The 115,343-nt window shown below is 40.5% G+C and carries 96 protein-coding genes and 1 pseudogene; 31 read left to right on the top strand and 66 right to left on the bottom strand.

Annotated elements, in window-relative coordinates; translation table 11 throughout:
• Positions 1 to 53 precede the first annotated feature (53 nt).
• From M998_RS13055 to M998_RS13045, 3 genes are read left to right on the top strand one after another with little or no spacing between them, the layout of a single operon-like run.
• Positions 54 to 1,175 (top strand): slipin family protein, encoded by a 1,122-nt coding sequence (locus M998_RS13055; RefSeq protein WP_175403168.1) that lies wholly within the window; start codon positions 54 to 56, stop codon positions 1,173 to 1,175.
• Positions 1,176 to 1,177: 2 nt separating this feature from the next.
• Positions 1,178 to 2,404 (top strand): RtcB family protein, encoded by a 1,227-nt coding sequence (locus tag M998_RS13050; protein WP_068437519.1) that lies wholly within the window; start codon positions 1,178 to 1,180, stop codon positions 2,402 to 2,404.
• 11 nt (positions 2,405 to 2,415) lie between these two features.
• Positions 2,416 to 3,210, top strand: a complete 795-nt coding sequence (locus tag M998_RS13045; RefSeq protein WP_068909251.1) for a nucleotidyltransferase domain-containing protein — start codon at positions 2,416 to 2,418, stop codon at positions 3,208 to 3,210.
• Positions 3,211 to 3,301: 91 nt separating this feature from the next.
• Here the strand turns inward: M998_RS13045 and M998_RS13040 are convergent, their stop codons facing one another.
• From M998_RS13040 to M998_RS13020, 5 genes are all read right to left on the bottom strand, one after another.
• Positions 3,302 to 3,724, bottom strand: a complete 423-nt coding sequence (locus M998_RS13040) for a DoxX family protein (protein WP_068437513.1) — start codon at positions 3,722 to 3,724, stop codon at positions 3,302 to 3,304.
• Positions 3,725 to 3,981: 257 nt separating this feature from the next.
• A complete protein-coding gene (locus M998_RS13035; protein WP_068909249.1) occupies positions 3,982 to 4,578 on the bottom strand; it encodes a molecular chaperone TorD family protein in 597 nt (198 codons plus the stop codon).
• Between the two features lie 81 nt (positions 4,579 to 4,659).
• The gene (locus M998_RS13030; protein ID WP_068909248.1) at positions 4,660 to 5,559 is read right to left on the bottom strand and encodes a dimethyl sulfoxide reductase anchor subunit family protein; all 900 of its coding nucleotides are present in this window, start codon (positions 5,557 to 5,559) and stop codon (positions 4,660 to 4,662) included.
• Complete coding sequence (locus M998_RS13025; RefSeq protein ID WP_068909246.1) at positions 5,556 to 6,197, bottom strand: DMSO/selenate family reductase complex B subunit; 642 nt, start codon at positions 6,195 to 6,197, stop codon at positions 5,556 to 5,558. The genes M998_RS13030 and M998_RS13025 overlap by 4 nt, the downstream gene beginning before the upstream one ends.
• Entirely contained in the window at positions 6,194 to 8,617 is a 2,424-nt protein-coding gene (locus tag M998_RS13020) for a DMSO/selenate family reductase complex A subunit (protein WP_068909244.1), read from the bottom strand. The genes M998_RS13025 and M998_RS13020 overlap by 4 nt, the downstream gene beginning before the upstream one ends.
• A gap of 192 nt (positions 8,618 to 8,809) precedes the next feature.
• Between M998_RS13020 and M998_RS13015 the strand changes: the two genes are divergently transcribed.
• Positions 8,810 to 9,583: an AraC family transcriptional regulator gene (locus M998_RS13015; RefSeq protein WP_068909243.1), complete on the top strand. Its 774-nt coding sequence runs from the start codon at positions 8,810 to 8,812 to the stop codon at positions 9,581 to 9,583.
• Between the two features lie 4 nt (positions 9,584 to 9,587).
• Here M998_RS13015 and M998_RS13010 read toward each other — a convergent pair whose 3' ends face one another.
• The 9 genes from M998_RS13010 to M998_RS12970 form a co-directional block, all read right to left on the bottom strand.
• Complete coding sequence (locus tag M998_RS13010; RefSeq protein WP_068909241.1) at positions 9,588 to 10,670, bottom strand: MrpH family fimbial adhesin; 1,083 nt, start codon at positions 10,668 to 10,670, stop codon at positions 9,588 to 9,590.
• Between the two features lie 14 nt (positions 10,671 to 10,684).
• On the bottom strand, positions 10,685 to 11,218 hold the full coding sequence (locus tag M998_RS13005; RefSeq protein ID WP_068909239.1) for a fimbrial protein: 534 nt from the start codon (positions 11,216 to 11,218) through the stop codon (positions 10,685 to 10,687).
• Entirely contained in the window at positions 11,218 to 11,715 is a 498-nt protein-coding gene (locus M998_RS13000; RefSeq protein ID WP_232007534.1) for a fimbrial protein, read from the bottom strand. The genes M998_RS13005 and M998_RS13000 overlap by 1 nt, the downstream gene beginning before the upstream one ends.
• 28 nt (positions 11,716 to 11,743) lie before the next feature.
• Positions 11,744 to 12,166 (bottom strand): hypothetical protein, encoded by a 423-nt coding sequence (locus tag M998_RS12995; RefSeq protein WP_082913030.1) that lies wholly within the window; start codon positions 12,164 to 12,166, stop codon positions 11,744 to 11,746.
• A 30-nt stretch (positions 12,167 to 12,196) separates the two neighbouring features.
• Complete coding sequence (locus M998_RS12990; protein ID WP_068909235.1) at positions 12,197 to 12,934, bottom strand: fimbrial biogenesis chaperone; 738 nt, start codon at positions 12,932 to 12,934, stop codon at positions 12,197 to 12,199.
• 26 nt (positions 12,935 to 12,960) lie between these two features.
• Positions 12,961 to 15,501 carry a fimbria/pilus outer membrane usher protein gene (locus M998_RS12985; protein ID WP_068909233.1) on the bottom strand — a complete coding sequence of 847 codons (2,541 nt, stop codon included), beginning with the start codon at positions 15,499 to 15,501 and terminating at the stop codon, positions 12,961 to 12,963.
• A 71-nt stretch (positions 15,502 to 15,572) separates the two neighbouring features.
• Positions 15,573 to 16,064, bottom strand: a complete 492-nt coding sequence (locus M998_RS12980; RefSeq protein WP_243851795.1) for a fimbrial protein — start codon at positions 16,062 to 16,064, stop codon at positions 15,573 to 15,575.
• A gap of 154 nt (positions 16,065 to 16,218) precedes the next feature.
• Positions 16,219 to 16,770 carry a fimbrial protein gene (locus M998_RS12975; protein WP_068437483.1) on the bottom strand — a complete coding sequence of 184 codons (552 nt, stop codon included), beginning with the start codon at positions 16,768 to 16,770 and terminating at the stop codon, positions 16,219 to 16,221.
• A gap of 200 nt (positions 16,771 to 16,970) precedes the next feature.
• Positions 16,971 to 17,252, bottom strand: a complete 282-nt coding sequence (locus M998_RS12970) for a helix-turn-helix domain-containing protein (protein WP_068437480.1) — start codon at positions 17,250 to 17,252, stop codon at positions 16,971 to 16,973.
• A 670-nt stretch (positions 17,253 to 17,922) separates the two neighbouring features.
• Between M998_RS12970 and M998_RS12965 the strand changes: the two genes are divergently transcribed.
• Complete coding sequence (locus M998_RS12965) at positions 17,923 to 18,543, top strand: flavin reductase family protein (protein WP_068909231.1); 621 nt, start codon at positions 17,923 to 17,925, stop codon at positions 18,541 to 18,543.
• Between the two features lie 52 nt (positions 18,544 to 18,595).
• Here the strand turns inward: M998_RS12965 and M998_RS12960 are convergent, their stop codons facing one another.
• The 11 genes and pseudogenes from M998_RS12960 to M998_RS12910 all read right to left on the bottom strand — a co-directional run bounded on the left by M998_RS12960 (position 18,596) and on the right by M998_RS12910 (position 32,453).
• Positions 18,596 to 19,108 carry a P-loop nucleotide/nucleoside kinase family protein gene (locus tag M998_RS12960; RefSeq protein WP_068909230.1) on the bottom strand — a complete coding sequence of 171 codons (513 nt, stop codon included), beginning with the start codon at positions 19,106 to 19,108 and terminating at the stop codon, positions 18,596 to 18,598.
• Positions 19,109 to 19,377: 269 nt separating this feature from the next.
• Positions 19,378 to 21,038: pseudogene (locus tag M998_RS12955) on the bottom strand (Na+/H+ antiporter).
• A 258-nt stretch (positions 21,039 to 21,296) separates the two neighbouring features.
• Positions 21,297 to 21,854, bottom strand: coding sequence for a MarR family winged helix-turn-helix transcriptional regulator (locus M998_RS12950; protein WP_232007531.1), 558 nt, complete (start codon positions 21,852 to 21,854; stop codon positions 21,297 to 21,299).
• A 131-nt stretch (positions 21,855 to 21,985) separates the two neighbouring features.
• On the bottom strand, positions 21,986 to 22,741 hold the full coding sequence (locus tag M998_RS12945) for a maleate cis-trans isomerase family protein (protein WP_068909228.1): 756 nt from the start codon (positions 22,739 to 22,741) through the stop codon (positions 21,986 to 21,988).
• Positions 22,738 to 23,769 (bottom strand): carbon-nitrogen hydrolase family protein, encoded by a 1,032-nt coding sequence (locus M998_RS12940; RefSeq protein WP_068909227.1) that lies wholly within the window; start codon positions 23,767 to 23,769, stop codon positions 22,738 to 22,740. The genes M998_RS12945 and M998_RS12940 overlap by 4 nt, the downstream gene beginning before the upstream one ends.
• A gap of 18 nt (positions 23,770 to 23,787) precedes the next feature.
• Positions 23,788 to 24,699: a fumarylacetoacetate hydrolase family protein gene (locus M998_RS12935; protein ID WP_068909225.1), complete on the bottom strand. Its 912-nt coding sequence runs from the start codon at positions 24,697 to 24,699 to the stop codon at positions 23,788 to 23,790.
• Between the two features lie 85 nt (positions 24,700 to 24,784).
• Positions 24,785 to 25,912, bottom strand: a complete 1,128-nt coding sequence (locus M998_RS12930; protein ID WP_068437459.1) for a cupin domain-containing protein — start codon at positions 25,910 to 25,912, stop codon at positions 24,785 to 24,787.
• Positions 25,913 to 25,941: 29 nt separating this feature from the next.
• A complete protein-coding gene (locus M998_RS12925) occupies positions 25,942 to 28,251 on the bottom strand; it encodes a bifunctional salicylyl-CoA 5-hydroxylase/oxidoreductase (protein WP_068909223.1) in 2,310 nt (769 codons plus the stop codon).
• A 28-nt stretch (positions 28,252 to 28,279) separates the two neighbouring features.
• Positions 28,280 to 28,702 carry an acyl-CoA thioesterase gene (locus M998_RS12920; protein WP_068437452.1) on the bottom strand — a complete coding sequence of 141 codons (423 nt, stop codon included), beginning with the start codon at positions 28,700 to 28,702 and terminating at the stop codon, positions 28,280 to 28,282.
• 10 nt (positions 28,703 to 28,712) lie between these two features.
• Positions 28,713 to 30,245 carry an indolepyruvate oxidoreductase subunit beta family protein gene (locus tag M998_RS12915; protein WP_068437449.1) on the bottom strand — a complete coding sequence of 511 codons (1,533 nt, stop codon included), beginning with the start codon at positions 30,243 to 30,245 and terminating at the stop codon, positions 28,713 to 28,715.
• 9 nt (positions 30,246 to 30,254) lie between these two features.
• Positions 30,255 to 32,453: a thiamine pyrophosphate-dependent enzyme gene (locus M998_RS12910; protein ID WP_068437446.1), complete on the bottom strand. Its 2,199-nt coding sequence runs from the start codon at positions 32,451 to 32,453 to the stop codon at positions 30,255 to 30,257.
• An 860-nt stretch (positions 32,454 to 33,313) separates the two neighbouring features.
• Between M998_RS12910 and M998_RS12905 the strand changes: the two genes are divergently transcribed.
• Positions 33,314 to 34,303, top strand: a complete 990-nt coding sequence (locus M998_RS12905) for an AraC family transcriptional regulator (RefSeq protein WP_068437443.1) — start codon at positions 33,314 to 33,316, stop codon at positions 34,301 to 34,303.
• Between the two features lie 74 nt (positions 34,304 to 34,377).
• On the opposite strand, the gene M998_RS12900 is transcribed toward M998_RS12905, so the two are convergent.
• The 7 genes from M998_RS12900 to soxR all read right to left on the bottom strand — a co-directional run bounded on the left by M998_RS12900 (position 34,378) and on the right by soxR (position 41,078).
• Positions 34,378 to 35,274: a SphA family protein gene (locus tag M998_RS12900; protein ID WP_068909310.1), complete on the bottom strand. Its 897-nt coding sequence runs from the start codon at positions 35,272 to 35,274 to the stop codon at positions 34,378 to 34,380.
• A gap of 68 nt (positions 35,275 to 35,342) precedes the next feature.
• Entirely contained in the window at positions 35,343 to 36,956 is a 1,614-nt protein-coding gene (locus M998_RS12895) for a phytoene desaturase family protein (RefSeq protein WP_068909221.1), read from the bottom strand.
• A 3-nt stretch (positions 36,957 to 36,959) separates the two neighbouring features.
• Positions 36,960 to 37,742, bottom strand: coding sequence for a cyclase family protein (locus M998_RS20095; RefSeq protein ID WP_068437437.1), 783 nt, complete (start codon positions 37,740 to 37,742; stop codon positions 36,960 to 36,962).
• 14 nt (positions 37,743 to 37,756) lie between these two features.
• Positions 37,757 to 38,299 (bottom strand): flavin reductase family protein, encoded by a 543-nt coding sequence (locus M998_RS12885; RefSeq protein ID WP_232007529.1) that lies wholly within the window; start codon positions 38,297 to 38,299, stop codon positions 37,757 to 37,759.
• Between the two features lie 9 nt (positions 38,300 to 38,308).
• A complete protein-coding gene (locus M998_RS12880) occupies positions 38,309 to 39,553 on the bottom strand; it encodes a styrene monooxygenase/indole monooxygenase family protein (RefSeq protein WP_068909219.1) in 1,245 nt (414 codons plus the stop codon).
• 35 nt (positions 39,554 to 39,588) lie between these two features.
• Positions 39,589 to 40,374, bottom strand: coding sequence for an SDR family oxidoreductase (locus tag M998_RS12875; RefSeq protein ID WP_068437432.1), 786 nt, complete (start codon positions 40,372 to 40,374; stop codon positions 39,589 to 39,591).
• Positions 40,375 to 40,580: 206 nt separating this feature from the next.
• Positions 40,581 to 41,078 (bottom strand): redox-sensitive transcriptional activator SoxR, encoded by a 498-nt coding sequence (soxR, locus tag M998_RS12870; protein ID WP_068437429.1) that lies wholly within the window; start codon positions 41,076 to 41,078, stop codon positions 40,581 to 40,583.
• 167 nt (positions 41,079 to 41,245) lie between these two features.
• Between soxR and M998_RS12865 the strand changes: the two genes are divergently transcribed.
• Genes M998_RS12865 through M998_RS19575 form a run of 3 tightly spaced genes read left to right on the top strand, consistent with a single transcriptional unit; the run spans position 41,246 to position 45,643 of the window.
• A complete protein-coding gene (locus M998_RS12865; RefSeq protein ID WP_068909217.1) occupies positions 41,246 to 42,355 on the top strand; it encodes an efflux RND transporter periplasmic adaptor subunit in 1,110 nt (369 codons plus the stop codon).
• Positions 42,356 to 42,365: 10 nt separating this feature from the next.
• Positions 42,366 to 45,470 carry a MexW/MexI family multidrug efflux RND transporter permease subunit gene (locus M998_RS12860; protein WP_068909215.1) on the top strand — a complete coding sequence of 1,035 codons (3,105 nt, stop codon included), beginning with the start codon at positions 42,366 to 42,368 and terminating at the stop codon, positions 45,468 to 45,470.
• Positions 45,467 to 45,643 (top strand): hypothetical protein, encoded by a 177-nt coding sequence (locus M998_RS19575; RefSeq protein ID WP_156474077.1) that lies wholly within the window; start codon positions 45,467 to 45,469, stop codon positions 45,641 to 45,643. Before M998_RS12860 ends, M998_RS19575 begins: the two co-directional genes overlap by 4 nt.
• 78 nt (positions 45,644 to 45,721) lie before the next feature.
• Here the strand turns inward: M998_RS19575 and arnT are convergent, their stop codons facing one another.
• The 7 genes from arnT to M998_RS12825 all read right to left on the bottom strand — a co-directional run bounded on the left by arnT (position 45,722) and on the right by M998_RS12825 (position 56,237).
• Positions 45,722 to 47,365, bottom strand: a complete 1,644-nt coding sequence (gene arnT / locus M998_RS12855; protein WP_068437419.1) for a lipid IV(A) 4-amino-4-deoxy-L-arabinosyltransferase — start codon at positions 47,363 to 47,365, stop codon at positions 45,722 to 45,724.
• 416 nt (positions 47,366 to 47,781) lie between these two features.
• Entirely contained in the window at positions 47,782 to 49,056 is a 1,275-nt protein-coding gene (locus M998_RS12850) for a bifunctional O-acetylhomoserine aminocarboxypropyltransferase/cysteine synthase (protein ID WP_068437416.1), read from the bottom strand.
• Between the two features lie 418 nt (positions 49,057 to 49,474).
• Positions 49,475 to 50,734: an aromatic amino acid transport family protein gene (locus M998_RS12845; RefSeq protein ID WP_068909213.1), complete on the bottom strand. Its 1,260-nt coding sequence runs from the start codon at positions 50,732 to 50,734 to the stop codon at positions 49,475 to 49,477.
• 301 nt (positions 50,735 to 51,035) lie between these two features.
• Positions 51,036 to 52,394 carry an anaerobic C4-dicarboxylate transporter DcuC gene (dcuC, locus tag M998_RS12840; RefSeq protein WP_068909211.1) on the bottom strand — a complete coding sequence of 453 codons (1,359 nt, stop codon included), beginning with the start codon at positions 52,392 to 52,394 and terminating at the stop codon, positions 51,036 to 51,038.
• A gap of 217 nt (positions 52,395 to 52,611) precedes the next feature.
• Positions 52,612 to 54,015 (bottom strand): carbohydrate porin, encoded by a 1,404-nt coding sequence (locus M998_RS12835; RefSeq protein WP_068909210.1) that lies wholly within the window; start codon positions 54,013 to 54,015, stop codon positions 52,612 to 52,614.
• A gap of 245 nt (positions 54,016 to 54,260) precedes the next feature.
• The gene (locus M998_RS12830) at positions 54,261 to 54,722 is read right to left on the bottom strand and encodes a regulatory protein RecX (RefSeq protein ID WP_068437403.1); all 462 of its coding nucleotides are present in this window, start codon (positions 54,720 to 54,722) and stop codon (positions 54,261 to 54,263) included.
• A gap of 57 nt (positions 54,723 to 54,779) precedes the next feature.
• On the bottom strand, positions 54,780 to 56,237 hold the full coding sequence (locus tag M998_RS12825; RefSeq protein WP_068909208.1) for a DUF4026 domain-containing protein: 1,458 nt from the start codon (positions 56,235 to 56,237) through the stop codon (positions 54,780 to 54,782).
• Between the two features lie 258 nt (positions 56,238 to 56,495).
• Between M998_RS12825 and M998_RS12820 the strand changes: the two genes are divergently transcribed.
• From M998_RS12820 to M998_RS12800, 5 genes are all read left to right on the top strand, one after another.
• Positions 56,496 to 56,678 carry a hypothetical protein gene (locus M998_RS12820; RefSeq protein ID WP_068437397.1) on the top strand — a complete coding sequence of 61 codons (183 nt, stop codon included), beginning with the start codon at positions 56,496 to 56,498 and terminating at the stop codon, positions 56,676 to 56,678.
• Between the two features lie 242 nt (positions 56,679 to 56,920).
• Entirely contained in the window at positions 56,921 to 57,940 is a 1,020-nt protein-coding gene (locus M998_RS12815) for a hypothetical protein (protein WP_068909206.1), read from the top strand.
• The gene (locus M998_RS12810; protein WP_068909204.1) at positions 57,940 to 59,085 is read left to right on the top strand and encodes a BamA/TamA family outer membrane protein; all 1,146 of its coding nucleotides are present in this window, start codon (positions 57,940 to 57,942) and stop codon (positions 59,083 to 59,085) included. The genes M998_RS12815 and M998_RS12810 overlap by 1 nt, the downstream gene beginning before the upstream one ends.
• A complete protein-coding gene (locus M998_RS12805; protein WP_068909203.1) occupies positions 59,085 to 60,254 on the top strand; it encodes a DUF4056 domain-containing protein in 1,170 nt (389 codons plus the stop codon). The genes M998_RS12810 and M998_RS12805 overlap by 1 nt, the downstream gene beginning before the upstream one ends.
• Positions 60,255 to 60,708: 454 nt before the next feature.
• On the top strand, positions 60,709 to 61,515 hold the full coding sequence (locus M998_RS12800) for a protein bax (protein ID WP_068909201.1): 807 nt from the start codon (positions 60,709 to 60,711) through the stop codon (positions 61,513 to 61,515).
• A 305-nt stretch (positions 61,516 to 61,820) separates the two neighbouring features.
• On the opposite strand, the gene M998_RS19570 is transcribed toward M998_RS12800, so the two are convergent.
• Positions 61,821 to 62,216: a hypothetical protein gene (locus M998_RS19570; RefSeq protein WP_145980638.1), complete on the bottom strand. Its 396-nt coding sequence runs from the start codon at positions 62,214 to 62,216 to the stop codon at positions 61,821 to 61,823.
• A gap of 38 nt (positions 62,217 to 62,254) precedes the next feature.
• Between M998_RS19570 and M998_RS12795 the strand changes: the two genes are divergently transcribed.
• Genes M998_RS12795 through M998_RS12785 form a run of 3 tightly spaced genes read left to right on the top strand, consistent with a single transcriptional unit; the run spans position 62,255 to position 66,024 of the window.
• Positions 62,255 to 63,673, top strand: coding sequence for an MBOAT family O-acyltransferase (locus M998_RS12795; RefSeq protein WP_068437385.1), 1,419 nt, complete (start codon positions 62,255 to 62,257; stop codon positions 63,671 to 63,673).
• A complete protein-coding gene (locus M998_RS12790) occupies positions 63,660 to 64,832 on the top strand; it encodes an SGNH/GDSL hydrolase family protein (protein ID WP_068909199.1) in 1,173 nt (390 codons plus the stop codon). The genes M998_RS12795 and M998_RS12790 overlap by 14 nt, the downstream gene beginning before the upstream one ends.
• Entirely contained in the window at positions 64,798 to 66,024 is a 1,227-nt protein-coding gene (locus tag M998_RS12785) for an SGNH/GDSL hydrolase family protein (RefSeq protein WP_068437379.1), read from the top strand. The genes M998_RS12790 and M998_RS12785 overlap by 35 nt, the downstream gene beginning before the upstream one ends.
• Before the next feature lie 150 nt (positions 66,025 to 66,174).
• Here M998_RS12785 and gntU read toward each other — a convergent pair whose 3' ends face one another.
• The 3 genes from gntU to gntR all read right to left on the bottom strand — a co-directional run bounded on the left by gntU (position 66,175) and on the right by gntR (position 69,430).
• Positions 66,175 to 67,533: a gluconate transporter gene (gntU, locus tag M998_RS12780; RefSeq protein ID WP_068437377.1), complete on the bottom strand. Its 1,359-nt coding sequence runs from the start codon at positions 67,531 to 67,533 to the stop codon at positions 66,175 to 66,177.
• The gene (gene gntK, locus M998_RS12775; RefSeq protein ID WP_068437374.1) at positions 67,530 to 68,072 is read right to left on the bottom strand and encodes a gluconokinase; all 543 of its coding nucleotides are present in this window, start codon (positions 68,070 to 68,072) and stop codon (positions 67,530 to 67,532) included. Before gntK ends, gntU begins: the two co-directional genes overlap by 4 nt.
• A gap of 362 nt (positions 68,073 to 68,434) precedes the next feature.
• A complete protein-coding gene (gene gntR, locus M998_RS12770) occupies positions 68,435 to 69,430 on the bottom strand; it encodes a gluconate operon transcriptional repressor GntR (RefSeq protein ID WP_068437371.1) in 996 nt (331 codons plus the stop codon).
• A 201-nt stretch (positions 69,431 to 69,631) separates the two neighbouring features.
• Here gntR and M998_RS12765 point away from each other — a divergent pair, with 201 nt between their 5' ends.
• The 8 genes from M998_RS12765 (at position 69,632) to M998_RS12730 (ending at position 78,183) form a co-directional block, all read left to right on the top strand.
• Positions 69,632 to 70,684 carry an ABC transporter substrate-binding protein gene (locus M998_RS12765; RefSeq protein ID WP_068909197.1) on the top strand — a complete coding sequence of 351 codons (1,053 nt, stop codon included), beginning with the start codon at positions 69,632 to 69,634 and terminating at the stop codon, positions 70,682 to 70,684.
• A complete protein-coding gene (locus M998_RS12760; RefSeq protein WP_068909306.1) occupies positions 70,684 to 71,688 on the top strand; it encodes a FecCD family ABC transporter permease in 1,005 nt (334 codons plus the stop codon). Before M998_RS12765 ends, M998_RS12760 begins: the two co-directional genes overlap by 1 nt.
• Positions 71,685 to 72,470 carry an ABC transporter ATP-binding protein gene (locus M998_RS12755; protein ID WP_068909195.1) on the top strand — a complete coding sequence of 262 codons (786 nt, stop codon included), beginning with the start codon at positions 71,685 to 71,687 and terminating at the stop codon, positions 72,468 to 72,470. Before M998_RS12760 ends, M998_RS12755 begins: the two co-directional genes overlap by 4 nt.
• Positions 72,464 to 73,282 (top strand): class I SAM-dependent methyltransferase, encoded by an 819-nt coding sequence (locus M998_RS12750; RefSeq protein ID WP_068909193.1) that lies wholly within the window; start codon positions 72,464 to 72,466, stop codon positions 73,280 to 73,282. Before M998_RS12755 ends, M998_RS12750 begins: the two co-directional genes overlap by 7 nt.
• On the top strand, positions 73,279 to 74,127 hold the full coding sequence (modD, locus tag M998_RS12745; protein WP_068909191.1) for a ModD protein: 849 nt from the start codon (positions 73,279 to 73,281) through the stop codon (positions 74,125 to 74,127). Before M998_RS12750 ends, modD begins: the two co-directional genes overlap by 4 nt.
• 134 nt (positions 74,128 to 74,261) lie before the next feature.
• Complete coding sequence (locus M998_RS12740; RefSeq protein ID WP_068909190.1) at positions 74,262 to 76,271, top strand: TonB-dependent receptor plug domain-containing protein; 2,010 nt, start codon at positions 74,262 to 74,264, stop codon at positions 76,269 to 76,271.
• A gap of 466 nt (positions 76,272 to 76,737) precedes the next feature.
• Positions 76,738 to 77,703, top strand: coding sequence for a winged helix-turn-helix domain-containing protein (locus M998_RS12735; RefSeq protein ID WP_068909188.1), 966 nt, complete (start codon positions 76,738 to 76,740; stop codon positions 77,701 to 77,703).
• On the top strand, positions 77,704 to 78,183 hold the full coding sequence (locus M998_RS12730) for a FidL-like protein (protein WP_068437356.1): 480 nt from the start codon (positions 77,704 to 77,706) through the stop codon (positions 78,181 to 78,183).
• Positions 78,184 to 78,313: 130 nt separating this feature from the next.
• On the opposite strand, the gene M998_RS12725 is transcribed toward M998_RS12730, so the two are convergent.
• From M998_RS12725 to M998_RS12695, 7 genes are all read right to left on the bottom strand, one after another.
• Complete coding sequence (locus M998_RS12725) at positions 78,314 to 79,171, bottom strand: MrpH family fimbial adhesin (RefSeq protein ID WP_068909187.1); 858 nt, start codon at positions 79,169 to 79,171, stop codon at positions 78,314 to 78,316.
• Positions 79,172 to 79,236: 65 nt separating this feature from the next.
• Positions 79,237 to 79,770 (bottom strand): fimbrial protein, encoded by a 534-nt coding sequence (locus M998_RS12720; RefSeq protein WP_232007528.1) that lies wholly within the window; start codon positions 79,768 to 79,770, stop codon positions 79,237 to 79,239.
• Positions 79,767 to 80,261, bottom strand: coding sequence for a fimbrial protein (locus M998_RS12715; RefSeq protein WP_068437352.1), 495 nt, complete (start codon positions 80,259 to 80,261; stop codon positions 79,767 to 79,769). The genes M998_RS12720 and M998_RS12715 overlap by 4 nt, the downstream gene beginning before the upstream one ends.
• Positions 80,262 to 80,272: 11 nt before the next feature.
• Complete coding sequence (locus M998_RS12710; protein ID WP_068437350.1) at positions 80,273 to 80,764, bottom strand: fimbrial protein; 492 nt, start codon at positions 80,762 to 80,764, stop codon at positions 80,273 to 80,275.
• 11 nt (positions 80,765 to 80,775) lie between these two features.
• Positions 80,776 to 81,513 (bottom strand): fimbria/pilus periplasmic chaperone, encoded by a 738-nt coding sequence (locus tag M998_RS12705; protein WP_068437348.1) that lies wholly within the window; start codon positions 81,511 to 81,513, stop codon positions 80,776 to 80,778.
• 156 nt (positions 81,514 to 81,669) lie between these two features.
• Positions 81,670 to 84,159, bottom strand: a complete 2,490-nt coding sequence (locus tag M998_RS12700; protein ID WP_068909185.1) for a fimbria/pilus outer membrane usher protein — start codon at positions 84,157 to 84,159, stop codon at positions 81,670 to 81,672.
• 92 nt (positions 84,160 to 84,251) lie between these two features.
• Positions 84,252 to 84,857 (bottom strand): fimbrial protein, encoded by a 606-nt coding sequence (locus M998_RS12695; RefSeq protein ID WP_068437343.1) that lies wholly within the window; start codon positions 84,855 to 84,857, stop codon positions 84,252 to 84,254.
• Between the two features lie 967 nt (positions 84,858 to 85,824).
• Between M998_RS12695 and zur the strand changes: the two genes are divergently transcribed.
• On the top strand, positions 85,825 to 86,340 hold the full coding sequence (zur, locus tag M998_RS12690) for a zinc uptake transcriptional repressor Zur (protein WP_068909184.1): 516 nt from the start codon (positions 85,825 to 85,827) through the stop codon (positions 86,338 to 86,340).
• 237 nt (positions 86,341 to 86,577) lie between these two features.
• Here zur and lexA read toward each other — a convergent pair whose 3' ends face one another.
• Together lexA and M998_RS12680 are read right to left on the bottom strand one after the other, a co-directional pair.
• The gene (lexA, locus tag M998_RS12685) at positions 86,578 to 87,192 is read right to left on the bottom strand and encodes a transcriptional repressor LexA (protein ID WP_068437338.1); all 615 of its coding nucleotides are present in this window, start codon (positions 87,190 to 87,192) and stop codon (positions 86,578 to 86,580) included.
• Positions 87,193 to 87,328: 136 nt separating this feature from the next.
• Positions 87,329 to 87,703, bottom strand: coding sequence for a diacylglycerol kinase (locus M998_RS12680; protein ID WP_068437335.1), 375 nt, complete (start codon positions 87,701 to 87,703; stop codon positions 87,329 to 87,331).
• Positions 87,704 to 87,829: 126 nt separating this feature from the next.
• Here M998_RS12680 and plsB point away from each other — a divergent pair, with 126 nt between their 5' ends.
• Positions 87,830 to 90,346 (top strand): glycerol-3-phosphate 1-O-acyltransferase PlsB, encoded by a 2,517-nt coding sequence (gene plsB, locus M998_RS12675; RefSeq protein ID WP_068909182.1) that lies wholly within the window; start codon positions 87,830 to 87,832, stop codon positions 90,344 to 90,346.
• Between the two features lie 103 nt (positions 90,347 to 90,449).
• On the opposite strand, the gene ubiA is transcribed toward plsB, so the two are convergent.
• From ubiA to pgi, 3 genes are all read right to left on the bottom strand, one after another.
• Positions 90,450 to 91,304, bottom strand: a complete 855-nt coding sequence (ubiA, locus tag M998_RS12670; protein ID WP_068909180.1) for a 4-hydroxybenzoate octaprenyltransferase — start codon at positions 91,302 to 91,304, stop codon at positions 90,450 to 90,452.
• A 97-nt stretch (positions 91,305 to 91,401) separates the two neighbouring features.
• Entirely contained in the window at positions 91,402 to 91,911 is a 510-nt protein-coding gene (ubiC, locus tag M998_RS12665) for a chorismate lyase (RefSeq protein ID WP_068437327.1), read from the bottom strand.
• Positions 91,912 to 92,226: 315 nt separating this feature from the next.
• The gene (pgi, locus tag M998_RS12660; RefSeq protein ID WP_068909178.1) at positions 92,227 to 93,873 is read right to left on the bottom strand and encodes a glucose-6-phosphate isomerase; all 1,647 of its coding nucleotides are present in this window, start codon (positions 93,871 to 93,873) and stop codon (positions 92,227 to 92,229) included.
• Positions 93,874 to 94,260: 387 nt separating this feature from the next.
• On the opposite strand from pgi, the gene lysC reads away from it, so the two are divergent.
• Complete coding sequence (lysC, locus tag M998_RS12655) at positions 94,261 to 95,637, top strand: lysine-sensitive aspartokinase 3 (protein WP_068909176.1); 1,377 nt, start codon at positions 94,261 to 94,263, stop codon at positions 95,635 to 95,637.
• Between the two features lie 46 nt (positions 95,638 to 95,683).
• On the opposite strand, the gene M998_RS12650 is transcribed toward lysC, so the two are convergent.
• The 3 genes from M998_RS12650 to metH form a co-directional block, all read right to left on the bottom strand.
• Positions 95,684 to 97,156, bottom strand: a complete 1,473-nt coding sequence (locus M998_RS12650) for a tetratricopeptide repeat protein (RefSeq protein WP_068909174.1) — start codon at positions 97,154 to 97,156, stop codon at positions 95,684 to 95,686.
• Between the two features lie 175 nt (positions 97,157 to 97,331).
• The gene (locus M998_RS12645) at positions 97,332 to 97,922 is read right to left on the bottom strand and encodes a hypothetical protein (protein WP_175403090.1); all 591 of its coding nucleotides are present in this window, start codon (positions 97,920 to 97,922) and stop codon (positions 97,332 to 97,334) included.
• 66 nt (positions 97,923 to 97,988) lie between these two features.
• Positions 97,989 to 101,675: a methionine synthase gene (metH, locus tag M998_RS12640; protein ID WP_068909171.1), complete on the bottom strand. Its 3,687-nt coding sequence runs from the start codon at positions 101,673 to 101,675 to the stop codon at positions 97,989 to 97,991.
• Between the two features lie 208 nt (positions 101,676 to 101,883).
• Between metH and iclR the strand changes: the two genes are divergently transcribed.
• Complete coding sequence (gene iclR / locus M998_RS12635; protein ID WP_068437309.1) at positions 101,884 to 102,714, top strand: glyoxylate bypass operon transcriptional repressor IclR; 831 nt, start codon at positions 101,884 to 101,886, stop codon at positions 102,712 to 102,714.
• Between the two features lie 68 nt (positions 102,715 to 102,782).
• On the opposite strand, the gene M998_RS12630 is transcribed toward iclR, so the two are convergent.
• From M998_RS12630 to M998_RS12620, 3 genes are all read right to left on the bottom strand, one after another.
• The gene (locus M998_RS12630; RefSeq protein ID WP_068437306.1) at positions 102,783 to 103,676 is read right to left on the bottom strand and encodes an N-acetylmuramoyl-L-alanine amidase; all 894 of its coding nucleotides are present in this window, start codon (positions 103,674 to 103,676) and stop codon (positions 102,783 to 102,785) included.
• A gap of 498 nt (positions 103,677 to 104,174) precedes the next feature.
• The gene (locus M998_RS12625) at positions 104,175 to 104,444 is read right to left on the bottom strand and encodes a helix-turn-helix domain-containing protein (RefSeq protein WP_231906671.1); all 270 of its coding nucleotides are present in this window, start codon (positions 104,442 to 104,444) and stop codon (positions 104,175 to 104,177) included.
• Positions 104,445 to 104,904: 460 nt separating this feature from the next.
• Entirely contained in the window at positions 104,905 to 105,681 is a 777-nt protein-coding gene (locus tag M998_RS12620) for an N-acetylmuramoyl-L-alanine amidase-like domain-containing protein (protein ID WP_068909169.1), read from the bottom strand.
• A gap of 364 nt (positions 105,682 to 106,045) precedes the next feature.
• Here M998_RS12620 and edd point away from each other — a divergent pair, with 364 nt between their 5' ends.
• Both edd and M998_RS12610 read left to right on the top strand, forming a co-directional pair.
• Complete coding sequence (edd, locus tag M998_RS12615; protein ID WP_375342653.1) at positions 106,046 to 107,842, top strand: phosphogluconate dehydratase; 1,797 nt, start codon at positions 106,046 to 106,048, stop codon at positions 107,840 to 107,842.
• A 26-nt stretch (positions 107,843 to 107,868) separates the two neighbouring features.
• Positions 107,869 to 108,510: a bifunctional 4-hydroxy-2-oxoglutarate aldolase/2-dehydro-3-deoxy-phosphogluconate aldolase gene (locus tag M998_RS12610; RefSeq protein ID WP_068437295.1), complete on the top strand. Its 642-nt coding sequence runs from the start codon at positions 107,869 to 107,871 to the stop codon at positions 108,508 to 108,510.
• A gap of 45 nt (positions 108,511 to 108,555) precedes the next feature.
• On the opposite strand, the gene aceK is transcribed toward M998_RS12610, so the two are convergent.
• From aceK to M998_RS19730, 5 genes are all read right to left on the bottom strand, one after another.
• On the bottom strand, positions 108,556 to 110,322 hold the full coding sequence (gene aceK, locus M998_RS12605) for a bifunctional isocitrate dehydrogenase kinase/phosphatase (RefSeq protein WP_068909166.1): 1,767 nt from the start codon (positions 110,320 to 110,322) through the stop codon (positions 108,556 to 108,558).
• Positions 110,323 to 110,429: 107 nt separating this feature from the next.
• On the bottom strand, positions 110,430 to 111,737 hold the full coding sequence (gene aceA, locus M998_RS12600) for an isocitrate lyase (protein WP_068909164.1): 1,308 nt from the start codon (positions 111,735 to 111,737) through the stop codon (positions 110,430 to 110,432).
• Between the two features lie 53 nt (positions 111,738 to 111,790).
• The gene (gene aceB / locus M998_RS12595) at positions 111,791 to 113,389 is read right to left on the bottom strand and encodes a malate synthase A (protein WP_068909162.1); all 1,599 of its coding nucleotides are present in this window, start codon (positions 113,387 to 113,389) and stop codon (positions 111,791 to 111,793) included.
• A 363-nt stretch (positions 113,390 to 113,752) separates the two neighbouring features.
• Positions 113,753 to 114,682, bottom strand: a complete 930-nt coding sequence (gene metA, locus M998_RS12590) for a homoserine O-acetyltransferase MetA (RefSeq protein ID WP_068437283.1) — start codon at positions 114,680 to 114,682, stop codon at positions 113,753 to 113,755.
• 463 nt (positions 114,683 to 115,145) lie between these two features.
• Positions 115,146 to 115,343: hypothetical protein (locus M998_RS19730; protein WP_211272258.1), on the bottom strand; the 198-nt coding region annotated here is incomplete at its 5' end.

Below are 115,343 nucleotides of genomic sequence, written 5' to 3'. Positions count from 1 at the left end.
CTCGAAACTTCGTCTTTCACTTCGATAACGCCCAATAATAAAAAAGGAAAATAATAATGAAAAAAATAAATATCGCACAAGGACATATTGCGCTGACTTCTAAGAATGGTGATTTTAAACAACTACTCACTGCTGGTGAGCACCGTCTTTATGATTGGTTTAATAAACTAACTGTTTCACTATTTACCTTAAATAATGATCCAATTGATGAAAAGCTGGCTGACCATCTACGCCAATTTCATCCAGATTGGGTCAATCAATACTGTATTGACATCACCTTGGCAGATGATGAAATTGGATTTATTTATTTGCACAATAGCTTAACGGAGATTTTGCCGCCCGCGACACGTCGATTGTACTGGAAGACAGGCGAAACATTGAAAATTGAAATTCAATCTGCCGAAGAAGTGCTAATTAACCCAATGCTAGTTTCACGATTAACCGGTAAAAAACGTATAAAAGGCAACGAATTAGCATTGATAGCGCAAGTACCAGCATGGCATGTGGGAATTTTTAAAGTTGATGGTGAGATCAAAACGCTTTTACAACCGGGTACTTATGGTTACTGGAAGATAGCCCATAAACCCGAAGTTGAAATGATTGATACGCGTTTACAAGCACTGGAAGTCAGCGGTCAGGAAATTCTAACTAAAGATAAAGTGACATTGCGTATCAACCTTTCTGCCAACTGGCGTTATGCAGATATTTTATTGACGTTATCGAAGTTAAGCCAACCAATAGAATATCTATACCGTGAGCTACAATTTGCTTTGAGAGAGATTGTGGGAACCCGCTCTTTAGATGAATTATTAGAAAATAAGCAATTGATCGACCAGCTAATGATGGATCAAATTGTCCCCAATGCCCTTGAATTTGGTTTAGAAATCGATAGCGTGGGTGTGAAAGATATTATTTTACCGGGAGATATGCGCGCCATATTGTCCCAAGTGGTCGAAGCTGAAAAATCAGCACAAGCTAATGTGATCCGTCGTCGCGAAGAAACCGCGGCAACCCGATCGCTGCTAAATACCGCGAAAGTAATGGAAAACAACCCAGTTGCATTGCGCTTAAAAGAACTTGAAACCTTAGAAAACATTGCGCATCGAATCGACCAAATTTCCGTTTACGGTGGATTAGATCAAGTATTAAACGGATTGGTAAAAATTAAGGCATAAAAATGAATAACAATAACTTTAACGAATTAATTCAAGAAAATAGCGCACCAGTAAAAATGTGGACCAACGGCGTACCGGTTGATCCCAAAGCCGTAGTTCAGCTGCAAAATACCGCCAAGATGCCCTTTATTTTTAAACACTTGGCCGTGATGCCCGATGTGCATGTGGGTAAAGGATCGACTATTGGAAGCGTGATCCCAACGAAAGGCGCGATCATTCCTGCTGCCGTGGGTGTGGATATCGGCTGCGGAATGATTGCGGTACGAACATCACTAACAGCGGCTGATTTGCCGGATAACTTGCAGAATATCCGTTTTGCTATTGAAGCTGCGGTGCCACATGGTCGAACAACGCATCGCCATGGTCGAGATAAAGGGGCTTGGCACCGTACCCCTGATATTGTGGACACCCATTGGGCACACTTAGATGAAGATTTTAAACGTATTTGTGATAAGTACCCTAAACTACGCACAACTAATCATTACAACCACTTAGGAACATTGGGAACAGGGAATCACTTTATTGAATTGTGCTTAGATGAACAAAATTGGGTTTGGGTAATGTTGCATAGCGGCTCACGCGGTGTCGGTAATGCTATCGGTAACTTATTCATTTCGCTAGCGCAAAAAGATATGCAGCAACATATCGCCAATCTACCCGATAGAGATTTGGCCTACTTTGAGGAAGGAAGCCTACATTTTAATGATTATATGGAAGCGGTTGGTTGGGCTCAAGATTTTGCTCGTCATAACCGGGAAGTGATGATGCATCGTGTGCTTGAGGCATTATCTCGCGAAATCACCAAGCCCTTTACCACGCAACAAGAAGCGGTAAATTGCCATCATAATTATGTGCAAAAAGAACAACATTTTGGTGAAGAAATATTAGTCACCCGTAAAGGGGCGGTATCGGCGAAAAAAGGGCAAATGGGGATCATTCCCGGTTCAATGGGCGCTAAAAGCTTTATTGTTCGTGGACTCGGGGATGAAGAAAGCTTTTGTTCATGTAGCCATGGTGCAGGACGTGTGATGAGCCGAACTGAAGCGAAAAAACGCTTCTCTGTGAGCGACCAAAAAATCGCCACCGCCCACGTTGAATGCCGTAAAGACAGTGATGTTATTGACGAAATTCCAATGGCTTATAAAGATATTGATGCGGTAATGGCAGCTCAATCATCACTGGTTGAAATAATACACACTCTACGTCAAGTGGTGTGTGTAAAGGGATAATAGGAAAGGATATGGAAACTGGCAGCGAAAGTGTATCCGTGCTGATGAAAGAACGGATACACCGCACATTAGAAGAAATAGAAAGCACTCACCACGTAAAAATATTTTTTGCATGTGAATCAGGCAGTCGCGGCTGGGGATTTGCCTCCCGTGATAGTGACTATGATGTACGTTTTATCTATGTACACAAATTAGATTGGTATTTAACCCTCGATAGAAAACGTGATGTTATTGAAAAACCGATAGATGATGAATTAGATGTATCCGGTTGGGAGTTATCAAAAGCGCTAAAGTTAATGCGTAACTCTAACCCTGCACTCATAGAGTGGCTACATTCACCGATAGTGTATTTTAAAGATAATGAATTTTTTGCTAACTTTGAACAACTGGCGGCACAATTTTATTCACCCTTAAAGTCACGTTATCATTATTTATCTATCGCCAAACGTAACTTACATACGGATTTTAAAGGTGAGCAAGTCCGTCTGAAAAAATATTTTTATATCCTACGTGCTGTACTGGCACTACATTGGATAGAAAATAATACGAATATGCCACCAATGGCATTTTCAGAATTAGTGGAAGCCACCGTCCGCAACAAGGATGTGCTTACTGAAATCAATGAATTGCTAGTAATGAAAAGAAAAGCCGACGAAAGCTTCTATGGTGCAAGGCGACCTGCAATAGACCAATTGATCATTGAAACTATTGCGAATGCAGAACGTTTGCAATTACCTGAGCCTCACTGTCGTGATAGCCTTTTATTAGATGATTTTCTGCGTAAAACAGTACTGGATAATGGTTAACCAATAATTTTCATTCAAAAAAATAGACATCATTACAAATTGTGATGATGTCTATTCCAAATTTATTTATTGAATGTTAATTAAATTTTATTTATCGCCAACATGCATTTCTCATCACTGAGTATTTACCTGAGCCCATAAAGGCTAACGCAATTGCGCTGATAAAGAAGTAAACTAAGCTTTCAATAGCCCATGCACCTGTTTTATCAAGTAAAAACGTTTTATCTAAACCAATCATTAACCATGCAACAAACATGGTAAATGCCACCAGTAAAGCTGATGGGCGGGTTAATATCCCTAAAACAATAAAGATAGGTGCAATAACTTCGCCTGCAATACTTCCATAAGCAATAAATTCAGGTAGGCCATAAGATGCTAACAATGCCTTGATACCACTCGCACCTGTCATTAATTTACTCATGCCATGAAACAGCATCAAACCACCCACAGCAAAGCGCAATAACAGTTTTCCTGCATCATCATGCGATAACAACCGATTGAATAGACCTATCACTTTATACCCCTTCTAGTATGAGTACTCATCATTAAGTAGTATGACTTAAAAATGTATTATCCCTTAGAAGTATAAAATAAGAATCATTTTAATTTGCATTTATTATAACTAAATCAATTTTATTTTAACTATAATTGGTTAACGGTTTAGCTATTCAAATATTACGTTTGATTAACTATTTTTTAGTCAATTATTTTGATGTAAATTTGGATTTGAATAAATAAAGGCGTACAAACAGTCACGCCCCGAATTATTCGCTACTCATTATGATTAATTTTGGAGTGATGAGGATGGCAAGCATTGACGGTAATAAGTGTCAATTCCGTCAGCGCTTCATAAAAAGGGCTTGGTGTTGTTCTATTTAGTTGATGGGAAAACTGCGGTAACCAACTCCCCAAATGCTCAACTAATAATTCATTTAATGCGGATTCTCGTACTTGGGACGCTAATACCGCCGCTTGAAATAACATTAAGCCAACATGATCAGAAGGCTCTGGGTAAGGCGTCTGCACCTTTAAGCGCTCACGCTTTAAAAACTGACTTAATGCAATTGTCGATGACCCCTGCAAAACACCTTCTGGATCTAAATATACCGACCCCCATGGCGGGGCAGGTAAAGCTTGAGGCCCAATAAATAAATCTGACCATTGTTTATCCAACGCTGAAAGATCAATATTCAATGCTTGAGTCATTTTTTGACTTAATTGCTTATCAATTTTACAAGGCCACTGGGTAGCAAAACCCTCAGTTTTAAAAAAATTCACGGCATAATGGCTGGTTTCATCTTTTGGCGAAAATAAATAGCAAGTGCCTAAGACATTAAATGCTGCTGCATAATGTGAAAAATGGATCATGTAAAAAATCAAGCCCTTGAATACCCGTCATACTTCAAGTTGCAGCTAACATAGCGACAACTTGAAAATAACGGAGAAAGTTTATATATGGATAGTGTAAAAACAGTAACGCAACATGAATTCAGCCACGATAGCACTCGTGCAGCCGAGGGTTAAATAAGTATTGCCCCGAGGAATTAACGTTATTTTCGCGGTCGATTTCATTCGACAAAATAGACCGTAACCCAAAGTAATTACCGCAAAAATGCCAATCAACCAACTACTCATTCGCAATGACCAAATTTCTTGATAGGCGCTAATTGATGCAACTGGGAAAGTAATCGATTCATTGGTATACGCAGTATCAACCAAATAACTTTCATAAAAAGGTTGATATACCAAACGAATAAACAGGCTAATGCCAATAATACTCCATAATATCCATAGGCCTCGAGATGGAATTTGCACCTCGTCTGAGCTGGCATTAAATTTTAACAACAAGTTAATCAGCAAATAATAACCTGCGGCTCCTAACGTCAACATCGCACCATAAAACATGAAATAGGTATTATCACTCATCCACGTCAACATTGAAGTGTAGCGATAAATAGATGCCATAGCATAAACATCACAGAGCCCTGCGATAATAGCCAAACCTAATAGCAAATAAGACAGTTCTTTTTTAAACCATAGCCACAAAAATGTTAACCCAAGAAAGGTAAAATACGTCGCAGTAAAAACCACTTCTCGACTTAACCATGATGAAAATAGGTTGAGTAACGAATGAGGCGCATTCAAAGGCACCCCCAAATGCGTGATCGATGATAATAACCCGATACCGGCAAATACACAGGCAACAAACAGATACCACAATAAAAATTGCGTATTCACTTTACCCGCAAAAACCGTCGATAATTTTTTTGCAGAAAGTCCGAGCATTAGGCTTAAACCAATCGATGCCTGCATTAAAAATGTGAATAACAATAGCGGCCATTCGTTCATTTTGCGCCTCCTGATTTAGCCTGCGTACTGCGACCAGAACCTTGGTGTGGATGAATAACCAAATTGGGATGAGTGATTGATGAATCCGGTAATCCACGCACATCAGCGAGATCACCATAACGCTTTCTTAGCTCATCAATTGGGCCAAACTGAATTGCGCCAAGGGGGCAAGTTGCGACACATACTGGCTGTTCACCGTTTAGTTGCAAATCAATACAAAAATCACATTTGGACATTTGCTTAGTTTCAGGGTTCATTTGCGGCGCGCCATACGGACAGGACCAAGCACAAGTACCGCAACCCACACATTTATCTGTGTTGACCAATACGATGCCATCACCTTCACGCTTATGCATTGCCGTTGTGGGGCAATTTTTCACACACATAGGGTCGGCGCAGTGATTGCATGAGATGGATAACGTATAGGCAAAGACATTATTCACCAGCCCCCCTGCGCCATTTTCGATAAACTCACCGCCGGTAACTTCATAGACACGACGGAATTTACGACCAACTTCAAGGTTATTTTTATCTTTACAAGCAACCTGACACGCCTTACAACCCGAGCAACGTGCCGAATCAATATAAAACCCGAGCTGTTTATCACTCACCGGGGGATGAACATGGAATTTACTCATGCTTTGCTTACCTCCACCAATAACGTTTGATGGGCATTACCGTGTGCCATTGCGGTACTGCGTGCCGATGTTAAAACGTTGGCGCACCCACCTTGGTCAATACCCTTTTCATCTGGCTGCCACCATGCCCCTGCTTGTAATGCAACCACTCCCGGCATGATGCGTTGAGTAATTTTGACAGGAACCATCGTAACACCACGGTCATTACTGACTTTTACGCGAGAATCATCCTCAATATTTCTGCGCTTAGCATCGATAGGATTGATCCATAATTCTTGGCGCTGTACCTCTTGCAACCATGGGTTGGCAAACTGTGTGGAGTTAGCGCGATTACGCCCCTTCCAAGTAATAAGCTGTAATGGATAACGAGTTACCAGTGCATCTTCAGGCCCTTCTATCGCTGGCACATAATGAGACAACGCGGGGATATCCGCATCATTGCGCTCATAGAGGCGCTTAGAGAAAATTTCAATTTTTCCTGATGGCGTTTCAAATGGGTTATTTGCCAGATCGTTGATATTCTTTTCAAAGGCAACATGCCCAGTATGCGGTTTGTGTTTTAACAAATGACGACGCTTAACCAGCAACTCATCAAAGGTTGGAATGCCATCTTCTGGACGCTTTTCATGGGCATCATTCACCAGATGCTCTATCCACTCTTTTTCTGTGCGACCTTCGCTGAATTGCTCGCCAACGCCGAGTTTATCTGCAACTTCCCGCAGCCATTCATAATCACTACGGCGCTCAAATTCAGGCTCAATCACTTTCTCCGAAAGAATAATATAGTTACCCGTTCCCCATGTTCCGCCCACATTCCAACGCTCCATGAAGCTGGTTTCAGGCAGTAAAATATCGGCATACTTCGCACTTGGCGTCATATAAAGATCGCTATATACAATAAATTCGACCTTATTTTCATCTTCTAGGACTTTTGCTGCATGCAGAATATCGGGGTTTTGGTTAGTCATATAATTGCCTGCCAACGAGAAAATCATTTTGATTTCCGTATCAAGCTTCTTGGCATTTTTTAAACCGTTATCTGGCGTGACAAGATTTTTATCTTCACAAGCTTGTACCCAGTTTGTGATATTAATTTTAGCTTTAACTTTGTTTTCAAATAAGCTGGGTCCTGCCAAAGTCTTACGTAAATCCGGTGTGACCGCCATACCGTAACCCGCAGCCCAACCGCCTTTCACACCGACATTACCCGTAATTGTGGCCAGTAAAGTTGCGCCACGCGCTGAACGCTCGCCACAGATATGGCGCTGTGGCCCCCAACCTTGCATCAGTGCAGCGGGTTTGGTATTGGCATATTCTCTCGCCAGTTGGCGAATAGTATCTGCCGGCACTTTCGTTATTGGCTCAGCCCATTCAGGTGTTTTGACTACGCCATCTTTTTTTCCCATCAAATAAGCCACTAGCGATTCATTTTCAGGTACGCCCTCTGGCATTAGATGTTCATCAAAACCGACGGTGTAGTTATCGATAAATGCTTGATCATGCAAACCCTCACTGATGATCACGTACATCATCGCGTCCATCATGGCATTATCAGTGGTGGGTAAAATCGGGATCCATTGGTCGGCTAATGAGGAGGCGGTATCGGAATAACGCGGGTCAACGACAATAAATTTAGTGCCGTTTTTCTTCATTTTCTGGAAATAATGATTGGAATGACCAAAAATAGTTTCGTTCGGGTTATGCCCCCACAAAATTACTAATGGCGTATTTTCTAACGTATCGAGGGTGCTACCACTGGCAGACGTTCCATAGGTATAAGGTGTAACCGCCATGGTGTTTCCGTTACTAACCGAGTGGTAATTTTCTAAAAAACCGCCCGTTAAGTTGAACAAGCGGCGCAGCATGTTAGCACCTGAGAAGATCCCCCCCGTCACACCGGTACTCAGACTAACAAAACGTGAAGCCGCACCATACTGGTCGTTGATACGTTTCATATTGTCGGCAATCAGGGTTGTTGCCTCTTCCCAGCTGATCCGCTCAAAGCGCCCTTCACCACGCTTACCTACACGTTTCATTGGGTATTTTAAGCGATTAGGATGATAGACAAATTTGCGATAGCTGCGGCCACGAACACAAGCACGCATGATTGGCATCTCTTCATCCAAATCAGCATCAGGTCGGGTACTAATTCGTGTGACAACGCCCTCTTTGACGTGGGCTCGAATGTCACATTTTCCCCCGCAGTCAAAACTGCTACAGGTGGATACCACGCGTTCATCACTATTATTATTTAGTGTTTTGATTGCAATGATTGATGGGTTTTCAGGGGCTGAAGCAATAGATTTAGAGGCAATAAAGGGGACAGCCATAAGTGCAGAGCTGCCTTGAATAAATCGACGACGGGTTAGTGGTTCAATCAGATGCACACTCTCGTCATTCTGACTGTTTTGACTTTTCATGTTAACTCTACCTTAAGGCTACATTAGGTTTGCCTCGATAGGGTAAACATTTATCACATTGCCAACTTTCGAAAAATAGACAAAGATATCTGAATTTCAGCCAACCTTATAAATTAAGTGGTTATTGCGTTCCTCATTGCCAAATTTCAAAAAATAGGCAATGATATTTGAATCTCAGCCAAGAAAATCACTATGCGAAATATTCCACTTAAAACTGTTGATTCGGTTCCTCGTGACGTTTTAGCCATCGGAACAGATTATCTTCCCAATGTTCTGTTGAATTCCCACGTTCATCGCCGAGCGCAATTTTTGTACGGTGCGACGGGGCTTATTGAAGTCAGTACTGAGGATGGGGAGTGGGTTATTCCACCCGACAGTGGCGTGTGGATCCCGGAAAATACCGCTCATGAAACGCGCATGCTCAATGTAAGTACCCGCAGTTTATATATCGAGCCATCAGCTGCCCCTCGCCAAAGTGATAAATGCGAGGTATTACGTGTATCTCCGCTATTACGTCAGCTACTACTTGAGTCGGTGGATATGCCGATTGAATATGATATTCATGGGCGTGATGGCATTATGATCCAACTGATTTTGCATGAAGTTGCCAATGCTGAACCCCTTCCTTTTTTTGCGCCTATTCCTCGGGATGAAAACCTCGCAAAGCTGTGTCGTGAATTTCTGAAAAACCCACAGATCACTTCATTGCCTCAAGAATGGGCAATGAAATTACATAAAAGCGAGCGTTCATTTAGTCGTTTTTTCGGTGCTCAAACTGGCTTATCATTTTCAGATTGGCGACAACAAGCCTGCCTACTGAGCGCAATAACCCATATTTCCGCAGGCAAATCGATTACAGAGGTGGCTTTTGATTTGGGCTATAGCAGTGTTGGCTCATTTTCAACTATGTTTAAAAAGTGGTTAGGGCAAACACCCTCAAGCTTTATTCAGCGCATTGGTGAGTAAAAGGCTAATCATAGGTGGCAATTAACCACGCAGAGCCTTGATAGTGACCGGCTACGGCATCAATTCCTTGAATTCGGCTGCTGATATTAATCGTTCTTGATTGGTGAATATCCAATTTAAAATCCGTTCCTGACTGGCCGGTTTGCTCATCGGTTATTATTAATTGGCTATGAATTTTATCGTTATTACCATTGGTCAGCGGTAAACGTTTCTGCGAGTCGTCATCCTTTGTGTAATCTAGCCGTAACCGTACCTTTGTCGATGATGCAAACTTACAGGTATAGGTGATTTTCTCTGTCACGGTACTATCAAAATTGGTACTGTTTAATTGCCCATGGCGTAAATTCAGTGTTCCTGCTTGTCCTGAACGAGTCATCGTGGTGCATAAAGAACCAATATTCAATTCAGAAAAGGCTAATCGCATAGGCACAGTGACTTCATTAATCGGCCAACTATCATAAGGTGGCGTTGCATTTGGGCTGGTAAAAGCACGAACATATCCCCCTAAATTCATCGCTGGAACCAGTAATTTTCCATCAATGATCCGCTCATTAATATAAAATGTGATTGTTATTGGAAACTGGCTGGTGAAACTAGATGCATCTCTGACTAAGCTAGGGTTTGCATATGAACACATCCCTGAATCAATATTTTTCCAATCCATGATGCGGGATTCAACCGTCATCATCAAGTTGCTGTTAATTTGATACGCTATTTTGCCTTCGATGTTAAACCCAGCATTCATGGTATACATAAATAGACGATGATAAGCATTGGATGAATGAATTTGTGTATTGCTGCCCCCCCATTTTCTGCCAATACATTGAACGGCTCCTGTCACACTCACTGTACTGCTGGAGCCATCCACTAAAATAGGGTTACCCACTCGATAATAATTCTTTCCGTCAGTTCCTTTTACAGGTGTCGGTTCGACTAAACTATTGGTATCAATTTTAATTAAATACCCTGCATTTGGATTTTGGATCCTCGGGGCATAATCTGCCTTAGCGCAGGCTCCCAATAACAAAAAAACGCCTAATCCATACCCGATTAAATGAATATTCATATTGGATTGTAAGTTAAACATAACGTCAATTCCCACTAGTAATAAGTGACTAAAATCATCATGGTAGAGGTAAATGGCCCTGCAACTAATTGATTTACCGGTAATGTATTAACTAATTGCGCTTGTAAATCAACTCGGTATTCTGCCGTATCAATTTTTTCTGGATAAATACGCTGAATTTGATTCACTTCTAAGGCTCGCACAGTGCCACCAGTCACATCATTGATATTAACGCCTAACCCCTCGGTACTGGTTGCTAAAATCAGCCGACCGTTATAAATAAAAGTGCTATAACCTTTAGGGTTCAATATCACCGCTAACTCCTGACTAAAATCGCAGCCCGTAATATAAAGTGGAAAATCCTTGTTAATGGCCAATGTATCGAGGTTATCAATATTGTGGGTACCAAAGCTGATTTTCAGAGGTGAACTATTATCCTCACTACGAATATTACAGGTCGGCGGAACCATGGTTGCAGTAACCTCAACAAAAACATCCGCTTGCCCAATTAAAGGGACAAGCAATAATATTTGGAAAAATAACTTTGTGAGTTTATTGATTGTTTTCACTATTCATACTCCACGGCAAAGGTTACTTGAGTTGAAAAATCCCCCTCTTTTACTTCACCCGATGCCGGTTTTCGTATAAAAGCCCCAAAAGCTAACCGCTGTTCGCTATCGATAATCGAGACACTGCCTACTTTTCGTGCCGCATTCCAAATTATGGGGTCACCATCACGATTAACTAACCCTAAAACCGCATTGCTACTTCCTTGCGTCAATAAATAGCTTTGCCCATCAATCATTACCAACTGATTACTTTGCCAAGTAAATTTAATCATTTTGTATAGGTCAACTGAACTACATTTTTCTATGCCAATATAAAATGGCGTTACTTCACTTTGTTGATTTTCATTAATAAATTTTCTTCGCAAATTATTAAGCTGAACTTTTTTATTAATAGACTCCGTTGTAACTTGGCAAGAGGCGCGAATAAGAACACCGCTAAATTCAACATCAAGGCTATTCGCAAGAGATAGGCAAGGTATCATGAGGAAAATCAGCATTAGCGATCCCCTAATTAAAGTAATCCACTTATTCATAGATAACCTCTAATCGCAGTGAATGCTGTTTTTCAACCAATAACGGTAGCTTAATTGGGTTATCGCCATTGCTTAAACTTAGGGTATCGTGGCTAATAATTTGCTCTTTTTGTGCATCATAAAATTGCACAATAACCGGTGTTTTCGCCGTCTCATAGAGTACATCTGTTTGGTGAAATACATTCCCAGCACCGCATTCTGTTAGGGTTAAATGGGCTTTTATTTGTAAATTACACGGCGCATTAAAAACGGTTGCATTCACCATTAGCCAACCTTGCTGCGATGCTTCATACCTTGATTCATCAATTGGGGTATTGAGATCAAGTGATGCCGCCATAGTGCTATAATGTAGGTTGGCGACGACGAGTAGCCCTAGCCATTTCAAAATCATTGTTACTCTGCGTTGATTCATCATTCATTCCCCCCTTATCTTCGATGCGTAAAATTACTGCTCTCCAGTCACAGTGCAGATCTCACTCTGGCAACTAAATGCTAATGTCGGTTTTCCGCCGTAATCATTAATGTAAGTAACATAAGGTGTGGTTAATGCCTGAGATGGGATGTCATGAGTCGATTTAGGCGGGATCATCACCACATCAAAGTCACTTTGCTCTGACTGCTTTCGACTATTCCCCAAGCCAATAACAGTGAGATTAAAGGGTGTCGTATTATTAAGACGGTAACCTTTATTTATTCGATGTAAGGTGATTTTTTGCGGCCATTTAGTTTGTGATTCAGCCAAAATAGTCGCTGGGCGATAAAATAATTTCACCCGTGATTGCAAAGCAATTTGTAATGTATTTTCCTCATCTGGCTTTGGTGGAATTTCACGCAGATTGAAATAAAATACCGATTCTCTATCTTGTGGTAATTGACCGAGTAAAGGGGTCGCACTTAAACGCACTAAACTGTAGCTATTTGGCTCAATACGTTGCAGAGGTGGAGTAGCAAGTAACGCGCCTTTTGCGAGTTTATTTCCCTGTAAATCTTCAATCCAACTTTGGGCTAAATATGCCTCTTCTGGATTGTCATTGGCTATCCTAATATTGATTGATTTTTCGCTTCCTTGAAAAATAATACGCGTTCTATCCAGTGTCACCGCACTGTATGCATTTATCGATACCAATAATATGATCAATAAAAATAGTGTGAAAAATTGACGATATAACGTTAAATTCAACATAACTTACCTTATAAAAATGAATTAAATCATGGTGTAACACAGGGTAATAAAATCAAACTAGATGTCGAATTAAGCTTTTCAGGTAATGCTAATTCGCACTGTCTTTGGTTATTCCAATAAACCGATAATTTTTCATGTGGTGAAACACCGACTAACCAAGTCCCCCCTTCTTCCCCAACAATTCCTAGCTCTTGGTTATCTGCATTGCGCACACTGGCACCAAACGGTGGATTTTTGCCATTCGTTAGCGCTAAAACTGCGAATAATTTTTCACCTTGCATCACCGTAAAGCTGCGATAGCCAATGGCACCTTTAGTCAACGTGATATCCGTTGTCGAATCTAAGGTTTCAATATTGTCGGGAAGCTTGCTGGTATTGATTGATGCGACTGATTTGCGGTAACTATTTACGTTTGGAATAACCGCTAGTCCAAACGTATTCGTTTTAATCACACCATTATCGATAGGAATACCGCTGACATTTGGCGTATCTATCATCAATCGAGTGTCCCCATTTGCGGAACGATGTAAGGCCGCACCTCGTGAAGTTACGGTAATACCACTATTGATTGATGCGCCTATGCTGCGATATTGATGAGGAACATAGCTGGCATTCGCAGAAATATTTGCTTGAGATAAATCTCGTGAGTAAAAACCACTTAGGCTGGATTGGTTATCCATCTCTTGACCATGGTTGTAACCAGCGCTGAAATTATAATTATGCCCCTCGCCATAACCGCTATATCCGATATTGTGGTTATATTGATTATTTCCTGATGAACGCGAATAGAGTTCAGAAAAAGTTAAACTATGACCATGATAAAGTGGGATGCTTAAATATAAATTAATCGCATCATCTTCATAACCGTTATCACGCTCCGTTCTCGTTGCTGCTAATGAGAGGTTGGCATCATATTGCGAAAGTAAGGGAAAACTTATTCCGGTATTTGCATATAAACCATACTGAGTTTGGGGATCGTCCTGCCAATAGGTACTGTATTGATAATTCATTGAAATATTAAAATTATCGAAGTATTTATTGAGATAAACCTGATAATTTTCTTTCGCTGCCCGCGTTGCCTGCCCAGTTCTATCCTCATCCATAAACTGGGTTAAAGTACGGTACTCTTTATCGGCAAAACGGTATCCTGCAAAGGTAATATCCGTTCGTAAATCATCAAAAGATTTCGCGTAATTCACACGATATGAGCGCCCTTGCAATCGCTGATCCGGCAAATCAGAAAAGGATTGCGTAATATCAATAGAAACCGCGCCAATGGAAAATAAATCACGCCCAATACCCAGTGCTGTGCTTTGATAATAACCGTTGAGCTGCGTACCACCATATAATGACCAAGCATTTGAAACACCATAAGAAAACTCACCATTAATAACTGGCTCCCCGGTTAAATGGCGATTGTCATAACGCGTTTTACCTACCGCAAGTTTGTACACCATTCTGCCCGGGCGAGTTAAATAAGGTAAAGAAGCTGTGCTCAAACTGAATTTTTTCTCTTCGCCATTTTCTTCGCGCACGGTGACATCTAACATGCCACGAATACCACTATCGAGGGTTTGAATGCGAAAAGGCCCTGGAGGAACCGCCGTTTCAGAGATGATCCTATCTTGGCTACGGACAATAACGATCGCATTGGTGTTAGCTACCCCAATAACTTCAGGCGCATAGCCCACCAATTTAGGCGGCAACATGCGATCATCACTTTCGAGAGAAATTCCCGTGTATTGCCAAGATTCAAAAATGTCAGAGTAAAAATAATTCTCCCCAACGGTTAATATAGCCGCAGAATTTTTGAGTGAAGTGAAAGCATATAATCGAGAAAAATCAAATTGATGTGTTTCTTGCGGGTCGTATCCCCCACGCTGCTTTTGGTAGGTTGCATTGTAGTCACCCCGAAACCGCCACGAACTTAGGTTAACCCCAGCCGTGCCGTTGGTGGATAAATAAACGCGCTTCGTACCATCGTGTTCTTTGGTTCCAGACACATTCGCACTGTAGTCGACAAAAGCACCATTAATCCCCTCTTCCCATAATGTCGGTGGAACCCAGTAAGGGTCACGATATTCCATCCACATTTGAGGAATCGTTATTTTCAGCGACAACGAAGATAATGTTATTTTTTCCTGCACTCCCGCTAACGAGGAAAAATCTAAGCATTTACCTTCATGGTAAGTCCCGAGTTTTTCTGCGATTGATGCTTTTAAACCCATCAAATCTCTCATATCAGAAGGAAGGCAAACCCGCTGGGACGGCGCACTCGCGGTGGTGATATTTTTTTCTGTCCCTTGACTCGCTACTGGGCGTTCATAAACAGCAATACTACGAGGCATCCCTAAACGTAACCCATTGACAAATACTGTTAAAACATACTCACCCGGTGGCACATACCCTGCTACGGAAAACTGGCTCATATCAATATTTTGAATATCTTCCGCATCCAACATTTCCGTATTGAATTCGGTAGCATAAGCCGCACACGTTGTTATGCTAAATGCCAATACAACAGCCTGTCTGATTTGATTCAATCTAAAGCTAAGTTTGAACATCATGCTCTATTCCATCCTAAATACGATAAATGACTTCCCCAAAAGAAGAACCCGCAAAAATACCCATTCGTGATTTACTGGTAATCGATATAAAAACGAATCAATCCCTGATAGTTACCCGCTTGAATGGGCTGCCCTGTCAGTTCTAAACGAAGGAAATAGCGTAAAAGGAGTGTATTACCTGATTTATCTTGTCGTAACACATTGTCAGACAAAGAATAATATTGATTTGGTATCAGTACATTGAGTGCGTTATCAAGAACAGAAACACCTAGACCACGAGAAGCGCCTTGCAAGGCGAAACCATTAATATGCTCCGCACTTTGTCCAGCAAAACGAATTACCCATGTTTTATGATCCATAGAAGAGTAAATACTTCCGCAGTCACGCAATTCAATGATAAAAGGCTGGTTATGTTGTTCTCGTTGAGTTTTAGTCGATAGCATTGTTAATGCTAACGATGAAAAATCAATCGATTGATAACGATTTTGCATAACGATTGAGCAAGGTGTTGCAATCACATTTCCGGTCATAAATGCCATCGCATTGATATCTCGTAGACTCATCTCTTTGGCCGAATAAGCGGCTGGGTACAAAAAAACATAGGCGACAATAAATAACATTATTTGACGACCAAGCTGTTGATAAACAATCACAATCCCCTCCGATATCCACACCTTGTTGTACCGCCAGCACTACACTGGCGGGCAATCAACATGATTATTGGTAAGTAATACGGAAGTTTGACGTTGCGCTAAATTTACCTTCAGCAACGCTCCTAGTCGTGTCAACAGCCTTAGCTAATGCTTTGAATGTTAATACGTTATCACCCTTTTTATTGATAATACGTGAGAGCACATCCTTTGCCTTACCAAATTCGAACCCATCTATTCCAACCCCGACATTATTGGTATTTCCTGCTGATGTTGACAGCAATGTATTGGCTAGATCCGCGTAACTTTGTCCCGTAAAAACGAGCTCCATCGATTTAACTGCGACAGGTTTACCTGCAGCATCTGTCGTAAAATCAGTAAAATCACAACCCGTAAATTTAATATCAAAATCTACCTCTGCAACTCGTCCATTCTCAAGTGCTCTTCGGGATAATTGTCCAAAATCAATAACTTGTTTCAACGAAGAGGGGGCAATATTACAGGGCGTACTAACGACAGTCCCCGTAAAATCAACTGTTCCGGTATTATCCGCCATAACCGTAAATGAAATTGTTGATGTTAAGAATGTCGTCAATAATGCAGCTTTAGTGAGCGTCATATACTTTTCCTTTCAATTAAAATTTCGTATACAAATAGATGCGCCATTAAAAAACCAATAACTAAAAATACATAGCTAATTGATAATTAATGGATATATTTATAAAAATAGACAAAATACTCATTTAATGGGTAATTAAGACTTTATAAAAAACAAATAGCGACTGACTACTAATTTAATTAAGTACTCAAAAATCAATTTTAATAAATAAAATCATTGTGAGTTTTTATATCAGCGATTTCATCTGAATAATTAACAAGCACCTTAAAGAAAAATTCAGACCAATCTTTATCGAGAACCGTCAATAATGTATCGAGAGTTTCAATATTAATTCCCGTTTCACCTCTTTCGTAACGTGATATTTGCTGTTGACTAATTCGTAATAGCTCTCCCAATTGAAATCCAGTTAATGATTTATTTATTCTTGCTGACTTTAAAAACAAACCAATTTCTTTTCGTAATAAAATATTATTTTTCATCATATACAGGCCAATAAATAATAATTTTAATCAAACTCAATTTATGGGTAATCAATTAAAAAATGGATATATCTAGAACACTAAGGAACATAACTTTAATTGAATATAAAATTATCAATTCAACCTGTAAATACGTTTATATCGATCGAATTTATATAATTCAATAGTCAATACCTATCAAATAAATTAAACCAATAACTAAAATCTAAAAAAATAAAGTTAAATCATTAATTATCAATTAGATATAATAAAAACAAAAAACACACTTTCTATATTAAAAACATTAAAATAAGACCAATAAAGATAAATAAATTAAAAAATATGAATTATTAATTTATTAACACACATATACTATTAATAAATAAAATAATATTTTATAAAATAAAAACAAACACAAAAAGAAAATAAAACCACAAATAGAGATAAAATATTAAATTAACTCGCAGATACACAATATTTGTGTCAGCAACAATGTAGGCTGTCGATATTAAAATTTATTTTAATATTTACCAAAAGTAGTGTTTTTATTTAAAAAAACCAACAATGAAATTATTTATCTATTAAATGTGATTTATCCATTTACTGCTATATTTATACATTAGCCGCATTTTTCGTTTTCACTTTATACTCCTAACTCTATTATCAGGTAGAATAAAATAAAAAGGAGCCAATAATGACAACCAAATTTTACAGTTACCAACCAGCTCAAGGTCATGGGCTACCCCATGATCCCATTCCATCATTAATTGGCCCTCGCCCCATAGGTTGGATATCGACCTGCGATAAATCGGGAAGAACGAATTTGGCACCTTACAGCTTTTTCAATATTTTTAATTACTCTCCCCCTATTCTGGCGTTTTCCAGTGTAGGAAAAAAAGATTCGGTCACCAATGCAATTGAAACAGGGGAGTTTGTCTATAACCTTGCAACACTTAACCTTAGCGAACAAGTTAATATAAGTAGCGCAACTCTAGAGCATGGTGAAAGTGAATTTGCGTTAACTCAGCTATCAACTTTGCCATCAACTTTGGTTACTCCGCCCCGTATCGCTCAAACGCCAGTATCAATGGAGTGTATCGTTACGCAATCCCAACAACTTAAACGTGCTGACGGCAGCCTATTGGATACATGGATGGTGATGGGTGAAGTGGTGATGATACATATTGATGAAACTGCACTAGAAGAAGGTTTGTATGATTGTGCACGACAAAAACCTTTACTACGAGCCGGCGGACCTGCTGATTATTACTGGATAGAGCAGCAGCAAAATATAAAAATGTATCGTCCTAAATAATATTAGATGATTGAAGTGACTTATGTTTTTAGCCACTTCAATTAATCGTTAACTAATAATACTTACAAATAAGTTGCTCATCTTCATTGGGATAAGAAAAATGCGCTGTAATCAAATCAAATTCTACTTCTGAAGTCTTAAACGGGTTTTCACTCGTTTGATTGCGGGCGATTAGCCTTGTTTTGCACTCACCATCTTCGACTTTTAACACATGAAAAATATAAGGTGTTGTTGAAAACTGAGCTAATGATTTTAACCATTTTCGCTGAGTTGGTGTATTAGCTGGAAAATCCATCACAACAATATTACCTGCATTAATAAGTTGTTTTATATGATTTTTTAATACTTTTTTAACCAACGTACTTTTTTCTATGTAGTCGGCTAATTTTGTTATTTCACCAGGATATAGCGTTGATAACCATTCATCTTCACTCAGTAAGATCGTTTTTGGATCGCTTGCCAGTTGTTTTGCTAACGTTGATTTACCTGAGGCGATTTTGCCACAGAGAAAATGCAACCTAACATCATCAGGCGTACTTTGGGTATTATTTTCAGAGAGACTCATAAACACTTCCTTGCTGATTGTTGGCCAGACAAGAACAAAAAACCCGCCTTGTCTGGCGGGTTTAAGATGCAGATTATTCCCGCCACTAAGTGATGGTAATAATAATGACTGAATAAGCCGCAACGTATGACATTTGTGTTTTTTCCTAAATATAATGACTTATTACATTATCAATTCGATTAAAATTGTCAACTAACGGTTTATATAAGTCACAACGGCCTAAGTTTTTGCTTAGGCCGTTGTGACTTAATACGGATTAAACTCCCGTATTAATGCTTGGCATTCTTATGATGATTCAACGTTTCTTCTTTTAAATCAAGCTCGTCTCGTAAACGATGATAGACTCGCTCATTAATATTTTTGCCTTTACGCATTTGATACAATGCTTCACGCTTAGATTTAAGCGCTGATTTTGACATTTCGCGCTCCATATCAATCATTCTATGCAAATCATTCTATGCAAATCAAAGACATCAGACTCTGTTTCATCGGTATTATCGAGCCTTCTTCCATAGATTTCCAATAACTGAGCACCAACTTCAGTTCGCATCGCTATTTCGTCTATATCTTCAGAAGGATGATTCATCAGTTCGCGCAAATGCGTCATTGCGGCTTCATTTAGTGCCAAGCGAGCACGAATTTCGTCGTTATCGTAAGGTAAATCTTGAATCAATCCCTTAGTGAGTATCGGTAATGCAATACTGGCTATTAATAAAGAGCATAGGATCACGCCCATGGCTAAGAAAATCGCCACATCACGGTTTGGGAATAATGAGCCATCTGGCATCAATAGCGGTAATGTTAAAATACCCGCTAAGGTAATTGCACCTCGAACACCCGCAGTTGCCATAATCGCCATCATGCGGATATGCACCACATCCTCTGCTTTTCCACGGCGACGATTATGGAAAACCGTCAACGTCATCGAAATCCATACCCAACTGAAACGAAGAATAGCGAGTGCAATGGTGATAACCGCAACATAGACAAACAGCATCCATGGGTGACTTGCACCGGCAGCAGCTGCAACCTGTGGCATATTGGTCCACATGCCTGGTAGCTGCTCACCTAACAGAATAAAGATCATCCCATTCAATGCTGTCTGTACCGTATCCCAAACCGCTTTACTTTGCATACGAGTCGCAGCTTGCATACGACCAGCAATTTTTTCATAGTGCATTGCGATACCCGCAACCACCGCAGCTAAAATACCCGATACATTTAAATGCTCAGCCAATAAGTAAGCTGTAAATGGCATTAATAGGCTGATCATGATCTGAATGGCAGGCTCTTCACCTGTCCGTTTAACCAAGAACTGATTTAGCCAGCCAATCGCCCAAGCAACTAACAAACCAATTAAAATCCCACCAAATGCAACAAAGACAAATTCCCCAGCAGCGGAAACTAATGAGAACGTTCCGGTTAATGCTGCCACAACCGCAAAGCTAAAGCAGACTAGGCCTGTCGCATCATTTAATAGGGATTCACCTTCGAGAATATGTGCCATACGTGATGGAAGTGGAGAATTTACCGTCATCGCAGAGACAGAAACAGGGTCTGTTGGTGAAAGTATTGCCGCTAAAGCAAATGCCACCGCTAAGGAGATTGCAGGGATTAACCAGTGAATAAAGAATCCCATTCCGACAACAGTCACAACCACTAACCCAATTGCCAATGACATTATTGGTTTAATCTCTTGGAATAACGCTTCTTTAGGAATACGCCAGCCATCAAGAAATAATAAAGGTGGAATGAATAAAAATAGAAATAGATGAGGTTCAAATTCAACCGTAAATCCAAGCAAAGATAGCCCTGCACCGAGCGCTATTTGGATAAGCGGTAATGGAATTATATCTTTGAGCAATCGTGAGACAAATACGCTCACAACAACTGCTAATAAAAAAACGAGTACAAGTGTCACTACCGACATTGATTGCTCCATATTTTGCTAATCATTAATTATCACTAATGCAGTAAATAGATAAATGGAATCAATGTAAAGTGGCAATTTATTACCAAATGAAAAAACAGAAAAATCGGAAACCACCATATCAATCATGATGTTACAAAATATTACTCTTTTCTATACATTTGATAACTCAATCTCCTATCCTTCTGATATTTAATTGTTTATTATTAATTCCCCAACTAAGTTAGATTACATAATTTAAATACGATCAAACTATCATTATTTGATGACTTTAGTGGCTTCATTACTATTTTTAGAAATAGAATGCCGTTCAATAAGCTCTTGAAGCACTTCTTTAAGTATTTGCCTTTTACGTGCACCTAAAGGGGCGAGTACCGATTGTTCATGCTGTTCCGCTTCAATGAGTAACCCCTCAACTAGCTGCATACCACTTGAAGTTACACTCACTAACGTAACTCTGCGGTCACTGCCACTATGATTATTGTGCCTAATTAAGTGCCCTTGCTGTTCTAAACGCTGTAATACTCGAGTAATAGTCGGTTGTTTACTCACGGTTTTTTGAGCAAGTTCTGTTATCCCCAACGAGCCATTATTAGCTAGTGTTGACAGAACTCGCCATTCCAATACCGATAAGCCATGAGCCTCAACCACTGCATGAAATTCTGATGATACCAGCATCCATGCCTGCCCTAGTAGGGCAGGCAAGTAATTATCAACGAATACCTTTGACTCTGACATCTGTTCCCCTTCACTCTCTAGATACGTCATTGCATTCAATGATAAAAGAGTAGCAGAAGGAAGCTGAACTCTTAACATAATTTATCCCCATTGCTCTTCAAGGTACTTGTAGGCACAGAGCGAAGATAACCGAGAGCCGCGATAAACTCTATGATCCGGGTAGCTGAGCGAATGCAACACCCAAGCAACTTGAAGTATGACGGATATAACTAAAACTTCCCGCTAAGTAACGAACCAAACCCATCTACACGCGTATCTAAACCCAGTTTTTTCAGCATCATATATGTGGTTGCAACAGATGAAGAAATAACAGGCAAACCCACGCGATCTTCAATTAATTGTACTGATGGTAATGAAGGCATTTGCACACAAGCGGAAGCCACTATCACATCAACATTGGTATTCAGTTTTTTAGTGATCTCTACCGGTGCCAGCGGATTTTGGCGGCCAACTTCAAGGTTATCCGGTATTTCTAATGAAATACTATCAACCACTTCAATACCTTCACTTTCAATATAATCAATCACTAATTGCGTTAATGGCTTCATATAAGGGGTCAAAATAGATACTTTTTTAGCACCAATGGCATGTAACCCATCCACGAGCGCCCCTGCGCTGGTTACAACGGGAGCAGGATGACCATTATCGACTGTGCGTTGAAATAAACGCTTTTGTGAAATTCGATGATAACCTTTTCCCATACTCATGATAGCAACTAGACAGGCGTAACCCAGTACATCCACTGCCGCATCAGAAAGCTCTATCGCACAGCGATCACTGTCTGCGTCCATTTTAGCCAGCTCATCTTTAGTCACTTTTTGCATTCGCATCCGGCTAGAGTGAAAAGTAAAACGCTCGGCGAATAATGCTTCACGCGCTCTTAAAATCGCTGGAATTTCAGTTTCCATCGTAGTATTCGACGATGGCACTATTTGCCCGATACGGAAAATACGTTCGTGACTCATAAGCCTTTCTCCAATGTATTATCATCTGATGCGGAAAATACATTTAATTCATCCACATCTTGCCCATCATGATGAAACCGAGCTGCAGTCAAAGGGCGGCGATTAACCTGTAAATCGAAAATATCAAAACGGTTGTAATGCCCTGTGATATCATGCATTTGGCGTGGTGCAATGCATTTATTTAAATCGATATCGGCATAAACAATACCTTCTTTATCAATTAAAGGCTCACCAATAACTCGTCCATCAGGACCGATAATTCCTGAAAAAGCACTGTTCGGACGCGCTAATAATTCACGCGATTCTGGATGCGTTTCAGCCATAGCATCAATAATTTCATCCGATACCGTCGAGCACGAAATTATGGTGAACACCTTACCTTCAAAGCAATGTGCCGAAGCTCGCAGGCGAATAGCTTCTGCCATATCGTAATCTTTTGGTGCCACGGGTAGCGCAATATAGCTGGCAATATGGACCAATTCACCTTGGGCAAGTAAGGCAAAACGCGCCAATGTATTGGTGTTTTCACCACAGGCTAATGCGCCTAAAGGCCCAATACTGGTTTGATGGACTTTCAATGATGAGGCATCACCATTCGCCCACGTCAGTTTTTCTGCCCATGTCGGCACCAGTTTTCGGTGACGTCCGAGAATTCTCCCTTCATCTGAAATGGTTACTAGCGTGTTATACAAAGTGGCGATGCCATTCGGGTTACGCTCATTCACACCAATCACCACATTAATATGATGACGCGCCGCCGCTTGTGCAATTTTTTGAATTTCCGGTCCAGGCACTTCAATGGCAGACTTGCACAATTTTTCAAACCAAGGGCTGCCATCAATTGGGTTCATTACCCAGCTCCAGTAAGGGTACCCTGAAACAAATACTTCAGGAAACGCTACCAATTTTGCCCCATTATCTGCGGCTTCTTCAATCAATCGGCACACTTTATCGACGGTTGCGTCAGTATCGAGGAAAACAGGGGCGGCCTGAACAGCCGCTGCCTTGAATTGAGGTAAATTTAACATCGGTTACACTCCTTTCAGTTATACCGCAACAACCGGATGACGCAGCTCGCCAATGTGCTCAACATACGCTTCAATCACATCTCCCGGCCATACCCACTCTTGAGGTGAACGCCCCGCACCAACACCTTCTGGCGTACCGGTAGCAATAATATCCCCCGGCTCTAAGGTGATCCCTTTGCTGATATCGGCAATTAACGCATTCACATTGAACAGCATATGACGAGTGTTTGAGTCCTGTTTAATAACACCATTCACTTTTAGGCTCAGGTTTAAAGAATGAGGATCAGGAATTTCATCTGCCGTCACAATACAAGGGCCAAAAGGCGCATAAGTATCTTGGCCTTTCGAATAGATCCACTGGCCTGCACGACGGCAGTCTCGAGCGCTCATATCAATCATTAAGCTATAACCAAACACGTAATTCAGCGCATCATCATGGGAAACGCCTTTAGCACGTGTCCCCATAATCACCGCTAATTCAACTTCCCAATCTAGCTGCTGAGTGATTGCAGCATTGTGTTCAATAGCATCCCCAGGGCCTATTACTGTTGTTGGTGGCTTAGAGAAAATAACTGGCTCTTTAGGTAAATCTTTCGAAGTGTCGAGAGTCCGGCTTGATTCAGCCACGTGCTCAACATAATTCAGACCAATACCAAAAATATTTTTACGGGGGCGCGGTATTGGTGCCAAAATTTTGACGTTCTGAACAGGCCATGCGCTTCCTGCTGGGAATTGCCCTTGATAGGCTTTCAATAATTCAGTTCCCGCACGTACCCCTTGTGGACCTAAATCAATAAAGTCCAACATATTATCCGGCAGGTATTCGCCTTGCTCTTCTGCTAATTTTGCTAAATCAACAACTTGTTGGTCAACAATTGCACCTAAACGAGCAGCGGCAGTCACATCAGAACGGTAAGTAATCAAACGCATAATTTTTCTCCTTGGGTTAGGTCGCTTTGCCTAACCAACTTTTCATCGAAAGAAACTTTTCATGTAAATAATTCAAAATAAACAATTAGCTAATAACCTTTTGATGCCCATCATTGTCCACAAGAGCCTCTTCATAATAGAGTCCCAGAGAATGCATTACTGGTAGGTCGCTAAAGCAAAATAAACAGGCATCATCGTTATTTGAGGTATTAACATGCTCATGGAACATCCATGACGGCACGCAAAAAATATCGCGCTCTTGCCAATCAAAACGTTGCCCATTGATAATCGAATAACCTTTACCTTTCGCTACTTGGTAAATAAAACTGCCAGTATGGCGGTGGGCTTTCCCCACAAAACCGGGGCGCAAAAGTTGCATACTTGCACCAATCGTTGGCATCACAGGCCCTCCCGTTAACGGGTTGGTGTAATGCATCAGCACATCATCAAACGCAGAGCCCTCTACTACTTTTGCTGCACGTTGCAAGGCTTCATAAGTTGGCCCCCATTGGTATTTAAACAATGGAGAATAGGGTTTATCCCAACCGATATCATGTGGACGCAGAGCTGTGCCGCCCCACATTCCCACCGGATAATCAATAGGGCGAGTGTGAGCTTGATGCATATCAGGGTGAACCTTATAGAAACCCGCTTCCATTGCATTGACCAACGGAATATCTAACCCATCCTGCCAAATGCACGGTAAGCCATCAGCGGCAACACCGTGCTCATGCCACGTCCCATTCGGTGTTAGCACAAAATCATTGGCCTCTAACATCATTTTCTGTCCTTCCACAATGGTATAAGCGCCTCGCCCTTCCATAATGAAACGCAATGCCGATGAAGAATGCGCATGTGCTGATGCCGCTTCCCCCGGATGCATCACTTGTAAACCGGAATACAACCAACCCACCGCCGCAGCCACATCTTGGCGACCCGGGTTATTTAAATAAACGACACGCCGCCCTGCTTTCTCTGGGGTAACTAAATCGACGGAACGTAATACATGCTCACGTAAGTCTTGATAGCGCCACAAAACGGGAACAGATGAAGATTGAGGCTGCCAAGGTTCAATTTTGTTCGCCACCGTCCATAATGCACCTGTTTTTAATGCATCGAGTTCTTTGTAATAGGCCACCAGCTCGGGAGTGTCTTCAACATCAGCACGGCCAGCGACATTTTCTCTATATTGATCATGGGACTGAGTACTCATCAAGGTTTCCTCCTCTCCCGCTAAGGCAATTAGCGGTTTTTCGATTGCTGTAGCAGTTGCTGGCGACCATACTCATAAGGGGCAGGCCAACTCACTGAATTCCATCCAAAACGCGCACACTCATGTAACAACCAAGCGGGATCTGCCAGTAAGGGCCGAGATAAAGCACATAGATCGGCACGTCCTGAAGCAATAATGCTATTCACTTGATCTGCATCGGTAATCGCACCAACCGCAATCACCGGAACAGATCCTTCATTACGAATACGATCAGCCATTGGCGTTTGATACATACGCCCATAAACAGGTTGTTGCAGAGGGGAAACTTCACCAGAAGAGCAATCGATCATATCGGCTCCGGCTTGATGCATCGCTTTTCCTATTAACACCGCATCATCTACGGTAGTACCGCCTTCAACCCAATCGGTTGTTGAGATACGAACAGAGAGGGGTTTCCCTTCAGGCCACGCTTTACGTACTGCGCTGATAACGGCTAATGGAAAGCGCAAGCGGTTCTCTAATGAGCCACCAAAGTTGTCTGAGCGCTGATTGGTTAACGGTGAAATAAAGCTTGAAAGTAAATAGCCATGACCGGCTTGCAGTTCGAGCCAATCAAATCCCGCTTGGTCAGCCCGTTTTGTTGCCGCCACAAACTGGTCGATGATCACTGCCATTTGCGCTTCATTTAGCGCTGTAGGCATTTGAGAAACCTCGGGCAAATAAGCTAATGCCGAGGCTGAAACTAACGGCCAATTACCGGCTTCTAGAGGGTGGTTTTCTTTTTCCCAGCCACGTTGTGTTGAGCCTCGGCGCCCTGCATGACCAAGTTGTATCCCTATTTTCGCATCGGTTTTTAGGTGTACAAACTGAGTGATTTTTTTCCACTCAGCCACTTGCTCCTCATGCCAAATACCCGGACAACCTAGCGTTGCACGTGCATCAGGTGAAATTGCAGTCATCTCGGTCATGATCAAGCTAGCACCACCGAGTGCTCGGCTCCCTATATGAACCAAATGAAAATCACTCACCAGACCCTCCGTTGCACAATAAAGCATCGTTGGAGAGGCAATGACGCGATTTTTAAGCTCGATATCGCGTAAACGATAAGGGGTTAACATCGGCGGCGTTTGTGAATTTACCGTATCAACTCCTGAATGCTGTGCAAACCACTGTTCGTAATTATTCAACCAATTCTCATCACGAACGCGCAGGTTTTCATGGGAAATTCGTTGAGAACGGGTCAAAAGTGAATAAGCAAACTGCTCTGGTTCGAGGTTTTCATAGCGGCTCACATTTTCAAACCATTCGGTCGAGTTACGCGCCGCATTTTGAATTTTTAATACTTCAATACTGCGTACTTTTTGGTAGTGCTCAAGCCCTTTACGCAAATCGCCCTGAGTGGTTTTCAAGCTTTCACACAGTTCAATAGCATCTTCTAAAGCCAGCTTAGTACCTGATCCAATTGAGAAATGGGCAGTATGTGCCGCATCCCCCATCAAGACAACCGGAACCTCTTTACCGGCAGTTGGCGTTGTCCAATGTACCCAGTTATCACAAATCACACGCGGGAAGCGGATCCAAATCGCTGCGCCGCGCAAATGTGCTGCGTTTGCAATCAATTTTTCCCCATCAAGCCATGGTGCAAACAGGTTTTCACAATAGGCGATCCCCTCATCTTGTGACATTTGATCGATACCGGCTTTCAACCATGTTTCTTCGGTAGTCTCAACGATAAAAGTCGATAACCCCTCTTGGAATTGGTATGCATGCACTTGAAACCAACCGTGTTCATTTTCAGCAAATAAGAAGGTAAATGCGTCAAAAATCTTCTTAGTGCCTAACCAAACAAAGCGACAACGGCGCTGATCGATATCCGGCTTAAAGATATCTTCATAACGGGTTCGAACCGCACTGTTGATCCCATCCGATCCAATCAGTAAATCGGCATTATATTGTCGAGCAATTTCTTGATCGTCGGTGACTTGGGTTTCAAACACTAATTCAACACCCACTTCAAGGCATCGATCTTGTAGAATATTCAGTAATTTTTTACGCCCAATGCCAATAAAACCATGACCGCCACTGCGGTTACATGTGCCTTTAAAGTGAACGTCAATATCATCCCAATGGCTGAATTCTGCAGAGATAGTTTCTGCTGAAACCGGATCGGCTTTGCGCAAATTACCCAATGTGGCATCGGAAAACACTACCCCCCAACCAAAAGTGTCATAAGGACGATTACGCTCAACGATGACCACACGATTTTGTGGATTTTGTAATTTCATCAGCAACCCGAAATAAAGCCCTGCGGGACCACCACCGATACAAACGATATTCATGGAATTTCTCCTTTGTGACCTTGTGCCGTTACACCGGTTGCTGCTGGGTTAAGGCGTGATAAAGCGCATCAGGTATTGCAATGGCTTGATGCGTTTCGAGTGAAGTTGTGACATAAGTTTGTGTAACCTGCATGCGCAGCTCGCCATTCATCCCGATACAGCTTTGGCGCAGCGTGATCGACTTGCGCCCAATGCGTTCAACCGATAATTCGAGCTGAACCTCATCCCCCATCCGGCTAACCGCTTTAAATTCAGCCTCCAGATGTACAGTGGGTAATCCAAAGCGTTGATCGAGGATATAACCTGCAAAACCTTCAGGGAGCAAAGCATCGAACCAACGCTCTAGTAGATTGTTAAACATCACGAAATATTGTGGGTAAAACACAATTCCCGCCGGATCACATTCAGAAAAATGAATTTTATATGGCCTTGTAAATTTCAGCAGACTCATCCTGTTTCCCTTATTCCATTGCCAAACGCTGGCGGCATTTTTTTAATTCGTTACCATGTTCGTCCGCAAGTGCGGCTTCACGTAGTTCACGTAAATTAACTGGGGCAAGCTTATTTCCTTGCTGAGCAACGATATCCATTAAGATTTGAAAATTGCGCAACCCTCTAGCATGGGTATCGCTATAACCTTTAACCACCCGTTGGCACTGGGCAATTTCTGTTGCTAAAGCCGGGTTAATACGTGCCGCTTCAACAACCGCTGCTAACCACTTTTCAATACGCCCATTTTCAAGTTGGTAACGTAGTGTTGAGCGTCGACCCCGTCGCCAAGCTGCCAGCACATATAATTGTAAGAAGCCACCAAGGGAACTAGTAGTAATAGTGCGACCTCTTTGTGCCACTTTGCGAAGCGCTTTGTGGAACCAATGTGGTTTCATTAACCAGCGACCTAAACTTTTGGGAAGCGTCTCGCAAATCTCTTCAATACGTGGATGCATAAATTCATTGATGTCCAATAATTGGTTATCTTTTGCCTGTACTTCACGGCGTACTCGGGCAAAACGGCTATCACGAATTTTGAGGTCAGCGACACGAATGGTGTCTTCATAAGACATCCATAGGGCTAAATGACGAACTAAAGCACGTTGTAAACGTTCATCGTCACCGCCTTTTTGCGCAAATAGATGATTCAGTCTGTCGAGATAAAGGGTGGCGTAAGCAGGATCTTGGTAATCAATCAACCTGCGCACGCCTTCAATGGCTAAATAATGAACATGGGAAGCAAATTGTGTTTCTACACGAGCGAGTAATGCTGCCACTTTTTGATTTTTAGGTGAATGAGCAACCTGTTGCGCTGTTTTCGCTTCATAGGCCTCTTCGGGTTGCGCCGCTTTTTCTGCGCCTAGAGTAAAGGCACGCAAACTAGGTTTGACGCCAACGCCGCCACGCACAATGGTTTCTTCAAATTGCTCGCGGCTAAATGGCAATACACCTGAACCAAACAAAGCACCAAATAAAACGGCACTGATCACGCTACCGCTTTCTTGGGCAGCTTGCGCCATATCAAAATGAATAAATTGGCGCGCCGCTTGCGCCGTATGGCGAATTAATGCGCTACTGTTTACGCGACCATCTCCCATCGCTGATTTTTCAGCAATCGAGTAGACTCGGTGGGTAGAGCTAATTAAAGTAGTGCGTTCTGGTGTAACAAACCCGCGCTGTACCGCTCTTCCCGCTTCCATAAGTTCGGAAGCCAGTACGACATCTAAATCACCCGCCATTGGCATTAAAGCTAAAACGGGCGTTGGCGTTTGTGAATTATCAGCGCCCGGAAATAATTCTACATAATAGATAGTTGCCCCTGTGCGCTGTGCGACCCCGGGTACCGAAGTCGTTTGCGCAAAATAGCCATTTTCTTCACCTAAATTAACGACCCAGTCAGCGAGAACGCCACCACCTTCGCCACCCATGGCTAAAATAGCTATCTTTATCGGCTGTAGTGCGATTATCGGTTGCGGTGTTGCCGTCGGTTGTAATGCCGTCATACGTCCTCCTTAAAAACTCAGTAGTTCACGACGACGTGCATCACGACGCTGTAAATAGCCAATAAACCAACTGCGTACACGATGGCGTAGCTTGTCCCAACCATTTGGATTAGTAATAATTTGTGCTTTAAAAAATGATGGACATAGCACCGCTGCATGGGAAACTTCACCACATAGGCCACAACCCACGCAGCTATCCATTACCGTGGCAACCGGATCGGTGCGTAATGGGTCTTCACTCGGTTTGATAGATAGTGATGGGCAACCGGATAATCGAATGCAGGAGTGATCCCCTGTACAGGTATCGGGGTCAACACCAAAACGTTCACGGACAACACGTTTTCCTGCCTCAATATCACGACGAACCACTTTTTTCTCACGGCGTTGTTTGTTCAGCATGCATTCACTTTGCGCAATCAATACTTTTGGCCCTTTTTCAGTTGTTGTTAGGGCATCACGCAAGGTATTCGTCATGGTTTTTAAATCGTAGGTATGTTTGATGGTTTTCACCCAATTGACCCCAACACCCTTGACTGCTTTTTCAATCTCATGGCCGGTACTACGAGTTGGGTTCAATGCAGTGGACGACAAAATATCTTGTCCGCCTGTTGCAGAGGTATAGTTGTTATCAATCACAATCGTTAAGTTATCACTACGGTTAAAGACGCTATTGGCAATACCGCTGGTTAATCCGTTATGCCAAAAACCGCCGTCGCCCATCACGGCAATTGCGCGTTTGCTTGCATCCGCATTGAATGCAGCTGCTCCCGCGCCACCAAGGCCATAACCCATGGTGGTATTACCTAAATTGAAAGGAGGGAGAATCGAAAATAGGTGGCAACCGATATCGGCACTGATGTGGTGTTCGCCAAGTTCACGTTCCACTAATTTCATCGCCGTAAAAATAGGGCGTTCTGGACAGCCAGTACAAAACCCTGGTGGGCGCGCATGCACTGTTTCATCTAAGGTTGGTTCTGCCGCATTGATATATTCAGGTTCTGAGTTTTCAATCTGTGGTGCAGCAACATTAATCATCGGGATACGTATTTGTTTTGCCGCTGCTTTGGCCTGTGGTTCTATTTTTCCGTAGCGTTCAAAAAAGGAACGGATCCCTGCCAGCACAGTAGCCGTGTTGTATTCCCCAGCCATTGGCAGCATATCTTTACCATGTAACGCGATATCAATATGCCGTTGGCGCAATATGTTAGCGACATTTTGCTCCACAAAGTTGGGCTGCCCTTCTTCTAATACCAAAATGGCTTTTTTATTGCTGCAAAACCGTTCAAATTCGTCATCCACTAATGGATACGCTACATTCATCACATACAAAGGGATTTTGCTATTACCAAAAACATCCGCTAAGCCAACTTGGTTTAATGCACGGATCAACGTGTTATAGCAACCGCCTTGTAGCGCAATCCCCACATCGTCGGAGTCTTCAGAAAAAAACTCATTGAGCTCGCGTTGTTTAATAAATTTAATTGCTGCTGGCCAACGGGCTTCTATTTTTTCTTTTTCATGTAAAAAACTTGCTGGTGGTAAAACAATTCTGCTGACATCACGAGTCGGATTTTCTAGCGCATCTTTAACGGTATATTTAGGGTGTTGATTATCCGCACAAACAAATTGACCATGTACATGACAAGAGCGAATACGCATTTGAAGCATAACGGGCGTGTTACTTGCCTCGGACAGGTCGAAGCCATCTTTTACGGCTTGCACAATCGACGGCAAATTCGGACGAGGATCTAACAACCACATCTGTGACTTCATCGCAAAGGCATGGCTACGCTCTTGCATAATTGACGACCCTTCACCGTAGTCTTCGCCCACGATGATTAACGCACCACCGAGTACACCACCTGATGCCAAGTTAGCAAGCGCATCCGATGCAACGTTTGTACCTACCGTCGCTTTAAAGGTAACTGCACCTCGTAGAGGATAATTGACAGAGGCCGCGAGTGTTGCAGCAGCAGTGGCTTCACTGGCACTATTTTCAAAGCGAATACCGTAATCAGATAAAATATCTTGTGCATCTGCCAGCACATCCATCAAATGGGATATTGGTGCACCTTGATATCCAGCAACGTAAGAGACGCCAGACTCTAATAATGCTTTTGTTACCGCAAGGATGCCTTCTCCGCTGAAAACTTCACCTTGCCCTTGTCGTAATTTTTGAACTTCTTGTACAAACGAGCGCTCAGCCATTTTAACCTCACCAGTCAACGTTAGAACGTTTTTATCTTTTTCGTGTTTCTTTCTTGTATCCTTTTTGTTACATAAAGGTCAATGCATGATTAATCATGTATATTAGATTTATGCAGAGAGTGGATAGCGCTCGCATATAGCGGACAAATAACCAGTAAAAACAAGGGATGAGACATTTTTTATTGCAGAAAACAGGGAAGGTTAAAACAAAACGTAGACAAGAAAAAAATACTATAAATCAGCATTTAACAGTCATTAGACCACACAAAAACAAAGGTAATAGATAATTGAACTACTTAATTACTAAATATTGATATATTAATTTATTGGTTCATTAAATAATCAGTTTAATATAGGCAACAATATGATAAATCATGTATTTTTTATAGTTTTAAAATAAAAATAACTTTATTTTTTATATTGTTACCAATATCACAATAACCGTACTCTTCTTGTTTTTCTGCACTTTTTGGATAGTTTTTGCACATATTCGGCTAGGTAAGGATTATCCTTTATGTTATGTTCGCAACACCATAAGTTACAAATAGTTTAATAAAATGTTAACGGATTTTGTTTTTGATTACCGTACGTTAATTATTTTCAACCAAGAACAAAGCGTTATATATAAACTCGATTTTAGCATAATACGTCAATACGCAAAAACACCATAAAAACTTGATTTTATTAAAATAATAATACATATAAACATCAGATATATGCTTTAAATAATTCAAGCTGTAGGTAGGCAGCGAATAAAACTATCCCGATGAGCATACACAAGTATGTGATTCGGGTAGCTTTATGAAGCTAACACCCCTACAGCTTGAAGTATGACGAGCATAAAACTGGAGGTATCTCCGATGCTGAGCAATGCACCTTATATCGAAAACCAGCTCTGCTCTTCAGAGCGCCTACTCTTTACCTCGTCTGACCCTGAAGAAATAAAATCAATGGTTGGTCGAGTAATGAAACCTCATCAATTTCATTTACTTAATCCTCATCAGCGCCTTGATGCACGCATGCACTATATTTCTATGGGTGACATTGCCCTTAGTCGTTTAAGGTATGGCGCTGACGTTTGTATTGCGCCGGGACAACTACAAGATTTTTTTCTAGTACAAATGCCGCTATCGGGTAGTGCTATCATTGAAAGTGGCGGTAAACGTTTAGAATCAAATCCACAAATGGCGTCATTACTGAGTCCTGAAGAATCCACTAGCATGCGCTGGAGTAGCGACAACGATCAATGCATGCTGCGTATTTCACGATCATTACTTGAACGCTCCCTCGTAGGACAACTTGGGCATACCTTAGATAAACCGTTGGTTTTTGAATTAGGATTTGCTTGGCAATCTTGCATCGCATGGCGCACTTTAATGAATTATTTGATTGAATGCGCAACGCGAACACCCGACCTTTTGCAACACAAGTTGATCGCCACGCAAGTAGAACAGCTGGTTTCAGTTACCTTGCTATCAACTCAGAGTCACAATTACACCGAAAATTCAGGATTAAGAAGAGCAACCATTCGCCCTCGTCATGTTCGCCGTGTTCAAGAATACTTAGAAGCCCATGCTCACGAACCCATCACGGTTGAGCAACTCGCTCATATTGCTGGGGTCAGCTTGCGCAGTTTATATGCCGGATTCAAAGAATTTTTAGATATTAGCCCAATGCAGTATTTACGTGACTTAAGAATGGAACGTGTACGTGCTGAGCTATTATCAGGGGAAGCAACGAGTGTGACTGGGGTTGCACTGCGTTGGGGTTTTGCACATATGGGGCGATTTAGCGCAGAATATAAGCAACGTTATGGTGAAACACCCAGCCAAAGCATGAAAAAAGCCTAATTGATTAACCTTTATTGATGCGCTAACAAAAGCCTCGCACAATTCAAACCTGCGAGGCTTTTCATTGATAATACTTAGAATGGAATTGACGCTTTCAGGTAAATTTGCGAGCCTTCTGGGCGATTGCGCACCTCAAAATCTTTCTCCCATTTAGCGGTAAATAACCAACCTTGTGGGTTTGCATAGCGAACCGAAGGGCCGACTGAATATGCACGCGCTTTACCTTGTGCAGAATTAGGCCCACTGTCATCGGTGGTTTGCATAAAAGCATAGCCGCCAATACCGGCAACCCACCCATTACCAAACCCCCAACCTAGTGCATAATCTGCATGGAAAGCCTGCCCTGAGCGTGTTCTGGTGTCATCATTGCGGAAGTTAAAATCGTACATCATCTTCAAATCCGCATTCACACCAACGGGAGGGATATAGCTAATTGCCCATACCGGTTGCAGCGCCCAGTAATTTTTACCCAAACTTGATGGATCAGTTTTACTGTATTTTCCAGTTGGGGCATAAGCATCTAACCCAACAACATAATGTAAATCTGCGGATGGATGATAACCAAGTGCTGGACCAAAGGTGACATCCCCTAAACCTCGGCTGGTCTCTTTTTTACCCGCAGCTTTTGCCGTCACATCCAATAATGGAATGATGGTATGAAAAGTGAGGTCACCACCTAATAGCTTTTGATCGGTAACCCAAATTAAACGAGGGGCAAGTACGTTCACATTCACGCTAAAACCCGGAACGGGAATTTTATCGCCGTTGTTATCACGGACACTGTCATAGTGTGCATTACCACCATACATCAACACATGGAACCCCGGAGGAGGCAATGCACCCGACATAAAGTTCTCTAGCCCATCAGGATAGATGCCTAAACCACCCCCTTCGGTGGCAACTGCACCAAACGAAAGTGCGCCAAGACACGAACCTGCTACCAGCCTGCTGATTGTTTTCTTATTCATCATTTTTCCTGCCATAGTGGGTTGTCTTACTGTGTGTTTTGCTTGTTATACGCACTCCCTTGCTTATCTTTTTATTTTCTACGTTTTGTTGCTAATTTTTGAGCGACTAAATAGCCGGAACCCCCACTCAATCCGGGACCAGGATGTGTTGAAGCACCAATATGAAATAGATTTTTAACCGCGGTTTGATGGGTTTTGGTTTGCCCTGATGCGGCAAAAGGGCGTAACCAGAAGAATTGATCCGGTGAACAAGTTCCTGAATAGGGATCGCCACCAACAAGATTGCAGTTATAGTTTTCTAAATCTGCGGGGGAAATGGCTTTACGCCCGACGATTAATGAAGAAAAACCGGGCATTACCAACTCTAAACGTTGTTGAATTCTGTCCGCAACCGCTTCGCGAACGTCTTCATTCCAGCGTCCATCATCAGGAATAGATATTTCACCCGCCGCATCCCCTTTTAAATAACGCGGTAACTCTTGCATTTGGATCCATAAAATCCACCCGCCATCCGGTGCTCGACTAGGGTCTAATGCCGTAGGCTGGCCAATACCAAAAGTGGGTTTGTCAGGTAACAATCCATTATTTGCCTGTGTGACGGACAAACAAACTTGTTCCATACTTTCGGTAAAATGTACTAAAGGTACGTTAATCAGCTCTGGATTACACCACGGAGGTGGAGCACTCAACGCAAAGTGTATCTGCATACCTGCTCGACCATAGCGATACCCTTTAGCGCTTTGCATTACTTGAGGTGATACGTCATCAAGCAGTGATCCATAAAGCTGGGTTGGCGTAACATTGCACACCACACTTTCCGAGGCATGGATCATTTGTCCATCAACCATCACCCCTGTTGCTCGGCTATTTTTACCACTACCTTGAGTCATGATTTTTTCGACATGCATACCCGTTTGTAGCTGGCCACCATGCTGCTCGATGACTTTGGTAAATGCCTCGACAATACGATAGCTTCCCCCTTTAACAACGGGCATTCCCCCTGCGACGACTGCCGCAAAAGTGAGTTTTCCAATCAGTGCAGAACTGGCTTCATCAGGCCCTAACCCTGTATGAAGAACCCAAGGAGCCATCAATGCACGGCTAAAGTCATGTTGTAGTTCACGCTCTGACCAGCGACGAAAACTTTCGATTCCCGACTTTGCAAAGTCGAGCAGCCCATCAACCCCACGTTGACGCCACTGCGAAAACAGCAGTTTTAGCATGCTACCGCTATACGGATTTTGCCCCAATAAGCCGAAAGTCAATGCGGCATCTTCAGTGAATAATTTGTCCGCCATTTTGCGAAATGCCACACCATCACCGGGAGCCAGACTTTCAAGTTGTTGAGCCGCTTGTGCGATATCGCGTTTTAAGGCGATTGATTTGCCACTTGGCTGAACTAGCCCTGTAGAGTAATCACATTGTGCAAATTCTAATCCCTGCTTTTTCAAAAAAGGCTCAAGTTCTTGGTAACCGGGACTCCCCACAAATAATGAATACCAGCAAGAAAGTAGGTCATGGGTATAACCCTCAAATAGGTTTTCTGTGCGTATACAGCCACCTAAGCGATCATTTCTCTCTAATACCAATACCGATTTTCCGCGCACCGCCAATAAGGCGGCACACATTAAAGAGTTCATTCCGCTACCTACCACAATCACTTGCGGATTAGATAATGTCGCCATACATCACCCCACCAGCGCTAATACGCGTAATGGGCTACCAGAACCCCCTTCAATTTTTAATGGGGCGGCGACAATAACGACACCAGTGGCTGGCAATTTATCGAGGTTTTTCAAGCACTGTAAGCCATATTTGTTATTACCATGCATTAACGTATGACATGGATAAGGCACTGGCCAGCCGTAAGATTGCCCCGCATCGGTATTGATAGTTTCAACACCAAAACCTTTTACATCACGCTGATGAATTAACCATTCAACCGCTTCTTGGGAAGGCCCTGGTGTATGAGCTCCATCTTCTTGCATGTTGACGAAAGCTTCAGGATTATCTGCTTTTTTCGACCAATCAGTTCTTAGTAATACCCAAGCCGCTTTCGGGATTTTGCCGTGTTTTTCTTCCCATTTTTGCAAAAAATCAACCGTTAGTACCCAATCTGCATTTTGTGCAACTTCTTTACTAGCATCCACCACGACGGCAGGTGCGACAAAGTGGTGGACAGGGATGGTATCTACCGTATTGTTGGCTTGATCTTTACCGCTTATCCAGTGAATTGGGGCATCAAAGTGCGTTCCTGTGTGCTCACCACAACTAAAATTATTCCAATACCAGCCGGGGCCGTTATCGTCATAGCGTGAAATTTGTTCCATGCTAAATGACCATACTTGCCCAAATTGTTCAGGCAGTTGCAGCGCTGGAAATGATGGCGTCAGTGTTTGTGTTAGGTCGATGACTTGAATATTACCTTGCTGTAATTCAGTGGCAAATGACATTAGAGCTTGCTGGTTCATAGTATCTCCCGCGCTTAGCGCGCTTCATGTAAAGCGGTAAAAGCACCACTGTGAAAAACTAAAGGTTTGCCAGTTTCACTGCCAATACGGCGAACATGCCCAACCATCAATAAATGGTCGCCAATATGATCTTGTTTATGGTTTTCACACACCAAGGTCGCTATCGCCCCGTGTAATGCAGGAATACCTTCCGGTGTAATGTGAATGGCAACATCTTCAAATTTATTTTCAATTCGTGGATTTGCAAAACGCATCGCAAGTTCTTGATGATCTTTACCCAAAATATTGATGGTAAAGTGTTGGCAATCACGAAAAACCGCTAAGTTCGGGGAATGATTGACTAAACTCCACAGTACTAACGGTGGATCTAATGAAAGGGAAGCGAATGAATTAATCGTCACGCCAACATCACGACCGTCTGCGGTACGCGTCGTGACGACGGCGACCCCCGTTGGGTAACAACCAAGCAAATTGCGTAAGGTTTTTGATTCAAATTCGGTATGACCCCATGGGCTGTCGCACATTAGCGTATCCTCTGCAATCATTGACATACTCATATTTCCCCCTTATGCACGGGCTTCTTCCATCATTTGTGACTGGATATACGCTTCACAGGCTTGGCCATCTTTCCACCATGGGAATAGCACTGGCGGGTAGTTAAAGGCGTTGGCGATGGTATGAGCAAGGGAAGGTAATTGCTGTGCAGCATCTAATAAATGCAGGATATGTGGCTCTGGTGGTGCTAATAATGAATTAGTCCATTCCACGACACGGCTACCATATTTCCAGAACTGCTCGAAGGTTTCGTTCATCCATTGGGCGGTATACGGCTTATCACCATGAGCTAAAATGGCGTCATAGTAGACTTTACACGCTTTTGTCGCATTGTTAGAACCTTGGCCGGTTAAGGGGTCGTTAGTGACTAATGCATCTCCGAGACCAAACACAATCTTACCTGATGGTAGAGTTAATACCGGTTTACGCACTGTTGGTGCAAAACGTCCCGCTAAGATGCCATTTTCATCAGTTAGCTCAATATTGCGGCAGCGATCCGCTTCCCAAGGTAAATAGGTATTGAGGATTTTTTGGCTGTACGCTAAGTGCTCTTGTGGGGTACGTGCTTCATTCCATTGATCCATCGGACCACCGGGAACACCCTCAAAAACCATGATGTGGCAATCACCGCTATTGGTTAGCGATGGGAACACAAAATACTCTCCAACGCCCGGTATCAAGTTAAAGGAAACTTGTGAATATTCCGGTGTTGGCAACATACCGTGAACATAAGTCAGTGCCAGAGCACGCTGAGGTTTATCATAAGGGGAGCGAGACGCATCACGTTCTAACAGCTTAACTATCTCCCCTTTTCCACCTGCAAGTACCACTAAATCATGGGTTTCGGCTAAACGTTCAAGCTCTGCAACCCCTACATCTTCAATACGCAAATTGCCACCACGTGCAGAAAATAGCTCCATCAAGTAAGGCATTTTGATACGCTGATCAACCGCTTGGGCATAATTATCTAACCGAGAGCGCCATGTAATCGCTTTTTCACCCGGTTTTTCAGGATGAGGTACCGTAAAACCAATGCCTTCAACGGGTGGACATTCGTTTTCCCAAAAATTGATCCCTAAATCACGCTCAAATTGCAGTGAAATATCGAACATACATTGGCTCGACATCACACGACCATTTCTCACATCATCTGGTGTGCGGTTAGTGGCAACCGTCACTTCATAACCTTTATCTAGCAGACCTAAAGCCAACGGCATACCCGCTTGACCACCACCTACGATTGCTATACGACGCATAGTTTTTTCCTCAATGAAATTAAAATTACGGTGCCTTATTCAGCAAGACGGGGAATTGCGGGTTTAGCCTGTTCAGGCCCCATCGCGGAGTAACCGCCATCGACGGCGTAATCTGCGCCGGTAACAAAACTGGCGAGATCAGAAAGGAGAAACGCAACGACTTGAGCAATTTCTTCAGGGTCGCCAACACGTTTTAATAGGTGATAATCCGCTGCAACACGGTCAGTTTTTTGGCGATCGCCACCGGTGATTTCGTCCATCACACGGGACCATGTCCAACCAGGGGATACCGAATTCACACGAATACCATCTGCGGCATAATCCATCGCTTGGCTACGCGTTACTTCAAGCATCGAAGCTTTTGAGGCGGGATAGAGCCAACGACCCGTTTGGGCAACAGAAGAGGAGATACTGGTAAAGTTAACAATCGCCCCTTTACCGGCACGAGAAAAATGAGGTTGCGCAAATTGCGCGGCCATCACAGCACTTACTACGTTGATATTCAAAGCAGTGAGCCAATCCTGCCTTGTGGATGACTGGCCTTCGTCAAGATAAGTGGCGGCCAGATTGACTAAAAAATCGAGTTGCCCGTATTTTTGCGCAACGCGATCAATACCCTGTTTAAGTTGGTTATCATCGGTAATATCAACCGCTAAAAAATCAATACTTGGCTCTGATTGAGCCACTTTTTCGCCATTGACTTGGTCGATATCAAAAATAGTGACTTTGACGCCATAGGCACTCAGTATTTTCGCTACCGTGGCACCTATTTTGGTTGCACCGCCGGTAACGATTGCGACTTTCTTATTCAAACCTTTCATTTTCTGTGCCCTCTTCGCGATCATTCGCTCACAATAAATTCACAAATAATTAACACAGTGAATCATTACGCAAAAAAAGGGAAAATCGGTAGCCGCTGCACGCAAGGATTATCCACACAGCGCGGCTATTTAAAAAATAAGATGATGATATGATTGAGTAAATAGCCACATTTTGCATTGGCTATCCAGATAATGAGAAGTGTGATTTATGGACGCTCTAAAATTCGCGCTCCTGGTCCTCTTTTGCCCAATACATCGTCAGGGTTTCTTAGCGGGCAATCGCTCAACGAAAGACAACCGCAACCAATACAGTTATCCAGTTCATTACGTAAACGCGTTAATTGTCTAATACGCTTATCTAAAGAGGTTTTCCATTGCGTTGACATCTCTTTCCACTGATCAGATGTCAGCTTACTATTTGCCGGAAAACGCCCAAGTGCATCTTGAATTTCTTTCAGGGGAATACCGGTACTTTGTGCCACCTTGATAATAGCAATATAACGCAGCACAACTGCAGGAAAACGCCTTTGGTTTCCTTGTGTTCGCGTGCTTTGGATTAACCCTTTCGCTTCATAAAAATGTACCGTAGAAACAGGAACACCAGAACGTTTTGCCACCTCTCCAACCGTTAATGCCCTTGTGAAATCTATTGTTTCTTCTTTGATTTCTCGCGGTTTTGTCGTTTTCGTGTGCTTCTCTGTCATTTTCATACACCTTTGCTTGACCTCAACTTAACTTAAGGTTTTATAGTGCCCCCCTCTAAGTTTGTCAATTTATGTTATTTAATTTTTGTTGCATACCGGCGAATTAGCCAGTCTGCATTTCGCACTCATTGCGCAAAAGTAGTAGAAAAATTAGATAGGGAAATATCATGAGTAAAAAAACAATCATAACCCTCTGTGTGGCGCTAGCTGTAGTCGGGGGTGGCACAGCTATTTATTCAACTTATGCGCAAACAAATGAAGATGAACAGGCTGCGTTTCAATATCCGCCCGTCAAAGTGGCATTAGCACCAGTGACACTCGCGAATGCCCCCCGTACTTTCTATGGTGTTGGCGAGTTAGAAGCGGGTAGCCAAGTTTTTGTTGCCGCTGAAACCAATGGCCGGATCACTAGAATTAATTTTGAATCAGGTCAGCAAGTTAAAAAAGGCGAGTTGCTCGTGCAACTTAATGATGCCGTTGAGCAAGCGGATCTTGCCCGTTACCAAGCACAGATGCGTAACGCATCACGCTTATATGAACGAACACGTTCATTATCTGCGCAGCACTTAGTCGCTGAAGCTCAAGTTGATAGTACTCGAGCCGAGCGAGATATTGCACAAGGGTTAATACGCCAAACCCAAGCATTAATTGCGCAAAAAGCGATTCGAGCCCCATTTGATGGCACGATTGGTATTCGCCAAGTCCACGAAGGGCAGTATTTAAGCCCCGGAGAACCCATTGCTAGTCTTGTTGATACCCAAACATTAAAACTTAACTTTTCTTTAGATGAGCAGGCATCCCCTGAATTACACCAAGGACAAGTGGTTGATATTACAGTTGATGCCTATCCTGAACAAACCTTCCCTGCCCATATTACTGCCATCGATCCGCTTATCGGAAAATCACGCACCATTGCGCTACAAGCCACATTGCAAAATAACCATGGCACCTTAAAAGCTGGCATGTATGCCAATGTGAATGTCATTCGCCAAGCCAGTAATAAAGTGCTGACGATCCCTGAAACGGCGGTCACTTATACCGCTTATGGGGATACCGTCTTCATCGCTGATGGTAATGCTGATGCCATGACTGCAAAAAGGATCTCCGTCAAAACAGGTCAGCGCTGGGATGGAAAAATCGAGATTGAACAGGGAATTAGTGCAAATGATAAGGTTATTACCTCTGGGCAATTACGTCTAAATAATGGCTCAGCGATTACGCCCGCAGCACAAGATACATTAGCAAAATCAACAGAAAATACCGCGAAAGGTTCATAAGGAAGGCGTCATGAAATTTACTGATGTTTTTGTACGTCGGCCGGTGCTAGCGCTGGTAGTAAGTGCATTAATTGTTTTAGTTGGTTTATTTGCCTTGAGCAAACTGCCTATTCGCCAATACCCACAGCTAGAAAGTTCCACGATTACAATTACCACCCAATATCCGGGCGCATCGGCTAAGTTAATGCAAGGATTTGTGACACAGCCAATCGCGCAAGCCGTCTCCTCGGTTGAAGGTGTTGATTATTTATCATCATCTTCAGTACAAGGAAGTAGCCTTGTTACTGTGCGAATGGAGTTAAATCGCGATTCAACTCAAGCACTTACGCAAGTTATGGCGAAGGTTAATCAGGTACGCTATAAACTGCCTAAAGAAGCTTATGACCCGGTAATTGAGCTCTCCTCTGGGGAATCAACGGCAGTCGCCTATATTGGTTTTTCCAGTACCGAGCTTTCTATTCCCGCATTAACGGATTACATCTCACGCGTCATTGAACCGATGTATACCTCCATTGATGGCGTGGCAAAAGTCCAAGTTTTTGGTGGACAACAACTGGCAATGCGCTTATGGCTAGATGCCGATAAACTCGCAGGGCGAGGGTTGACCGCCGCAGATGTTGCGCAAGCTGTACGTCAAAATAACTACCAAGCTGCCCCGGGTAAAGTAAAAGGGGAATATGTCCTTTCTAACGTCTACGTCAACACCGATTTAACGAACGTTGATGAATTTCGCGACCTTGTTATCCGCAATGATGGTAATGGGCTGGTACGATTAAAAGATGTTGGCACCATTGAATTAGGTGCATCCTCAACAGAAACAAGTGGTTTGATGAATGGTGAACCGGCAATTTACCTCGGTTTGTTTGCCACACCAACAGGTAACCCGCTGGTTATTGTTGATGGTATGAATCAACTCATGCCTGACATACTTAAAACATTGCCACCGGGGGTCAAAGTTGAGATGGCCTTTGAAACTTCCCGCTTTATCAAAGCCTCAATAGACCAAGTGATCAATACGCTTGTTGAAGCGTTGCTGATAGTTATTGTGGTTATTTACCTGTGTCTAGGTTCTATTCGTAGTGTGATTATCCCTATTCTCGCAATTCCATTATCGATGCTGGGTGCCGCTGCGCTGATGATGGCTTTTGGCTTTAGTATCAATTTATTAACGCTTTTAGCCATGGTTTTAGCTATCGGGCTAGTGGTCGATGATGCCATTGTTGTAGTGGAAAACGTGCATCGCCATATCGAGGAAGGGAAATCCCCTGTTTTGGCCGCACTCATTGGTGCGCGAGAAGTTGCAGGCCCCGTTATCGCCATGACCATCACCTTAGCGGCTGTTTATGCGCCGATTGGATTGATGTCGGGGTTAACTGGCGCGTTATTTAAAGAGTTTGCCTTAACCTTAGCGGGCGCAGTGATTGTATCCGGTATTGTGGCACTCACGCTTTCCCCGGTGATGAGCTCATTTATGTTGAATTCACAACAAAATGAAGGACGAATGGCGCGCATGGCGGAAAAATTCTTTGCCACATTGGCAAACTACTACACCATTGTGCTGAATTTTTCCCTAAAAAATCGCTGGATAACCGGAATAATTGCTGTTGCGGTGGTGATTAGCTTACCGATACTTTACCAATCGGCCCCCCGCGAATTAGCCCCTGTAGAAGACCAATCGAGTATTTTGACGGCAATTAAATCGCCACAACATGCCAACCTTGAGTATGTAGAACGTTTTTCTCGCAAGTTGCATGATGTCTTTATGGAATTACCAGAAACAGAAAGCACATGGATCATCAATGGTACTGATGGCCCATCCTCAAGCTTTGGTGGTACCAATCTTACATCATGGGAGGAACGTTCTCGCCCTGCATCGGTAATCCAATCAGACTTACAGGGTATGGTCGGGGATGTCGAAGGAAACAGTATTTTTGTTTTCCAACTACCTGCTTTACCCGGCTCAACAGGCGGTTTACCCGTTCAGATGGTGTTAAGAACCTCACAAGATTATCCGGTGTTGTACCGAACGATGGAAGATATCAAACAGAAAGCTCGAGAAAGTGGGCTATTTATGGTGGTCGATAGCGACCTAGACTATAACAATCCCGTTGTAGAAGTGCGGATTAATCGTTCGAAAGCCAATAGCCTCGGTATTCGTATGCAGGATATAGGTGAATCCCTCAACTTATTAGTGGGTGAAAACTATATCAACCGTTTTGGTATGGATGGCCGCTCTTATGATGTTATCCCTCAAAGTATTCGTAGCCAACGTCTAACGCCTGATGCGCTCTCGCGCCACCACATTAAAGCGCAGGATGGTACGATGATCCCTCTGTCAACCGTCGTCGAAATTAAGACACAAGTTGAGCCGAATAAACTCACACAATTTAATCAACAAAATGCGGCTATTTTCCAAGCCATACCGGCTCCCGGTGTGACTATCGGTCAAGCGGTGACTTATCTTGATGAAATAGCCAGTGAGTTACCCGCCGGCTTTAGCCATGACTGGCAATCTGATTCACGCCAATATCAACAAGAAGGAAACACCCTTGCCTTTGCCTTTATGGCGGCGCTACTCATTATTTATCTCGTTCTTGCTGCACAATATGAAAGTTTAGTAGACCCGCTCATCATTCTGATCACCGTACCACTATCGATTTGTGGCGCGTTAATCCCGCTAGCGCTGGGTTATGCCACTTTGAATATCTATACCCAAATAGGTTTAGTCACCCTAATAGGATTGATTAGTAAACACGGTATTCTCATGGTCGAATTTGCGAATGAACTGCAAACTCATGAGGGATTAGATAGACGACAAGCCATTCTTAAGGCTGCACAAATTAGGTTACGCCCAATCTTAATGACCACTGCGGCAATGGTGATCGGCTTGGTACCTTTATTGTTTGCTACTGGTGCAGGTGCGAATAGTCGCTTTGGATTAGGCCTTGTGATTGTGACCGGAATGCTCGTCGGAACACTGTTTACCTTATTTGTGCTGCCGACGATTTACTCGCTACTTGCTCGTAATCATAGTGCAACGGCATTAACACCAAGGCGCTATGAGCTTGCCGAAGCTAACCGCTTGATTAAAAAAACTGAGGAGACATCCCAATGAGAAATACATTAACCCCTCGTCATCAAAAAAATAGCCATGTGATGAATGAAATTAACGTTAACGTAAAGAGTAACAGTATGGCGATGCTAATGATTTATCATGGGATCACCCCATCTACAAAAAAAGCAAATACCACAAATGATGTGAACTTATACCATAAAACAGTAAGATAACGCGGCTTTCTCACTAAGCTTAAATAAACCGCATAACAGATAACCTATTCAGGTAATCCATTGTTATGCGGTTATTTATTACCCTTCGTAGAACGCAAATACCAAATTACCTTCTTTGATAATAATCGGATTTCCCGGTAAGGCATCCAGTACAGTATATTGTGAGCGGGTGACCACGACTGCAACATTACGATAATGATGTTCTTTTAGTAACTCAGGTAGCTGGTCTAAGCGATAAAAACGATTCGCCGCATCCGGGTACTTCAACCCGTAGCCCAACTCACCCGTTTGGTGAAGCATTGTAATATCGCTACGTTTTAATACCCACGCTAGGGATGTGCCAATCCCAACATTATTTGTAAGTAATACAGCCCTATCTGCTAGTTGATCTTGGTATTTGGCGATAACATTTTGCGGAGTATTATTACTCTCAATATATTTGGGTATAACATGGCCAATGCTTAAACTTAACACTAGGGTACACGCAGCAGCTAAATACCAAAGATCCCGCCTAAATGAAACTAAAGCAACCAAAGCCCAAAAAATAAATGCGCCCGCGGCTAGCCAGAGTTTGTTGGCCTCATCCATTTGATAGACATTTATTTTTGGAAAATAAGGCGAAGCAATAATTACACCTGCGGCTAATAGCCCAATAAGTAGGTTAATCAGTGAATTAAGACGGATAGCGCCAACTTTATTCCCTATCAATGCCTTATCAATATAAGCGGCAAGCAAGATCGCAATTGGCGCGATACAGGGTAGAATATAAGTCAGTAGCTTCCCTTTTGTGATGCTGAAAAAGAGGAACGGAATGAGAAACCAAAGAAGAAAGTAGAGATAGATGCCCTTTTCTCGCCATGCATTAACCATCGAGGCAAAGAAATACCCTAACCAAGGAATAAGCGCAGCTAATAGGATCGGCACATAAAACCAAATTGGTGATTTGTTTTGCGCATCATCTGACATAAAGCGCTGAACATGCTCAACCCAGAAAAAATAATTCCAATAATCAGGCTCTCGGCTCGCAATAACAAAAGCCCAAGGTAAACAAATAAGAAAAGCCGTAAAAATAGCAACGAATGAAAAAAAGAAGATTTCTTTAAACTGTTTAAAATAAATTGCAGCGGTTGCACAGACTAACGTCGGTAAAGCTAACACGATGAAACCTTTAGTAAGTACACCAAAGCCGCAGGCAACTCCGATAAAGATAAATGCAATCAATTTATGACTAAACGAAGTGGTTGTTAATCCCCATTGAAAAAAGAAGATAATCATCGTAATAAATGCAGTCACAATCGGATCAAGAATATTGTAGGTACCAATGGTAAAAACCATTAACATTGATAGATAGATAAAAGTCGCATTGAACGCGATACTTTCTTTTTTCCATGCCAATTTAGCACTAAGATAAACAAAAAAACCGCTTAATAATGTACTGAATACTGCACCAAGCCGTACAGAAACATTATTTTCACCGAATAACATTTGGAATACCGCCCCCACCCAATAGCCAAAAATGGGTTTTTCAAAATAGCGTATATCCAGTAGTTCAGGCACACTCCAATTATAACTACGCACTAATTCACGGCTGATTTCAGCATAACGCAGCTCATCAGGCTGCCACAATAGTCGCCCATTTAAAGGTAAAAAATAGGTTAGTAATACAAAACCAAATAACAGACACCACTTAAGGTAGGCAATTTTATTATTTGCCATCATCATCTTATCTCAACCATTCTTGTTATGAATATTTAATAATTAGTCGCTTTTAACTTATGACCTGCATTCATCATTTTTCTATTATGACTATTATCATTGGCTTGGCTAAACCTGCGATAAACAAATCAAAATTAACGCTCAGAACATTGCTTTATATAAACAATCAATAAATGAAGATTATATTAATTTTATACAATAAAGATAAGACGTAAGACTCAAGGTTAAACTATTAGTTCAGCGAAAACCCCCTTTTCTAACGGCATGTAATAAATAATTAATCATTTTTAATTTTAAGAATTAAAATTAAAGCTCGCCAGTCAGGATATCAGCAATTAAAAAGCTATTAACGGCGATAAAATAGACCGATAATAGCTTTAGTTTTGGGTTTCCAGCTTAAAAAACAACCAAATCTATCTTAATTATTTCGCTGCATTCAGCGCTTGTTCAAGATCGGCTAAAATATCATCAATATGTTCAATACCAATTGATAAGCGGATCATATCCCGTGATACACCGGCTTGCGCTAATTCCGCATCATTTAATTGACGATGTGTTGTCGATGCAGGGTGGCACGCCAACGATTTAGCATCGCCAATATTAACTAATCGCACAATAAGTTTTAGCGCATCAATAAAATGTGCGCCGGCTTCTTGACCACCTTTGATACCAAACGACAAGATCCCTGCAGGCTTGCCGCCCATATATTTTTGCGCTAATGCGTGTTCTGGACTGCTGGCAAGTCCCGCATATTTAACCCATTCAACCTGTGGATGTTTCTCCAAATAATTAGCCACTTTTAACGCATTTTCTGTATGGCGTTCCATTCTTAATGCTAATGTTTCTAAGCCTTGAAGAATTAAAAATGAATTAAATGGGGACAATGCCGCACCCGTTCCACGCAGCGGGGCGACACGGCAACGTGCAATAAAAGCTGCTGCACCAAAGTGTTCGGTATAACTGACACCGTGATAAGCGATATCAGGCTCAATCAACAATGAATAACGGTCTGGGTACTGTGCCCACGGAAATTTACCTGAATCAATGACCATGCCACCCAGCGATGTTCCATGCCCACCAATATATTTAGTCAATGAATGCACCACAATATCAGCCCCATGCTCAAATGGACGGCATAGGTAAGGTGTAGCTACCGTATTATCAACAATTAATGGTACGCCATGGCGATGAGCGGCTTCAGCTAATGCCGCTATATCAACGATAAAACCGGCGGGGTTCGAGATAGTTTCACAAAATACAGCGCGCGTTTTATCATCAATTAATGCTTCTAATGCAGCGATATCATCATGCTCGGCAAAACGCGTTTCAATGCCTAAACGAGGCAAAGCATGGGCAAGTAAGTTATAGGTTCCACCGTACAACTTAGCCACAGAAACAATATTATCCCCTGCTTGAGCAACGGTTTGAATGGCATACGTGATTGCCGCCATACCTGATGCAACCGCAAGCCCTGCAATACCACCTTCTAAAGCAGCAACGCGTTGCTCCAACACATCATTGGTCGGGTTCATAATACGAGTATAAATATTTCCAGCAACTTTCAAATCAAACAAATCAGCGCCATGTTGGGTATCGTCAAACGCGTAAGAGGTTGTCTGGTAAATCGGTACTGCCACGGATTTTGTTGTTGGGTCTGGAGAGTAGCCTGCGTGAATCGATAATGTTTCTAATTTCATTTGTTATCCTTGTTATGACGCACTAAAACGGACTGCCAGATTAGGTGACCATTTATTTGTTACGTGACTGTTATATCAATAGATATTACCTAAGACTATTTTTCAAACAACTATCTTAACTTGAAATTATTTCATCTGGCTTAATTAAACATACTATACCCAAAATAATTCGAGTTGCAGGTAGGCGATAAGCGAAGATAGGCGGGGGAGCATAGATAAACTCTGTGACTCAGCTAGCTGAACGTAGTCAACAACCCTGCAACTTGAAGGATGACGGGTATGATCACCACTCACATTACTGTACTTAGCAATGGTCTTCTGTATTTTTGTATAAGTTATCACCTATTGCTATAAAAAAACCCACGCTGTCGCATAAGACAACAGCGTGGGTTTTACGAACGATAATACTTTAATATTATTATAAAAATGCGCCGTAAATAACTGATGTAATTGAAGCGAGCCCACAAATAAAGGTGAAAGCTTGAGCAACGGTTGAGGTACTGAATTTTTTCATTGCAGGCACGATACGCATTGCAACCACAGGTAGGATAAATAGGATAGCCGCAATCATTGGTGCGCCCATCGTTTCAATCATCCCTAAAATACTTGGATTACGAATAGTCACAATCCACGTAGTCAGAACAATAAACAACATTGATGCTGTTTCAATTTTCTTCACCGAGAAAGAAGAACGCGATTTAATCAAACCAACAAGACCTTCATGAGCACCGAGGAAGTGACCAAAGTAACTTGAAACGATTGCGGCAAATGCCACGATAGGACCTAGATAAGAAATAATGGGTGAAGGATTAATATTTGCAATGTGCGATAACACACTAATATTTTCTTGTTTCGCAATTTCAAGTTCAGCGGGATTTAAAGATAAAACCACTGAAAATACAAAAAACATCACAAAACCAGTCAGCATCAGCGCTGCACCACCGGTTATCATATCCGTTTTGATAATCGCTTTATCACCAAATTGTTGGCGCTGATCTTTAGTGAATTGACTGATGATTGGGCAGTGATTAAAAGAAAATACAATTAATGGAATTGCCATCCAAACAACCGTAGGCAACGACCCCCAATCAGGTGCAACTTCTAACATCGAAGTATTCCACTCAGGGATTAAATATAAAGATAAGGCTAATAAAATTAAGACTAATGGATACACCATTAAAGAAGTCAGTTTCAGCATTAAGTCTCTGCCAAAAACAACCCCTGCAGTCATCGCCGCAATTAAAACACCCGACAATAACCAACGTGGAATTTGCGCCATACCAATTTGGTTAACGAGGAATGAATCGACAGTATTGGTGATCCCAACTCCGTAAATTAAGACAATTGGGTAAATGGCAAAGAAGTAGGCAAAAGTAATGATGTTTGCACCAACTTTACCAAAGTGTTCTTCAACCGTATCGGTAATGTCAGCATTAGGATTTTTAGAAGATAAGACAAAACGTGCTAGCCCTTTATGCGCTAGCCAAATCATCGGAGTTGCTAATAATGCCAATATCACCAGAGGCCAAAAACCACCCGCACCCGCTTTTATAGGTAAAAAGAGGACTCCCGCGCCTACAGCTGTGCCAAATAACGATAATACCCAAGTAAAATCCTTATAAGTCCATTTATTAGCGGGCTTATCTACTGCATTTAGTGTTTTTTCAATTGTGCTCATCGTGTTGTTTTCATCATTTAACATTATTTTAAAAAGATGAGCGGATTTTGCCCGAAATTGAGGTGCTTACCTAGGCTTAATTTAGAATTTTGTTACGCTTTTTGGTGTAGATCTCATTAATAAGGTGAAATCGATAACATTTTATTAATTAAGCAGGTAAATATTCAGGGTTAGCTTAAAAAAACAGCAATAAAATAGGGTGAAATTTCATTTAAGGAGTTAATTCGATTTTTAATACTCTATAAAATAATAAAAAATGGCTAGAAAAATCCTAGCCATTTCTGTCTTTAATACCAATTCATTAGAGATAAATTGGTACGAGGATCTCCGTTGCAATAACAACCACAACCAACCCTACCAATACCGGAACTGACGTTCTTTTTACCACTTCAAAAGGCGAGATTTTTGCCATCCCAGAGACTGCGACAACGACGCCAGAAACAGGTGATAATGTACGCCCTAAGTTAGAAGCTTGTAGCATCGGGATCACTAAATAGGCTGGATTTACGCCCATCTGTTTCGCCAGATGCGGAATTAACTCAACAAAGGCATAAAAAGGCGCATTCCCTGAGCCCGTTGTCATCGCGGCTAACATTGTAATAATAACTAATGCAATCATCATCACAATCGCGCCAGAGCCAAATGACTGGGCAAGGTCAATCAGCCCACTAATAAAGCCAATAGTACTTAAACCTTGCGCAAATACACCGGCTGCGACCAAAAGCATCACGACAGTTGCAAATGCGTCGGCCATACCTCTATAGCAAACCTCTAACCCGCCATACACATGCTTGGCACTGAAGCTACGAGCAAACTCAATCAGTGCAGCTAATATAATACAACCAACAATAATAGTGACTATATGCAGTTCTGGTGCCCATTTACCATCAAATACTAATACACCAATAATTGGTGTGAAGGGTAAGACCGCATAAAACGAAGGCGCATGGGTTTTGATTTCGTTGACATCAAGCATCTCAGTTTTAACGTTTTCTTTCTTATCAAGATAACGCTGCCAAAAGAAATGAGCGATAGACATAGCAACAATCGCGGCAATGGAAATTGGTAATGTGGTTTTAAACGCAAAATCAATCAATGGCATTTCAGCCGCTTGCGCCGCTAAAATAACGTCCCCAGATGTTGGCGCTAAAATAATTGCTGCGGGTGATGCACAGATAGCAGCTGCTGCGCCACGGCTAATTCCGACATTCACCATCACAGGGAATAACGTTGCCATTAACAAAACACCGAGACCCGTTGCAGATGAAACAGCCAATGACATCAAACAAGCAATAATATATGCCGCAACCATCAGTATATAAGGAGAGTTGATCATTTTCAGTGGCTTTGATGCAATTTTAACAACCACATCATTGGCACCAATATGGGTCATATAAGATGCAAACCCACATAACACCATGATCATCATTCCGAGGTCACCACCTCGGCTCATTAATAGGAATTTTATGTATTCTAAAATATCTGTTACGCGCCACCCCGTCGCTTTCACAGATTCAGGTAAAATATTTTTCCCCATTATTGCGGTGATAATAAGAAGTAGAATCCCCCCTGTCATCAACACACCCGTTGCCGAGTAGCCCTTTATGATATAGCGCCCAACCCCAAAGGCGACAATTACGCCAATTAAGAGCTCAATCATTTATTTCTCCTGCCTGTCTCATTTTATCATTATAGAAAATCACTCTGCCTAATAGTTAAGCAAAATTCACTGACGCCGATCATATCAGCAGATGTTTTTTAATATAGAAATGAGTAAAAACACAAGAAAAATAAATAATAATTCTTTTTTCGATATTTATAAAAAACATTTCCCCCAGTTTTCTCGGCAAACTAGGGGAAATAAATTATTTTTATCTTTAGAAAAAATATTTAAAACGAGCACGAAAACCATAACGATCATCATCGTGACCACTTACCATGTTCTGGTTATCAGCATTAATTCTTGAATAATAGGCACCAAGATAAATTTTGTAGTTATCTAAGTCTAAAATCTTAGGTAATTCATAGGAAGTGTACACCGTGTGGATATCATATTTGCCAGGTACCCTATTCAGTACTGAATTAGAGTCAGCTGAAATATTATCGATATTAAAATCTTTGATATCATTATGGGCAAAAATATACCCTAACTGGAGCTTACGCCATAAACCGTAACCGCCAACCGATAAATCTTTTTCCGAGGTTGCATCTAAATAAGCGGTACTCAATGTTAACTGAAGACCGTTGTCCGGATCTTTTTCTAGCGTGTTCCAACCCAATGTCATGCCATAACCATTGCGTTTCGACATATCCTGCCATTTACCATCAACAGCGCCGCCATACGCATTATTAATAACTTGCGATTCCATCGCTGCCGCAATTTTAAAAGCGTTAGGCTGCCATGCGATAACAGGACGTAAATAAATGACATTTTTCTTATTATCTAATTGATAACCATGGTAGGTGTCGCTATCAAATAGAGAGGTTCCATCTTCCACTAACGCATTAATTTCAAAATACCAATCATCGAGTGATTTAGATAACTGTACGCTTCCACCATCACCAGAGCGCCCTCGCCCTTCTTTCATCATATAAATATAACCAAAGCCATCCCCATAGAGATCATTAGCTGTATTACCGGAATATTGGATAAAAGTATCTTGGCCTAATGGGAACATGTCATAAGCTTCATAACGGCCTATTTTAGCTTCCCAGTGATTTTGTTGCCCGAAATAAAAAGCCGCATCATCTAAATTCATTTTCCCTGTCATGTCTGCAAGAGGTTGCACAGTAAAACCGGCATAGTTACCATTATCTTTAGTATGCTTACCATCTAACCCAATTAAAATACGCCCATTAATATCCCAGTTATCACTTTTGTTTGGCTCCTTGTCTTTGCCTAATGCAGTACGAATTGAGGTAATTTGCCCTTTTCTACTGGCTGCATCCATATTGAATTCCACATCACCGTAAAGCTTTAACTCACCATATTCATGGTTATATTGCACACCCACTGCGGGTTTTGAAGTTTTTAATGGTTCTGATTTTGGTGATAATGCAGACTGAGTGACTTGAGTCGACACATTTTTTGACGCCATAATTTGCTCAAGCTGTTGTGCTTTATGTTCGGCCGCTGCCGCTCTCAACTCTGCTTGTTCCGCTCTTTTTTCAAGTGCTTGTAATCTCGCTTCGATTTTACTTAAATCTGTTTCAGCCTGACTCACTGTAGGAAAAACTGCAATTAAAGCCATTGCAATGGCAGATACCGTGAATTTCTTCATATTAATACCTATTTGAATTAAACCGATAAATATAGGCTGCACATCGCAACCAAACAGAACCTTGTTTTATATGAAATAATATTATTGTTTAGATTATGAGCGGGTATTATATGACTAATTGATGTTAACGTTAACAATTAATCCTAAAAGAGATACAGAAATCACAATTTATTCGTGAAATTTCGATTTTAAAAGTCATCAGTAGGTAAAATGATAGTGAAAAATGAAGGTGTTTGATTGGACAATTATTCGTTTTTAAAAATCTCAAAAATCATATCACCGAAAAAACCACGATACTGTAAATAACGAATTTGCCGGCTTTTTTCTTTAAAATCACTAGGTAACTCATCACCAAATTTTTTACTGCGCACTTCAGCCGCTTTTTCAAACCAATCAACGTCAATGCCCTCGAAATGTTTATCGACAAGCGATTCGATAAAACCTTTTTGCCGCATCTCTTGTTTAATTCGTAATGGGCCATACCCTTTTCGGACATAACCTTGCATCAATAAAGAGACAACGCGATCATCATCAAGAAAATGCTGTTCGCTCAGTCTGACTAAGACGGCCTCAATTAAAGCTTCATCAATGATGCCTTCATTCTTTTCATACATTCTGCGTTTCATTCGAGCAAATAATTCTGCTTTACCGTAATCACGGCGGGAAAGTAAAAAGAGGGCATATTGATAAAGTTCGGAATCATTCATTAGGCTACGTCTTTTGTCATTAAAAATGAGTGGGCACTTTAGCGTGCCCAATCCGTGTTAATGAACTTGAGCACCGCTAAGTAATTTATAGATTGTATCAGGTGTATAGCTCCCATCCTGAAAATAAATAGTCCAATCTGTAATATCTTCGCGAGTTAACGGATAAACTTCACCTTCTTGCATGGTTTGTACATAAAAGGGATGATTGATTAGACGCCCTTCGAACTGCTCCCCTTGCCAAGAAATTGGCTCAAACCACATATGCTCATGACCATCATAATCCTCTTCTGCATCATGATAAGTGATACCGCATTTCACTAAAAAACGCCATTCAGTTTCAGTTTCTTCTTCCGATTTACTCATAAATTTTGCAAAGAAACCTTTCTTCTGAGCAATAGGCTTTGGACCATAATTATCAAGCATATGCGTAAAATACTCCCAACGCAGTTTTGCTTTACGTGACATATCTGCGGTCTCTTCGTCCGTTCGCATAAACATGATGGCATTTTGATCTTCAAAGCCTTGGAAGAAGCTCTCAAGTATTGGGTTTTCTTGTGTAACACGGAACAACATTACTGAGGGGTGCTGATGAGACTCGTCTCTATCATGCCAATCCCCCATAAAGCGCTCAGAATTAGCATCGCCAAATTCAAAATTCATTTCTTCAAGCGGTTTTAAATCATCCACAGCGGTTGATTGCCCGACGTGCAATAACCCTTCTTCAAAGGGTACAGCCACGAGATATTCATAACCCGTTTGTGTTTGCCCGATAAAAATCGGTTCATTAAATACAATTTTCCCCTGAGTAATGCTGTTATTCACAAAACTCCAAAACAACTCAGGGATCCCGTAATAAGAAGCAATCGGGTGCGGAATAATAATTTCAGCTTCAGATAAACCGCAACGCGCTAAACCGTGGGTATGGAACCAATACATGGTCGGTGCACGTTCTTCTTCTGGTGTTTCTTCATTACCTTCTTGATCGTAAATAGCATGTACCACATACAGTGAATCAATGCTTGGCATTAAATCGTCAATGAGTTGGAAATTTAACCATTCTCGTGTAAATACTTTTCCTGCTGCGGAAATATCTAATCCTAATAATAAATCAGGTACTAGTATTTGGATGATTTTTAACTGCTGAAGATAATTAATTAAAGGCTGCTCTTGGAACATACATTCAACAATAACGGCTTGCTTTGCAGAACTGGCTTGAGCATATAATTCTGGGCTAATCGGATCTGTTGCAAAGTATGGGTTAATTACATAGTCTGGATCACTATCGACCAATGAGATATAAAAGCGCAGTTCTTCTTCACCCTTTTTACATGAAAAAAAGAAACCACTCTCTTCTGGTATATAGTCAATTTCACCATCAGTGAAATAAGTTTGTTCTTCTAAACGTTGCTCAAGTTGCAAAGATGTCAGTTCAAACTCAGGAATAGCCACCATCATGGAAGCTTCTTTTTCCCCTTCCCCAGCCGCAATATCGAGGTATTGTTGTTTATTGTTCATTATTTAAACCTGTAATTTGTTTGCTTGAGGATATCAGCTTATATTCATTAAGAATATTGTGATTATTCTTAACAAATTAATATTGTGATTTCATTCCTTGCATTTACCCTAGGCTAATGAATTATCATTATTCGACAATGATTTATTCTACTTTTCATACTGTATCCACTGAGGCACAATAGTGCCCTATTGATTATCTGCTGAGCCGTATTTTGCAGATGAAGTAATTAAATTGCATTCCAATATAGGCGATGAAATATGTCTAATTTAACTAAAGAGCAAGAAGAATACGTTGATGATTTAGCCATGCAACGCGTTTTTAATATGAATAATGATGATGTTTTTGTTAATGCCTTAGAACAAAAAATTCATCAGATGGAAGATCACTTAAAAACATACTTCCATGAGCGCGTTAATTTTCATCAGCAAAATAAAAAATAACCATTAATTCCTATTTTGTGTCGATGGCGAGCGCGTTATCGGCACAAAATGTTGATTATTTTCTTCTTAAATCATTTCCACTGGTTGATTATCAACAAGTGTTATTGATTACCTATCTTTAAAAAAAAAGCATCATGAGCCATCTCTAAAGCCATTCACTGTGTTAATATTCTAACTATATATATATAAATTTAGTTATTCACCTTTTTACACTTCTTGATTTTAGAAGATTGAGCCCATTTATGACACGCATTCAACTCAGCATTGCGCTGATTCTCTCGCCTTTGATTAGTATACCAACCAGTTTTGCCGACAGTGACCGCCCTTTATTCTCCATGACAATGAGTGAATCTGGCGTCCCACAAAATAATAGTGAAGGGGGAATTACGCGTTCTTCTTCTAATGAATCTCGCGTACTGCCTATTTGGGGAGATGAAGCCCGAGCTCGCGGTTATGATTTACCTGAACCTTTTGGGGCTAGCTACGGTTATATGAACCTACGTCAAGATGTTAAAGTCGATAAAATTGCATTTACATCTGAAAAAGGAGTGCAGATTCCTCGTGTTAAATTCGATTTAAACGATGATTTAATGATTCAGACAGGCCATACCCGAAGTAAAAATGAATCGCATATGTTAAAGCTCGATACTTGGGTTTTCCCCTTTATGAACGTATACGGCGTTTATGGAAAAACCAAGGGAACATCAACAACCAATCTTGATAGTGTAAAAGCTCGTGTCAAAATTTTTGGAAAAGAACAGATTCTTGATATCGGTAAGGATTTGCCTTTTGAATTAGATTATAAAGGGAAAACTTATGGTGCGGGAGTCACTTTTGCAGGTGGATATAACCAATTCTTTAGTACCTTAGACTTTAATTATACCAAAACTAACCTCGATATTTTAGATGGAAATATCTCTGCTTTCGTTATTACACCGAGAATCGGTTATGAATTTGTATTTGAGCCTTTAATTACTGGCCAAGGCAATACTAAGGTGCAAATTTGGACTGGCGCCATGTATCAGGATATTACTCAACGTTTCAAAGGCGATATCAGTAAATTAGATTTACCTCCTGAACTGAGTAGGCTTATGGCCTTAGCTCCTGACGATGCAAAATTTGACGTCAAACAACACCTTGCCCATAAATGGAATAACACAGTTGGCGCGCGTGTTGAATTAACACGTAACTTTAACGTTCTGACTGAAATCGGCTTTAATAATCGCAATAGCTTCTTTATTTCTGGAGAGTTCCGTTTTTAATGTTAAGACTGAATCTCTTACAAAGGCTGGCATTGTTCAGCCTTTTTATTGCGCTATCTTCTCATGGACAAATACTCCCCGAGCGCCAACAAATTGATAGTTGGTTAAGCGAGCTGGGCGGAGAAAATAGTTTCGATGAAACTAAAGCCATCGACTGGGGTGTATTACCGGGGCCTTTTTACACCCCTGAAATGGGTTTAGGCGTTGGCACCGCGCTGGTTGGGTTATATCGCATCGATAAAGACGATAAAATCACGCAGCCTTCATCTATCGGTTTAAGTGGCTTCGCCTCATCAACTGGCGCTTTTGGTGTTAATTTTACCAACTATAATTTTGTTGATAACGACCAATGGCGTTTATTTGTTTCAGGTACCATCAATAATGTCCCTACTTATTATTGGGGAAAAGGGTACGCAGCGGGTAAGAATGACCATAATAAAGAAAAATATCACTCGCAAGAATTCCAAATAACCCCAAGAGCACTCTATAAGCTAGGGGATGCCACTTATATTGGCTTAGGTTGGGAATTTTCATCGATGAATGCCAGCGATCCTGATACTGGCGCGAAAGCCTATTTTGCGCAATCCGTCGGGGGTCGCTCCGTAATAAGTTCAGGCCTTAGTGCTTATTACAGCTTTGATACGCGCGATTTTTTACCTAATGCACATCAAGGGCAAGCATTCGAAGCAGTATATACCTATTTTGCACCTGATTTCGGCAGTGATACTCGTTTCCAAACGACTCAACTACAATATGCGTTTTACCATGAAATAACTGAAAAAACCGTATTAGCCATTGATAACTATGCTCGCTTCTCAACAGGTGATGTACCTTGGAACCAACTTTCATTGCTGGGTAATGGCAATCGTATGCGAGGCTATTATGAGGGGCGCTATCGTGATAACAATATTTTCACCAGCCAAGCTGAGATAAGACATAAACTCGATTGGCGACATGGTGTCGTTGGTTGGGTAGGAACAGGCACAATGAGCGACTCCCCATCTGAGTTAGGTAAAGGACACTGGCTGCCGACTGTTGGTGTTGGTTATCGTTTTGAATTTAAACCAAGAATGAATGTACGACTTGATTTTGGTATTGGACGTAATAGTACTGGGGTCTATTTTCAGGTTGGCGAGGCTTTTTAATGCGTAATCTATGGGTAATTGCATCTTTAATATTAATCCTCAGTGCTTGCCAAAGTGCACAAAAATTAGACTTATTACCGATAACACCTGAACTTGCCAGTGAAACTCATGAACAAGCCGTGAAAGCGTGGCCAGTCCTGACTGACTTAGACTCTCCCCAAGGTTTAAGAGCTTGCTGTGCATTTGGCTATGATCTGCAAGCACAATTATGGGGGATCCCGGTTCCCTTCTATACTATCGATAATATTGTTGAGGCCGATAAACTCGGTGAGCACCATTATAATGATAGTTTTTTCGGAGCAACCGCCGCCTTAATGGGGATTAGCGATGAAAAGGTTGGGCTGCTATACACCGATAAAGGCGGCTTTATCGATATCTCTCATGTTAGGGATACCGCAGATTACACGCTTTACCTCTTTAGCCAAATTTACCCACGCTTAGGCCAAGAATGGTCACTGTCATTGAGTGATGAACTTACCAGTAGAAAAATTTATTTTACGGCTTTTACACCACCGCAATCACCTGCTCAGCGCTACACACTCAGTGCCTATTTAGCGGCAAAACTCGCATTTCAGCTCGCGGCATGGCACGAAATAGCCCAATGGTATGGTTATCAATCCGTCCCTGGGTTCTCTGAAAGTATTTCTGCTTTTTCCCCAGAAGATTTGTACTCTAATTTATTAGGTGCGAGGCTCTCATTGACGTTAATTTTACATGGCAGAGCCCAATCCTTGTCGGTATTTTCACAATCAATGGCAGAAATACTGCCCTTAGCATTGCATGAGCTTGGTGAGGCAAATAAAGAAAAAACCCGTAAAATGTTTGATGATATTGATGGTCTTTGGTGGAATAGCTATCAACGAGTACCCGAGAAATTTTTAGTATTAACTCGCGACTATAATACTGAAGACAACAGATACCCATTATTTCCAACCCAAATGATAGCATCAGCGCATCAACGGCTCAGCTTACCTGAGTATTACCTTGGCTATTCACTCGAACACTTAGCGCAATTACGTCTGTTACCAACCCAAAATATGCAGCAACTCCCATCACCATCTTTATATTGGACAATTGCTGATTTTCCTCGGCTAGCAGAAGAAGCAAAACAGCAAGATATCCAGCAACAAATTTTGTTATTTCACGGATCAAAACTAAACGGTAAGTAGGGAATTAGATAGAATACAAAAGCTAAATACACACCCCATTTATCGGTTTTTTCCGGCGATTGATTCCCGATTTTATTTTTCTTTTTTAGACAAGTAAATGGTTCATAAAACGATAATTTAGCAGAGTTGATTAAAAAACAAGCCATCACTTGATTAATAAATAACCAAAATGACCTTATAATAACCCAATGAATTGATTGAAATTTGTTCAAATTTAACTTATGAAACGGTAGTTACAGCTGCAACAATCAATTTTATTTAATAAATTCACGCTTGAAATAATACCAAAAAATTCAATACAAACCTTTAATTACAACAATTTCAAAAAATCAATAAACGCATCAACAAAACAATACAGAAATTCCCCTAATGTCAACCCGATAAGTGTAGCTCATGAAAATTTATTCTGCTAATATTCGCTCGATTTTTGTTCAGAGAAACTTAGGAGAAGCAAATGCCCTCTCGAACGATGAGGACAAAGGCCGTCTTCGCTTTCTTATTTTTATTGTTATTTTCGAGTCTTAGTTTGGGCTCCACCAGTACCAGTACTATGCTCAATAAAGAGTATTCTCACAAGGCGGTGCAGAGCACAAATCAAGCTCAAACTTCGTTGCCTGATTTGCGAAAATACCCATCTGGTACACCACGTAAGAAAGCATTTTTGAAAACGGTTGTCCCTGTAATTGAAAAGGTCAATAAGCAAATAATGGAAGAGCGTAATTGGCTACTTTCAGTGCGCGCTAACAAGAAATGGAGCGCTCAAGAGCTACGTCGACTGACCCAGATCTGCGACAGTTACAGTATGAATTGCAGTAACCCAAAACGTATCAATTGGGATAAATTACTGAGTCGCGTAGACATCATGCCTACACATTTAGTGGCAACACAAGCAGCAACAGAGTCTGGTTGGGGTACATCACAACTTGCTCTACAAAATGGTAATCTGTTTGGAATGCGCTGTGGCAGCGGTTGCCAAACCAAAAAAGGAAAAGTTAAAGGCTACTCAACTTACTCTTCTGTCGAAGAAACAGTTACTGCCTATATGAAAAACATGAATACCCACAATGCTTACGAATCTCTACGTAGTTCGAGAGCAAAGCAGCGTAAATCAACAGATGATTTAGATACCGCGAAGCTTATCAATGATATGAAGGGGTACTCAGAGTTAGGTTCTACTTATAATCGTTATTTACAAGAGATGTTCGCGAGCAACGAAGAATTGATTACACAAGCTCAAAAAAGAGCAGCGACTCGCATTTAATTTGTATCACCAGGTACAAGACATAAAAAATCCACCCTCGGGTGGATTTTTTATTCTGAGTTCTAAATAGCCCAAATTATGGCAGAGGACACCTTGGGGCAGACCCAAGTGGCAGAGTGAAACCAACACCGCGACAATTTGAAAGACAACGAAAAAAACATTTTCTATGGATTTCGAGCCACAGCTAGGCGACAAATGAGTGAAGTCCTAGAAGCATACATAAGTATGTGACTAGGGTTCACGAATGCAGCCAACAACGCTGTGGGTTGAAAGACGACGAAAAAACATTTTCTAAATAGTCTACGTTATGGAAGAGGACAGCTTGGGAAGCATACACAAGTATGTGACCCAAGTGGTTGAGTGAAACCAACACCGCCATAGCGTGAAATATGACGAATCAATAAATACTCTAAATAGTTCGCGCTGTGGCAAGGCGGTGAACGAAGACAGCTTGGGGAGCATACACAAGTATGTGCCCCAAGTGGCAGAGTGAAACCAACACCGCCACAGCGTGAAATATGACGAATCAATAAATACTCTAAATAGTTCGCGCTGTGGCAAGGCGGTGAACGAAGACAGCTTGGGAAGCATACACAAGTATGTGCCCCAAGTGGCAGAGTGAAACCAACACCGCCATAGCGTGAAATATGACGAGTATCCCGTAATAATCTTATTGCATCGTAAACTATTACTAATATCATATACACTTCAACGATAATAATTAACTTTTGAGTCTAATATGAATTTTTTCTCATTCGAGTTTCTTGGCTCTTTTTTGGTCTTTTTTCTTATTTATTGGAGCTGTCAGCCAAGTGCAAAGCTCCAAAATGGACTACTCATTACTGCAAGCTATTTTTTTGTTTACTCGTTTAGCCCCGATTTTGCTTATATTCTATTTAGCTATACGCTATTTATTTATCTATTAACTAACTGGGCGACAAATTGGATTTCCAATAAGTGGGTATATATCATACTGGCCACTGTTATTATTGGATTTTTCACGCGCTTTAAATATTATTCTTTTTTCCAAGAAACAATACAGCAAACACTGGATAAATTTGGTTTGAGTGTTGGGCTACCTATTATTGAAATACTGGCGCCACTTGGCCTCTCTTTTTATGTGTTTCATTCCGTTAGCTATACCGTTTCGGTTTGCCGTAAAGAAATGCCTAAAGCTGATTTTTTTGATGTCACCTTATATCTTGCCTTTTTTCCGAGTATTGTTGCCGGCCCAATCAATCGCGCTAAAAATTTCATTCCACAAATCCAAGCAGAAAGCCGCGTTATATTGGATGGTAGAAAAGCCATTCTGCTTATTTGCTTGGCATTGGCTAAACTCTTTTTATTCAGTTCGTTTCTTGCCGAAAATTATGTTAACCCAGTATTCGATGCCCCCGTAGGATATAGCGCAGGGGAAATAATCGTGGCGACCTATGCCTATGCATGGAATATCTATTTTAATTTCTCCGGCTATACCAATCTTGTTACAGGTATCGCGCTATTACTTGGCTTTAGAGTGCCTGTTAACTTTAATGCACCCTATATGGCTGCCAACCTAAAAGAATTCTGGGCACGCTGGCACATCAGCTTATCAACGTTTATTCGTGATTATATTTACATTCCCCTTGGCGGAAACCGTAAAGGGTTTAGTCGCATGAATGTTAACGTATTCCTCGCTATGGTAGTTTCTGGACTATGGCATGGCTCGGCAATGACCTTTGTTGTATGGGGCGCAATACATGGTTTAGGAATTGTATTACTCAATCTTAAGAGTTTATGCATGGAAAAACTGGGTTGGACAAAAACATTACTCAATAAATCTGTCTCGACCCTGCTATCACGCATTATTACTTTTCACTTTGTCTGTTTTGCTTGGATATTTTTTCGCAGTCCAACTTTTGATGATGCGATTCTCATACTTAATCAGATTACCGCCCCCGGGTTCATTGCATCAGTAAGCGCAAGCCTTGGACTTATTATCGCTTTTTGGCTATTACTGCTTGCCTATCCTTTTTGCGTTCAGGGTTATCATTATATTGCGAGAAAATACCCAGATATTGCTTGGTACTATTATCCAATCCCACTCGCTATCATTTTGACGATTATGTTTATGCTTTCACCTTCTGGAATGCCGGGATTTATTTATGCTAACTTCTGAGTTTAAACATACTCTTCTGAAAACTGGGCAAGTGCTATTTATTGTACTAGTCGCGGGTTTATTACTGATTTGGTTAAATCAAGGCTCATTAGCGAGTTTTTGGCAGCAAAAATACCACCGAGAGGCCCCCTGGGCGAATATGTCCGGTAATCCTGCCTGGGACTATGGTGCCTACTTGAATGATGGCGTACAAGCCGCTGGAAGCGCATTTATCTACCATGCTTCAGGACTCAAGGCCAAAGAAGAGAAGGAAACGGCAAAACATGCCCTTGCCAATCAAGGTAGCAGGCTAAATTTCCCTGATAATTTTCGGGTTGGATTACATTTTCTTAATGGCTATATCTATCCCGCAGAGAGTTTATCAATTACGTTTCCTGAATTACTTAAGCGCCCTCAAGCTAGAGAAAATCGGACAAAACTTCACTTTGGTACTTTTACCGCCAAGCAAAACCTTCCCATTGTGCCAAAACACATTGCCAACATTGTACAAGGAGAGCAGGTTCTTTTTGCGGGTGATTCGATGATGCAAGGTGTCGCTCCCCATGTTAAAAACATGCTCTTGAAAAAGTATAATATAGACAGCATAAACTTAAGTAAGCAAAGTACAGGGCTTGCCTACCCACGATTTTTCAATTGGCCGCAAACCATTTCTAAGACATTGAATGATAACCCGAACATTAAAGTATTAGTGATGTTTTTAGGGCCAAATGACCCTTGGGATATGCCGCCACAAGAGGGTTATAAATACATTAAGTTCAAAAGTGAAAATTGGGAGCAGGTGTATCGGAAGCGGATTAGTGATATATTATCCACCGCTCGACAGCACAATGTCGATGTTATTTGGGTAGGCCCTCCTAATATGCGTAAAAATACGCTGTCTGATGGTATGAAATTCTTAAGAAACCTCTACCAATCCGAAGTCGAGGATAATGGTGAAATTTACTTTTCAGCCAATGACGTCTTTAAATATAAAAATGACGACTATTCTGACTATATCGGTGATGAAAGCAGTGCTATAAAATTGAGAAGTGGTGATGGGATCCATTTCAGCACCAAAGGGCAACAAGCCATTGCTGAAAAAGTGTTTTCATTAATACATTTCGAAGAGGAAGAAAAGGAACCTCATGAAACTGAACAAACTGCGTCAAGCCAAAACTAAATTAGCAGCGGCAGGTGCTATTGCACTGCTGTCTCTTAGTTTATTGTCTTGCCAGAATACCGCTGACAAAACGAGTAAGGCGACCAAACCAACAGGCCAACCTAGCTTTGAGCAAGGGCAGTTAATTAATAACGCCGAGCCAAACTTAACCCGTTTGGCAAACAAGCTACACCAAGGTAACCAACAAGTTCATATTGTTCAAATAGGTGATTCACATACCGCCGCAGACTTTTTTAGTGGCAACCTAAGAACCTTGTTCCAGCAACGCTATGGTGATGCTGGTCCCGGTTTTGTGCCACCTATTTCAGTTCCCGGCCAACGCACCGCGACGATTAACCGCATCAGCGATAAAAAACAATGGCAATTATCTTCAAGCCGTAAAGATGAGCGCTTCGACTATCCATTGGGTGGCTTAATTGCGCAACCACTGACAGGTAACAACAGCGTGCTATTAAAGCCGTTACAGCCTGCACAAGGGGCATATCAGCTACAAACTTTGTATCAAACCCCATCGGATACGCAAATAAGTGTGTCCCCTGCGGCTTCACCAGTGGTTTCATTACCTGCTACCGGTAATAGCTGGCGCTTCTCATCCCCCGTCAATACTCAGCTACCTGCTCAGATTACGGTTGGTAAAGAAAATAACTTAAAAGTCGGTGGCTGGTTATTGCGCTCAACCAAACCGGGCGTGATGCTTTCCGCATTAGGTTTAAACGGGGCAACCCTCAGTATGGTTGATAAATGGCAACCTCAGTGGAGTGAAACTTTGGCTCAAATGTCACCAGATATGGTGATTTTAGCTTATGGAACTAACGAAGCGTTTAACGACAACCTTGACCTTGTGGCTTATGAGCAAACATTAAGAGAAAAAATTCGCCTTCTACGTCAGCAAATGCCGGAAAGCGTTATTTTGTTAGTCGGACCAAATGACTCGATCAAATTCAGTAATGCAATGAGCTGTCAGGCACAAATGCCCGTTCATTTAATGGATGTCATCAAAATCCAAAAAACAGTAGCGGAACAAGAAAACACGCTATTCTGGGACTGGCAAGCCTTTATGGGCGGCCCTTGCTCAATAAAAACTTGGGCAGCTCAAGATTTGGCACGTCCTGATAATGTGCATTTATCCGTTGAAGGATATAAGAAAAGTGCTCAGGGTCTGTATAGCCAATTAAATCAAATCTTGAATTAATATTTTTTTGTCGCCCATAACAAAAAAGTCAGCTTACGATAAATAAGCTGACTTTTAATTTTAATCTCTCTTAATCCTTTAAGTTACTTCGATGCCGTATTCCCTTTGTAGCTACCCGCAAATTAAATTATGTGGGAGATAGCCGCTATCTTACAAAAATGCGAAGAAAATCATCCCAACAATCGCACCCGTTGTCCCTAAAATCGTTTCCATCACTGTCCACGTTTTCAATGTTTGCGCTTCGGTTGCGCCGGTAAATTTACCAAACAACCAGAAACCGGAGTCATTAACGTGGCTAAGAATCAAAGAACCACCTGAAATACAGATAGCCAATGCGGCAAGCTGTGCGCCTGAGTAACCAAGTTCACCAATCACTGGAAGCACTAAGCCCACAGTAGTTAAACAAGCTACCGTCGCGGAGCCTTGAATAACACGCACCGCACCTGCAAGCACGAAACACGCTACCGCTATTGGTAAGCCAGCACCAATTAGAGAGTCACCCAATGCAGGGCCTACTCCTGAGTCAACAAGGATTTGCTTGAAGACACCACCAGCACCGGTAACTAATAAGATGATACCCGCCGGTTGGATCGCCGCAGAACAAATCGCCATGATTTTTTCTTTGTCTAAGCCGTAACGAAAACCAAGACCATAAATCGCTAATAAACAAGCCAGTAGCAATGCAGTGAATGGATGCCCGATAAACTCTAACCAGTGTTCAAGCGTTGATCCTTGTTGAACAAAGTGCGTTCCAATCGTTTTTAATCCAACCAAGACCAATGGAAATAATACTAAGCATAAGCTGAACCCAAAGCTCGGCATTTTGCCATGCTCTGTTTGAGGCGCTTGGTAATCGGCAGGAATTTCAATATGCACGAATTTACTGATAAAATTACCGAATAAAGGACCGGCTAAAATCATACTTGGAATTGCAGCGCAAAGACCGATTAAGATCATCCAGCCGTAATCAGCGCCCATTTGCGATGCAACTAGCATTGGAGTTGGTCCCGGTAATAGGAAAGCCGCCGCAGCAGCAACCCCCGCAAACAAAGGGATTGCTAAGCGAACGACATTGTGACCCGTACGGTTAGCAACGGCAAAAACAACACCGATCAGTAAAACGATCGCCACATCAAAGAACAGCGGTAATGCACAAATTAACCCGGCGACACCAACCGCATAATGCGCCCGCTTTTCACCAAAGAGATTCAGTAATTTATTCGCAACCTGATCGAGCGCACCTGTTTCATGTAAAATTTTACCGAACATCGCGCCGAGTGCGACAACAATCGCTAAGAAACCTAACGTTCCCGCCATCCCTTTTTGCATCGTTTCTGTAATTTGTTGCACCGGCATACCGGAAAATAGTCCTGCACCAATCGAGACTATCATCAAGGCAACAAACGCATGTAAACGCGCATACATCACTAAAAACAATAATAAAACTACAGAGCCAACCGCAGTTAACACGAGGGTTAACGTGCTGAGCGTTTCTACAGGTGTGTTCATGGCTTATCTCCAGCTACAATTTGTCTAATCGTTGAGCAGGTATTACCGATGACATCTTCAAGGGATTGACGAATGTCAACGACATGAACATCAGCCTCTGCTTCGTTAGGTTCTTCGAGTACTGCAAATTGCGTTTTTAACATTTCAGGCTTAAAGAAGTGTCCTTTACGCGCTTTCAATCTTTCTTCGATAACGGCTGCATCACCTTTTAAGTAGATAAAAAATAAATTTTTATTATCTTCTCTTAAAATATCGCGATATTTTTTCTTCAATGCAGAACATACAATCAAAGAAACATTATTGGTTCTTTGCATGGCAAAAATTGCCTGATTTAATGCGCTCAGCCAAGGTTGGCGATCATCATCGTTCAATGCATGGCCTGATGCCATTTTCAAAATATTTGTTTTAGGATGCAAAAAATCGCCATCCAAAAAAGCCGCATTAAGTTGCTGTGCTGCACCGCTAGCAACCGCAGATTTGCCGCTACCCGATACCCCCATTAGGACAAATGAATAGTTTTGATTTTGGGTATCACTCATAGGAAACTCCTCAGGCATTAGAAAGATATCATCTCGTTCTATTTTTAAATTCGATTAATGTTACCGGTAACAAGTTACGGGTAACATTATCAGCAGTAGGGATTTATTTAGCAATTATATTGGCGAAGAAAAAAACAGATTTGTGATGATTATCTCAATAATCGATGAGATGAATACGAGGAAGCTAGTGCTGGGCGCGTGGCTAGGGTTAGAGAGTGCAAGCAACAACGCTATGGCGCGAAGTATGACAATATAAACTTATTCTAAATAATTCGGGTTATAGCTAGGAGCAAACACAAGTATGTGACTAGAGTGAGAGCACGCGGCCACCCCCCCTACAGCACGAAGTATGACGAATAAAGTTAGATGCTTTCACCGGTGAGCAAAGAAAACCCCACATCAAAATACTGCTCAGTCAGTTTCTTACCTGACATCCTTGCGAGTAAAACTTCAGCGGCTTTACGGCCCATTTGGTCTCTTGGGGTTAAAATACTGGCTAATTTTGGTGTCATCACTTGTCCGACATCATGACCGTGGAAACCCGATATTGCTAAATCTTTTGGCACGTTAATACCGAGACGTTGACACTCAAAAATCGCCCCAATAGCAAGGTCATCATTGGTACAGAATAACCCATCGGTATCGGGATATTTTTGTTTGCATTCATGAAGTAACTGGGCTCCTAATGAGTAAGAGGAGCTAGTTTGAGTCATCACATTACGAGGTTCAAGATTGGCATCAAGCATGGCTTGCTCATAGCCTTTTAAGCGGATAAATGTTCGTTCGTCATACCTTGCACCGATGTATGCAACTTTACGACAGCCGCGCTCAATCATAGCCCGAGTCATTTGGCGAGAGGCTTCAAAATTATCAATACCGACGGCAATATCTAAACAAGGTGATACGCTATCCATAATCTCGACAACCGGAATACCCGCCGTTTTTAGCATCCTGAGCGTGCGTTCAGTATGCGTACGCTCAGCTAAAATAACCCCGTCAATATTATAAGAAAGCAAAGAGGTTAGACGTTCTTCTTCTTTTTCTGGAAGGTAGCCATAGTGCGCCAACATCGTTTGATAACCATGATTATCAGTAACCGCTTCAATACCGCGGATCACCTCGGCAAAGACTTGGTTTGTTAACGAAGGAAGCAAGACACCAATCGCATGGCTAGTGGCATTAGACAGAATATCCGGTGCTTTATTAGGGATGTAACCTAGATCATCAACCGCTTTGGCGATTTTTCCGCGCAATGCTTCAGAAACCTGTTCAGGGTTCCGTAAAAAACGGCTAACAGTCATTTTGGTGATACCGACGCAATCGGCTACATCCTGCAACGAGGGTCTTTTATTCTTCATATGTCCAATATAATCAATAATACATAGATTCTGCTGCTATGTTCGGTGATCTGCAAATAGATAGCAATGCTTGTTATTGCTTTAAATCACATAAATGTTGAGTATTTTAGGCATCTTCACTTTTAAGGTTGACTCTGTTCGAGGAGTTGGTTAATTTTCGCGTTATATAATTATAAGCATAACGAAATCCTAAAAAGTCATATGGCTATCAATAGAAGACAATTTATTAAATCCAGTGCAATCCTCAGCGCATTTTATTGTTTACCTAGTTTTGCTCAAAACCGTAAAGTTGAAGAAGCACTATTTGGCTTACTTCCCGCAGCCAATAAAATTCAGCGTGTCATTAGTGCAGGCCCACCTTCTGATTTACTCTTGTTTGCCCTTGCGCCTGAGAAAATGGTTGGTTTCTCCTCTATTTCACTAAAAAAGGGGAAAATAGGCCTATTTGATCAAAAATGGTGCGAACTCCCTGTTTACGGTCGTCTTGCCGGTAGAGGTAGTACCCTTTCTCTCGAAAAACTACTTGCCTATAACCCTGAGCTAATTATAGACACTGGAAATATTGATGAGACCTATCGTTCACAAGCGCAGAAAATCACTAAGCAAACGGAGATCAGTTATCTATTGATAGCTGGTGGATTACAGGATTCACCACAACAATTACGCCAACTTGGTCAAATACTGGGCGTGGGTGCTCATGCTGAAAAACTCAGCGACCTCGCCGAACGCTATTTATTCGATGCCACTCAGTTTGCAAAAAATAATCAGATCAATGGCTCACAACCACAAAAACCACTCAGTTTTTATCTTGCAAGAGGCGCTAAAGGGCTACAAACGGGAAGCAAAGGCTCAATACATACTGAAGCCATTGAAATACTCGGATTACGCAATGTTGTAGATATATCTGGCTTTCATGGGTTAACTGAAGTTTCTATGGAGCAACTATATGATTGGAACCCAGACATTATTATAACCCAATATGATGAAGCGGTTGAATTCATCACTCACGCTCCGCTGTGGAAAGGACTTAACGCGATTTCATCAAATAGCCTGTATATATTTAGTGGTGTGCCTTTTGGCTGGCTTGATGGGCCTCCGGGGATTAATCGCCTACTCGGTATGAGAAGGTTACAAAGCTATTTTGATAAAAAGATTGCTGCAACCATTCAACACGATATTCAACAATTTTTTGCGCTATTTTATCACTCAGCATTGACCCAAGAACAAATTACCTCGCTGATGGAAATGTCATGATGAGTGGTATCGCGAAGCGTTGGTTATTGCTGATGATCTTACTGATTAGCTTTATTATTGCACTAACGAGTGGTAAATACTCACTTACCTTTGAAGAAATATATCGCCTTGTTTCTAATGATTTTTTCATATCATCAAAACCGTCAGATCCCCGTAATAGCACGGTTTTTTGGCAAATTCGCTTTCCACGAACTCTGGCGGCCATTTTAATTGGTGGAGGACTCGCTATTGCTGGTGCTGCATATCAAGGTATGTTCCGTAATCCACTGGTATCCCCTGATATATTAGGTGTTTCCGCTGGGGCTGGTGTGGGGGCTGTTATTGGTATCTTTTTTGGACAATCAATGATTTACATCCAACTTGCCGCTTTTATTGGCGGTTTGATTGTGGTGGCATTGGTGTGTTTTATCGCACGGTTAGCACGGCAACATGACCCCATTTTGTCTTTAGTTTTAGTCGGCGTGGCGATCAGCGCACTTTGCGGCTCAGCCATCTCTCTGATGAAAATTCTCGCCGACCCTTATACACAACTTCCTTCAATTACTTTTTGGTTACTTGGTGGGCTTTCATCGATTACACAAGAAGATCTTATTTCAGTTTTACCCCTAATGGTCATCGGCCTCACTCCATTGCTTTTATTGCGTTGGCGAATGAATTTACTCAGTTTATCCGATGAAGAAGCCAAAAGCCTTGGGATTAATGTGAGCCTTATTCGCGCTATCTTTATTATTTCTGCGACATTAATTACCGCCAGCGCTGTCTCTATTGCCGGTATTATTGGCTGGATAGGTTTGATTGTCCCGCATATTACAAGAATGATAGTGGGTGCTAACTTCCGTTATCAGCTCCCAGCTTCAATGGTGATTGGCGCCATCATGTTGCTGATCACCGACACACTGGCTCGCACCATTGCTTCAATAGAATTACCTTTAGGCATTCTGACCTCCGCCGTTGGCGCGCCCTTTTTTCTGGCGATTTTACTGCAAACAAGGCGGGTTAAATGAAGATAATGACCCTCTGCAACCTTGCTATTGGCTATCATCACAAATCGATTATTGAAGGAATTAATCTCACTTTGGCTGAAGGTGCTATTACATGCCTTTTAGGCGCTAATGGGTGCGGAAAAACAACCTTAATGAAGACGCTTTTAGGTCTTCTTCCGGCTATCCAAGGGGATATTTTTCTCAAAGATAAATCGATAAAATCGTTAAAACAAAGTGATATCGCGAGAGTGATTGCTTACGTACCTCAGGCACATGATACCCCTTTTACATTTACCGTTATGGACATGGTGATGATGGGATTGACGCCGCATATTGCGCTATTTTCTGTTCCAAAAGAAAAAGAACGCATTCTGGCCTTACAACAGCTCGATAAATTGGGCATCAAATACCTTGCTCCTCGTCTATACAGCACACTGAGCGGTGGTGAAAAACAGTTAGTCTTGATTGCCAGAGCATTAATCCAAAACCCATTATTACTGATTATGGATGAACCCGCAGCGAGTCTTGATTTTGGGAATCAAATTCGATTACTTCAACGAATAGAACAACTTAAAACACTCGGAATTACTGTATTAATGTCAACGCATCATCCACAGCACGCAGCCGCTATTGCTGACAATGTCATACTGCTTGATAAACAACAAAAAGCCAGACAAGGCACATCAAAAAGTATGTTAACACTTACTAACCTAGCAGCACTCTATTGTGTGGATGAGCAAAGCATTATGGCTCACTTCCAACTACCATCTACTTTTACTTGTGAAGGTCAGGGATTATGTTAATCAACCAATTAGATTTTGCAAAAATGTACCAACAGCATATGCAGCAAGCGCAAAGAACACGTAAAGAACCGGAACATTGGGATAAAAAAGCCCGTCAAATGGCACAAAACTGTGCAAACCCTAATGACCCCTATTTATTACGCTTTCGCGAGCTTATGGACTTTACTGGCGCACAAACCTTACTTGATGTCGGTTGCGGTCCGGGTTCCGTGAGCTTATGTCTTGCTAACCAATTTCGGTCGGTAATCGGCATCGACTACAGTGGTGGCATGATTGAAATGGCAAACATTCGTGCCAAAGAAATGCAATTAACTAATACCCATTTCGAACAGCTCGCTTGGGAGGATAACTGGGATCAACTCCCCAAGGTTGATATTTCCGTGGCTTCGCGCTCTACCCTCGTTGATGACCTCAAAGCCGCCCTACTCAAGCTGAACCGCCAAACAAAATTACGTGTTTATACCACCCATACCATCAATCCAACCTTTATTGATGAAAATATTATTCGCGAAATAGGTAGGGATGTTATTCAATTACCTACTTACATTTATGCGGTCAATATATTGCATCAAATGGGGATCAACCCTCGTGTTGATTTCATCAAAAACCCAAATAGAAATGGCTTTGATCACTTTGATGCTTTTGCTGATAGCGTGAACTGGTCGTTAAAAAATATGACGCCTGAAGAAATGGATAAACTGCGTAACTATTACAATACGCAGACTGCATCAGGTAAAAAAATCCCCTATCCATCAAGAGATTGGGCGATGGTATCTTGGGATGTCATTGATGAATCGGAACTTATCCTATGATTTATCTTTCTGACTCACTCATTGATGAACTGCTATTAGATGATATCCGATATGGCGATCTCACGACGCGCTCCCTTGGGTTACAGGCTCAACACGGCATTATGACCTTTACTTCAAAACAAGGTGGCTGCGTCAGTGGTATCGCGATTGCTGAGCGGATGTTAACCAAACTCGGTATTCACTGTCAGTGCTTTTATCGTGATGGCGAAATTGTTGAACCACAAAGTTGCCTGATACAAGCATCAGGTACAGTTGAAGCCTTACATCAGGGCTGGAAAGCAGTACAAAATGTACTGGAATGGTGTAGTGGGGTCAGCCATTATACCTATCAGATGGTCAGTATATTACGCCAATATCAGCCCGAAGGTCAGTTGGCTTGCACACGTAAAACAATTCCCGGGACTAAATTGCTTGCTTTAACCGCGATTATTGCCGGTGGTGCCATCATTCATCGAGCAGGTAGCGCTGAAAGTATTTTACTATTTACCAATCACCGAAATTGCCTCGATGTTCCCAATGATTGGTACGCTCATGTTCAAACCCTAAGACATGCGGCGCCCGAAAAATGCATTATTGTTGAAGCGGATAATTATGAACAAGGGATTTTAGCCATTGAAGCCGAAGCGGATATTATTCAACTGGATAAGTTACCACCTCAACAAGTTCAGCAATTACAGCAGCGAATACAGCAACAACAGAAATCCTGTCGTTTATCGATTGCTGGGGGAATAAACCTAAATACCATTACTGAATATGCACAAACTGGCGTTTCACTTTTAGTCACTTCAGCACCTTACTATGCAACACCGAGAGATATTAAAGTTCAAATATCCAAACAACAATAACCATCATTAAATTAGCGTTTAAAAAACAACTGGCTTATCACCGCTAGTCGCTTTTTCGTATAAATCACCACACATATCGTTATATAAAAAATAATATATCGAATATTGAAAATAGGAAAATCTGGAAATTAATAATGAAAATAAAACAAATAACTTATTTGGTTGGGATGGCTTTATTCGCGGCACACGGTCATGCAGCGAATGATGTGGAAATAGCAAACAACCGTGATGTAATGTCGGTGTGGAGCACGCCTCTAGCAGCAGATGCGCATGTCATCACTGAATCACAGATGAAACAGCTCAACAAAACCAATGTTGCCCAAGCATTAAGTACATTACCAGGTGTGGCAATCCAAAAGTCGGGAAACCGCAATGAAACTCAAGTGAATGTTCGTGGCTTTGATAGTCGCCAAGTTCCTGTTTTCTTTGATGGAATTCCAACCTATGTGCCTTATGACGGCACCCTTGATCTTGGCCGGTTTATGACCAGCGAACTCGCAAGTGTCGAACTTTCAACAGGATATACCTCATTACTGCAAGGCCCCAACCTTATGGGGGGTGCGATTAACCTAACAACCGCTACACCCAAAAAACCATTTGAAGCCAACATCAGTCTCAATCAAGGCTTTGCCCGAGGTGCTGATAATGCCCATAATGTCAGTGCACGCCTAGGCGGTCGTAATGATTTAGGTTTTATTCAAGTCAGCGGCAGCCAATACAAACAGCGTTTTATGGGATTACCAAGCACGGACAACAACAACCCATTAGCCGGCAGCCACGGACGTCGAACTAATTCCGCAACGGATGACAAACGTATGATGGTCAAAGTCGGCTGGACACCACGTGAAGCAGATGAGTATGTTGTTACCTATATCAAACAAGATGGTGATAAAAATAGTGCGCCTGATGTGAATAATGTGAAACAACAAATTTGGCAATGGCCCGCTTATGACAAAGAAAGCATCTACTTTAATGGCACAACACAAATAACCAATGACATTGCCCTACAGAGCCGTTTTTATCATGACTCATTTAAAAATACTCTACATCAATATAAATCAGTAAAAGATTATAAAAATGATATCTATAACTACAGCCGCTATGATGATTACAGCAATGGTGCGGATATGCGTGTTGACTTTACCGTGCGTGAACTGGATATGCTGTCATTTGCCGCACACTGGAAAGAAGATATTCACCGTTCACGCAGCCATAAAGTGGTTCCTTTTGATCGCTATAAAGATCAAACATGGTCAATCGCGACAGAATACCAATGGGTTGCAACCGATAAACTCGATATTATTGGTGGGATAGGTTATGACTGGCGTAGTAGTGATGACGGGAAACGCTATATTTACAATAAAAGTAATATCGTCACTGGCATTGAAACCTACGATAACAACCGTCAGCACGCTTTTAACTGGGAATTAATGGCTCGCTACCATTTGGATAACCAAGACACGGTTCAAGCCTCTGTATCAGATAGAAGCCGCTTTCCAACGCAAAAAGAACGCTACACCAAAAATAAAATGAAGAATAATGATAGTTTTATTATCAATCCACACCTTGAGGCTGAACGCGCTTTAACCTTTGATGTAACTTATAAAGGCTATTTCACCCCAATATGGTCATACACAGCAAGCACTTACTACAACCATGTATCTGATGCCATCATGGCACATAACATGGGAACAACATCGAATAATGGAAACCTATTACAAAACCGTAATAGTGGGAAAGTTGGTTATATCGGCATTGATTTGGGCACAACAGGACAAATTACTGATTGGATAGAAACAGGTTTAAATTATAGTTACATTCATGCAGACCCTAAACATTATAGCGTGCGTCATGTGGCTGAACTACCAACCCACAAAGCCTTTGCATGGATTAAGTTCACGCCTTATGAACCATTAAGCCTCACAATAACTGAAGAAGCTAGAAGCTGGGCATTCAATTATATTGATAGTGAAGAGAAAGTTCGTGGATTTGCTAAAACAGATACTCGGCTCGATTATGATTTAGGGCATGGCCTATCTGTTAATACATCTATAAATAATTTATTTGATAAGTCTTATGAATATACAAATGGCTATATTGAAGAAGGTCGTAATTATTGGTTAGGTCTTGAATATAAATACTAACTATTAAATTGGATTAGGTAGAAACATTATTTATCTACCTAATTCATCTTAAAACAAAACCAATTAATGTACCTATAAAGTATTAAAATATGCAAAAACAAGTATTGTTACCTAGGATTAATCTTACAACTAGAATTTAAGATAATAATCTTGATTTTATATAGATTTTTATCTCATAGTAACTATGACAACAACTAAATGTAGAACTTAAACCCCAACCTTTGATAAATATACAGTTTAAAATAACGAAAATTAATTCAATTCAATAAATTTGCTACCCATATCCAAAAAAGCTCATCGCTCAATACTTGCAGTTAATCCGTTCCGTATTTAAACTATATGCATAACAAAAAAACAAATAAAATTTAGTTTATCTAAAATAAAATTTAGCTTAATTTAATCCGAGAACTAAATATTAGCTCCTCGGTTATATCATTTTTAATATTAGAGAGAGCAGACAGCATTTATGATTGAAGAACATGATTATATTATTGATGACAAATATATTTTTGAGCAGAGCTCGAGTTGCATTTATCTAAAAGATGATCAAAATCAAAGAATTGAATTATCTAAACCCGCCTCTCGCTTATTCAATGAAATTATTTTATTAAATATGAGAAAGGGCATTGCAACTCGAGATGAACTTCTTACAAATGTATGGGAAGAGTATGGCCTTGTAGGTTCGAATAATAATTTAAACACTTATATCAGTGAGATACGAAAAAAACTCGAACTTATCGGTATCGACCCTAAGTCTATTGTCACTGTGCCTAAAAAAGGATTTCGAATTGATAATCACCTATCAAAATTCAAAATGGAAGAGAGTAATGCTTCTGAAGAAATCATTACACAACATGATAATATACTTGAAATTAATGAAAATGAATTACAATCCAACCAACGATTAGATAATACGCTTCCGACTCATTTAGTCTTTGATGCTCCCTTGCCAGAGATAAAAAAAACCTCAATTACACTTGATAACAGTCAATATGAAAGCTTAAAAGAAGATAGCGCTAATGTTAGTGATAGTAGAAAATTGATAAATAAAAATAATGACAAAAATAAAAAACCTATACGTTTATTACTATTAGTCATATCAACAATCTCTATTTTATTCTTGATTTTTTTATTTTTTAATCAAGAAAAACATACAATTAGTGAAGGTAAAAGCTATCTTACCGTGAGTGCTAAAGGCAGCTGCATCATTCAAACCCCTATTGATATGGTCGGCAAAACAACAAGTGATAACATTAATTTTGTTAATAAAAAATTAGAGAAATACAATATTTCGTGTGATGAACCAAAACGCGTCATCCTTCTCTCTGATTTAAATTACACTTACTCTTTCGATAAAAATATTGCTATCAGTATCTGTAAAGAAAAAAATAACAAATATGATTGTGTATCCATTAATGATCAGAGAATCTAAATGAAAAAGTATATTATTTTATCTACTGTTATAGTTTCTAGCGTCTTAATTTCTACGGTAATCATAAATAAAAGAAAAGATGATGTTAACATATGCCATTCAGAGGTTGTCTGGATTAAAGATAATGGCACGCCTGAAGGCATCAGCTTAAAAGCGAAGATGAGTATATTAACTTCAAATAAAAACCAAGGAAGAATAAATATATATGGTTATATTAAAAACCAAGAATTAACCTATAGACTAGATAGAGCTATCTATTTCAATCATCAGCCTGTCGATAAAAAAGGGAATTACTCTATCAATTTTACATCTTTATCAGTAACGACCTCTGATAATACACCGAGTGAATTATTTTCAAACTTCATTCAATTAGAAAAAGACAAAATAAATTATTATGTGAATATTACCAAAATGGAAGACAATATTTACATACTAAAAGATGAAGCTTATTCATCCTTTACATGCCACATAGAACAATAATTAATTTTCATATATTTATTCTTTTATCATCCAAATTATTTACGTATAAAAAAAAGCCTACCAACAATTACGTTTAAGTAGGCAAAACCGTCAACATGGGAAATGACGAATACAAAATTCTGTAGCTAAATCATGGAATTGTTAATACGAGGGTAATACGTCCGCTAAATTTACCAGGTACAACTGTACCATTTGTCTTTAATGTTGACTCAACATGTACTGGCCATACTTGATTTGCTTTAACGGATTGAACAAGCCCCAACGATGCCGGCTGTTTATTTAGTGTTACATAAGATTGTAATTCACCATTTGGGCGTAAATTAATATAGCTCTGCTGTAAGTTTGATGAAACTTTAACGTTCATATCCTTATTACACATAATATAGAATAAACCAAATTGCATATTTCCGTTAAGTTCGTCGGCATTTAAAGCACCATGATTTAACTCTAATGTGTTAGTACTGCCTTCAGGAGCGCTAAAGTAACACTTACCTGACGGTGGTGGCGCGATACCACAAATACCACCGGGCAAAATTTTTCCTTGAGCACCTTTCGACCTCGCTAAAAATATCCCAACACATTCGTCCGTTGTTATACCTCCACTATGGCGGCTATCTCCCTTTCGTGGAAAAGTCAGCCCGCAGGTATCTCTTGCGTCGTTAATAATTGCTTCCATCGTTTTATAATTTGCAAAATTAATAGCACATTCCCAGTCAGAACGGGAAGCTATTCCCCCTGTATCCTTACCTGAATGTAAGTGGTTGATAGTAAAATAACAGTTCTTAGCACCACCAGCACCGAGTACCGCCACACAAGGATTTCCTTCTGTTGGTGAACTGGCTTTCCAATAGTCCATTTGATAATAATAGGTGTGCTGACCCCCTTTACTATCGATATCTTCCACATACGAAAAATAAGTTGAAGCATAGCCTGTAAACGTTATCAAAAATAACGGTATAAATAATAATTGCTGTATTCTTTTTCCCATTTCACATCTCTTTATATTTGGTTTTAAAATTTCACACCAGAATATATGGTGCTGTAAGAATGAAATCATTCGTACTCAAATAAAAAGGTGGCTGTTGCTGTCACACGCCCAGCCTTAATTTGCTTATTATTAATTGATTCTGCCGTCGCTTTTAAGAAGGTATTAAATTTCAGTTCATTTTTTCCTTGTTGAACAATCGGTAATAAAGAGGAAAATTGGTTAATTTTAATTTCCGTTCCATCCGTTAATTCAACACCGATCCCTAATCCAGGATTATCAGAACCATTAAGCGCCAAATAGCCGGGCATTTGCCCATGTTCAGCACCTGAAATTTTCACTTTCATTTTTTTAGCGATGGTTAAATCACAATTAGATAGCACTAATGTGAGCTCTTTTCTTGGAAATAAAAATCCGGAATCATAGATATCTAATAATCGAATATCACCGAAATCGACTTCAACATTTTTATCCGATGGCATCACAATACAAGGTGAATTAACTAATGTACCTTTAACCTTGACGTTATTCTGCGCGGCTAAAGATGACCCACTTCCCAGTAATGTAAACAGTGCTAGGAACAGTATTTTATTTTTCATCATTGATACTCCACAAGCATTGTGGCGTTTGCAACAAAATCACCTGTTTGTAATTCACTATTGCCATTTTTGATCAAGACAGCCCAAAGTACGCCGGGTGAGGTTGGGTTAATCAAATATTTTTTACCCAGCTCTAATTCCTGATCAGCCAATTGGAATTTAATCGCTAAATTGTCAATTCCAGTATTTAATCCATTAATATCAAAGGAACTTTTAACACCCGTTAGCATTAAATACATTGCCCAATTGTTTTTATTTTCTTCACACTGAATTTGGTAATTAACCGCTTTTTTTTGGTCTTTACCTTGAATTGATTTTACCGACACATTGCCGAAATCAACTTCTATTTCTTTACCATCATCAATACGGCACGGAGGCGGCGTTATTAAATTACCTTTTATTTTTACCTCAGTTTCATAATCCTTTGCCACTGAGGTAAAAGGTAGAATAATGATCAATAAGGCAGTACCAATTATTTTGTTAATATTTAGCATATTCTAGTCCCTTATTGATATTCAACTTTAATTGTTGCCGTCGCAGTAAAACTTTTTGCAGGTAAGTCAGTACCGCTTTTTTTAACTAAAACAGCATCCAATTTGATTGGGCTCGCAAAATTAAAACTACGTTTATTTCTTAGTGGAAAATCAGAGGTATCTGCTTTAAAAAGTACAGCTAAATTATCAACACTGGTTTTTAGTAAGCGCTGATCAAAAGCAGATGATATTCCATCAATAAAAATATTTAACTTCGGCTGAACACCATCTTTGCAACTGACAGTATAGTTAATTGGCTCTTTATAAAATTCATCTTGGACACGTGTTGTCATTACATCGCCAAAATCAATTTCTATTGCTTGCCCATTATTAATTGAACAGGGTTTCGCTAAAACCTCTCCCTTCACATCAACATATAAGAATCCAGAAAATCCAAATACATTCGATATATTAAAGGCAAGTAATAACCCAAATACCCTTGTTAATGTTCTAATAGACATCATAGCGATAAGCCTTATTTTCTAGGTGTCACGGAGCATTCCGCTGCATTACAGTTAAATTTTAAATCGACCGTGCCACCAAAATCATTGAGATAAACTAAGGTTGGGGAAGAGCCTAAATCCCCTGAAACTTTACCTAAACCTGACGTACTAAAAGGTGCAATCATGACGGGTTCAAAATTAGCAACTTCAGTATTACCTTTTTTTAATTTTGTAATTGATAGATAAAAAGGAGATGGATTTTTCACCATATAATTGGCTCCTTGCTTAATGATTTTCACATCATTTTCCTGAGGAATAATTTCCATTCTATCTTTAACTGAAATTACCGTTGGACGATAAAATAATTTGATTTTTGTCTGTAATGCAATTTGTAAAACGTTCGCTTTTTCACTGCGAGGTGGGATCTCTCTCACATTCAAATAATAAACGCTTTCTCTATCTTTAGGCAGTTGAGCCACTGCCGGTATTGCTTGGATTTTAATCTGACTTTTTGAATTAGCCTCAATTCTATGTACAGGTGGTGTAACAATAAAAGGTGAATTTACCTTTTCGTCTTTATCATTCTCGATCCAAGCCTGAGCAAGATACGGGCTCTCAAGGTGTTCATTAGTAAGTCCCATACTTACCGATTTATCTTTTTCATTATAAATAACGCGAGTTCTATCAAGAGCAATCGCTGAATAAGCAGATTGCGCTAATAAAGAAACACTTATCGCTGTTACTATTTTAACTGTATTAATAAATTTCATATTTTCACCGTTGACGTTAAATCCAAAATAATTCGAATTGCAGGAAGACAACGCACAAAGATAACCCAATAAATAGAGATAACTCTATGATTTAGATAACTGAGCTAGTCAGCAACCCCGCAACTAAAAAAGGACGGATGTAAAGTATATTTATAATTATTTGCATGGTAATAATATTATTTTTTCCATGCTACTATCAATTTTTTCAGGTAGTTGAATGTGACAGGTCGATTTATCTCCCCAATTCACTTCAAGAACATCTGATGGGTTAATACCCGCTAAATAAACAAATCCATTATCTGAAATAATCCCAACTTCAATATTTTTTTCATTTTTTACTGATGCACCAAATGGTGGGAAACTATTATTCGCAAGACTCACTGTTCCCAAAATTTTCTCACCTTTGATAACGTTAAATTTTCGGTAACCAATCGCCCCTTCGGTTAGAGTGGCACTCTGTGTTGACTGAATAGCTTCTGCATTATCGGGAACATTTTTTAAATCAATTCTTAAATTATTACGGTTATAGTCCATTACGCTTGTGATCACAGCCTTACCATATCTATTTGTTTTTACAGGTGTTACACCTGTTTGAATCGGCACACCTTCAACACCATTGGTATCCAATAATATTCTTGACCCACCATTAATTGATGTGTTGCGGTGCAAAGCTCCCCCTTCAGGTGTCATTGTTAACCCACCTTTAAGCTGCATGGAAAGAGCAGATTGGTTATCTTGGGTGTAAGTCCCATTGATATTCAGCTGTGTTTTATCACCGTCATAGTTATACATTCCCGATGTAGTAGCCTTATCTTTATCCCAAGTACCTGCAGAAATAGAGTAAGTACTGCGCTCATCAAGACGGCTATAGTAATTAACATTGTGGCTATTCGTATTTCTTGCATATGAGCCTGAATAGCTAATACTGGTATTGTTATCATCTAACGGAATATTAAGATTTAAATAGACACCATCATCATCATTTTGATCAGATTTCGTTTTATAGGCCGTCAAACTAAGGCTTAAGTTTTTTATTTTGCCTAAATCAAAATAATTGGAGATCGTTAAGTTATATTGATCTGATGATGCTCTATTCCAATAGGTTTGATGAGAGTAATTTAAATACATATTGGCATTATAATCTGGAAATGCCGTACCAAATATAATGGTATATAGCTCTTTACCACTATCAACCGTATTTTCATTATAACGACGATCAATAAACTGGTTCATATTCATGTAGTTCTTTTCTGAAAATCGATAACCGGCAAATGTGATTTGGCTGTTAATATCGTCAAACTGTTTTGAATAGGTTAAATTATAAGAATTCCCCGACAAAGTCTGGTTATTATCTACTCTACCCATTTCTGCTCGGGATATACTCAAGTTTCCTGACAATACGCCAAAAGGTGCGAAGTCACGACCCAAACCAATTGCAATATTTTGATATTCAGATGAACCTAAAATACCACCATAAATAGTTGTATTATTCGTTGCACCCCACGATAAAGACCCTAAACTAAAAGCAGGTCCTTGCGTATCATGTTCATTTTTACTTGGCTTACCTACTACAAATTGGTAAATCAACTGCCCCGGACGTGTCAGTGTTCCCAGTCTTGATGTTTCGACTTTATAATTTGTGGTACTACCATCCTGTTCTTGAACGGACACATCGAGGGTACCACCACCGAATGAATTCACATCTTGAATACGGAATGGTCCTGGACTCACTTCTGTTTGATAAACAATACGACCATCTTGCCTAACAATTACCGTTGCATTTGTTTTTGCTACCCCTGCAATTTCAGGCGCATAGCCTTGTAAACGAGGAGGAAGCATCGACTCATTAGTTTCTAAACTTGCACCAAGATAACGAATGCTATCAAACAGTGTAGACGACAAATATTGTTCACCGAGTGTTAAACGTGAATTTAAAGAACGAATAGCACGATAAGCATAAAGTTGATTCCATGCCCATGACTGACTTCCTTTATTTAATTCACCTTTTTGGGCTTGCCAATCAGCTCTTAAACGCCAAGCACCAAAATTTGCGCCCATTGTTCCCGTTGCGGTAATTCCAGACTCAGTGCCTTTATCGCCGACCTGTCTATGGACTACACGTCCTGTCGCATTGTAATCAATAAACGCGCCTAAAATCCCATCATCCCAACGAGCGGGAGGATCCCAATTCGGATCTTGATATTCCATAAACGCTTGTGGTATTTGGATATCAACATTATTTTTCGCTAAATCACCTTGTATCGTCATTTCTGGGATAGAACGAATATCTAAGCACTCACCATCAAGTAACCAAGTGACTTTATCACTCCAATTTTTTTGTAATCCCAACTGTTCATATAGCTCCGGTGTAATACAAGCTAAAGAAAGTTTGTCATCATAGTAAGGATTAAAAAATGAAATCGGTTGTTCCATAGAAATTTTGATTCTATTAACTGATATCGCTAAAGAGTAATTTCCTGGTGGGATATAGTTTGCGTGGGAAAATTTACTAAAGTCTACATTTTCAGTACTGTCTGCCTCAAGAAAGTCAGTATTAAAATCAACAGCCTCTTCAGAAAATGCAATCATTGGCGTTAATATTAAAAGCATTAATTTTGTTATTAGATTGAGTTTCATGCTTTTCATTCAACTATGCCGCCTATCGAGCAAACAGAAAAATGGGGGTAGAAACATATGGCGTGGATACGCCACATGTTTCAATCTATATAAGCTTGAACTTATTGGTAGATGATTTTGAAGTTAGCAACAGTGTTGAAGCTACCAGTTGTTGCTTTTGCATCTGCAGCTTCGTTACCTTTAACGTATGCAGCAAAATGCAGCGTTGTTTCTTTTCCATCACCATTATTTAACGCATAACCTTCACCAGTGCCTGGGAATGCTTTACCAAATTCAACAATTTTGTCAGCACCATTAGTGATTACGATACCTGCGTTTTTAACTTTTCCACCTAAACCAAGTAAATCACCAGTGAAACCATCGAAACCAGAGATAGTTGGACCAGTAAAGGTGATTTTTGCGTTTTTGTAAGTTTCAGTTGAACAGTTTTTCAATACGATATCGAAATCTTTACTGTCTGAACGGTATTGATTAGAAGTCAGTTCATGCAACGCAATTTCACCGAATTCAACCAGTTGTTTTAGGTTATTTGCATCAATTGAACATGGAACATCATTGATGAAGCCAGTGAAACGGATTTCACCTTGTGAACTTTCAACTGTTTTTGCAGGTTCTACTGGAACTACTGGATCTTCAGCTAATGCAACACCAGAAATACCTACACCTAAACCAAGAGCCAGAGTTAATGCTAATTTATTCAGTTTCATAAACATTTCCTTTAAATGAGTAGGATGAAGCTTTCTCTTGCCTAATTTTTACGGGTCAGCAATCAAATTTAAGTTGCCTTCCTTGAAATTTTTCAGTATTCCCACTTTATTAATTTCGTTCAGGTTAGAGATTTATATATAAATAAGATCCTTCTCATCTATAGTTTTTAAAAACTAAAACTCATTAAGCCAATATTTTCACTTTCAAATTAATTATTAAGTTTCCTCCATAACGTTTGAAAATTGATATAGAACACCAAATGAGCTTTGTACACATACCGAAAGATATTTTCTAATGTCAATTCTACAACTTCGATATTTATTGTCAAAAAAGACAACAGAAAGGAGTATCTATAGTTTATTAATCCATTATCTTCGACTTTAAAAGCCATATAATCCATCTTGGCACTTTAATATATAAATAAAAAAGGTCATTTAGAAAAATTTATATAAAACCATCTTTTAATATTTATAAACGTATCAAAACATGACTAAAATTATAAATACTTATATCGATATTTAAATCTATATCAATACAAAAAATAAGATTAAAAGTCGGACAATTGATAAACTGATGGCCAATCAACCACAAAATAACCTTTTATGATGACTTCAGGTCTGATTGGAATTTGATGGTAAGATAACTCTTAATTAAAAAATGAATCAAAACGTAACATAACGTTTCACTCAATTGTTTATTGATGGTTAAATAGTTAACGCTGTATTGTTTAATTAATGTATAAATTCAATTGGCATTAATTAAAATATTAAAAATTACGATTGATATAGTTTTTTATATACCTAATTTTATTATCACTTCGATTACAATTTAAATACACAATATATTCAATTGAACATAATCACTTGGTTAAATCATCAAAGGTGCTTTGAATCTCTACAGTTAAGAAAACTATGATAAACTTGCGTACAACAGACATTTCGGTTTTTCGAGGTTGAGGCCAGTAAGATGAAAAAAATGAGTGAAGATATGTTGCTTGTGATGGCAGAGCGCATCTGCTTATCAAGAGGCGTTAGGCTAACACCACAGCGAGAAACTGTTTTACGCTTAATTGCAAAACAGCATGGTGCTATTAGCGCTTACGACTTATTGGATCTATTGAGAGAAGTTGAGCCTCAAGCTAAACCACCAACCGTTTATAGGGGTCTTGAGTTTTTAATGGAGCAAGGGTTTATCCATAAAATCGAGTCAACCAACAGTTATGTGATTTGTCATCTTTTCGATAATCCTAGCCATATTTCTGTTATGTTGATTTGCGATGGCTGTGGAAGTGTCACTGAAAGCGATTGCACAACGATAGAGTCAGCAATTAGCCACTTAGCAGACGAAAACAAATTTCATCTAAGGCATACTGTGGTAGAAAATCATGGGTTATGTAAGACATGTTATGAGATGAACGCTTGCCAAGATCATGCGCATTGTGATCACGACCATACACAGCAAGTGATAATAAAGAAGAAATAGTATTTGTTTGCAAAACTAAATCATGTCGCTAAGCAGCGAACTAGGATCGCTCGGTGAGTATACATTACCTGTTACCCGAGTAACCGAGAGCGGCCAACAACCCTGAAGTATAAAGTATGATGAGAATAGAAGAATAGGAAGAGAGCTGGTAGCTCGCTGTTCAATCAATCATTAAGCACAACTAAAGCCACCAGCAAAAAATTCAGCCTCAAATTAAGACTGAATTAATGTCACTACTTAGTACCAGTCACCATTACGGATAACACCAACCGCTAAACCTTCAATCGTAAAATTCTGCTGGCGTAAATCAACAATAATCGGTGCAAACTCTGGATTTTCTGCAATCAATTCAATACGGTTGCCCTGCTGCTTAAAGCGCTTTACCGTCACTTCGTCTTCAATACGCGCAACAACCACTTGACCATTATGAATATTTTGAGTTTTATGAACAGCTAATAAGTCACCATCCATAATACCAATATCTTTCATCGACATACCGCTAACTCGCAATAAAAAATCCGCATGCGGTTTGAATAACTGAGGGTCTACTTGATAATGGCTTTCAATGTGTTCTTGTGCAAGTAAAGGTTCCCCTGCAGCAACACGGCCAATAAGTGGTAACCCCTGATCATTGGCTTCTTCGAGTAATAGACGAATACCTCGAGATGCGCCTGAAATTATTTCAATAACACCTTTACGCGCCAAGGCCTTCAAATGTTCTTCTGCCGCATTAGGCGAACGAAAACCAAGGCTTGCTGCTATTTCAGCACGTGTAGGTGGCATACCCGTCTGCGAAATGTGATCACGCACCAGATCATAAACCTGCTGTTGTCGAGCCGTTAGTGCTTTCATCCCGTTCCCCTGTTTGTTTATACAGTCAAGCTGTGAGTATATACAGGTAAATTGAGATTTGGAACTGTTAAATCACTGAATTTAGGCATTTGTCATCGATTTATCTTCTTTTCTTTTATTTTGCCGTCTTTCAGCCTTAAGCAACGAAATAACGCTGCCACAAGACAATACCCCAAACAAAAAGTGCGAGCCCTATACTGATAAATACCGCCGCAGAGCCAATATCTTTCGCCCGACCGGATAGTTCGTGAAATTCACTACCGACTCTGTCTACAACTGCCTCAATGGCGCTATTAATTAATTCAACAATCGCAACCAATACCACCACGCTAACCAATAAAATTCTATCTATGTAGCTAATATCTAAATAAAAAGCGATGATAATTGCAATAACCGCAGCAACGGCTTCTTGCCTAAAAGCCGCTTCATTTACCCATGCTGCTTTTAAGCCTTTAAGGGAGTAACCCGCCGCTTTAATAACTCGAGTAAAACCCTTAGTTTGACTAGCCATATTTATTCCTCAAAAATATCAAACAATAATCGTTTTTTACGGTCAAAGTGAATTGTCAGTAACAGATTTGCCAGTGGATTTCTGGTATGATTGCGAAGCATTGTTAACAAGAGGCTATAATCATTTATGTCACTATGGCGTAAAATATATTACAACACGTTGAATTTACCACTTAAATTATTGGTAAAAAGTAAACTAATTCCATCGGATCCAATTACAGAGCTGCAGCTTGATACTAATCGGCCTACGCTGTATGTATTGCCTTATCACTCTAAGTCCGACCTTTTAACGCTACGACACCAGTGTTTAGCCATCGGTCTGCCTGATCCTTTGGTCGATAATGACATCAATGGGACTAAGTTGCCTGCCTATGTGTTTATCGATGATGGTCCTCGCGTTTTTCGTTACTATTCGCCGAATCCACGTAAAGATTCCGTGAAAACATTCCATGCTTATTTAGATTTGCATCGAAATAACCCAAATCTAGATATTCAGATGCTACCTGCATCAGTGATGTTTGGTCGCTCACCTGGGCGTGAGGGGCATACCCCAGCTCCGCCTTTAAAATTACTCAATGGTATTCAAAAATTCTTCGCCATCGTCTGGTTAGGCCGGGACAGCTTTGTTCGTCTATCCCCGATTGTATCAATAGGGAAAATGGCTCAAGACCACGGTACGGATACCATTATTGCCAATAAACTCGCACGTGTTGCGCGAATTCACTATTCACGCCAAAGACTTGCTGCTGTCGGGCCAAAACTTCCTGTTCGTCAAGAGCTGTTTAATAAGTTACTGACATCAAAAGCGATTGAAAAAGCGGTTGAGGATGAAGCTCGCAGTAAAAAAATCCCACTGAAAAAAGCCCAACAAAATGCCGTCAATATGATGGAAGAGATAGCGGCTAACTTTTCTTATGAAGCCGTCCGTCTTACCGACAGGATTTTGAGTTGGACTTGGAACCGCCTGTATCAAGGTATTAACGTTCAACATGCTGAGCGTGTCCGCCAACTTGCGCAAGATGGCCATGAAATTGTCTATGTTCCATCCCATCGTAGCCATATGGACTACTTGCTGCTGTCTTACGTTCTTTACCACCAAGGGCTTGTACCACCTCATATTGCGGCAGGAATTAACCTAAACTTCTGGCCTGCGGGACCGATATTTCGCCGGTTAGGGGCATTCTTTATTCGTCGTACCTTTAAGGGTAACAAACTGTACTCAACGGTATTTCGTGAATATCTGAGTGAGTTATTTGCGCGTGGTTATTCTATCGAATACTTTGTTGAAGGTGGCCGTTCCCGTACAGGTCGACTGCTGACACCAAAAACAGGCACATTGTCGATGACCTTGCAGGCGATGTTGCGTGGGGATTCACGTCCAATCACGATCGTACCCATTTATATTGGCTATGAGCATGTTATGGAAGTGGGAACTTATGCCAAAGAACTTCGTGGCGCAGAAAAAAAGAAAGAAGGCTTCTTCTCGATGATCCAAGGATTGCGCAAATTACGTAATCTTGGTCAAGGTTATGTTAACTTCGGGCAGCCTATCTCTTTATCGCAGTATTTAACGCATCGAGTCCCGCACTGGCGCGATTCTATTGATCCGATTGAACCGCAGCGCCCAAGCTGGCTAAACCCGACCGTCGGTGCTTTGGCTGATAATATTATGGTCAATATAAACAATGCGGCGGCGGCAAATGCGATTAACCTTTGTTCGACTGCACTACTGGCCTCACGCCAACGTTCTCTAACGCGTGAGCAACTCATCGAACAGGTTGAGTGTTATCTTCAATTATTGCGCAATGTGCCTTATACCGCAGATGCCACAACGCCGAATAAAACAGCTGAACAGTTGTTAGAGCATGCACTACAGATGGATAAGTTTGAAGTCGAAAAAGACAGTATGGGAGATATTATTATTCTTCCTCGTGAAAATGCCGTTCTAATGACTTATTACCGTAATAATATCCATCATTTATTGGTATTACCGTCTTTGATAACCAGTATCGTGCTGCATCATGAGCAAATTAGCCGTCAAGAGATTCAATATCAAGTTGGGCAAATTTACCCATTCCTTAAAGCTGAGCTGTTTATGCGTTATGACAGTGAGTCCTTAACGGAAACGATAGATACCCTTATTGATGAGCTGAATAATCAAGAGCTTATTTGCTTGAAAGAAAATGATATGGTCGTGCTTAATCCACGTCGTATCCGCCCACTACAGCTATTGGCTGCGGGTGTGCGTGAAACCTTGCAACGCTATGCGATTACGCTTTCACTGTTAAATGAAAGCCCAGAAATTAGTCGTAATACACTGGAAAAAGAAAGTCGGATTTTGGCTCAAAGGCTATCAGTCCTCCATGGAATCAATGCACCTGAATTCTTTGATAAAGCCGTGTTTTCAACGCTTGTCGATACACTCAAAGAAGAAGGCTATATTGATAATGATGAGAATGATATTTTCACCACTAATGCGAAAAAACTCTATGCCGTACTCGCCCGCTTGATGTCACCAGAAATTCGCTTAACCATTGAAAGCGTGAGTAAAGACGACGAGTTTTCTAAGCAAAAGAAAGTGCCCGCAGTGGAAAGTACAGCAAATGAAGTGCAAACAGAAAATCAATCTGAGCCGAAAGAATAAGGTTGTTTAGCGTTACAAATACGGCATCAGTTCTATGATTATACAAAGCAAAAAGGGTAATGCTATTATGGCATTACCCTTTTATTTTGTGCTTTATAAACGGCTAAAAATAACTCACAACAATACCGATAAATAAAATAAAACCGACAAAGTTATTATTCATAAATGCTTTGAAACAAGCCCCACGCTCTCGGTCCACCATCAATTTTTGCTGATAAACAAACAAAACTGAGACTAAAACCAGTGATGCATAATAGATGATGCCAAGTTTTGCTAATAGGCCTATTGAAACCAATATACCAACCATCAAGACTTGCAATGCCCCGATAATCAACTTGTCATAATTACCAAACAGAATTGCTGTCGATTTTACGCCAATTTTTAAATCGTCATTGCGATCGACCATGGCATATTGCGTGTCATAAACAACTGACCAAATAATATTAACCAAAAACAACAACCAACAAACCAGTGGAAGTGATTCATTGACCGCAGAAAAAGCCATAGGAATTGACCAACCAAACGCAGCACCTAAAACGACCTGAGGTAAGTGGCTAACTCGCTTAACAAAAGGATAGACCCACGCCAATGCAAGGCCTGCGATAGATAACCAAATGGTCATTGAATTTAGCGTTAGCACCAACAAGAAAGAGAGGCCAACTAAGCTAGCAAATAAAATTTTTGCTTCTTTTTCCGTGACATCACCGCTAGGAAGAGGACGATGTTTGGTTCGTTCAACATGACCATCAAAATGTCGGTCAGCGAAATCATTAATCACACACCCGGCAGCACGCATAAAAAAAACGCCTGCGGTGAATACAATTAATATATGCAAACTAGGCGTGCTTTGAGCCGCAATCCATAGTGCCCAATACGTCGGCCACAATAATAGTAGTGAACCTATGGGTCTATCAATACGCATTAAACGGCTGTATGCATGCCATTTACTTAGCGTCATACTTCCCTCCACTTTTGTCGTGCTCCTTTCTTTCTCATTGTACTCGTCATAGTTCAATTTGTATCCGGCTTCAAATTACACAGCCATAATTGAATTATTAAAGGTTTTTATATGCAGGTGATTCAGGTAAAAAAATCTCTGTTAACAATAAGGGTTTATCAGACAATCTTAGTCGGGAGCGACGAACCCAGCGCCCTTCGCAGGAACCAATATGAATATAATCTCGAGTGAGATTATCACGACTAAACAAATACCGCCCTAATGGTACACGACCAATATCCACCAGCTGTTGATCGTCATCAGTGAGCGTTTCATCAGGAATAATTGTTTTCCCTAATAACCACGGAATATTATCCCCATACATAACCACTTCTCTTACCCAGTAGCGATGACTTTTGGGTAAACATTGCGCTTCTTCCGCGCTCAACATTTCAGGTGATACGTAACGTTCTAAATAGGGTACTACCGTTACTTTATGGCTATGTCGCTCAAAGCGTTTCGTCATTGAACCTAGCTCGAATAGCCAATCGAGTATGTTGGCTGGCACTGTTTCGTTGTCCTCAGACAACCAATTTATGTTGTAAGAGGTAAAAAGCGTTTCATCCATTACTTAAATTTCCACCATAAAAACATGGTTATTATTTATTTTATTTCTCAGTAAGTAGGATATCACGTTGTTTTGTTACAAGGTTAAAGTTAGCTAACAATTTATATAAAAAGTCACAAATTCAACACGAATTGTAAAAACCAGGTAAAAATATATTTAATTACTAATGAGTTAGCAACGAATGAAAATTTATTAACATCAGAATAATTTATATTATATCGGCCATTAGTTGTCTATCTATTAATAACATAAGGCAGGAAAATATCACCCTTTCCTGCCTTATTCATCACTGACAAGTTATATTGCCAATAGCACTTAGCGCCATGTTTTATAACAGTTAATCAAACCATTTGTAGAGCAATCGTGGCTATCAACCACTTCGCTATTTTCTAATTCAGGCAAAATACGGCTTGCAAGTTGCTTGCCGAGCTCTACACCCCACTGGTCAAAAGTGAAGATATTCAAAATTGCGCCTTGTGTGAAAATTTTATGCTCATACATGGCAATTAATGCACCCAGCGAATAAGGTGTAATTTCTTTAAGTAAAATGGAATTAGTTGGACGGTTACCTTCAAATACCTTGTAAGGTGCAACATACTCCATGTCCTCAACTTTTTTACCCTGCGCAGCAAATTCAGCATCAACCACTTCACGGGTTTTACCAAATGCCAGTGCTTCTGTTTGGGCGAAAAAGTTAGATAACAATTTTTCATGATGATCCCCTAGTTGATTATGTGTCATTGCTGGTGCAATGAAATCACATGGGATCATCTTGGTCCCTTGGTGGATTAACTGGTAGAAAGCATGTTGACCATTCGTACCGGGCTCGCCCCAAATGATGGGACCTGTTTGGTAAGAAACCGGATTACCACTGCGGTCAATATACTTACCATTCGATTCCATATTACCTTGTTGGAAATAGGCAGCAAAGCGGTGCATGTACTGATCGTATGGCAGAATCGCTTCAGTTTCGGATCCAAAAAAATTATTATACCAAATGCCGATAAGCGCTAATAATACCGGAATATTATTCTCTAATTCGGTCTCGGTAAAATGCTTATCCATGGCATATGCGCCGTCCAATAATTGAACGAAATTATCATAACCAACTGATAAAATTATGGATAAGCCAATTGCTGACCACAGAGAGTAACGCCCACCAACCCAGTCCCAGAATTCGAACATATTGTTGGTATCAATACCAAATTCCGCGACTTGCTCTGCATTGGTTGATAATGCCACAAAGTGCTTAGCAATCTGTTTTTCATCTTTAGCCGTTGCCAATAACCAATCACGAGCTGAATGCGCGTTAGTCATGGTCTCTTGGGTGGTGAATGTTTTAGAAGCAATCAAAAATAGGGTTGTTTCTGGATTGAGTTTTTTCAGTGTTTCCGCAATTTGTGTACCATCAACATTGGAAACAAAATGCATATTTAAATGGTTTTTATAGGGACGCAATGCTTCCGTCACCATAAATGGGCCAAGATCAGATCCACCAATACCAATATTCACTACATCGGTAATGGTTTTACCCGTAAACCCTTTCCATTCACCGCCAATAATACGCTCACTGAATTTGTGCATTTTTTCCAGCACGGCATTCACATCAGGCATCACATCTTTGCCATCGACATAAATGGGGGAGTTCTCACGATTACGCAAAGCAGTATGAAGTACAGCTCTATCTTCCGTGCGATTAATTTTCTCACCCTTAAACATGCTATTGATTGCATCTTTTAGCTCAGTTTCTTTCGCTAATGCCAGCAATTTATCTAATGTCTCTTGGGTAATTCTATTTTTGGAGAAATCCACTAAGATTTGACCATCGAACGTGGCTGAAAATTTAGTGAAACGGTCTTTATCCTGTGCGAACAGATCCCGCATATGAACATCTTTCATCTGTGCAAAATGTTGCTCTAGCGCTCGCCATGCTGCCGTTTGACTTGGATTAATACTTCTCATGGATAATACTCTCCAAAACAATTTTAATTAGTTATAGATTGTACCCTGTCTAATAGACAGGACTTATCGGTTTTCTGCGTTATGATGATATTCCCCAATTCTAGCCTCTTTTTCCAGACCTAATTGTCTTTACCCCCTAAATAGCCCAAGTTATCGCTAAAATAATTCGAGTTGAAGATAATTAATTAGCTATCATTAGAATTACTGATTTACATCGATTCTTCATTGACGAAGCCTACCTAACCCGATATTTCTATATATATCCGCAATACTTCAAGTTACAGGAAAGACGGGGTAGCCTCACTGACTACTGGCCTATAATTCGAATCCTATTGGGATTAACAACTATCTTGAGAGCAAATAGGTCTATTTAAAGGGATTGATATCATGAATACAGTAGTGGCTTCATCAGACAGTAATCAATTTGTTATCGCTAAATTTGGCGGAACAAGCGTTGCCAACTTCGAAGCAATGAATAAAAGCGCTGACGTTGTACTTTCTAACCGTAATGTACGCGTCGTGGTTCTTTCTGCATCTGCAGGAATTACCAATTTATTGATTGAGCTAGCTGAAGGGTGTGACATTGATAAACGCAATGAGCTACTACAAAAAGTCAAAAATATTCAATATGCTATCATTGACAACCTGCAAACTGCGAAAATTATTCGAGAAGAAATCAATCGCTTATTAGACAATATTGCCCATTTGGCGGATTCGGCTTCATTGGCAACCTCTGATGCATTAACCGATGAAATGGTTAGCCATGGCGAATTAATGTCAACACTCTTATTTGTTGAAGTTCTTCGCCAACGCAATGCCAACTCACAATGGTTTGATGTCCGTAAAGTCATGAGAACTGATGATAAGTTTGGTCGTGCTGAACCCGACCTTGTGCAACTAAAAGCGTTAGCACAACAACAATTATTGCCTCGCTTACAAGATGCAGTGGTTATCACTCAAGGGTTTATTGGTCGTGACCAAAAAGAGCGTACAACTACACTAGGGCGAGGAGGCAGTGACTATACCGCAGCACTACTTGCCGAAGTTTTAAATTTTGCCCGTGTTGATATCTGGACTGATGTGCCCGGGATATACACGACGGATCCTCGCGTGGTACCTAATGCACAGCGTATTGATGAAATTGCTTTTGATGAAGCGGCAGAAATGGCCACTTTCGGTGCGAAAATTCTTCATCCAGCCACCTTATTACCCGCTGTTCGTGCTGGGATCCCTGTATTTGTCGGTTCAAGTAAAGCACCAGAAGATGGCGGGACGATTGTTTGTGATAAAACCACCAATCCACCACAATTTAGGGCGCTGGCGTTACGTCGCAAACAAACATTATTGACCCTGCATAGCCTAAAAATGCTGCATGCACGTGGCTTTCTCGCAGAAATATTTACTATTTTATTGCGTCACAATATCTCAGTGGATCTAATCACCACATCCGAGGTCAGTATTGCATTAACCTTGGATACTACAGGTTCAACTGGCACCAACGGTAGCTTACTGACCAATGCATTAATGACTGAGTTGTCCGCTCTTTGTCGAGTTGAAGTCGAAGAAAACCTTGCACTCGTGGCGATCATTGGTAACGAGCTTTCTCAAGTTAATGGTCTCGGCAGACAAATTTTCGGTGCTTTGGAATCATTTAATATTCGGATGATAAGCTACGGTGCTAGCAGCCATAATATCTGCCTGCTTGTACCGGGCAATGACGCCGAAGAAATTGTACGCACGCTGCATAGCAATTTATTTGAGTGATCATGATGGACAAAGGCGATCTTAAAGATCGCCTTTGTTTTAGGTATTATAACGGATGACTTTTTCTCAGTGACGCTTGAACATTATCGGTGTATTGCAACATTGAGCCTTTAACCCCCTTTACCTTTTGAAGTAAAGTTAAATTTTGCTTCGCTCGGCCGTTACCTAACGTCACTGCGCGCTCAAACCACATCACTGCACGGAAAATATTTTTATCGCCGCCGACCCCTCTTGCATACATCACCGCAAGGTTATTTTGAGCATCACTATTTTCTTTAAAGGCAGCAGACTCAAGCAATTCTCGTGCTTTTTGTGGATTTTTTTCAACGCCTGTGCCAGTTAAATAAAAAATAGCGAGCTGATTCTTCGCACTAATATTATCGTTTTCAGCCAACTGTAACCAATGGATCACGTTTTTGATATCCACATCTTTTAATTCACTAGCGGCAAAAAGAGATGCTAATTTGAGTTGCGCTTCAATCACCTCATCGTTGGCCATATCCCTATACCACTCAATGGCTTTAGCACGATCTTGTTTTTTCCCACCCGATCCGTTTTCATAGAATTCAGCCACTTTCATCCCAGCTTCTGACGACCCATTGAGTGCAGCTCGTTCATACCATATAAATGCTTCCGCTGAGTCCTCTCCAACGCCATCACCTTGCTCATATGCCCTTGCAATTGCAAGTTGAGCTGAAACATTATTTTGTTGAGCAGCCCTTTTGTACCAATATATCGCTTGGTAACTATTCTTTTCGATTAAAGGATGGCCTTGCTGGTAAAAGTCACCCATATTGACTTGGGCAATGGCAGAGCCCATATTTGCCGCTTGGCGATATAAATAAATGGCGGTTTCTTCATCTTGTTCCACCCCTTCACCATTTTCATACATCACGGCTAAATTATTTACCGCAGCAGAGACACCGTTCGTGGCACTTCTTTCATACCATTCCCGCGCTTTTTGGTAGTCAACATCGCCCCCTAAACCATCATGATAGAATAAACCTAGGGCAAATTGAGCTTGTGATTGCTCTTGTTCTGCGGCTTCTGAGTACCATGCCTTCGCTTGCTGATAATTTTCTTCTACACCCAAACCTCGTTCATACAAGAAACCCATCGCATACTGGCAATAAGCATCGCCTTTTTCCGCCCCTTTTCGATACCAGCGTTCTGCCTCTATGTATTTTTCCTGATTTTGTGCCAACATCCCTAAGTAATAATCACCGTCGGTATTATTTAAATCCGAAGCTTTTTTAAACCATTGATAAGCCATTTTATTGTCAGCATCTAAAAATTCAGTGCCATCCATATAAGCAATACCCACATCAATCATCGCTTCAATATCACCCTTCGATGCTTGGATTATTTTACTTTTAAATTCAGCAGGAAGGTTATTTTGTTTTATTTGCGTAGAAGTGGTCTGAGATTTTTCTTTTACTTGGTTCGTCTCTACAGACTCTGCTTGTACTAAAGGTACACAGCCGATGCAAAGACTTAATAGTAGAGACTGTAATTTCATTACTTCAATCCATTCATTGGAATTATATTAATAACATAGCATTCCAATGAAAAAATCATAAGGGCTGCAAGCTTAAAAAGACTTATTTGGATAAGATAAATAAAAAAATTCAGGCAATTCGAATTTAAATATTTAATTCGAATCCACCTGAATTTATGGTCATAACAAGAATAGACTAATTAACTCGATATCCGCCGTGCTTACTGGCAAATAAGTTAAACTTACCCCACTCAATCAGTAGTAACTCCAATTTTTTATGACTGATATGACAAAGCTCTGAAATTTGAGAAACCACAAAATGGTTTTCACTCACCAGTTCAGGTGAAAAAATCTCGGCAATCCATTCACTCTCTTTTGCAGTGACCAACCAACCATCATTAGTCGCAAACTTATGCACTGGGATCATTCCCGCCTTAGTACTCGGTTGAGACAACAATTTGTCTTCATCTTGCTGAGCTTGGTGAAAAGCCGCAATTTCCTCCTCAGAAGGAGCCGGTTCCATTACTTCTTGGTTTTCAAGAAATAAATAGATTTCTTCAGCTCGAGCAGGTGTTAGCTCGCTCTTTAGCCAGATTTGATTAAAACAATGTTCATCGAGTGAATCGTCTGTATCAAGCTTATCCATGATTTGTAAAATACTCATCATGGCACTCACCGCATCCTCACTCATCATAAATGTACTAGGTGCGGCACTATTTTGAATCTGATAAGGAAAAACGGCTGTTGAGAGCAACTCATCTTCAATAATAAATTCATAACTCATCATTGGACCCCTTTAATGTCTTATGGATAAGATGGTGCCTAATGCATGAAAAATCAATCCACTTATTCATTATGATTCAGGATCATAACCTAGATTAGGGGCTAACCAGCGCTCAAGCTCAGTAACCGACATCCCTTTGCGCTTGGAATAATCTTCAATTTGATCTTTTTGCAACTGCGCCACTGCAAAATATTTACTATCAGGATGGCTAAAATACCAACCCGATACTGCTGCACCTGGCCACATCGCAAATGAACTTGTCAATTTCATACCCACTTGATTTTCGACATCCAATAACTGCCAAATTTTTTCTTTTTCAGTATGTTCAGGACAGGCCGGATAACCCGGAGCAGGTCGAGTACCTTGATAATTTTCACGGATAAGCTCTTCATTGCTCAGTTTTTCATCTGCTGCATACCCCCAATAATGGGTTCTAACCTGTTGATGTAAATATTCAGCAAATGCTTCTGCCAGCCTATCTGCAAGGGCTTTGAGCATGATTTTATTATAATCATCATGGGCGTTCTCATATTGTTCTGCTAGCGCATCCTCTTCTAATCCCCCCGTGACAGCGAATGCGCCAATATAATCGGCTTTACCGCTATTTTTTGGGGCAATAAAATCAGACAAACAATAATTTGGGAAGTCTGTTTTCAGGGTTTGTTGACGTAAATTAAGACCAATATTTAACACCTCACTACGGCTTTCATCGGTATATATTTCCACGTCATCACCCGTATTATTGGCAGGGAAAAGACCAAAAATTCCTTTTGGTGCCAGGCGCTTATTTTTATCTAGCATATCCAACATATCATTCGCATCACGCAATAATTTACGGGCTTCTACACCGACGACTTCATCGTCTAAAATGCGTGGATATTTACCCGCCAATGACCATGTCATGAAAAAGGGTGTCCAATCGATATAGTGTCTCAGAGTCTCAATTGTGGCTTCTACCTGCTGGACACCTAAGAAGTTCGGCACTGGTGGCTGATAATTTTCCCAATCAATTTTAACCGCATTCGCTCTTGCAATATCAAGGGAAACGGGGGGAGTCTTTGGTCTTTTACGCCCATGTTGTAGACGTACAGTTTCATATTCACGACGTGTTCGTGCCACAAACTCGTCTTTTTGTTTCGCCGAAAGTAGCGCAGAAACAACGCCTACTGTTCGTGATGCATTTTGCACGTAAGTGGTTGGGCCACTAATATAAGCGGGTTCTATTTTAACCGCGGTGTGCGCTTTGGATGTTGTCGCGCCACCAATCAACAGTGGCAAGGTAAACCCTTGTCGCTCCATTTCTTTGGCAACATGCACCATTTCATCAAGGGAAGGTGTGATAAGTCCAGATAAACCAATGATATCGACATTTTGTTCACGGGCTGTTTTCAAAATAGTTTCACAGGGAACCATAACGCCTAAATCAATGATCTCATAGTTGTTACACTGTAAAACAACACCCACAATATTTTTTCCGATATCATGAACATCCCCTTTTACCGTCGCCAATAAAATCTTTCCGGCACTGCGACCAGATTGTTTTAATTCTTGAATATAGGGTTCCAAATGGGCTACGGCTTGTTTCATGACCCTAGCGGATTTAACCACTTGAGGTAAAAACATTTTTCCTTCACTAAATAAGTCCCCGACAACGTTCATGCCATTCATCAACGACCCTTCAATCACCTCTATTGGGCTAGCCGCTCGCTGGCGTGCTTCTTCCGTATCTTCAACAATAAACTCGGTAATGCCTTTTACTAAAGCATATTCTAACCGCTTTTCCACTTCCCAACTGCGCCACTCCGCTTGCTGTATTTGCTGCTCTTCTGATCCTGTTGAACGGTATTTTTCTGCCAGTTCCAATAAACGTTCAGTGCTGTCATCACGACGATTTAAAATAACATCTTCAACCGCATCTTTTAGCTCTGAAGGTAAATCGTCATAAATGGCCAACTGGCCTGCATTAACAATCCCCATATCCATGCCATTGCGGATCGCGTAATACAAAAAGACAGCATGAATAGCTTCGCGAACAGCGTCATTTCCTCTAAATGAAAACGACACATTCGACACCCCACCCGAAATCATCGCATGGGGTAGTTGTTGTTTAATATCTTTACAGACTTCAATAAAATCAACAGCATAGTTATTGTGTTCTTCAATTCCAGTCGCAACAGCAAAAATATTAGGGTCAAAAATAATATCTTCGGGTGGAAAGCCAACGGTTTCTGTCAAAATTTGATAAGCACGGCGACAGATTTCAATTTTTCGCTCACGGGTATCCGCTTGACCAATTTCATCAAAAGCCATCACCACCATGGCAGCGCCATATCTACGCACTAATTTGGCATGTTCAATAAAAGCGGCTTCCCCCTCTTTCATCGAAATAGAGTTAACAATTCCCTTGCCTTGAATGCATTTTAAACCCGCTTCGATGATCTCCCACTTAGAGGAGTCAATCATAATCGGTACTCGTGCAATATCAGGCTCACCTGCAATTAAGTTAAGAAAACGCACCATTGCAGCTTTGGAATCCAGCATTCCTTCATCCATATTGATGTCAATAATCTGTGCGCCACTTTCAACTTGCTGACGAGCAACATCAAGAGCCTCTTGGTAATTTTCTTCTTTTATTAGGCGTTTGAATTTTGCAGACCCGGTTACGTTGGTTCTTTCACCCACGTTAACAAATAATGATTTTTCGCCAATATTAAGGGGTTCAAGCCCTGATAAACGGCATTCAACCGGTAATGCAGGAAGTTGACGAGGGGCGACGCCTTTCACCGCTTCTGCCATTTTTTTGATATGCAGCGGCGTGGTGCCACAACAGCCCCCAACAATATTCAAAAAACCTGCTTGTGCCCACTCATGAATTTGCCCGGCCATATTTTGCGCATCAAGATCATATTCGCCAAATGCATTTGGTAAGCCGGCATTAGGATGAGCACTCACATAGCACTGCGCAATCCGTGATAATTCAGAAACGTATTGGCGTAATTCATCAGGCCCCAAGGCACAATTAAGACCAAATGAAATTGGCTGTGCATGACGTAACGAATTATAAAACGCTTCGGTGGTTTGGCCTGAAAGGGTGCGACCAGAGGCATCCGTGATCGTCCCAGAAATCATAATAGGCAAAGAAACCCCAAGGGCTTCAAACTCACTTTCTACCGCAAAAACGGCAGCTTTTGCATTCAAGGTATCAAAAATAGTTTCGATCATAATTAAATCGACGCCGCCTTTCACCAATGCTCGAGTCGATTCACGATACGCTGCCACCAGCAAATCAAAGGTCACATTTCGAAAAGCAGGGTCGTTAACATCAGGGGAAATAGAAGCCGTGCGGTTTGTTGGGCCGAGAACCCCCGCGACATAACGAGGTTGTTCTGGCGTTTTACGCGTCCATTCATCCGCACACTCGCGAGCAATACGCGCTGCTACTTCATTAATTTCTGCGGAAAACCCTTCCATCCGATAATCCGCCATTGCTATCGGTGTGGAGTTAAAGGTATTTGTTTCAATAATATCTGCGCCCGCTTCGAAATATTGATTATGAATATCTCGAATAATTTCAGGCTGAGTTAACACCAAAAGATCATTATTGCCTTTTATATCACTCGGCCAATCAACAAATCTTTCACCACGGAATTGTTCTTCTGTTAATTTGTGGCGTTGGATCATTGTCCCCATTGCCCCATCCAGTACTAAAATTCGTTTTGTTAATTCTTGTTCTAATTTATTGATTTTACTGGACACTGCACTGCCCTCCTGAAATCGGGATCCCGAGTAATAAGTTAAATTTTTACCACTTACATCCTATCACAACTTTTAGTGAGAACATTTGTCTCAATGATGAGAGTTTCTCAGGTTGCCTTAGATCTAATTTCTCACTGATCAGATGAGTATTTTCAGGTGAAATCATTCATAATAGAAACAAAAATACATTCCAGTCAGGAGAGACTTAATGGCGACTGCACCAATTACTAAAAAAATAAAAAAGGCGAAAGGGCCAGCAAGTGGCGCTACAGCAGCAGGGCAAGTCCAATCATTAAGTCGAGGACTGACGCTTCTGGAATACATTTCTGAATCAACCGGTGGGATAGCGCTAACGGATTTAGCACTGCAAGCTGGCTTGCCGAATTCAACCACACACCGACTCTTAATGACCCTAGAACAACATGGATTTGTCCGACAAACAGGGGATTTAGGCTTATGGGTTATCGCATCTCACGCATTTATCATTGGTAGTAGCTTCCTTGAAAGCCGAAATTTATTAGCATTAGTGCATCCAATATTACGTCGCTTAATGGATGAATCAGGGGAAACGGTTAATTTGGCGATCCTCGACCACAGCGAATATGACGCGGTCATTGTTGACCAAGTTCAGTGTAATGCATTAATGAGAATGTCTGCGCCAATCGGCGGTAAACTACCATTACACGCTTCCGGTGCAGGCAAAGCCTTCATTGCTAATCTATCAGAAGATAAGCTCATTCCACTGCTAGGTCGTAAAGGGTTACATGCCTATACACCTCACACCCTTACGAATCCCTCTGCATTAAAAGAAAATTTGCAACAAGCTAAAAAACAAGGATTTTCTTATGATGACGAGGAACATGCGCTAGGTTTAAGATGTATTGGTGCCTGTATTTATGATGAGCACAAAGAAGCCTTTGCCGCTATCTCTATTTCAGGCCCCTTATCACGCATTACCGACGATCGTATCACAGAGCTTGGAGCGATGGTCATCAAAGCCGCCAAAGAAATTAGCCGTGAATATGGTGCAAACCGATAACTAATTCTTTATGACTGCGATATAAAAATAAATGATTTGGAGACTGCGGGAATGCCCCGCACTCTCACTTAATCGCCCTGCTGATTCGAATAGATATGATCTGGCTGGCTTTTGCGTTGAAAATCCCTAAACTTCTGTATGCTTCGATATTTTTCAATTAAAGCCAACACAATGGCTTCTGTTTCAGCATCAGCTAATCCATCAATATCACGGGGACGAAAATGCAATTGGAACGCACGGAGCGTTTTTTGTGTTTCTACATCCAATTTTCCTGACAGAGGGATCCCTGAATATCCATAAAATTTAAGCGCTTTTTGTAGCTGCAAAACATTGCTTCGCTCATTAACATTACGTCCAGCCAAATATTTAGATACCGTCTTAGGATCAGGCCATGCACCTATCCCTTGCTGTGATAATCGTTGCCATGGAAATGCCCTACCCGGATCCTGCTTGCGAAGCGGAGCAATATCACTGTGGCCTATGACATTTTCGGCAGGAATATTGTAACGCTGCATAATATCTTTCACTAACGGAACAAGCGCATCAATTTGCTCATCATTAAAAGGAGCCCAGCTTTTATTGCCTTGCTTGTCTACTTGATAGCCTGAATTCACAATTTCAATACCAATTGAACTATCATTCAAACTTGTATGATAAAGCCAGCGGCTATCCCCAGCGTGCCATGCTTTTAATTGCTCAGGCACAAGTTGTAATATAACTGGTAGATTGTTCCTCTGTTGAGGTTTACTTGGAAGTAAGTAATGGGAGCTGACTTTTCCTTTCGTTAGTAAATAAATGGAATAATCATCATCTGAAACCGTATAGTGCAAAACAATATATTGAATACGCTCGCTGGTATTTTTTGATACGTTGCTATGGTCTAAATAATAACCTGTTTGTGATGATGGCGTTGAGCAACCAGCAAGTAAAAAGACGAACAATATTCCTATAATCTTGTACATGCCAGTAATGCCCTTATTCTATTTTTAATCGCTGTTGATTTAACCATATTACTTTAGACAACACTATAAAAAGGTAGAGTATTTGGTGATATAGGTTTTAAGAATATTAATGTGTAGGGAGTAAATAATAGGAGAAAAACAGAGATTTAGTAAATTCTGATACATATAATATTAAATTATAGCTTACATTTATTATGCATTTTTAAAAAATCAGCATAATAAAATATCAATAATGACTTGTTGTATCACTAATTTATTATTGGTATGAAATTTTTTAATTGATGAAATTATCTTTTCATTTCATCAATTAAACTAAAAACAATTACAATAGTGTTTAAATGTTTTTACTTTAACCACTCGTAATAGTTGTACTCACGGCTGTTTTTATGATTTTAATTTATTCAATTTGCTTACTTAATAGGTTGGATATTTACAATTAATTTAGCAATCTAGTTTAAATTGTTCACCAAATAACAGAGGATTCATACTTATTACCTATTAATCAATGCTATATACAGATTTTTCATGTTCTACCTGTTTTACGATAAGATTAGTAATATCATTAATATCAATATCTAAAAAAATAACGATTTCAATCAATTTCTCTAAACTAAGCTTATTAATACCAAGTTCATAACGTGAGACTTGTTGCTGACTTAGATTAATAATTGTCGCTAATTCATTTCCAGATAAGCCTTTGCTAACCCTTGCTTTACGTAAATGATTGCCAAGTAATGCATAAATGTTTTTTTTATCTGGTATATGCATAGACATCCTCCTAAATAAAAAAATTAAAATCTAGCTAGTATTATTCATTATAAAATTAATCCGTTACATTTAAAATAGTTATGAGCAATCAAAGAATAACAATTGATAGGCAATCATATCATTTTGCGATAATAAAAAGAGACTCTGATATTATTTATACTGTAATACTCTGCTTTATAACTAATTTTTAAAAATTGCATTTAATCGGTATAAATATCTATAGCTATTGATCCATTCGATAATTTCATATTCATTTACACTTTAAATAAGTACTGAAATAAATAGAAACTAAAAAAATATACATAAAATAATTTTTCCATACTAAATTTTATTTTTTAAAATAATATAGGTTAGTCTTATTATCTATTTACAATAGTAATTGCAGGGCGCGATGAACTCCCTATCCAAAATAAACAACATTAACGGTTTACTTAAAAACACTAAATAAGTTTATATCTGTCTAATTATTTATTTTAGATCTTAAAACAATGATACCCACTTTACTCTGCAAGTATCTTTCTAGTTCGATATCACTCACTTCAAAATTATTTCGTAATGATGAAGCATTTCTAAATATAACCTTGTTATTTTCTCGGATCACAATACCCACATGCGTTACATCTAACCCTTTATTATTAGAGTATATCCCAATGTAATCTCCTGTTTTTAATAACTCAATAACGTCTTTATCGACATAACCAGATGGAATATAGTTTATAATCCTATCTTTAACGTCAACACCCGATAAAAACAACTCTCCATTACTCCCCCTATTTAACTCTTTTTGAACCCTTATCGTATGAGGGCTAATGCGTGTTGTAATATCTTCAGCAATACTTTCGGGTTCCTGAGCCCAATCAGTAAAAAAGTGGCGTCTTTGGCTAAAAGAAACGTCTTGATTGATATAGCGAGTATTTGCAAGATAAAATAAAAATTGTTCATAATTTTCAGCATGTTTGAAAGCTTCTGCATATTCGATAAAGGTCATACAATCCATTGCCTTCAAATTAATCGTCAATCTCTCTATCGATAAGTAATTCATATTCAAAGTATTATCGTTATATGGTGTTCCTAATAATTCTTGTGTAATTATTTTTACTTTTTGCTCCGGTTGAGCCCCTTTGCTCCCCACTAACACACGTTCCAAAATAGAATAAGAACCTGGTGTTAAAACAGCCTCAGCACTCATTAAATGAGGTGTTAATAAAATGGCGGCTGCACATAGTCTCTTAAGCATATAATTTCTTCCTATCTCTATTTATCCACGACTACACTCATAGACTCTATTTTCCCCGATAAATTCATCACCATACACTGTAAATAATGTGGATAAGGCGGATTGATGGGCTTTAAAGTGTGGCGAACCAATCTTGATACAGATCACAGTTAGATTGGAATCTTTGTTTTGATCATTGCAACTGTTTCATTTTCATTGAACAATGTTACCGGTAACATTGGTGATATAATTAACAAAATGAATAGAAATTTAATTCCTGCACAACCAAAGCTGTGTGCAACGACATTATTTTCTTTGTGGAGCAATTATCATGAGCAATAACAATTCAACAGTGGCAAGTTCTCCAAAAATAAATGACGATATAATGCGTATTACCCAACGGGTTATACGCCGCTCTGTGAAAACGCGTGAAGCTTATCTCAATAAAATTGAGCTCGCTCGAAGTCAGACCGTGCATAGAGCTGAACTTGCCTGCGGTAATCTTGCTCATGGTTTTGCTGCTTGTCAGAGTGAAGAAAAGCAAATACTTAAAAGTATGACGCGTTCTGATATTGCTATTATTAGCGCCTACAATGACATGCTTTCAGCCCATCGTCCTTATGATAATTATCCTGAACAATTGAAAAAATCTCTACTTGAGGCGGGTGCTATTGGGCAAGTCGCAGCCGGCGTTCCAGCTATGTGTGATGGTGTGACCCAAGGCCAAGATGGGATGGAGTTATCACTGCTTAGTCGGGATGTCATTGCAATGTCCACTGCAATAGGCCTGTCTCACAATATGTTCGATGGTGCACTCTATTTAGGTATTTGTGACAAAATCGTACCCGGTTTAATGATTGGTGCATTGTCATTTGGTCATTTACCCGCTTTATTTGTTCCTGCTGGGCCGATGGCAACAGGGCTGCCGAATAAAGAGAAAGTTAGGATCCGCCAGCTTTATGTCGAAGGAAAAGTAGACCGAGATGCTTTGCTAGAAGCGGAATCCGCATCTTATCATAGCATCGGAACCTGTACTTTCTACGGTACCGCTAACTCGAATCAAATGGTTATGGAAGTCATGGGACTTCACTTACCAGGCTCATCGTTCGTTCAACCTGATTCCCCTTTACGTACAGCATTAACCGATGCCGCAGCTCGTCAAATCACACGCTTAACAGAGCAATCAGGTAATTATTTACCTATCGGCCACCTCGTTGATGAAAAAGTTATTATTAACGGCATCGTCGCACTACTTGCCACTGGTGGTTCAACCAATTTAACGATGCATCTTGTCGCGATAGCCAGAGCTGCAGGCATTATGATCAATTGGGATGATTTTTCTGAATTGTCCACCATTGTGCCGCTAATTTGCCGAATCTACCCCAATGGGCAAGCGGATATCAATCAGTTTCAAGCCGCAGGTGGCGTTTCTCTTCTAATTAGACAATTACTGTCAAAAGGCCTCTTACATGAAGATGTACAAACCGTTGCGGGGACTGGGCTGTCACGTTATACCTTAGAACCATGGCTAAACGATGGGCAGTTAGCGTGGCGTGAGGGCACAAAAAACACCTATGATAGCAGTGTGATCGCGGATATTAATCAACCGTTCTCCTCCCATGGCGGCACTAAATTACTTTCAGGTAATTTAGGTCGAGCAGTAATGAAAACCTCTGCGATTCCGGAAAAAAATCAAATTATTGAAGCCCCCGCTATCGTCTTTAATAATCAAAATGACATCGCCCCTTTGTTTGAATCGGGGGAACTTAATCGTGATTGCATTATTGTCGTGCGTTTCCAAGGTCCAACCGCAAATGGTATGCCAGAACTTCATAAATTGATGCCACCTCTGGGGGTATTAATGGATAGAGGCTATAAAGTTGCCTTAGTCACCGATGGGCGTTTATCTGGCGCGTCAGGTAAAGTTCCTTCCGCAATCCATGTTACACCTGAAGCCTACAAGGGTGGGTTACTGGCAAAAGTGATCAATGGCGATATTATCCGAGTAAATGCATTAACTGGTGAGTTATCATTGTTGGTTGATGAACAAGAATTGGCACAGCGCCAATCTTATCAACCGGATCTTAGTCGTGAACGTATTGGATGTGGTCGCGAATTATTTGGTGCATTGAGAAGACATTTATCAGGTGCTGAAGAAGGTGCTTGCAGCATCGATTTTTAACCCATTACCGTTTAATAGGATAAATTATGAATAATTGGAAAATAGCCGCTGAAGATATACTCAAACAAGGCCCAGTTGTCCCAGTCATTGTGATTAAAAAACTTGAACAAGCAGTACCACTCGCTAAAGCCCTAATGAAAGGCGGAGTTAAAGTACTCGAAGTGACACTACGCACTGAATGTGCCATTGAAGCCATTCGTTTAATCGCTAAAGAAGTTCCCGATGCGATTGTCGGCGCAGGCACGGTGATTAATCCGCAACAACTTTCTGCGGTGACTGATGCGGGCGCTAAATTTGCGATTAGTCCTGGGCTTACAGAAGAGTTACTCGATGCAGCAACCAAAGGAAAGATCCCTTTAATTCCCGGCATTTCAACAGTATCAGAGCTAATGTTGGGTATGAAATATGGTTTAAAAGAATTCAAATTTTTCCCCGCAGAGGCTAATGGTGGCGTCAAAGCACTCAAAGCCATTGCGGGTCCATTCTCGCAAGTTAAATTCTGCCCAACAGGCGGTATTTCACTTGCAAACTATCGTGATTACTTAGCACTCAACAGTGTGCTATGCATCGGTGGTTCATGGCTAGTCCCCGAAGATGCATTAGCAAATGGTGACTATGAAAAAATCACACAACTCGCCCAAGAAGCCATTCAAGGTGCTAAAGCGTAATATTACCTAGATGAAATAGCAGGTAGAACATTGTTAGATTACCTGCTATTTAGCAATACTATGATTTATTTCGTTATCAACAGGTTCATCAAAACGCTGGCAAAAGCGTAATGCTTGGTGATAAGCAAAAACATCTTCTACGTGACCACTTAGGATCCGGTTTTGCAAGCTTTTCCAGTAAGTTGCTGAAAAAATATCGGCATGATTTTGGTGTAAATAGTGACGTATTTTAGAATCCTGACAGATAAATAAAGCAAACTCTTCAGGAAATACATCTTGCTCACCAATGCTGTACCAAGGCTCCGCAGAGAGTTCCTGTTCAGGGTATAAAGCCTCCGGAATATCACGAAAATTCACTTCAGTCATATAACAAATTTCATCATAGTCATAAAAGATAACGCGTCCATGACGTGTTACGCCAAAATTTTTAAATAACATATCACCCGGAAATATATTTGCGGCGGCTAACTGTTTAATTGCACAGCCATACTCGTCTAATACTCGATGCAGCTGTGTTTCATCAGCGCTATCCATATAGATATTCAGCGGGATCATTTTTCGCTCCATATACAAATGGCGAATTAAGATTTTATCCCCAAGATCTTCAATTTGTGATGATGCTTCTGCTTGTAATTCAGTCATAAGGTCATCACTGATAAAGCGTTTATCAATGATAAAATTCTCAAACTCTTGGGTATCTGCCATACGCCCAACCCGGTCGTGCTCTTTGACCAATCGGTAGCATTCTTGAACTCGTGCTTTAGTCACCTCTTTTTGAGGTGCAAATTTATCTTTAATTATCTTAAAAACACGATCAAAAGAAGGGGAGGTAAAAACCAGCATAACCATCCCTCTTACACCAGGCGCTATATCGAACTGTTCACGTGAAAAATTAATGTAAGCCAGATATTCACGGTAATATTCTGTTTTTCCGTGTTTTTGGCAGCCAATCGCCATATATAACTCAGCAATCGATTTACTCGGTAAAATCTCTCTCAACCAAAAAACTAATGCTGCCGGAAAAGGCGCGTAAACCATAAAATAAGATCGGGCGAAACCGAAGACAATACTCGCTTCATCAAACTCAATTAAACAAGTATCCACATAAATTTCCTTTTTTTTATCATCATGGTGGATGGGTAATAAAAAAGGAAATACTTCATTGCCAATATATATTTTTCCAACTAACCACGCTGCTTTATTACGATAAAAAAGCTCATTAGCAACATGTAAGCTGATACTTTGTTTTTCTATATTCGGAAATTTAAATTTTAAAGTTTCAATAATACATTGAATATCAAAAGATAAATTACGCCATTGTAATCTTAGTGATAATCCGTTAAGTATTGAATACAATACGCTCGACAAATTTCCAGTCACCTTATACTCACGAGCAAGAGGCCTAGGTAAAGTGCGAAAACGCCTCGCAGACTGCGATGTGAAAATAAATAAATTTTCCTGTGTCAGATCTCTATGTTGGAATAGCCTGCAATAAACTGAATTAAAAAAACTTTCTGCAATTTCAAACCGTGGATAGCTCGGTAATAATGTCACGTAAACCTGTTTAATTTGTGACAGCATTTTCGGTGTTAATGTTTGTACTAGCCCCATACATTTAAGCTGTGCAACAACTAATCCTACATGGTGATCATAGAGCTGTATTCTTTGTTTCATAGCTTGTTGAATAGCATGCCAATCAGCATGCTCAAAGCGTTCCTGAGCGCCTGATGTTATCTCTAAAAATCGACCATACTGAGCGTCAAATCCTTGTAAAATTGTTTGGGCAATTATCTGTTCAGTCACTAATGTCATTTTATCCCCCAACAAAAAAACAGGCACTTAAAAGTGCCTGAAAATTAACAGATACACCAAACCAACAAATACACCAGGTAACAATAAAGCGGGTAATACAGTTTAAACTAAAATTGCTCTTCTTCCGTCGAACCTGTCAATGCTGTCACTGATGAAGTACCACCTTGAATAACCGTCGTCACCTTATCAAAGTAACCCGTTCCCACTTCTTGTTGGTGAGAAGCGAAGGTATAGCCTTTATTCATCGCAGCAAACTCACATTCTTGAACCTTTTCAACATAATGCTTCATACCTTCTCCTTGAGCATAAGCATGAGCAAGGTCGAACATGTTGAACCACATGCTGTGAATACCCGCTAATGTAATAAATTGAAAACGATAACCCATTGCTGACAATTCATCTTGGAAACGCGCAATCGTGGCATTATCCAAATTTTTCTTCCAATTGAATGATGGCGAGCAGTTGTAAGCTAATAGCTTACCCGGATATTGCGCATGAATAGCTTCAGCAAATTGACGTGCAGCCTCTAAATCAGGCTTTGAAGTTTCACACCAGACTAAATCTGCATATGGCGCATAGGCTAATCCACGGCTAATAGCTTGATCAATGCCTGCATTAGTACGGAAAAAACCTTCAGAACTGCGTTCACCCGTCACGAATTCGGTATCGTAAGGATCACAATCTGATGTTAATAAATCAGCAGCATCTGCATCTGTCCTTGCAATAAGAATAGTTGGTACCCCTGAAACATCTGCAGCTAAACGTGCTGCAACTAGCTTTTGAATCGCTTCTTGGGTTGGAACTAAAACTTTGCCCCCCATATGGCCACATTTTTTTACAGCTGCTAGTTGATCTTCAAAGTGGACAGCTGCTGCACCCGCTTCAATCATATTTTTCATCAACTCAAATGCGTTTAATACGCCACCAAATCCAGCTTCAGCATCAGCAACGATAGGTAAAAAGAAATCGATATACTCTTTATTATCTGAACCAATCCCATTGGCCCATTGAATTTGATCTGCACGGCGGAAGGTATTGTTAATTTTTTCGACAACCGACGGAACCGAATCAACAGGGTATAAAGATTGGTCAGGATACATGCTGGATGCTGTATTTGCATCGGCAGCGACTTGCCAGCCAGAGAGATAAACAGCTTCAATCCCTGCTTTAGCTTGCTGTAATGCTTGTCCTCCCGTCAGTGCGCCTAATGCATTCACATAACCTTTTTTTGATGCACCGTGCAATTGTGCCCAGAAACGTTCTGCACCTTTACGCGCTAAGGTGTGTTCTATGTTGACTGAACCACGCAGCTTTATCACTTCTTCCGCTGAATAAGGGCGAGTAATTCCTTTCCAGCGAGGTTTTTTCCATTCATTTTCTAATTGAGAGATTTGGTCTATGCGCGATGTAGTCATGGTTAACTTCCTTTATAAGAATAAGTAGGGTCTATCGAATTATGTAATCGTTATTAATCTATTAGCTGATAGCCAGGAATAGTCAGGAACTCAATAAGCTCATCCTGTGTCGTTATTCTGCGCATCAACTCAGCTGCCTCACGAAAGCGTCCACTCTGGAAACGTTTGTCGCCAAGCTCTTTTTGAATAACCTGTAACTCTTCATCAAGCATTTCTTCGAAAAGTTCTTTCGTCACTTTTTGACCGTTAGATAACGATTTACCATGACGGATCCATTGCCAAATTGATGTACGAGAAATTTCAGCCGTAGCCGCATCTTCCATCAGACCATAGATAGGTACACACCCATTTCCCGTAATCCAAGCTTCGATATATTGAACGGCAACGCGAATATTAGCTCGCATCCCAGCTTCAGTTCTTTCACCTTCACAGGGCTGTAATAGCTGTTCTGCTGTGATTTCTTCATCGGAATCACGTGTTACGTTGAGTTGATTTTTACCATCAGCAAGGGCTTGATTGAAGACATCCATTACCGTATCAGCAAGACCGGGATGTGCAATCCATGAACCGTCATGCCCATTTTTAGCTTCAAGTTCTTTGTCTGCTTTTACTTTGGCTAAAATAGCTTGGTTTTCTTCTGCATCCTTACTTGGAATAAAAGCTGACATTCCACCCATAGCAAAAGCACCGCGTCGATGACATGTTTTAATCAACAAACGTGAGTAAGCATTTAAAAATGATTGAGTCATGGTGACAACTTGACGATCCGGTAGAACTCGATCTGAATGTTCTTTTAATGTTTTGATATAACTAAAAATGTAATCCCAACGCCCACAATTCAGTCCCACAATGTGATGACGCATGTGATACAAAATTTCTTCCATTTGGAAAACAGCCGGTAGTGTTTCAATCAGAACCGTTGCTTTAATTGTCCCACGAGGGATCCCAACGATATCTTCCGCCATGCTAAATACATCACTCCACCACTTAGCCTCCTGCCAAGATTCCAGTTTTGGAATATAGAAATAAGGGCCACTTCCTTTTTCAAGTAGAGCTTGATAGTTATTAAAAAAATAGAGTGCAAAATCAAATAACCCACCTGGAATTGGTTTATTCCCTGAAAGCACATGTTTTTCATCTAAATGAAGCCCACGAACACGGGCAATCAAGACCGCAGGATCTGATTTAAGTTGATATAATTTTCCATTTTCGTTGGTATACGAAATTTCACCTCTAATCGCATCACCTAAATTTATTTGCCCATCGATCAATTTCTCCCAAGAAGGCGAGAGAGAATCCTCAAAATCGGCCATAAAAACTTTCACATTAGAATTCAAGGCATTGATTACCATTTTTCGTTCAACAGGCCCGGTAATCTCAACACGGCGGTCCTGTAAATCTTCAGGAATATTTTGCACTTTCCAATTTGAATTTTTAATGGAACTTGATTCCGAAATAAAATTAGGTAACGAGCCTGCATCAATAATAGCCTGCTTTTCAACTCGCTCCTTTAATAGCAATTCTCTACGAGGAAGAAACGCCTCAACTAACTCAGAAAGAAAAGCAATAGAATCAGTATGTAATACTATTTTGTCTTGCTGATTAATATCTTTAGTAAATGTTAAATCAGATATAGATAACTGCTGTTCCATTGATCAATCCTCATTCGTGTTTCGCAATGAAGTAAGGATAGGATCAAAAACAAAATAAATCAAAAACGATTTCCATTTTATTTAAAAATAGACGTATCATGATGATATTAAACAATATAATTTATTATTATTTTTAATCTTGATTTTCTTTTTTTAGAATTAAAATGTTAAATACTCGTTAAATCAAATAATTAGAAGTCCGTTGACAGATTGCTAGTTTGTCTCAAAAACAAAAAAAGCCGCAATCTAGTCGCGGCTTTGGTTCTACTCTTACTGAGAAAATCAGAGATAACTTCCATAAATTAACAGATTAATTAAATATTAATTCGTTAATATGAAAAATATCAGTACTTAATTTTCATTTTAATCTAAAGTTGGATCCATATTACTCAGATCAAATGGTGTGATCTGGTACACATAATAATTAAGCCAATTAGAAAACAATAAGTGCCCATGACTACGCCAACTAATAATAGGATCATTATTTGGGTCATTATTCTTAAAATAATTACACGGTAGATCCGGGGTTAATCCTGCATTGAAATCACGCCAATACTCTAGTGCAAGAGTATCCCCATCGTATTCAGGATGCCCTGTCACAAAAGCGAGTCGCTTATCTTTTGAGGCAAATAAATAAGCCCCAGCTTCGCTAGAACTCGCCAAAATATCTAAATCAGTATGCTGGCGAATAAGTGCCTCAGGAAAGTCAGCATAGCGCGAATGGGGGGCATAAAATGAAGCATCAAACCCGCGTGTTAATAATGCGTAAGGCTCTAAAGTATCGTGCTGGTAGACACCCGAAAGTTTTTCTTCCCTTGTCCACTTTGGTAACCCATAAAGAATCTTAAGTGCTGCCTGTACAGCCCAACAAACAAACAGCGTCGAGGTGACATGTTTCTTCGCCCATGCGATTACTTTTTCAATTTGTTCCCAATAACAAACATCAGTAAACTCAACTAGCCCTAGAGGCGCACCCGTCACAATCAGGCCATCAAAATTTTGGTTTTGAATATCATCAAAATCACAATAGAAATTATTCAGATGCTCTGTCGGTGTATTTTTGGATTCACGCTGATCAATTCGTAATAACTGAATATCAATCTGTAATGGTGTATTTGATAATAACCGTAAAAACTGATTTTCAGTTTCTATTTTCTTAGGCATAAGATTGAGTATTAACACTTTCAAAGGGCGTATCTCCTGATGACTTGCCCTTGTCGTTGTCATGACAAAAACATTCTCTTCACGCAAGAAATTTACAGCGGGTAGCTCATCTGGTAAACGAATTGGCATCATTTATCCCTTTTATACGTTTAGACTTCTAGAATGCTAAATAATCTAACCAATGTTACCCACCTTGTCGAGCTTTTCAAGGTTAGTTGAATTAATTTCATATAACCAAAAATGCTATGCTTATTCTTTAAGTTTATCAAATTTATAATTTGATGATTTTACACAGGTTTTATAAGTATCTAATATTTTTTATTTATTTCTACCCATAGTACTGTTGATTTAATTCTCAGTTTTTACATGACACTCGATATCACCCTATAAAATCAATTTAATTTAAATCTAAAGGTTGCTATTTATTTCTGGTGATAGGCTAACAGGTTTAGATGGAAAACAAAGGAAGCAAGCGAAAATAGAAAGGGGGAGGATAAGAACAAGAGAAGCCCGCTGGTTATATCCGTGGGTTAGGCGGTTAATCGCGAGAACAAACGATAAAAGAGGTCAGATAAGCTTTCATAAATTGGTATTAAATAAAATTGATCAAATGAATAAAGTGAAGAGTGCACAGGAAAACGAGATCCCCTGACGAGAAAGCGATGTCTTTAATCAAGGTGATAAGACAATAAAATAGACGGTTTGGTAAGAATAAAGAAAAGGGGTCTGCTGTATTGCGTATTGGCAAGGCCCTATCCGTGAAGTCCACGAGAGCAAACGGCAAAACAGG

This window comes from Providencia heimbachae ATCC 35613 (genome assembly GCF_001655055.1).
GTDB classification, from domain to species: domain Bacteria; phylum Pseudomonadota; class Gammaproteobacteria; order Enterobacterales; family Enterobacteriaceae; genus Providencia; species Providencia heimbachae.
This window is presented reverse-complemented; position numbering and strand designations above follow the sequence as displayed.

Coding starts and splice junctions, on each gene's coding strand:
- M998_RS13050 (WP_068437519.1), top strand. CDS start 1,178: ATGAATAACAATAACTTTAACGAATTAATTCAAGAAAATAGCGCACCA.
- M998_RS13045 (WP_068909251.1), top strand. CDS start 2,416: ATGGAAACTGGCAGCGAAAGTGTATCCGTGCTGATGAAAGAACGGATA.
- M998_RS13035 (WP_068909249.1), bottom strand. CDS start 4,578: ATGATCCATTTTTCACATTATGCAGCAGCATTTAATGTCTTAGGCACT.
- M998_RS13030 (WP_068909248.1), bottom strand. CDS start 5,559: ATGAACGAATGGCCGCTATTGTTATTCACATTTTTAATGCAGGCATCG.
- M998_RS13025 (WP_068909246.1), bottom strand. CDS start 6,197: ATGAGTAAATTCCATGTTCATCCCCCGGTGAGTGATAAACAGCTCGGG.
- M998_RS13020 (WP_068909244.1), bottom strand. CDS start 8,617: ATGAAAAGTCAAAACAGTCAGAATGACGAGAGTGTGCATCTGATTGAA.
- M998_RS13015 (WP_068909243.1), top strand. CDS start 8,810: ATGCGAAATATTCCACTTAAAACTGTTGATTCGGTTCCTCGTGACGTT.
- M998_RS13010 (WP_068909241.1), bottom strand. CDS start 10,670: ATGTTTAACTTACAATCCAATATGAATATTCATTTAATCGGGTATGGA.
- M998_RS13000 (WP_232007534.1), bottom strand. CDS start 11,715: ATGCTGATTTTCCTCATGATACCTTGCCTATCTCTTGCGAATAGCCTT.
- M998_RS12995 (WP_082913030.1), bottom strand. CDS start 12,166: ATGATGAATCAACGCAGAGTAACAATGATTTTGAAATGGCTAGGGCTA.
- M998_RS12990 (WP_068909235.1), bottom strand. CDS start 12,934: ATGTTGAATTTAACGTTATATCGTCAATTTTTCACACTATTTTTATTG.
- M998_RS12985 (WP_068909233.1), bottom strand. CDS start 15,501: ATGATGTTCAAACTTAGCTTTAGATTGAATCAAATCAGACAGGCTGTT.
- M998_RS12980 (WP_243851795.1), bottom strand. CDS start 16,064: ATGAGTCTACGAGATATCAATGCGATGGCATTTATGACCGGAAATGTG.
- M998_RS12975 (WP_068437483.1), bottom strand. CDS start 16,770: ATGACGCTCACTAAAGCTGCATTATTGACGACATTCTTAACATCAACA.
- M998_RS12970 (WP_068437480.1), bottom strand. CDS start 17,252: ATGATGAAAAATAATATTTTATTACGAAAAGAAATTGGTTTGTTTTTA.
- M998_RS12965 (WP_068909231.1), top strand. CDS start 17,923: ATGACAACCAAATTTTACAGTTACCAACCAGCTCAAGGTCATGGGCTA.
- M998_RS12960 (WP_068909230.1), bottom strand. CDS start 19,108: ATGAGTCTCTCTGAAAATAATACCCAAAGTACGCCTGATGATGTTAGG.
- M998_RS12950 (WP_232007531.1), bottom strand. CDS start 21,854: ATGTTAAGAGTTCAGCTTCCTTCTGCTACTCTTTTATCATTGAATGCA.
- M998_RS12945 (WP_068909228.1), bottom strand. CDS start 22,741: ATGAGTCACGAACGTATTTTCCGTATCGGGCAAATAGTGCCATCGTCG.
- M998_RS12940 (WP_068909227.1), bottom strand. CDS start 23,769: ATGTTAAATTTACCTCAATTCAAGGCAGCGGCTGTTCAGGCCGCCCCT.
- M998_RS12935 (WP_068909225.1), bottom strand. CDS start 24,699: ATGCGTTTGATTACTTACCGTTCTGATGTGACTGCCGCTGCTCGTTTA.
- M998_RS12930 (WP_068437459.1), bottom strand. CDS start 25,912: ATGAGTACTCAGTCCCATGATCAATATAGAGAAAATGTCGCTGGCCGT.
- M998_RS12925 (WP_068909223.1), bottom strand. CDS start 28,251: ATGAATATCGTTTGTATCGGTGGTGGTCCCGCAGGGCTTTATTTCGGG.
- M998_RS12920 (WP_068437452.1), bottom strand. CDS start 28,702: ATGAGTCTGCTGAAATTTACAAGGCCATATAAAATTCATTTTTCTGAA.
- M998_RS12915 (WP_068437449.1), bottom strand. CDS start 30,245: ATGACGGCATTACAACCGACGGCAACACCGCAACCGATAATCGCACTA.
- M998_RS12910 (WP_068437446.1), bottom strand. CDS start 32,453: ATGGCTGAGCGCTCGTTTGTACAAGAAGTTCAAAAATTACGACAAGGG.
- M998_RS12905 (WP_068437443.1), top strand. CDS start 33,314: ATGCTGAGCAATGCACCTTATATCGAAAACCAGCTCTGCTCTTCAGAG.
- M998_RS12900 (WP_068909310.1), bottom strand. CDS start 35,274: ATGATGAATAAGAAAACAATCAGCAGGCTGGTAGCAGGTTCGTGTCTT.
- M998_RS12895 (WP_068909221.1), bottom strand. CDS start 36,956: ATGGCGACATTATCTAATCCGCAAGTGATTGTGGTAGGTAGCGGAATG.
- M998_RS20095 (WP_068437437.1), bottom strand. CDS start 37,742: ATGAACCAGCAAGCTCTAATGTCATTTGCCACTGAATTACAGCAAGGT.
- M998_RS12885 (WP_232007529.1), bottom strand. CDS start 38,299: ATGAGTATGTCAATGATTGCAGAGGATACGCTAATGTGCGACAGCCCA.
- M998_RS12880 (WP_068909219.1), bottom strand. CDS start 39,553: ATGCGTCGTATAGCAATCGTAGGTGGTGGTCAAGCGGGTATGCCGTTG.
- M998_RS12875 (WP_068437432.1), bottom strand. CDS start 40,374: ATGAAAGGTTTGAATAAGAAAGTCGCAATCGTTACCGGCGGTGCAACC.
- soxR (WP_068437429.1), bottom strand. CDS start 41,078: ATGACAGAGAAGCACACGAAAACGACAAAACCGCGAGAAATCAAAGAA.
- M998_RS12865 (WP_068909217.1), top strand. CDS start 41,246: ATGAGTAAAAAAACAATCATAACCCTCTGTGTGGCGCTAGCTGTAGTC.
- M998_RS12860 (WP_068909215.1), top strand. CDS start 42,366: ATGAAATTTACTGATGTTTTTGTACGTCGGCCGGTGCTAGCGCTGGTA.
- M998_RS19575 (WP_156474077.1), top strand. CDS start 45,467: ATGAGAAATACATTAACCCCTCGTCATCAAAAAAATAGCCATGTGATG.
- arnT (WP_068437419.1), bottom strand. CDS start 47,365: ATGATGATGGCAAATAATAAAATTGCCTACCTTAAGTGGTGTCTGTTA.
- M998_RS12850 (WP_068437416.1), bottom strand. CDS start 49,056: ATGAAATTAGAAACATTATCGATTCACGCAGGCTACTCTCCAGACCCA.
- M998_RS12845 (WP_068909213.1), bottom strand. CDS start 50,734: ATGAGCACAATTGAAAAAACACTAAATGCAGTAGATAAGCCCGCTAAT.
- dcuC (WP_068909211.1), bottom strand. CDS start 52,394: ATGATTGAGCTCTTAATTGGCGTAATTGTCGCCTTTGGGGTTGGGCGC.
- M998_RS12835 (WP_068909210.1), bottom strand. CDS start 54,015: ATGAAGAAATTCACGGTATCTGCCATTGCAATGGCTTTAATTGCAGTT.
- M998_RS12830 (WP_068437403.1), bottom strand. CDS start 54,722: ATGAATGATTCCGAACTTTATCAATATGCCCTCTTTTTACTTTCCCGC.
- M998_RS12825 (WP_068909208.1), bottom strand. CDS start 56,237: ATGAACAATAAACAACAATACCTCGATATTGCGGCTGGGGAAGGGGAA.
- M998_RS12820 (WP_068437397.1), top strand. CDS start 56,496: ATGTCTAATTTAACTAAAGAGCAAGAAGAATACGTTGATGATTTAGCC.
- M998_RS12815 (WP_068909206.1), top strand. CDS start 56,921: ATGACACGCATTCAACTCAGCATTGCGCTGATTCTCTCGCCTTTGATT.
- M998_RS12810 (WP_068909204.1), top strand. CDS start 57,940: ATGTTAAGACTGAATCTCTTACAAAGGCTGGCATTGTTCAGCCTTTTT.
- M998_RS12805 (WP_068909203.1), top strand. CDS start 59,085: ATGCGTAATCTATGGGTAATTGCATCTTTAATATTAATCCTCAGTGCT.
- M998_RS12800 (WP_068909201.1), top strand. CDS start 60,709: ATGCCCTCTCGAACGATGAGGACAAAGGCCGTCTTCGCTTTCTTATTT.
- M998_RS19570 (WP_145980638.1), bottom strand. CDS start 62,216: ATGATATTAGTAATAGTTTACGATGCAATAAGATTATTACGGGATACT.
- M998_RS12795 (WP_068437385.1), top strand. CDS start 62,255: ATGAATTTTTTCTCATTCGAGTTTCTTGGCTCTTTTTTGGTCTTTTTT.
- M998_RS12790 (WP_068909199.1), top strand. CDS start 63,660: ATGCTAACTTCTGAGTTTAAACATACTCTTCTGAAAACTGGGCAAGTG.
- M998_RS12785 (WP_068437379.1), top strand. CDS start 64,798: ATGAAACTGAACAAACTGCGTCAAGCCAAAACTAAATTAGCAGCGGCA.
- gntU (WP_068437377.1), bottom strand. CDS start 67,533: ATGAACACACCTGTAGAAACGCTCAGCACGTTAACCCTCGTGTTAACT.
- gntK (WP_068437374.1), bottom strand. CDS start 68,072: ATGAGTGATACCCAAAATCAAAACTATTCATTTGTCCTAATGGGGGTA.
- gntR (WP_068437371.1), bottom strand. CDS start 69,430: ATGAAGAATAAAAGACCCTCGTTGCAGGATGTAGCCGATTGCGTCGGT.
- M998_RS12765 (WP_068909197.1), top strand. CDS start 69,632: ATGGCTATCAATAGAAGACAATTTATTAAATCCAGTGCAATCCTCAGC.
- M998_RS12760 (WP_068909306.1), top strand. CDS start 70,684: ATGAGTGGTATCGCGAAGCGTTGGTTATTGCTGATGATCTTACTGATT.
- M998_RS12755 (WP_068909195.1), top strand. CDS start 71,685: ATGAAGATAATGACCCTCTGCAACCTTGCTATTGGCTATCATCACAAA.
- M998_RS12750 (WP_068909193.1), top strand. CDS start 72,464: ATGTTAATCAACCAATTAGATTTTGCAAAAATGTACCAACAGCATATG.
- modD (WP_068909191.1), top strand. CDS start 73,279: ATGATTTATCTTTCTGACTCACTCATTGATGAACTGCTATTAGATGAT.
- M998_RS12740 (WP_068909190.1), top strand. CDS start 74,262: ATGAAAATAAAACAAATAACTTATTTGGTTGGGATGGCTTTATTCGCG.
- M998_RS12735 (WP_068909188.1), top strand. CDS start 76,738: ATGATTGAAGAACATGATTATATTATTGATGACAAATATATTTTTGAG.
- M998_RS12730 (WP_068437356.1), top strand. CDS start 77,704: ATGAAAAAGTATATTATTTTATCTACTGTTATAGTTTCTAGCGTCTTA.
- M998_RS12725 (WP_068909187.1), bottom strand. CDS start 79,171: ATGGGAAAAAGAATACAGCAATTATTATTTATACCGTTATTTTTGATA.
- M998_RS12720 (WP_232007528.1), bottom strand. CDS start 79,770: ATGATGAAAAATAAAATACTGTTCCTAGCACTGTTTACATTACTGGGA.
- M998_RS12715 (WP_068437352.1), bottom strand. CDS start 80,261: ATGCTAAATATTAACAAAATAATTGGTACTGCCTTATTGATCATTATT.
- M998_RS12710 (WP_068437350.1), bottom strand. CDS start 80,764: ATGATGTCTATTAGAACATTAACAAGGGTATTTGGGTTATTACTTGCC.
- M998_RS12705 (WP_068437348.1), bottom strand. CDS start 81,513: ATGAAATTTATTAATACAGTTAAAATAGTAACAGCGATAAGTGTTTCT.
- M998_RS12700 (WP_068909185.1), bottom strand. CDS start 84,159: ATGAAAAGCATGAAACTCAATCTAATAACAAAATTAATGCTTTTAATA.
- M998_RS12695 (WP_068437343.1), bottom strand. CDS start 84,857: ATGAAACTGAATAAATTAGCATTAACTCTGGCTCTTGGTTTAGGTGTA.
- zur (WP_068909184.1), top strand. CDS start 85,825: ATGAAAAAAATGAGTGAAGATATGTTGCTTGTGATGGCAGAGCGCATC.
- lexA (WP_068437338.1), bottom strand. CDS start 87,192: ATGAAAGCACTAACGGCTCGACAACAGCAGGTTTATGATCTGGTGCGT.
- M998_RS12680 (WP_068437335.1), bottom strand. CDS start 87,703: ATGGCTAGTCAAACTAAGGGTTTTACTCGAGTTATTAAAGCGGCGGGT.
- plsB (WP_068909182.1), top strand. CDS start 87,830: ATGTCACTATGGCGTAAAATATATTACAACACGTTGAATTTACCACTT.
- ubiA (WP_068909180.1), bottom strand. CDS start 91,304: ATGACGCTAAGTAAATGGCATGCATACAGCCGTTTAATGCGTATTGAT.
- ubiC (WP_068437327.1), bottom strand. CDS start 91,911: ATGGATGAAACGCTTTTTACCTCTTACAACATAAATTGGTTGTCTGAG.
- pgi (WP_068909178.1), bottom strand. CDS start 93,873: ATGAGAAGTATTAATCCAAGTCAAACGGCAGCATGGCGAGCGCTAGAG.
- lysC (WP_068909176.1), top strand. CDS start 94,261: ATGAATACAGTAGTGGCTTCATCAGACAGTAATCAATTTGTTATCGCT.
- M998_RS12650 (WP_068909174.1), bottom strand. CDS start 97,156: ATGAAATTACAGTCTCTACTATTAAGTCTTTGCATCGGCTGTGTACCT.
- M998_RS12645 (WP_175403090.1), bottom strand. CDS start 97,922: ATGATGAGTTATGAATTTATTATTGAAGATGAGTTGCTCTCAACAGCC.
- iclR (WP_068437309.1), top strand. CDS start 101,884: ATGGCGACTGCACCAATTACTAAAAAAATAAAAAAGGCGAAAGGGCCA.
- M998_RS12630 (WP_068437306.1), bottom strand. CDS start 103,676: ATGTACAAGATTATAGGAATATTGTTCGTCTTTTTACTTGCTGGTTGC.
- M998_RS12625 (WP_231906671.1), bottom strand. CDS start 104,444: ATGCATATACCAGATAAAAAAAACATTTATGCATTACTTGGCAATCAT.
- M998_RS12620 (WP_068909169.1), bottom strand. CDS start 105,681: ATGCTTAAGAGACTATGTGCAGCCGCCATTTTATTAACACCTCATTTA.
- edd (WP_375342653.1), top strand. CDS start 106,046: ATGCGTATTACCCAACGGGTTATACGCCGCTCTGTGAAAACGCGTGAA.
- M998_RS12610 (WP_068437295.1), top strand. CDS start 107,869: ATGAATAATTGGAAAATAGCCGCTGAAGATATACTCAAACAAGGCCCA.
- aceK (WP_068909166.1), bottom strand. CDS start 110,322: ATGACATTAGTGACTGAACAGATAATTGCCCAAACAATTTTACAAGGA.
- aceA (WP_068909164.1), bottom strand. CDS start 111,737: ATGACTACATCGCGCATAGACCAAATCTCTCAATTAGAAAATGAATGG.
- aceB (WP_068909162.1), bottom strand. CDS start 113,389: ATGGAACAGCAGTTATCTATATCTGATTTAACATTTACTAAAGATATT.
- metA (WP_068437283.1), bottom strand. CDS start 114,682: ATGCCAATTCGTTTACCAGATGAGCTACCCGCTGTAAATTTCTTGCGT.